A 115343-nucleotide genomic window follows, 5' to 3' on the forward strand; every position below is an offset into this window, starting at 1 on the left:
CGAGATCCTCGGCGATGCCGCGGCGTTCGAAGGAGTGGCCCGCTACGCCGCCCGCGTGAAGTGCGCCATGATTTCCTGGGTAGCTGCCGAGGACGCGCTGAACCAAGCCACGGCCTGACGCCTAACTGCGGGCGAAGACGTCAGGTACGCCGTCGCCGTCGTCGTCCCGTTGTTCCTCTGCCGCGACCTGCCGGTAGCGCCGGTTGCGGGCCTTAAGCACGACGGCGGCAAGCACCGCCGAGACCAGGGAACCTGCCAGGATGGCCACCTTGGCGTGGTCGTTGTGGGCGGAGCCGGCGCCGAAGCTCAATTCGCCGATGAGCAGCGAGACAGTGAAGCCGATGCCCGCCAGGAGCGCCAGGCCGAAGAGGTCGATCCAAGCGATGCTGGAATCCAGGCTGGCGCGGGTGGTCTTGGTGACCAGGAACGTGGTGCCGAAAACACCCACGGCCTTGCCCACCACCAGCGCAGCCACGACGCCCAACGCGACAGGATCCTTGAGGGCTGCCGCCATCCCGTCAATGCCGCCCAAGGCTACGCCCGCCGAGAAGAACGCGAACACGGGGACCGCGAATCCGGCAGAGAAAGGCCGGAGCCGGTGCTCGAAATGCTCGGCGAGGCCCTCTGCCGGTTCGTTCTTCTGCCCGCTGGCAAACACCGGCACGGCGAAGCCCAGCAGGACCCCGGCCACTGTGGCGTGGATCCCCGAGGCGTGGACGAAGCCCCACGTGGCCAGGGCCAGGGGGACGAGCAGGTACCAGGCCTTGACCCGTCGTTGAACGAGAACTGTGAAGAGCGCCAGCGGGGCCAATGCGGCGAGGAGCATGAGGGGCTGGAGTCCGGTGGAGTAGAAAAAGGCGATGATCCCGATCGCGATGAGGTCGTCCACCACGGCGAGCGTCAGGAGGAACGTCCTCAGCGCGGCGGGGAGATGCGTGTTGATGACTGCGAGTACAGCCAACGCGAAGGCAATGTCGGTGGCCGTGGGAATGGCCCAGCCCTTGAGCGTCTCCGCTCCTGATCCGAGGTTGAACAGCACGTAGATCAGGGCCGGGACAATGACTCCGCCAACGGCGGCCGCTACCGGGACAACCGCCTTGGCAGGTTTGCGGAGTTCCCCGGCGACGAACTCGCGCTTGAGTTCCAGCCCGGCGAGGAAGAAGAAGACAGCGAGCAAGCCGTCTGATGCCCAATGGCCCAGGCTGAGCTCCAAGTGCCAGGACTCGAAGCCGATCGTGAAGTCCCTGAGCGCGAAGTATCCGGCTGCGGCGGGGGAGTTGGCCCAGACCAAGGCGATGACGGTGGCCGCGAGGAGGAGGGCTCCACCGACTGTCTCCGTGCGGAGGATCGCAAGGATGCGCCGGTACTCGGGGTAGCTGGAGCGGGTGAAGATCTTGGTGGCGGTGTTCCGCGGGAGGGGCACGTTGGCTCCTTATCGGGTGCTGTGTCTCAGTCGGTTTGCGGGGAGCACAATGACTCCGCCGACCAGACTTCCCGGCACACCAATCTTCATTCTACCCAAGTAAGTAGCAGTAGAGCGCGTTATGACCGCTCATAACGCGCTCTACTGCGACACAGTTGGGTGAGGGTCAGGCGAGGAGACCTGCGACGCCGATGATCGCCGTCGCGAGGCCCAGCACCATGGAGATGGTCACCAGGACCACGTGCACCGTGAGGAACTTCGTGGCCTTGCCCGCGGCGTCGCGGGCCCGGGGGTCCTTCATGACGCGCTTCAGGAACTGGGGCCAAACAACCAATGACCATACGCCCGCCACGATCAGGATGATCGCGAGGATGGCAGGAAGCTGCACCCTAGTGGCTTTCGAGCCAGGCCTGGGCCTGCTGCGACTGGATGTTCAGGGCCTTGCCGACCATCGGTTCCGCGGCGTCGGCGATCTTGCCGCCGAGGAACGGAACGGAAGAGGTGACGTTGCCTTCGAGTTCGATGCGGGTGCTGCCGCCCTCGGCAATCAAGCGCTGGACAGCGGAGACGTCCAGGGGAGCGCCGGAGACCTTCAGCGCGATGGTGCTGGCACGCGAACCATCGGCGGCAGGAGCATCCCACTTCTCGGTCTGGGTCACGGTGAGGCTCTCACCGACGAACTTGCGGGCGATGTCCGGCAGGCGCGTCGTGGGAAGCGTGCGGACAGTGGTGGTGGTGAACGCGCCGGCGGTGTCACCGTCGATCGTGAACGATTCCAGGGAGCCGCCCACCAGTTCGCTCGTGTGGCGCAGGAAGTCTTCGTCGACGAAAACGGCAGCTACGCGGTCAACGCTGTGCGGCAGGGTGGTGGATGCACTCAGGGCCATGGGTCCTCCGTGGATTGGTGGTGTTAAAAGCTCTTTTGCTCCCACCCATCCTATGGGGTGTCGCTGGACACTCCCGAACCGGGCGTCTCCGAAGCCTCCTCCTGAAGCGCGGTGGCGGCTGCCGAAATGTTCCTCGCCATGGACGGAAAGATGAAGCCGTGGAAGGGATAAACCCCCAGCCAATACAGCCTTCCGGCCAGGCCCCGCGGGAAGAAAATGGCGCGTTGCTTGTACAGACTCCCGCCGCCGTCGGGCTCTACCGCCAACTCAAGCCACGCGCGGCCCGGAGCGCGCATCTCCGCCCGCAAGCGGAGCAGGTGGCCGCGGTCAATGGCTTCCACCCGCCACCAGTCCACCACTTCGCCGCTGCCCAGGGTCTTGGGGTGGCGGCGGCCGCGGAGCAGGCCCGCACCGCCCTGGAGCTTGTCCAGCCAGCCGCGGATCCTCCAGGCCAACGGGAGCGAATACCAGCCGTTCTTCCCGCCGATCCCTTCGATGATGGTCCACACATGGTCTGGTTTTGCGCCGCTGTGGAACGTCCGTTCGTCAAGGTACACCTTGTAGCCGGCCCAGTCGGGGTCGCTGGGCAGCGGATCGGCGTCGATGCCGGCGTTGGCCCACGTGGTCTCCACCTGGCCGTCGCGTTCCTTCCCCAGAGCCAAGGCGACGGCACGGCGATACGGCGTCAGGCCGCCGTCGGGCTGGGGAATGTAACGGTCGACGTCGTGCTCCCGCGAGACGGCGTCGTGCTGCAGCGACTGAACCAGCGGAAAGGACATGGACAACGGAATCGGAGTCACCAAGGCAACCCACAGGCCGGCCAGTTTAGGAGCCGGGACGGGCAGGGCGATCACCAGGCGCCGGGGGAGCCCGCGCTCCACGGCGTACTGGTTCATCATGTCCTTGTACTTCAGGACGTCCCGGGAGCCAATGTCGAACGAACGGTTGAGCTTGTCCGGAAGTGTGGCAGCGGCCACCAAATAGTGCAGTACGTCCCGGACAGCGATCGCCTCAATGCGGTTGTTGACCCAGCTCGGCGCGGGCATCACGGGCAAGGTGTCGGCCAAGTGACGGATCATCTCGAACGACGCCGACCCGGAACCGATCACCACGCCCGCTTGGAACACGATCGAGTCCACGGCCGAGTCGAGGAACACACGGCCCACTTTTTCCCTGGAGCGCATATGCGTGGAAAGCAGGGCATTGTCCGGGTGCAGCCCGCCGAGGTACACGATCCGGTCAACTCCCGCCTGCGTGGCCGCGCCGGCCACGAGCCTGGCCATGGACTCTTCCTTCGCTTCGAAGCCGCTGCCGGACGCCATGGAATGAACCAGGTAATAAAGCACGTCGACGCCGTTCAACGCGGTAGCCAGGCTGTGCTGGTGGTCGAGTGAGTCCTGGATAACCTCGACGTCCTGGATCCACGGAACGTCGGCGATCTTCTGCGGCGAACGGACCAGTACTTTGACGCGATGGCCCGCTTCAAGGAGCCGGGGGACGAGCCGGCCGCCAATATAGCCAGTGGCGCCCGTGACCAGCACGGTCTTGGACTGTTGCGGTTCGGAAGACTGCAAAGGGAACTCCTGGGGCTGGAGGGAGGGGTAGGCTGGAATAACCCGGCATTCATTCGAATTTCCGGGCATTTGTGTTGCCTGCCCTTGGATCCACCCTAGGAGTTTCAGCCATGAGCCTCAACGGTCTGCGCCGCGCACTGGCGGAGGACAAGACGTTTGCGCGCGTTCGTACAGAGGCCCAGCGGCCCTTCAGCGACCGCAACACCGACTACCAGATCAGCGCCCCGACCGGCATGCGGGCCGTCCTGATCGCCGAAATGGCAGATGCCCTGGCCGATGCCGCCGCCGATGGTGGCGGCGCGCCGGTGGTCCTCGCTGTCACTGCCACGGGCAGGGAAGCCGAGGACCTCACAGCCGCCCTGTGCTCCTATCTCCCCGCGGACTCCGTTGATACTTTCCCGAGCTGGGAAACCCTCCCGCACGAACGGCTTTCGCCGCGCTCCGACACCGTGGGTCGGCGGCTTTCCGTGCTGCGCCGCCTGACCCACCCGGAAACCTCGACGGCGGCCCCGTTGCGCGTTGTGGTGGCTCCCGTTCGCGCTGTTGTTCAGCCGATCGTGGCAGGCCTGGGCGACCTCGTTCCGGTGACGCTGCAGGTGGGCCAGGAACGCTCCTTCACCGAAGTTGTCCGCGCCCTGTCCGACGCCGCCTATGCCCGGGTGGACATGGTGACCCATCGGGGTGAATTCGCCGTCCGCGGTGGCATCCTCGATGTCTTCCCGCCCACCGAGGACCACCCCATCCGTGTGGAGTTCTTTGGCGACGAGGTGGACCAGATGCGCTGGTTCGCCGTCGCCGACCAGCGCTCACTGTCCGCGCCCGGCATCCACCACCCCACGGAACTGCACGCCCCGCCCTGCCGCGAAATCCTCATCACGCCGTCCGTAATGTCCCGCGCAGCCAAGCTGAAGGCAGACATGCCTGCCGCGGCGGACATGCTGGAAAAGATCGCCGGTGGCATTGCCGTGGAAGGCATGGAGTCCCTGGCCCCCGTGCTGGTGGACGCCATGGTCCCGTTCGTCGACCAGCTTCCGGCAGGGTCACTGGCAGTGGTGATCGAACCGGAAAAGGTGCGCACGCGTGCGCACGATCTCGCCGCGACCAACGAAGAATTCCTTGAGGCAGCCTGGTCAACAGCGTCCGACGGCGGTGCGGCGCCCCTTGATCTGTTGTCCCGCGCCTCTACCGACCTGCATGCGGCCAGTTTCCGTTCCCTCACCGATACCCGCTCCTCTGCCTTGGCACACGATGTGTCCTGGTGGTCCATCACCTCGCTCGCCTCGGACGAGGACCTGGTGCTGGACATCGACGTCCTCAACCTGCACGCCCGGGAACCCCGTGGCTACCAAGGCGAAGTGGCCGAGATGCTGGACTTCATTGGATCCCGTGTCCGGGACCAATGGCGCGTGGTGGTGGTGACCGATGGCCCCGGTCCGGCCCAGCGCCTGGTGGAGCTGTTCCATGATGCCGATATTCCCTGTGCCCGGGTTGACTCCTTGGATGACGAGCCGCAGCCCGGCATCATCGAGGTGACCTGCGCCGCCGTCGGACGTGGTTTTGTACTGGACGGCCTCAAGATGGGCCTCCTGACCGAAGCCGACTTGCTGGGGCGCGCGTCCGCGAGCTCCACCAAGGACATGCGGCGCATGCCGTCCAAGCGGCGGAACGCTGTGGACCCGCTGCAGCTGCATGCCGGGGACTTCGTGGTCCATGAGCAGCACGGCATCGGCAAGTTCGTGGAACTGATTCAGCGCAAGGTGGCGGGAACGTCGGCCTCGGATTCCGGTCTGCGCGAGTATCTGGTCCTGGAGTACGCAGCGTCCAAGCGCGGCGCACCGGGTGACCGGCTGTTCGTACCCACGGACCAGCTGGACCAGGTGACCCGCTATGTTGGCGGCGACACTCCTGCACTGAGCAAGATGGGCGGCGCCGACTGGGCGAGCACCAAGTCCAAGGCCCGCAAGGCCGTCAAGGAGATTGCCGGCGAACTGATCCGCCTGTACTCGGCCCGCATGGCATCCCGCGGACACGCCTTCGCCGCGGACACTCCGTGGCAGCGCGAGCTCGAGGAGGCCTTCCCCTATGTGGAAACCCCGGACCAGCTGACCACCATCAACGAGGTCAAAGCGGACATGGAGCGGGAGATCCCCATGGACCGGCTGGTGTCCGGCGACGTGGGCTATGGAAAGACCGAAATTGCCGTCCGTGCCGCGTTCAAGGCTGTGCAGGATGGCAAGCAGGTAGCGGTCCTGGTTCCCACAACGCTTCTTGCCCAGCAGCACTACGAGACGTTCACTGAGCGTTTCTCCGGCTTCCCCTTGCGGGTGAAGCCCCTGTCCCGTTTCCAGTCCAGCAAGGAAGCCAAGGAAACGGCGGAGGGCGTCAAGAACGGCTCCGTGGACGTGGTGATCGGTACGCACCGTCTGCTTTCCAAGGACTTCGAGTTCAAGGACCTCGGCCTGGTGATCGTGGATGAGGAACAACGGTTCGGCGTGGAGCACAAGGAAGCGCTCAAGAAAATGCGCACCAACGTGGACGTCCTGGCGATGAGTGCCACGCCGATTCCGCGAACCTTGGAAATGTCGCTGACCGGAATCCGGGAAACGTCCACCCTGGCCACGCCGCCGGAAGAACGCCACCCCGTGCTGACCTATGTGGGGCCATTCACCAACAAGCAGACCTCGGCCGCGATCCGTCGTGAACTCATGCGCGAAGGCCAAGTGTTCTTCGTGCACAACCGGGTGTCCTCTATTGAGCGCATTGCGGCGCAGATCCGTGAGCTGGTTCCCGAAGCCCGGGTGGAAGTGGCCCACGGGCAGATGTCCGAGAGCCGCCTGGAAAAGATCATCGTGGACTTCTGGGAGAAGCGTTTCGACGTCCTGGTGTGCACCACCATCATTGAGACCGGCCTGGACATCTCCAACGCCAACACGCTGATCGTGGATGGCGCGGACAAGTATGGCCTGTCGCAGCTCCACCAGCTCCGCGGCCGCGTGGGCCGCGGCCGCGAGCGGGCCTACGCGTACTTCCTGTACCCCTCGGAAAAGCCACTCGGCGAGGTGGCCCTGGAGCGCCTCAAAGCGGTGGCTGCACACAACGAGCTCGGTGCCGGCATGCAGCTGGCCATGAAGGACCTCGAGATCCGTGGCGCCGGCAACCTGCTGGGTGGCGAGCAGTCCGGCCACATCCAGGGCGTGGGCTTCGACCTCTACATCCGCTTGGTGGGCGAAGCCGTGGCCGAGTACCGTGGCGAGGCCGAGGAAAAGGCCGCCGAGATGAAGATCGAGTTGCCGGTCAACGCCCACCTGCCCCATGACTACGTGCCCGGCGAACGGCTGCGCCTGGAGGCGTACCGCAAGCTGGCGGCCGCCATCACCAACGAGGCGATCGACGAGGTCCTGGCCGAGCTCGTGGACCGGTACGGTGAGCCGCCGCTGCCTGCGCAGAACCTCATTGCCGTGGCCCGCTTCCGGGTGGGTGCCCGCGAAGCCGGGCTGTCCGACGTCGCACTCCAGGGGAACTTCATCCGCTTCTCGCCGGCGCAACTGCCCGAATCGAAAACCATGCGCCTCAATCGCATGTACCCCGGCTCGCAGGTGAAGCCTGCCTTGGACGCCGTGCTCATCCCCAAGCCCAAGACCGCCCGGATCGGTGGCCGCGACCTGCAGGACGCCGAGATCCTCCAGTGGGCCAACAGCGTCATCGAGGCCATCTTCACCGACGTACCCGTAAAGGCTGGCTGACTTCAATGATGGGAGGACACCACGCCGCGTCGGGAGCCGCGGCGTGGATCGCTATTGCCTCGACCGGCCCGTACGCGCTGGGCTGGTACCCGCTGGATTCCACCGGCATCCTGATTGGTGCCATGGCGACGGCGGGAACCGCACTGGTGTGCGACTGGGACCACCGGCACAGCACGATTGCCAATTCCTTGCCCCCGCTGTCCAATGCGATCGCCGTCGGGATCGAGAAGGCCAGCGGCGGGCACCGTCAGGGAACACACTCCTTGCTGGGAGCCTCGGCGTTCGTGGTGCTGGCCGCCATGGCCGCCCAGTTCCAGATGGTTACCCCGGTGGGGAAGTTGTCCGTAGGGGCAGGCCTGCTGTGCATGTTCATGATCAACCTGGCAGCCAAAGCCCTGAACCTGTTTCCGAAATCCGGCTGGATCACCAACTGGCTCTTCGCGCTGGTGATGGCGGGGCTGGTTACCTGGTTCGCGCCCGCCCAATGGGGTTGGTTGCCGTTGTCCATGCTGACCGGAGTGGTGGTGCACATCGTGGGGGACATGATCACGGTGGGCGGCGTGCCGTTGCTGTGGCCGATTGTGATCAAGCCACCCAAGTTCCTGCGCAAATCGGCAATCAGCGGGGTCTGGCGTCCCAACGGGGCATTTTCTTTGCCCCTGCTGGGCCGGGCGGGTTCCCGGCGGGAATGGCTGGTCCTGATTCCCGTCAGCGGCTACGCCATGGTGGGCATGGGTGCCGCGGCCTGGGGCCTTGCCCAGCAGCACTGGCCTGCCGTGCTGGCAGCGCTGGCGCTTTAACGAGGAAGGGCACCGACAGACGGACTGTCGGTGCCCTTCCTGCGTAAGGCTTTAGTTCTCGCCGGCCGAGTCGGAGCGGCCGAGGACGGTCTGCGGAATCCAGAAGGCCAGTGCGAAGAGGCCCAGGCAGACGGCCATCGGCCACGGGTTGTCCAGCGTCAGGAAGGAGAGTGAGTAGATGGCGCCAAGGAAGAGGACGATCATCACCACGAACAGCACGATGCTCGTGCCCAGGTTGTTCTCGTTTTCAATCGGGGCAGTGTTCTTGGACAATTCATTCCTCCTCGGCCCCGCAGGGCTCAAATTCCGTGGCGGCGCGGAAGCCTCAGTAGTCGGATGAACCCTGTTCACCCTTGACGATGGCAATTCCGGAGCTCGCTCCGATACGTGTTGCACCAGCAGCAATCATAGCCTGTGCATCGGCGAGGGACCGCACTCCGCCCGACGCTTTGACGCCCAGTTCGGGGCCGACCGTCTTGCGCATGAGGGCAACGTCTTCGGCAGTTGCGCCACCGCCGTTGAAACCGGTGGACGTCTTGACGAAGTCGGCGCCCGCTTCCACGGCTGCTTCACAAGCGATCACCTTTTGCTCGTCAGTGAGGAGCGCGGTTTCGATGATGACCTTCAGGATGGCCTCGCCGGTGTGTACAGCCTCGGCAACGGCGGTGATGTCCTCCACCAGCGCGCCCTTGTCGTTGGCCCGGGCAGAGGCGATGTTGATCACCATGTCGATTTCGTCAGCACCATCCAGCACGGCTCCCCGGGCTTCGAATGCTTTGACGTCGCTCGGTGTGGCACCAAGCGGGAATCCCACCACTGCACAGGTCAGCACGCCGGAACCCTTCAGGGCGTTCTTGACGGTTTTGACCCAGATGGGGTTGACGCACACGGACTTGAATTTGTACTCGGCCGCCTCGGCGCACACCTTGAGGACGTCGGCCTCGCTGGCCTCGGGCTTCAACAGGGTGTGGTCGATGTACGAGGCGATGCCGGCTTGGTTGCTCATGGAATCCTTCCGTGCCGGGCGTGGCCGGCCCGGTGGCCGCAGGGTTGTCACTGCCCGTCAAAGGACCATCTTGCCACACACGCCACAGGCACGAGCGGAGGTACTCAAGCCGCAGCGGGCGCCTGCTCCGCCGGGTTGAAAACGCCGGCGCGGGAAGCGGAGAGCAGCCCCGAGGCGCAGAGCATGGCCGAGGATTCCGCCGAGAGGAGCAGTCCCAACCGCAGCCCGTCGCAGGACGCGGCGTCGCCGATTGCCCAGATGCCCGGCACCGAGGTGGCCAGGTCCCGCCCGACGGCGATGCCGCCGTCGTGCGCTATGGCCAGGCCCGCACTTTCGGCGAGTTCGGTCCGCGCGGTGCGCTCCTCGGCCAGGACCACCAGGTCGCCGTTCATGCTGCTGCCGTCTTCGAACAGGATGCCGGTGGCCGGCAGCGCGGAACCGGCAAGGGAAGGTACGACGGCGGTTGGCCGCAGCGTGGTGCGCACGGGACGGACACCCCGGGCCCGGAGGACGGCCTCGGCCTGTCCAGCGGCAGGTCCGGTCCCGACGAGGATGCCGAGCGGACGCCGGCCAACAACCCGGGTGACGTCCTTGACGGCTTCGCCAATGGGGCCGGCGTCGTCGATGGTGGAGTAGTTCAGGCCGCAGTACGCCCCGGTGACGGGCGGGAGCGCGGGCGCGGAGCCGGTGGCGATGACCAGCTGGTGGTAGGCGAAGTCCATGCCGTCCACGGTGGTGACAACCTTGGCTGCGGCGTCGATGTAGCTGGCGGCCTGGCCGAAGCGAATGGAAACCTTCGGCAGTTCGGCCAGTTCAAGAAGTTCGTCGGAGCATTCATCGCGGTTGCTCAGCACGGTGATGGTGCCGTCGAAGGTGCGGTGACCCTGGGGGCGTGGGCCACCCTTGCCTGCGAGCCTCCGCACCAAAGCCTGGGCGGCCGGGCCTGCGCCTGCGATGACGATGTGGAGGGAAGTTGAGGACATGGTGGGCCCTTTCGCTGATGACCTGTTTGGTGCTTGTGATCATCAGCCTAGGCCTCCGGTTTTTCGCGGGTGTTTCCCCGCTGTTGCCATCTTTGGACGTTCCGTAGCGTGGTGTTTACCGGCCGGTAATAACGTAGGTCACATTGGTGTCCAGAGCCGACGAAGCAGTTCAGTACCGCCGCAGCAGCTCGCGCAGGCCGTTGGCCGCGAACCCCGCTACGGCGGCCGCACGGTCCACGACCCCGTGGGCACCTACGGGTTCCACCGACGACAGCAGCCCCGCCGCGTCGGCAAGGGACATGGTCACTTCCGCGGTGGCATCGCCGAGGGTGAGCTGTGCGCGGCGCGAGTCCAACCAGGCGTCCGGACCGGGGTCGTCATGCAGGGTGCGCGTGACCGCGAGTTCCTGCCACCCGCCGTCGAGCCTCACGCGGCCACGGTAGGTGACATCTGAACCGGATGTTTCCACGCGCCCGTCAGCGATGAAGGCCCGGCCACCGAACCGGACGTGGTCCACGTAGCCGGTGAAGTCCGGTGGTTCACCTGGGGCCACGGTGGGCAGCACTACTGTGGCCCGGAACGCCAGGGGGTCGCCCCCGATTTCCCCGCGCAAGGTGTCGTTGAAGCGCACTCCCGGGGCGGGGTCGGTCATGGCCGTGCAGCTGGAATCCTTGGCGAGGCCCTGCGGTGTCTTCGAATCGAGGTATGCCCGTGCGTCGCGGTACCCCATGCCGATCAGGGTGTCTGCGTCCACCCTGCCCAGGTAGAACTCGGGATCCAGCGGCAAGGGATGGGAAGGGCGGACAACGTGCAACACAAACTCGCGTCCAACAGCGGCTGCGGCCTCGAAATCCGCAAGCAGCGCACCCATGGCGCTCATTTCGATCATGTGGACGTATTGCTCCAATGGCCCGTTACCCCAGTAGGGCGAGTTGCCGATGCACCAAATGAGCCAGACCTCCGTGGCACCCCGGCGCAGTGCCTCTGCCACGTTGGCGTCACGCATCCACACGGCATCGGTCCAGATCTTGCCGTCGCGCCGCAGGGGAGTGAGGAAGATCGGCAGCGACATGCCCGCTGCCATCAGCTCCGCGTCGATCTCCTTCGCGTCGAGTGCATGGCACCGTTTCTCGGTGAACTCCACCACGTTGAAGGAACCCTCGACGGCGCCCGGTTCCGCCGCGCGCCCACGGATCGCAGCGTCGTTGATCCCCAAGGCCGGGAAGACTTTGTCCAGGATGCCGTCAGCATCGCCGATGGCAGGAAGGGACCAAGGGCCCTTGAGGTAATCGCCGAACGGGAGCGCCGATCCGAAATCCTTCACGTCCACGCCGGACCAGCGCCGGCACATCTCCTTCGCGGACACCCCGGAAAGCAGCATCCCTGCCGTCATGATTCCCCCGGAAGCGGCGTCAACGTGCTGGAACTCCAGGCCTTCTTCCTCCAGGGCGCACATCACCCCTGCCTGCCATGCCACCCGCATGCCGCCGCCGGCCAGGACCAGGGACCGTTTCATCGCGGCAGGGCGGGCGCGGCTCCCAGCCGTCGCCAGTACACGAAGAGGAGTACCGCCGTCGCGAGGTCGAAGAACGCGACCAACAGCGCGATCGGGGAGAAGACTCCGTTGAGGACCCCAATGCCCACAGCGCCGAAGGCGCCGGCTTTCTGCACGCCGGACCAGAGGACCACCTCGGGGGAGGGCGCGGCGTTGAGCAGCGTGTGGAGGAGCAGTCCGCCAACCACCACCATGAACATGCCCACTGTGCCGAACAGTTGGCGGGCTTCGGGCGTTGGGTCGGCACCGAGCAACTGGAGCAGGGGGCCTCCAAAGGGGACTTCAACCACGCCTGTGATCACGGTGATGACGGCGATCGCAGCGAGGACGGCGCGCAGCGGGTCCGCGACGGCCCACGCCACGGTTCCGGGAGGGTGTGGCTTCCGGGATTCCGCGTGGGCGCTCACGAGAAGGACTCCACGAGCCGTCCCCGGTCCACCAGCAGCCAGACCATCGCCGCCCACGTGAGGGTGGAAACGTAGAAGCGGATGTCGTTGAGGAGCATCCAACGGAGGAGCAGGGCTCGCAGTTCGGCGTCGTCCTTGAAATCTCCGCCGCGGATGCGGACATTGATCGGGATGATGATGCCTTGCCCCACCACGGTCAGCGTAATGATTCCCACCAGGCAGATGACCGCCGGAATGACGCGGATGGTGCCCCATTCGGACCAGACCAGGATGCCGCCGGAAATGAACATGATGGGCACCACCACCGTGAAGAACTTGGTGGCCGCCCGGGTGGGGATGCCGAAGTGCATGTCCACGTTGTCCCGGGCCAGTGAACGCCAGGTGGGGTAGAGGAAGAATTTGAGGACCCACATGGTGCCCACGTACATGGTTGCGCCGAAGAGGAAGTAGAGCGCGTTGATGAGCAGGAGCCAGTTCACTGCCCACCACCGCTGGCCCGTTCCGCAGCACCGGGGATCCTGCTGCGGTCAGGCGGAGCCAGCCATTCCTGCCCCTGGCCAAGGTCCGTGACGCTGTCCAGCATGTCCCCGCCGCGGATGCCCGCCGCACCTGCTTCGGTGGGAGCCGTAAGGAACCAGGCTTCGTAGTGGTCGTCCAAGACTCCGTGGGCCTGTGGCAGCCAGGCGGTGAAGATCGGTTTGCTCTCCACCTGCAGCGTTTTCAAAACTTCGACGCCGGGTGCGTCACCGAGGATGAGGCGCGCCTTTGCTTGGGCTCCAAGGGCGATGTCGCCTGTGGCTTCGAAGTAGATGTCCGATTTCCAGAGCATGTTCCGGAAGGCACAGTAATTGGATGCTGCCAGTTTGAGGGGCAATCCCAAGGGGTCGGGCCGTTCGATCTCGATGTAGCAGCCCAGTTTGCCGTCCTTGTCGTATTGCGCCGACACCGTGGCATCAGTGACCACGAAGTCCAGGTTTGCCTGGTGTTTGGGCATGCCCCAGATGCCTTTCCCGCCTTTGACGGAGATCTCCGTGCTGACGGGGAGGTCCACCACGAACTGGCCCAACTTGAACGTCTTTTGGAAAAGCAGGGGAAGCAGCGGCGGTGCTGGACGGCTGCCGTGCGTGATGGCGATGGCCAGGGAGTACTCGATGTACTTTCCGATGTCCGTGGACTTGTAGTTGACCACTGTGACCACCAGCAGCCCTTTGCCGCCCAGGCTGAAGGGCCGCAACTCGGTCCCGGGCAGGATCGCCGCGGCGGCGCGCTTGTTGATGGGGAATGCGGCCATCAACACGGGGGAATCGTCGGAGTTTACGGGCATGACGTACTTGATGCCGTCTGCCTGCGCATACTGGCCCCGCAGCCGCTCCTGGCGCCGCGGGACGGGCGAGGGCATGAGTTTGAGCACGGGAGTGACCAGTTCGGTGAGGGATTTCATGAGTTCAACTCCTGCATGATGACCGGAAAAGTGTCCTGCCAGGCGTGTTCCCCGAAGAACACGTCCAAGTGCCCGTAGCCCGGGATGAGATGGAGGGAGTCCTTCCCCGGGCGGTGTTTTTGGAAGAATTCGTAGCTGCGTTGTTGGCTCTCGGGCAGGAAGCACAGGTTGTCCATTCCTGCGATGAAAGCGAACCGGGCATCGGTCCGTGGGGCCTCCGCCACGTAATTGTCCGGCAGTTCCGGATGGTCTCCAGCGGCCACCATGTGCCCGGCCTTGATACTGCGGCCCATCTCTTCGAAGAAGGTCACCGGGACTTCGGCGAACTCGCCGCTGAGCCACTCATGCGTTGCCTCGTCCAGGTTCTCGTGGGCCCACAGCGCCGGGCGGCCGCTGCCGTACGTGAAGCTGACCATCTTGCAGACAGTGTTGTCGCACTCGTGATGCGTCGCCTTGACCAGCCCGCGAATGGCCCGGGTGAAATAGCCTTGCGACTTGTAGCCCCAAGCCGGGGAGAGGTACGGCGTGAAGAGTTTCACCACGGGCGTGAGGTAGTCGATCTTGAGCCGGGAAAACGCGGGGACCACCGGATGCAAAGAGACAGCGTTGGAGACGATCGTATCCACCTGCGGCAGGAGCCCGGCCGCAGCGGACATCGTGAACGAGGTGGAACCCTGGCAGTGGATGACGGCCTTCATGGTTTCGGCGCCCGTGGCCTTGAGGACGTAGTCGACGGCGGCAGGATGGTCGTACACGGCGGCGTCGGCGAGCGTCCAGGACAGGGGATCGAGGTCGATCGATGCCCGCCAGTTCAGCATCCACACGTCCCAGCCGTCTTCCAGGAGGACATCGACCATGGTGGTCCGGATCGGTGGCCTGAACAGTTCGGCGCGGACTCCCGATCCGTGGACCAGCAGCACAGGCCCCTTGGTGGCCTCCACAGGCGAAGTGACATGGACCAGGCTCAAAGGGGTATTGTCCCGGGCACGGAACGGGATGACCTCGGTCCGGTGCTCGGCACGGGTGATGATCATGGCGTGGTTCCCTTCCGTGAGATGGTGATGGGTTCTTCAAGCAGCCGCACGGCAGGCAGGCCGGCCTCCGGAACCAGCCGCGCGCCGTCGTCGTTGTCTGCAAGCCGCCAGTCGCGGCAGATGGCGTCCACCACCAACGGGTAGACGGTCAAGGCGCCGTCCGGGGCGAGGTGGAGGCGGAGGAAGCCCTTGTGGTCCTCGATGGACTGCCCGGACATCTTCCAGGTGGACACTTCGCCGCTGGGAGTGGCCAGGATGTACAGTGCGAACGCCTCGCTGCCCAGCGCCCAGCCGCCCGCATGGACCAGCGCCAGGGCCAGCAGCACCACCACGACGTCCGGCCAGCCGCTTGGCCAAGGAACCAGGATCACGACGGCGGCACTCACCGCGAGCGCCGACAGTTGGTGCAGCGCGCCGCGGATGAAGACGACGATTCCGGCCCTGGCGATCCGCAGTGCACGGGCTGACAGCACGGTGATTCCGAGGAGGACTGGCATGGCCAGGACCAGGGCGACGATGAGCAGCAGCGTGTTCCCGTGGAGCAGTCCGCGGAGGCTGTCCACGAACGATTCGCCGCGGAAGGCGCTGAAGACAGTCCAGACGGTGAGGGCTGCAACGACGTGGACGAATCCCATGGACAGCCCAAAGCCCGGGTTGCGCACCGGAAGCCAGGAGGGAGAGAACGGGTTGGCCAATCGCGGGCCGAGGAGGTGCGAGTCGGATTGGTCCGGGTAGATGGTGGGGGTGCGGGTGAAGCGTCGGCCGGTTGGCGGGTTGTTGTTTACGCTGGCCGATGCGCCGGGTCCGGCGGGCGCAGGCAGGAGGAGTTCCTCCGGGAGCCAGTGGGCGTCGGAGAGATAGGCGCCGCCGAGGCCGCACGTGATCATTTGCGTTTTGGCAGCACCTGGCGTGTCGTCTTCGTACCGGGAGTAGTGGTGCAGGTCGCCCGTGAGCCAGAGCCGGACGTTGGCCCCCGTGGACTCGAAGTGGCCGGTGGCAGGGTTGAAGCGGCGGCGAAGGTAGTCCTGTTCGAAGAAGTTGGCTTGGCGGAATTCGTTGGGCCGTTCCGCGGCGTGGGCGGCGTCGGCGTCTACCCAGAACGGGGAGGCGACGCAGAGGATGATGGCGTCCCCGGGCTGAAGCTGGAGTGTTACGTTGCGGTAGAAGTAGTCCAGCTGCGGCTCGTCGATGTATTGGCCCAGTTGGCTGTCGAGCCCCAACAGCCACCAACCCGGCGTGCCACTGCGCTCCGGGGCCGGGCTTTCGCCGGTGAGCCGGAGGGCAAAGTAGCTGCGCGATTGGATGGTCCGCCACGCCCCGATGTTGCGTTGGCGGGTGAAGGTGCGGATGAAGCAGGTGAGGCCGTCGTACCAGTCGTGGTTGCCGGGGAGCGCCAGCATGATGGGAACCTCGTTGTGTGGCCCACTCTGCGTGGAATTCGCAGGGTTTGGGGCGTTCTGCGGGCCACGCAATGCGGGCGTCCGGTCCGGGAACGCGGTCCGATAGGGTCCCGCCATCCTGTTTTCGTAGGCGGCGGGGGAGGCAACGGGGTAGACCTCGTCACCGCCCAGCACCAACACCCTTCCCCGGGGGAGGTCCTTCCCTGCGACGGGCAGTGTGTCCTGCGCCAGCAGCGATGCCACGGTGTACGTAGCGTCGAAGCCGTCCCCGAGGTCGGCGGTGAAGTCCAGCCAGAGTTCCTTGGGGTTGGCCTCCCGGTCATCGGCGGCCGCGCCAAGCTCGCCCGGGAGCAGGGCGCCCGGCCGGGGAAGCCCGCCCGGGGGCAGTTCGCCGGGACGGGGAAGCCCGCGGCTGGTGACCGGTGGCTGGGCTGGCTGGCCGGGAACCGGAAGTTTGTCCAGGCGCAGGGGATCGCCCGGGAAACTCCCCTCCAGCTCGCGCTTGTCGCCGAAGTCCGCAAAAACCGTGGCCGCCATGACCTTCAACGCCGTCCGGGCCAAGGACATGGGAGCGAGCCACCGGACCGCGGGCTGAGGAATGAAGCCCAAAATGCCCCTGTGCTTTGCGAGCTCCCAGCTTTTCATCGCGTATCAGCGGCCTGGGCGGTTCGACGAACGGGTCGATCTGAGGGGGAACGGAACACGCCGGATGCCGCGCCCGTACACCCTCCACAGTTCGCCCGCGAACAGCTTCATGAACGCAGCCAAACCTGCTGCGGGCGCCGGACCTTCTGCCCTGAACGTGGTCAGTTGCTTGGCGAAATCCAGTGGGCGGATGTACAGGATGCCGGCCCCGACCACGCCTTCGTCTGGTCCCTCTGTATCCAGGTTTGGTGGCACGTGCCCACGAAGGATCGTCGCGTACAGGATGGTGGTGTCGGGCCAAAGGTCGAAGCCCGCTTCGTTGTGGATCTGCTTGTACCCGGTGAACGTGAAGGGTGTTCCACCGGGATCGCGCAGCCACAGCCGGTACAGCATCCGTCGCGCCGGGCGTCCGTCGTGCGATTCGTCCTCGACGAACAGGTTGAACCAGCCCTTCTCCACTGGCATCCGCCCACCGAAGTAGTCGGCGAGGACATAGCCTTCGGCTTTGGCAGGATGGCTCGGATCCTTGACGAACGCATCGATGTCCTCGGCGGTGATCGTCAGCTCGAACATGATCTTCCGGCTTCGGTCCCGGCCAAGCATGCGGCCCTTCTCGGGGTCGGTCATGCCGGGGCTGAACCAGCCATGCATCTGCTCGGTGAACCGGACGGACGTGGGGGGCATGGTGCTCCCGCCGGGCGGCGTCAGCCCACGGTTGCGTGTGGTGGGGGCATCGGCGGCGCTCGCGGGCTGCTCTTCCCGCGCGCCCTTGCCTTTGGTAGCGTCCGGCGCCAGCGCGCGGGGTGCGGTTGCTCCGACGTCGACGACGGCGGCCGCGTCGGACGGCACGATCCCGCGGTGGGCGGACGCTGACCCACCGGCCGAACCCGGGCCGCCGTCGAGGATCCGCGCGCAGGCCCGCTCAGCGAACGCCGCGATGGTCAGGGAAGGGTTCGCGCCGACGGGTCCGGGCATCGCCGCACCATCCACCACGAACAAGCCGGGGTAGCCGAACACTTCACCGTAGGAATCGCAGACAGCTTCCCCGGGATGCCTTCCGGCAGGTGCCCCGCCGATCGGGTGGACGGTGATGACGCGCTTGGCCCACCACAGTGGATTGTCCACGAAATTCCCGTCGAGGTCCTTGGCGATCGACTCCATGGTGGCCCGGACCCGCCCGAAGTACTCCTTGGACGTTGCCATGGTCCAGGCAACGGCGAGCCTGCCATCGCGCAGGGTCATGACGCCGTCGGGAATGTCCCGGCCCATGCCCAACAAGGGCACCGAACTCGCGGACAGGCGACCGTCGCCCAAGGCGGCAGCCAGGTCTGCGGAGACGTTGGAACGGCCGGCCTCGAAAAGCCTGTCCTTCAGCAACTGGCCTGCAACCCGGGCGGTGCGCAAGGCTGCGGTTCGGAGCTGCGCAGTTTCCATGAGCCAGTTGATGAACGCCGGATACCCCGCGTCCTCCACGTAGTAGCCGCGACCGTCGCCGTCGTCGTCATTCGCATCCGGGACCCTGATAGCGGTGGTGATCACCGGCCCGCGGCTGCCCGTGAGCGTCCGCACGCCGGGCCGCGAGCCGTTGGTGGCGGGTGTCTTGGCGTCCATGATGAAGGTCAGGAGATCGCCGTTGCCGCTGAAGCGCGTCCCCAAAGCGTCGCTCAGGGCAGGAAGCGAGCCCCGGTTCCGCAGCAGCAGGAAGTTGGTCCCGAAGGTGCCGGCACCGAGGATGAGGCGACGGCAATGGATGATCTGCTCTGTCAGGAGTCCGCCCTGGTTTTCGGGGTGGTGCACCACATACCGGACCTCGTACCCACCGCCGTCCAGGGGCCGGATGCCGCGGACGTCGTGGAAGGTACGGACGTCGGCGCCCTTTGCCGCCGCCGCGGAAATGTAGTTGTGGTCCAGGGTGTTCTTTGCGCCCGCGTTGCAGCCAATGTCGCATTCACCGCTGAGCGTGCACGTGGTCCTCACGGTGTTGGGGCCGTGGATGCTCCCATACTCCGGTAAAGGGAGGGGATGGTTGGTCCGGGGTTCCCCGTCTGGGGTTGGAGCGAACGTGACGGCAATGGGCGGCCGGCTGATGGACAGGCCCAGTGTGGCCGCGGTGTTTTCCATGGCCAGGGTCTTGGCCGTGTCCTTCCACGGGTAGGGGACCGGCTGCAGCATGGCCTCGGCGGCATCGTAGAACGGGTCAAGGTCTTTTCGGGTGAAGGGCCAGTTTTCGTATCCGCCGCCCGGGATAGGGGACTCGTTGACGAACCACTTCTCGTCCTTGCGCAGGAGGACGTTGGCGTAGATCAGGGAACCACCGCCCAAACCACTGGACACCAGCCCTTCCGTGCCGCGGAAGGTCCAGGCATCAAACAGCCCGTACAGACCACGGTCCGGGTCCCAGAAGTTCCGGCCCATTTCCGACGGCGACCGGGCGAAACTGCCCGGTGGGTAGGGTTTGCCGCGTTCCATGAGCACCACGGATTGTCCGGCCTCGGCCAGGCGGAAGGCTGCCACGGATCCTCCGAAGCCCGAGCCGACCACCACGGCGTCGACTTTCTCCGGAGTATTGCTGTGGCGTGCCCGATCGACGGCGGGCTCTGGGCCCTGATTCCCGGTGTTCGTGTTCCCCAGCCGAACCATGGCCGTTCCCCTCAAACGAGAGCTGACCTGGAGTTACCCGAGCCTGGCCGGGCGATGCCTCCGCGGATTATGGCCCTTATGTTCCCACCGGTCCGGGAATCTGTCCATGAGGTGGAGTAATCCGCGTGTAGTGGGCTTGGAACTCTTGATTCCTCAGTTCATTTCGATCAGGCTCTGCATATGCCGCTGAGAGTCTGATCGACGGTTTCGTGTTCGCAGCCCAAGGGGTAAGCATGGCCAGGAATCCATCCAGCAGGGCGACAATGGACGCTGCCTTTGCATCGAACATTTTCTCGCTAAGCGGGACAGTGCTCACAGCTGTGACCTACATCCTTTTCCTTGTATTTGCACCCAGCGCTTATGATCCGGCTACATACTGGGCCATCGGCTTGCTGGGTGCCATGTTCACGCTGGCCTTCGCCCTAATAATCACGGGCGGGGTGATTAGGTTGCGCAGGCTCAGGTCCTCCGCCAAGGAGGACCGCCGACGAATAGCGGCCGGACTTCCGTCGGAACGTGACAACCTAGACCGACCCTGACGGCCCTTTAGCCTCGGACGCGGCAGCCAATCACAAAATCCGCGTGTACACCATGTCGAAGTCGTGCTCCAGTGGGCCGCCCGGGTAGGTGCCGCGTTCCAGCCGGGCCGTGATGGTGTTGCCGTCTTCGCTGAAGCGGCCGACGAAGCGCTGCGGCCAGTCCGGGCCGTCCCTGAAAAGCGTCCAGAGGCCGTCCCGGAGGGTCATGTCGTAGATCCGGGCCACCCCGCGGGAATCGAAGTAGTGCTGCTGGAACGCCCCGTCCGAGCCCGTGGCACCGATGATGCTGACGGCGTTGGGGTACTCCGGCCGTTGCACCGTGGAACGCTGGATGAGGAAGCCGCCGCCTTCAAGCCACTCAAAGGATGTTCGTCCCTGCGTCTCCGCACTGGGAATCGCGGTCTCCCACGTGCCCACCAGGATGTCCAGTTGCTCCAAAGCGGGTTCTTGTTCTCGTACCATGGCCGCCCTTCCTTCCCGTGCGTGGACACGTTCAGCGTAGGACGCAGCAACGGCGGGTTCAACGGAGCCTAGTCGCCCGCGCATGCATGCTGGCAGGATGGGCGCATGAGCCAAGTTACCTGCGATCTCACTGTGTCCCTTGACGGCTTCGTGGCCGGACCTAACCAGTCCATGGAACAGCCCCTCGGCGCCGGCGCTGAGAGGCTGCACCGATGGCAGTTCGAAGAACGCGATGCCAACGCGACAGAAGTGGCCGGGATCCTCGAAGCCGGGGCGTACATCATGGGCCGCAACATGTTCGCTGGACCGGGTGATGGGCCGTGGCCGGAGGATTGGCGCGGCTGGTGGGGCGAAGAACCGCCGTACCGTGCGCCCGTGTTCGTGCTGACCACCCATGCGCACGAGCCGATGGAGATGGAGGGCGGTACCACCTTCCATTTCGTCAATGATCCCATCGAGTCGGTGCTGGCCCGCGCGCGGGAGGCGGCCGGCGACAAGAATGTTGCCATCGCTGGTGGTGCTTCCACGGCCCGTCAATTCCTGACTGCGGGACTCATTGATGAGCTGCGGCTGCACGTGGCTCCGATTGTCCTGGGGGCGGGGGAGCGGCTGCTGGACGGAGTGGGCGAGCTGAAGCTGGAGCCGCTGGAGGTCCGCGGGACACCCCTCGTCTCGCACCTTCGATACAAGGTGGGCTAGGTCGTTTCCAGGTTGGCCGTTTCCTCGATCCAGTCGACGGCGTCGTCGGGGAAGTAACGTCCGTCCGTTTCGCCGGCGGCCCACCAGGGATCGGCCGCGTCAGGACCACCCGCGGCGGCGATTTCGTCAACGATGTCCGGCCGCACGGCGTCGCCGTTGTTGTCGATCAGCCATTCCCGGGAGGCAGCCGACAGCTTGGGCCACCATTGTTGGATTGTCATAGTCGGAGTCTTCCACGCCGGGGCTGCGCGGTCGATCCTTAGGGACTGGGTTTGAATATCAGCCTCGAATCAGGCCGGTGATGATGGTCGCTACGGCGACGAGACCTGCCACTATGGCCCAGTACCGCATGGGGAGGAAGAAAAGGCTGTGCCGGTTGAAGTAGCCACGTCGGGCGGTTTCGGCCTCATGCTTCCATTGCTGTTCGGCCTGGGCATGGGCCTCCTCGACGGACTGCGGGGCGGGCAAGCCGGGGAACTGGTAGGCCCCCACTTCCACCATTCGCTGGAGCTCCTGCGCCCGAAGGTTAACGGCGGTCTCATAGGCCTCCTTGGGTCCGGTCTGGTTGAACCGTTTCCCGAGAAACCAGATTCCGACCGCCCCGGCAGCGAAGCCAATTCCCATTGCTATGGGGTTTCCGTGCGTCACTCCGCTGGCCACGCCGCCGCTTAGTACAAATATGAGAACCACCAGGATTCCCCAACCACGCCAAATAATCATTTCATGAGAGTAATTCAACGCCGCGGCGCTTCTTGACCGCTTCTGGACCGGAGCCGGTTGCCTCCGCCGTATCTAGGTGGGCCGCGCCGTCGAACGTCGCAGGACCAGTTCGGGAGTGAACTTACGGTCGGCCGGCGGCCCGTCCGGATTGGCGAGCCGCTGCAGCGCAACTTCCCCGGCAGCCACGCCGAGCTGCACCGCGTGCAGGTCCACGGAACTGAGGTCGATGCCGTGCAGACCCGCGGTCCGGGAGTTGTCATAGCCGATGAGGGACAGGTCTTCGGGGATCGAGAGGCCCTTGGTGTAGGCCGCTTCCCGGGTGCCGAGGGCCAATTGGTCGTTGTGGCAGAAGATTGCCGTTGGCCGGTCGTTTTGTTCCAGGATCATGGCGGCGGCGCGCTCTCCCGATTGCTGGGTGAAGTCGTCTGCGCACACCGTTTGGGGAACCAGCCCGGCTTCCCGCATGGTTTGTTCGTAAGCGCGGCGCCGGACCACGTGGCCGTCATGGACGGGGCCCGCCAGGTGCGCGATCCGCGTGTGTCCCAGGCCCAGCAGGTGCTCGGTCGCCGCCCGGGCGCCAAAGGCATCGTCGGAATAGACGCTGTCCACGCCTTCCACGGGGCGGGTGACACTAACGAGCGAAACCGTGCGGGCCATATCGTGCACTTCTTCGTCCGTATCCAAGAGCGTGGCGGCGATGATGATCCCCACCCTCGCTTCGATCAGGGACTCCAGCGCGCCGCGGTCCTCGCCGTCGACGGACCGCGAAACGCTCAGGATCAGCCGGTTATGTTCCTGGGCCAAGGCTGTCCGGACGCCGCTGAGGATGTCGGCGTAGATTTCGTTGCGGATGTCCAGCATGTAAAGCCCGACGGCGGACCGGTGCTTGCGTGCCAAGTCGGCGGCTACGGCGTTGGGCCGGTATCCAAGACGCCTGGCCGCCTCGAAGATCGCTTGCTTGGTTTCTCCGCTGACTCCTGGCGCTCCCCGGAAAGCGAAGGAGACCAGGGTGCGCGACACGCCGACTTCGCGGGCAACGTCACTTTGCGTTGCAGCGCGGCGCGGCTGGTTCTCGGGTGCCATGGGATCATCCTGCCATGAAGACAAAACCGAACAATTAAAGTCATTTGTTAGTTTGACCTTACATTTAAGTCTTTCGCGCGTTAGTCTTGTGTCAGAGCGGGTGGGTATGACCCGCAACACACTGACAAAGGAGTCCTGATGTCTGCTACGCAAACGCAGCCGGAGAGTGCCCATAATGCGGCCCTGCCTCCGCTGACCAACGGGCCGCACCGTAAACGCTTGGGCCTGGTAGCTTTGGTCGCCACGTTCGGCGGCCTCCTCTTTGGTTACGACACGGGCGTGATCAACGGGGCACTCCGGCCAATGACGGTCGACCTCTCCCTGACACCGCTGACGGAAGGAATTGTCACCAGTTCACTCCTCTTCGGTGCCGCTGCAGGCGCAGTCGCCGGTGGCAGGCTCTCCGACGGCTGGGGCCGCCGGAAGACCATCATCCTGCTGGCCACCCTGTTCTTCGTCGGAACCCTTGCCTGTGTTTTTGCTCCCAGCTTCGAGGTCATGGTGCTGGGCCGGATCATCCTGGGCCTCGCCGTCGGTGGCGCGTCAACGGTTGTTCCAGTCTTCCTCGCCGAACTGGCGCCGTATGAAATCCGTGGTTCCCTCGCAGGCCGCAACGAACTGATGATCGTTATCGGCCAGCTTGCAGCCTTCGTGGTCAACGCCATCATTGGAAACATCTGGGGTGAATTCGGGGGAGTATGGCGCATCATGCTTGCCGCAGCCGCCGTGCCTGCCATTGCCTTGTTCTTCGGCATGCTGCGGATGCCGGAATCGCCGCGCTGGCTGATCTCCAAAGGCCGCACCCGCGAGGCACTCGCCGTCCTCAAGACCATCCGTTCCGAAGACCGCGCCGAAGCGGAGATGGCTGATGTGAAGCACCTGGCCGACGAAGAAAAGGCCTCCAAGGCAACCTCCTGGGCAGCACTGAAGGACAAGTGGATCCTGCGCATCATCCTGGTGGGAATCGGCCTGGGCGTGGCCCAGCAGCTGACCGGCATCAACTCGATCATGTACTACGGACAGTCCGTCCTGGTCGAGGCCGGTTTCGACTCCAGCGCCGCCCTGATCGCCAACATCGCGCCCGGTGTGATCGCCGTCGTCGGTGGTGTCATCGCGCTAACGTTGATGCAGCGCGTCAACCGCCGCACCACGCTGCTCCTTGGCTTTACGCTGACCACCGTCTGCCACTTCCTGATTGGCATCGCCTCGATCGTCCTGCCTGTGGGCAACGCAGCCCGCCCGTTCGTGATCCTCTTTCTGGTGGTGGCCTTCGTCGGCTCCATGCAGACCTTCCTCAACATCGCCGTCTGGGTGATGCTGTCCGAGATCTTCCCGCTCCACGTCCGTGGCTTCGCCATTGGCCTCTCGGTGTTCTGCCTCTGGATCGCGAACGCACTCCTGGGCCTGTTCTTCCCGACCCTCGTTGCCGGGGTGGGCATCACAGGGACGTTCTTCCTGTTCGGCGTGGTCGGCATCCTGGCCTTGGTGTTCATTTACACGCAGGTTCCGGAAACCCGCGGCCGCACCCTTGAAGCACTCGAAGAAGACGTGACCACCGGCGCCATCTACCTGGTGCACAAGAAGTAGCCGGTGCTTGGCGTTAACTAGGGTAGATCGTGATCGCCGTGGCCTTGATGACGAAGTAAGCCTCGCTCCCGGGCGCCAGTCCCAGGTCCGCCGAGGCGGCCGGGGTCACGTCTGCCGAAAGGTGGCCGGCCCGAACCCGAATGAGGTCACCGTGGGGTTCGAGGTCCGTGACGGTGACTTTGAAGGTGTTCCTGGGGCTGCCGTGTTCGGCTGAGGCATAGATGGAGACGGCCGACGGCGGGAAGGCCGCGGCGCCGGGGTTGCCGGGGAGGGCGGCGTCGTCGCGGTGCCCGGCGATCTTGAGCCCCTCGTTCGAGGTGAGCCCTTGGTCCGTGATGGTGCCTGTGAGCAGGTTCAAGCCTGACAATCCCGCGGCGAAGCGGCTGCGCGGCCGCTCGAGGATGTCACGTGTGGGTCCCTGTTCGGTGATGCGGCCGTTTTCAAGGACCACCACCCGGTCCGCGAGCATGAGTGCGTCCAGGACATCGTGGGTGATGATGATCGCCTTGCGCCCGGCAAGGACCCGCTTGAGCAGACGCCTCAGCAGGGGAGCGCCATGGATATCCAGGGCAGCCATGGGCTCGTCGAGGAGGAGCAGTTCCGGATCGGTGGCCAGTGCACGGGCTACTGCGACGCGCTGTGCCTGCCCACCGGAGAGCTGGCCTGGCCGGCGGTTGGTGAACTCCGCGGCCTCCACTTCACCCAGCCAGCGCCGGGCGATCCGGTGTGCCTCCTTGCGGGATGCCCCTGCCGCGCGTGGTCCGAAGGCGACGTTCTCCAACACGCTCAGGTGCGGGAACAGCAGCGGCTCCTGGGCCAGGAGGGCAGTCCCGCGGAGGTGCGGCGGCGTCCACAGGTGAGTGCCGCCGTCGAGCGTGAACAGGGACTTTCCGCTGAGCATCGCGTGCCCTGCATCGGGCCGGAGCAGCCCGGCCGTGATGCCCAACAAAGTGGACTTTCCGGCGCCATTCGGTCCCAGGACAGCGACGGTTTCGGCGGGGCCGAGGTCCAGGGAGACTTCGAAGTTTCGGGCACGCAAGGAAGCATTCAAGGTGAAGCTCATGCCGTTGCCTCTTGGACGGCTTGGGTGCTGTAGCGGCGGTAGGAAAGCCCGACGACGGCGACAGCCACCGCTACGAGAACGAGGGAGAGGGCAACGGCGGCATCGGCGTCGGTTTCGCGTTGCAAGTAGATCTCCAAAGGCAAGGTGCGCGTAACTCCTTGGAGGCTGCCGGCAAACGTCAGGGTGGCGCCGAATTCGCCGAGGCAGCGGGCGAAGGACAAGACGGCGCCCGAGGCAAGTCCAGGCAGGACCAGCGGGATACTCACCCGTCGCAGCACAGTGGTGGGCCGCGCGCCCAGGGTGGCTGCGACGGCCTCGTATTTGGTTCCCGCAGTCCGCAGGGCACCTTCGAGGCTGACCACCAGGAACGGCAAGGCGACAAACGTCTGGGCCAGTACTACCGCCGTCGTGGAAAACGCTATCTGGATCCCTGCCACTTCAAGGGTCTTTCCGAGCAAACCCTGGCGGCCGAAGGTGTAGAGCAGGGCGATGCCGCCAACCACAGGTGGCAGCACCAAGGGCAGGAGCACGAAAGCACGCAGCAGGCGTTGGCCTGGAAAGTCCCCTCGGGCCAGGACCAGCGCAAGCGGCACTCCCAGCACGATGCAGAGGGCCGTGCTGGCCGCGGACGTGCGCAGGCTCAATCCCAGTGCCGTCAGTGAGGACTCGGAGGTGATGAGGGGGAAGAACTGCGTCCAGTTAACCTTGGCCACCATGGCAGCCAGCGGCAGCAGGACGAACAGTCCCCCTGCTGCCGCGATGGCGTAGACCCACGGTGGGATGCCGGTGTAGCCGGTTCCGCGTCGTGATGGCATCCGTGCAGCCTACGGGGTGCCGAAGCCCGCGTCGGTGAGGACCTTCTTTCCCTCGGCGCTGGTCACGGCCGCGATGAATGCCTTGGCGAGGTCCTTGTTCTTGCTGGCGCCTACGGTTGCGATCGGGTAGGTGTTGACGGCCTTGTCCGATTCGGTGAACGGGATGCCCCTGACCTTGTCTCCGGCGGTCTTAACGTCGGTGACGTAGACGAGGCCGGCGTCGGCCTCCTGCGACGTGACCTTGCCGAGGACGTCGGTCACGGAGGATTCTTCGCTGACCGGAGTCAGCGTGGTTCCCGTGGCCTTCTCGATGGTTTCCGTTGCCGAGCCGCAGGGGACCTGCGGGGCGCACACAACAACCTTCACGCCGGACTTGGCCAAGTCAGAGAAGCCGGTGATGTTGGCCGGGTTGGAAGGCGGCACCGCGATTTCCAGGACGTTCGTGGCGAAGTTGCTCGTCGTTCCGTCGATGAGCTTCGCATCGGAGAGCTTGGTCATGTTCTTGGTGTCCGCGGAAGCGAAGACGTCTGCCGGTGCGCCCTGGGTGATCTGGGTGACCAGGTCCGAGGAACCGGCGAAGTTCAGTGCAACCTTGGTGCCGGGGTTGGCGGCCTCGAAGTCCGAGGCGATCTTGGTGAACGTGGACTTCAGCGATGCTGCGGCGAAGACGGTCACCGTGCCGGAGAGCTTGGCGCTTTCAGTGGCTGTGCTGGACGGTGCCGGTGTTGCGCTGCTTCCGCTGCAGCCTGCCAAGCTCGCGGCGAGTACGCCGGCAGCCAGCAACGCTGCGATGGTCTGGGCGGCGATCCTCATATGATGCTCTTTCCTTGGGGCGTTTCGATGATGACGGTGGTGGCTTTGACCACGGCGGTGGCCACTGAGCCAAGTTCCAGCCCGAGCTCCCGGACGGCTTCGCTGCTCATGAGGGAGACGACCCTGAAAGGGCCGCACTGGAGCTCCACCTGCGCCATGACCTTGTCGGCGGTGATCCCGGTAACCAGCCCCACGAAGCGGTTACGGGCGGAGCGGCCGATGTTGGTGGGGTCGTCAGGGAGTTGCGCTTGTTCCCGAGCCAGACGGGCAAGTTCGAGTCCGTCCACTGTCAGGCGGCCGGAATCGTCCTTGAGGGGCGTCAGGGTGCCATTTTCGGTCCAACGCCGCACGGTGTCGTCACTGACACCGAGGAACCGCGCTGCTTCAGAGACTCGTATTTTGGCCATGGATCAACAATAGATCCTTGAATGCGGAACAAATGAGTCGACAACTCCGCAAATTCGAATGTGACCGAGAAGATTTTGGACTAGGCCGGGAAGTCCAGCGGGGAACGGCGTTCCATCAGGATGGTGTCGCGCCAGAGTCCGGCCATGGGTCCGTAGCTCATGCGGGCGATGCGCTCACGGCGTCCGACGGCGGTAAAGCCCGCCGTCTCGTGCAGGCGAAGGCTGGCCGTGTTTTCGGGGAAGATGCTGGATTGGATAGTCCAGATGCCCGCGGCCTCGGTAGAGGTGATGAGTTCCGCCAGGAGTGCTTTGCCGACACCCAGGCCCCGGGCCGCAGCGGCAACGTACACGGAGTGCTCGACGACCCCGGCATAGGCAGGCCGGGGGGAAACCGGCGAAACCGCCGCCCAGCCCAGAACCTCGCCGCCCTCGGCGACGGCCACGGTCCGGTGGGTCGGCAACTTGGCTGCATTGAACGCGTTCCAGTCCGGGGCAGTGGACTCAAACGTGGCGTGACCGGCGTCGATGCCTTCCTGGTAGATCGCAGCGACGGCGGACCAATCCGCGGCCTGCATGTCCCGTAGGAGGAGGGTGCCGGTCACAGGCCGGCCAGGATCCCGGCGACGTCATCCAACGCGCCGGGAACGAGGGAGAAGTAGGCCCACGTGCCGCGTTTTTCGCGGTGCAGGAGCCCGGCATCGACCAGGATCTTCAGGTGGTGGGACACGGTGGGCTGGCCAAGGTCCAGTGGTTCGGTGAGGTCGCAGACGCAGGTCTCACCGGAGGGGGAGTTTTTGATGATGGAAAGCAGACGGAGCCGGTTCGGGTCGGCGAGAGCCTTGAAAACCAGGGCCTTCTGCTTTGCCGCTTCGTCGCCCAGCACGTTCTCTGCTGCCGGCGCGCAGCAGGCGTCAGTGGTGGCTGGTTGGAGGACAGGCAGTACGGTCATCAACCCATTATGCCCGAACATTGACCACTATCAATATAGTGGCCGTCACCCCTGTCGCCCGGGCCTGGCGCCCGGTTAGGAACCGGCTTTCTCCAGCGGGTGCGGGACGAGGACGTCGTCGGCGGTCCGCGACGCCGCCGGGAACAAGACGGCGAGGAGTCCGACGCCGATGGCCGCGCCGACCAGCTGCGCGATGACAAAGCCTGGAACGGAGGCCGGTGCGATACCGGCGAAGGTGTCACTGAAGATCCGTCCGACGGTTACGGCGGGATTGGCGAACGACGTCGATGACGTGAACCAGTACGCGGCGCCGATATAGGCGCCCACCGCAGGAGCCGCGAGATGGCCCCGCTTGGTCGCGGCCAGGGCGAAGATCAGCAAAAGTAGCCCGGCCGTGGCTACGACTTCACCGAGGAGGTGCCCGCCATTGACCCGGTCCTTCGTGGAGATGGTTGTGCCGACGTCGAACATCGCGTTCGCGAGCACGCTGCCACCGATTGCCCCGGCGGTCTGCGCCACCACATAAACACCGAGATCCGGCAGGGGCAGTCCGGCGCCGGCCTTGCGGCCGAGCAACCAGTCGGCCAGGGACACGACGGGGTTGAAGTGCGCGCCGCTGACCGGCCCGAACACCAGGATCAGGACCGTCAGGCCCAGCACGGTCGCGGTGCTGTTCTGCAGCAATTGCAGGCCCACGTCGTTCGGGGACAGCTGCGCGGCGGCGATCCCGGAACCGACGACGACGGAAACAAGCAGGGCCGTGCCGAGAAACTCGGCGACGGCACGGCGCCACAACGGCGGCTGGGGGGAGGTCATGGCATCCAGCTTGACCCAGAATTTTATCTCAGTCAAAATTGAATCAATGAATACTGAGCGAATGAACCAGTTTGAAGTGCGGGTCGCCAAGCATGCCGCCCTCGCCGACCCGGCTCGGTTGCGGATCGTGGACCTTTTGAGCCTGGGCGATTACTCACCCACGGAACTGCAGGCCGAACTCGGCATTCCCTCCAACCTGCTCTCTCACCACCTGCGCACCCTCGAGGGTGCCGGGCTGGTTGCCCGGCACCGCTCTGAAGCGGACAGGCGGCGGAGCTACATCCGTTTGGCTGCGGGCGGCCTGGACGGACTCGCGCCAACACTCGCCCAAACGGCGCAGCGGGTCCTGTTCGTCTGCACGCACAACAGTGCCAGGTCGCAGCTGGCCACTGCGCTATGGCAGCAAGCCAGTGACATCCCGGCCGCATCGGCGGGCACCCATCCCGCCGAGCGCATCGCCGCCGGCGCCATCACTGTTGCCCGTCAGCACGGACTCAACCTGGATCACCTCGAACCACGCCACCTCGATAGCGTCGCCGCAGCGGGAGACTTCATTGTCACGGTCTGCGACAACGCCCACGAAGAACTGCCCGCCCTGAGCGGAATCCATTGGTCCGTCCCGGACCCAATCCGCAGCAACACTCCCGAGGCGTTCCAGTACGCCTTCGATGACATCAACCGCCGCGTCACCGACCTCGCGCCCCACCTCCACGCCGCCTGAACACCGCGCCGCACCAGCCCTGCAAACCCTTCCTGGATAAATATTGACAACCATCAATACATCGACCGATACTCGTTACATCGACGAACATCAATATATATCCGGTGCCATTCCCGCCCCTTGCCCTGTTACCCACCGAATCCCAGGAGAAACACCGTGAGCACCGAAACCACGAAGAAGCCTTCCGTTTTGTTCGTCTGCGTCCACAACGCCGGGCGGTCCCAAATGGCCGCGGCGTTCCTTACCACCCTCGGCAAAGGAGAGATCGAGGTCCGCTCCGCCGGTTCCCAGCCCGCTGACAAAGTCAACCCTGCCGCAGTGGAGGCCATGGCCGAGCTCGGCATCGACATGTCCGCCGAGATCCCGAAGGTGCTCACCACCGAGGCTGTCCAGGACTCCGACGTCGTCATCACCATGGGCTGCGGCGACGAATGCCCGTACTTCCCCGGAAAGCGTTACGAGGACTGGGTCCTGGAAGACCCCGCCGGGCAGGGCGTCGAAGCCGTCCGCCCGATTCGCGATGAAATCAAGACTCGCATCGAGGCCCTGATCGCCTCCCTGGTCCCGGCCGCTAAGTAAACCCACTCAGCGGAACAGAACAGAGGACAGCATGGATTCAGTGAAGAACCGTCGCGTCGCGGTGATCGGCGCAGGACCCATCGGTCTCGCAGCCGCCGCACACCTGCTGGAACGCGGACTTGAGCCGGTGATCCTCGAAGCCGGCATAACCGCAGGGGCAGCCATTGAACAGTGGCGCCACATCCGGCTGTTCTCCCCGTGGCGGTTCAACCTCGACGGCGCCGCTGTCCGCCTGCTCGCACCGGCGGGCTGGGAATCACCTCGCCCCACGGCTCTGCCCTACGGCGGCGAACTCATCGACAATTACCTCACCCCGCTGGCCGCCACCCCGGAGATCGCCTCACGGCTCCAGACCAGCGCGAAGGTCATCGCCGTGACCCGGCAAGGCCTGGACAAAACCCACGTCCGGGACCGGGGCACCACCCCGTTCGTCGTCCGGGTAGAGCACGACGGCGGCGAAGTCCGCGACCACGTCGTCGCCGCCGTCGTCGACGCCTCAGGCACCTGGTCCACCCGCAACCCGCTCGGCACCTCCGGCCTGCCCGCAATCGGCGAGAACACCGCGGCGAACCGGATCTCCTCGCCCCTGCCCGATGTCGCCGGACGGGACCGTGCCGCTTTCGCCGGCCGACGCGTCCTCGTCGTCGGCTCCGGTCACTCGGCAGCGAACACCCTGATCAACCTCGCAGACCTGGCCAAGGACGAACCCACCACTACGATCCTCTGGGCTGTGCGTGGCGGGTCTGCGGAGAAGGTCTACGGCGGCGGGGACGCCGACGGTCTGCCCGCCCGCGGCCAACTCGGATCCCGGCTCCGCCGCCTCGTCGAAGCCGGAACCATCGAACTCCACACCGGCTTCGGCATCGCCGCCCTGAAGACCCTCGACTCCGGCGTGACCGTCGAAGCGGTGGACGGGCGCACCATCGACGCCGATGTCATCGTCCCCTGCACCGGTTTCCGGCCCGACCTGGACATCCTGCGCGAACTTCGCTTGAACCTCGACCCGGCCGTGGAAGCACCCACGGAACTCGGCCCGCTGATCGATCCCGAGTTCCACTCCTGCGGGACAGTCCCGCCGCACGGTGCCAAGCTGCTCGCCCACCCCGAGAAGGACTTCTACATTGTCGGGATGAAGTCCTACGGACGGGCACCGACCTTCCTGCTGGCCACCGGCTACGAACAGGTCCGCTCCGTGGCCGCCGCCCTCGCCGGTGACCAGGCAGCAGCTGACACCGTGCACCTCGAACTGCCCGAAACCGGGGTCTGCTCTACCGACTCAGGCACCAGCTGCGACGTCCCCGCCGCAGCAACCACTCAGGAACACGAGGCCCAGGGCGGTTGCTGCACGGCCCCGGAACCAGCGTTCGTCGGCTTCCCGACCGGGCTGGCCCACGGCCGCTCCCTTCAAAACCAGGAGGCATGAAAGCGCCCAGCCGAGCCAGGAGACTACGCCCGCAAACGGTACCCCCGCTTCACCACGGTCTCCACGAGCTTGCCGTCCGGAAGGGAAGACCGCAGCCGGCTGACCGTCATATCCAACGCATGCACGGAGCCCCGCAGGTCCAGCAGGTCGGACAACGCCTCGCGTGAGAGCACCGCACCACCGGCACCCAGGAGGGCCCGCAGCAAGAGGAGGGGCGCCGGTGCCAGTTCCACCAACTCGCCGTTGATGCGCAGGCAGCGCCCGCGCAGCTCGATCGTCGCGCTCTTGGTCTCCAGGCGCCGCACATGGTTGAGGGACAAGTGCTCCGTGACCAGCCGGATCAGCGCACCCATGCGGTAGCGGTCCGGTATCAGGGGCGTCAGTCCGGCGTCGACCAATGGCTGTGCGGTGACCGGGCCGACGGCGGCAACCGTCACCGGACCCTTGAGCGCCTCGATGAGTTGCCGGTACAGGCCCATTTCGTGCGCGGTGCTCCACATCGCGTCCACGGCGGGAGCGCTGGTGAATGTCAGGACATCGAGGTTTCCACTGACCACGGCCTCGATCAGGCGCGGCAGCTTGTCCTCGCCGTCGGGCTTAACCCAACGGTACGGCGTCACGGTCAGCACCGTGGCTCCGGACATCCGCAGCCGCTCAAGTTGCCGGTAGTCCGTATACCCATGGAGCTGCACGGCCACGGTCTTGCCGCGCACGCCTTCGGTCAGCAACATGTCCACCAGTGTGGCGGTGGTTTCGTCACTGCTGATTCCGACGTCGGCAAGCCCGGCCGCGCGCACGGCACCGCGGGCTTTGGGTCCCCGGACGAACATGCGGCAGGCGGACAGGGTGTCCAAGAGTTGCTCGCCGATGCCGAAGGAGTCGGCGGCCTCGCACCAGCGGCGCATGCCGTAGGCCGTGGTGGCGATGCAGATGTCCGGTTTGGCCTCGATGATGGCCCGGGTGTCCTCGATGAGGCTCAGGTCCTCTTGGACGGGCGCGATCTTCAAGGCGGGCGCGTGGAGCACGCTCGCACCGCGGCGTTCCAAGGCCTCTATAAGGTCCCGGGAGCGGCGGTGCGAGGTGACACCGATGCGGAACCCGTCCAACGGCGCCTCGGTGGCCTCGGAAACATCGGGCGAAGCCGTGGCTTCGAGCTCGTGTGCAACAGTCATGGGTTTACCTTCAGGCTTCAAGGAGCGAAGCCGCGAGGCGGCTCAGTTCAGCGGATGCTTCGGCATGATTACGGTTGGCTTCAGCCACCCGGACCACCTCGCCGATGACCAGCACGGCCGGGTTGCTGCAACCCGTGGCTGCCGTTTCGATCGTACCCAGGTCAGCAATGGTGGTGCGTTGGCCGGGACGGTAGCCGCGTTCCACAACGGCCATGGGCATGTCGGACTCCATTCCGGCCCGTCGCAGTCCGGCCGCGAGTTGCGGGAGCGTACCAATCCCCATCAGGACAACGATCGTCCCGCCGAGGCCTGCCAAGTGCGTGTGTTCCTTCTCCGTGAGCGGCGCGTGGCCGGACACCACGGTGAACATGTGGCTCACTTCCCGGTGCGTCACTGGAATGCCGGCGGCCGCCGGAACGGAGATGGCACTGGTAACACCCGAGATCACGCGGACCGGAACGCCGGCAGCGACGCAGGCTGCCACTTCCTCGCCACCGCGCCCAAAGACGTAGGGGTCACCGCCCTTGAGCCGGACCACGTTCTTGCCGCGAAGTGCCGCTTCCACCATGAGCTTTTCGATGTCACGTTGGGTCACTTTGTGGTGTCCCGGCTGCTTGCCCACATCCACCAGTTCGGCGGAGGTCAACGCCGCCAGCTCCTGGTACGGGGCCAGCCGGTCGTAGAAAACGACGTCGGCATCCCGCAGGGCGTCGACGGCACCAACAGTCAAGAGGTCCAGGGCGCCCGGGCCGCCGCCCACCAACGTCACGTGCCCTTCAAGGCCCGGTGCCGGTTCGTGCGCTACCGGAATCCCGGCTTCGCGGCAGCGTTCCACCAGCGGCAGCCAGCCGGCACCGCCGTCGTCCACAACTGCCACCAGGAACGGGCGGACGGTCAGCGGGCCGTCGAAAGCAATGTCAGACGGAGTGCTGAGCCGGTGCACCACGGCACCTGCTGCCTGGTAGCGGCGGACCGCCTGGCGGGCCATCCGATCGGAACCGGTGACCAGGACATCCCGGCCGGTGAGGTCGATGGTGAGCTGCATGGTTCCCCCTAGTTATCTGCGGTGACAGCGCTGCGGACCGGAATGGTGGACGCGATGAGCACGCCGCCCTTCTCCTCGTTCGTGGCGGGGCGGATCTGGCCGCGTTCCGGTACGAAGGAGATGGAGTCGTCCTTCTGGTCGGGAGCGTTGACGAAGGAGCGGAAACGGCGCAGGCGCTCCGGGTCCTTCAAGGTCTCTGCCCACTCGTCCTCGTAGGTGTCGATGTGCTTGGACATGGCGGCCTCAAGCTCCTCGGCGATGCCCAGGGAGTCGTTGACCACCACTTCCTCAACGTGCTTCAGCCCGCCGTCGAGCTCTTCCTGCCACCGTGCGGTGCGCTGCAGGCGGTCCGCAGTGCGGATGTAGTACATGAGGTAACGGTCGATGTACTTGATGAGGGTCTCGTCGTCCAAGTCCTTGGCCAACAGCTGGGCGTGGGCCGGAGTGGCACCACCGTTTCCACCGACGTACAAGTTCCAACCGTCGGCGGTGGCGATCACGCCCACGTCCTTGCCGCGCGCTTCGGCGCATTCACGGGCGCAACCCGAAACACCCATCTTCAGCTTGTGCGGGCTGCGGAGGCCGCGGTAGCGCAACTCCAGGGCGATGGCCATCTGCACGGAATCCTGCACGCCGAAGCGGCACCAGGTGGAACCAACGCAGGACTTCACCGTGCGCAGGCTCTTGCCGTAGGCCTGGCCGGATTCGAAGCCGGCATCCACCAGTTCTTTCCAGATATCCGGCAGCTGCTCCAGTCGGGCACCGAACATGTCGATGCGCTGGCCGCCGGTGATCTTGGTGTAGAGGCCGTACTTTTCGGCCACGGCTGCGATGACACCGAGCCCCTTGGGCGTGATCTCGCCGCCGGCGATGCGCGGGACCACCGAGTAGGTGCCGTCTTTCTGCATGTTGGCCAAGGCGCGGTCGTTGGTGTCCTGCAGGGTGCCGCGTCCGGCGTCGAGGACGTAGGCGGAGTGCTGGCTGGCAAGAATGGAGGCGATGGTCGGCTTGCAGATATCGCAGCCCGCGCCGGTGCCGTACTTTGCCATGATGTCTTCGAAGGAGGTGAGCTCCAGGACACAGATGGCGTCGAAGAGTTCCTGGCGGGAGAGGCTGATGTGCTCGCACAGGGCCTTGGAGACCTCGATGCCGGACTTGGTGAGTTCGCCTTCCAGGAGCTTCTTCAGCATGGGGACACAGGAACCGCACTGGGTACCGGCACGGGTGCAACCCTTGAGCTCGCCGAGTTCCTGCACAGGGGCGTTGCCTTCGCAGGCGCCGCAAGCGTTGATGGTGTCGCGGATGGTTCCGGCAGACACGTTGTTGCAGGAGCACAGGATGGCGTCGTCCGGAAGTTCGGTTTCGGGTGCCTCGCCACCACCGGCAGCGCTCAGGTAGGCGCCCGGCTCGGCGGGAAGTTCACGACCCAGGAGCGGGCGGAGGCTCATGTAGGGGGAAGCATCGCCCACGAAGATGCCGCCCAGCAGGGTCTTGGCATCGTCGGTGGTCACGATCTTCTGGTAAACCCCACGGGCGGGGTCCGCGTACACGATTTCCAGGGAGTGCTCGGTCCTGGCGAAGGCGTCACCGAAGCTGGCAACGTCAACTCCTGAGAGCTTGAGCTTGGTGGCGGTATCGAAACCGGGGAACGTGGCCCCGCCGCCGTGCAGCCGGTCCGCGACGATCTCGGCCATGGTGTTCGCAGGGGCCACGAGGCCCAGGCACATGCCCTCGAAGTTGGCCACTTCACCGATCGCCCAGATGCCCTCAACCTCTGTGGCACAGAAATCGTTGATGACCACGCCGCCGCGCTGGCCCAGGCCGAAGAGCTGCTCTTCGCCTTCCGGGGCGCGGAAAAGCTCGTCGCGGGGCTTCACACCGATCGCCACGATCACCAGGTCCGCCGGGATGGTGCGGCCATCCGCCATCAAGACTCCGGTGACCTGGCCGGCGTCGTCCGTCACGACCTCCGACGGGAACACACCGCCGTGGACTTCGAAGCCTTTTGCCTCGATCAGGCGACCCAGCGCCTGGCCTGCGCCTTCGTCCAACTGGGTGTTCATGAGCCACGGCGAGCCGTTGATCACTACAGGGTTGGCACCGAGCTGTTCCGTGCCGGCAGCGGACTCGAGGCCCAGGAGGCCACCACCGATGGTGACGGCGTTGACTTTGCGGCCCAGCTTTTCTGTAAGCTCTGCGATGGCCTTGTTAATGGCCCAGACATCCTCCAGCGTGCGGTACACGTGGGTGTGCTCGGCGCCGGGAATAGGGAGGCGGGCTGCATCCGAGCCCGAAGCGACCACCAGTTCGTCGTACTCGTACTTGTTGCCCGCGGCGGTGAGGACACTCTTCGCGACGGCGTCGATCTTCACGGCGCGCTCGCCGGTTACCAGGGTCAGTGCCTCGTGGTCCCACATGGACGCTTCACCGAGGGTGAGGTCCACATCGGTCTGGGTGAGGGCCTTGCTCAACGCGACGCGGTCGTAGGGGAGGTGCGCTTCCTCGGTCAACACCGTAACCTGCCAACCTTCAAGACCGCGGTTGAACATGGCGTCGGCAAATCGGTGGGCAGCAGGGCCGCCTCCGACAACAACAATGCGGCGCGGGTTCTCTGTACTTGAAGTGTGTCCGGTCACTGGTGGGCCTTTCGCAGATGTTGCAGACGGATCTCCGCAACTTGTGGATCCAGCCTAGGGACGGGCAGTTTCACTTCAGTTTCCCGTTTGTTTCGTGGTCTTAACTTCTGCATCACGAACGCATTTCGCGGTGTGTGAGGTCTCTTTTACCGGCCGGACACAATCCCGGACCTCTGATGAAACACCCGCGTCCTAGCTTGGAGTAGTGGCCGCAAGCGTGGCCCGGTCCGGGGGAGTGACGGTGGAAAATGCCAGCACCCGGACACAGCGAGAGGGGCTGACATGACCGTAATTCTTGACCGCGCAGAGGACCTGGCCACCACCGGCACCTGGCACCGCGTGTGCCCGGTCGACGAGCTCGAACTTGCATGGGGCGAGGCAGCATTGATCGAAGGCCGGCAGGTGGCGTTGTTCCGCACCGCGCCTGGTGAGGTTTTCGCCGTCGCACAACAGGACCCAGCAACGTTCGCCAACGTCATGGCGCGCGGCATCATAGGTTCCCGCGGCAGCCGACCCACCATCGCTTCGCCGCTGCACAAGGAGGTCTACGACCTCGAAACCGGCGAATGCTTCACGCATCCTGAACTGGCCTTGGCCACGTACGCAACCCGTCTGGTGGACGGCTACATCGAAGTTGAGCTCTAAAGTCCCAGGGCTTCGCGGACATCCCCCAGGACATCGTCCAGGGATGTCCGCGCTGTTTGGCGTGCTGCCGGAAGTTCGGCCGCTGATTCGACGGGCTGGATGACTTCCAGGTAACACTTCAGCTTGGGTTCAGTACCGCTCGGGCGGATGATCACACGGCTCTGGTCCTTCGTCAGGTAGAGCAGGCCGTCCGTGGGCGGCAAAGTTTCGCTCCCTTCCGCAAGGTCCGTGAAAACCTCGACGGCGGAGCCTCCGAACGCTTCCGGCGGGTTGACCCGCAAGCGGTTCATCATCGCATCGAGCAGGCCCAGGTCCGCCACACGGATGCTGAGCTGGTCACTGGCGTGCAGTCCGTGGACCAGGTAGAGCTCGTCCAAGGTATCGAAGATATTCTTGCCGTCCGCCTTGGCAGCTGCGGCAAGTTCGGCGATGAGGACAGCGGCGGAGATGCCGTCCTTGTCCTTCACCAAATCCGGCGCCACGCAGTAGCCCAGGGCCTCCTCATAGCCGTACAGCAGTCCGGGAACCCGGGAAATCCACTTGAACCCCGTGAGCGTTTCCTCATGCGCGTACCCGGCGGCCGAGGCAATACGGGACAGCAGCCTGGACGACACGATCGAGTTGGCAAAGACGCCCTCGCGCGGTTCGTCCCCTGCCTTCGCTGCCAGTCGGGCCACTACATGTGCGCCCAGCAGCGCCCCCACTTCGTCACCCCGGAGCATGCGCCACGCACCCGTTGCGGGGTCCACCGCTGCCACCGCCGCCCGGTCGGCATCGGGGTCGTTGGCCAGCACGATGTCCGCGGCCAACTCCTCCGCCTTGGCGAGTGCCAGGTCCAACGCGCCGGGTTCTTCGGGGTTGGGGAACGCGACGGTGGGGAAATCCGGGTCCGGGTGGGCCTGTTCGGCCACGAGGGTCACATCCGTGAAGCCTGCGGAGGCCAATACGGATACGGCTGTCTCGCCGCCTACGCCGTGCATGGGTGTGAGGACGATCTTCAGGTCCCGGGCGGGGAAGTTTTCCCGGTCCACCAGCCCGGCCATCGCGGCTTCGTAGTCCTGGGCGATGGAGGCAGGAAGAACGGTCCAGCCATCGTCCGCCAAAGTGATCGAGTCCACGGCCGCGATCTTCGCGGCAATCCCCGCATCATAGGGAGCCACGATCTGTGCGCCGCGTCCACTTTCAGCCACCGCGTGCCTGCCCAGGTACACCTTGTAACCGTTGTCCTGCGGCGGGTTGTGGCTGGCTGTGACCATGACGCCGCCGTCGCAATCCAGCGCCCGGACCGCGTAGGCGAGGACCGGCGTCGGAAGCGCGCTTGGCAGGAGGAAGGCTTCGATGCCGGCGGCAGCGAAAATGGCCGCCGTTTCTTCGGCGAAGATGTCCGAGTTGTAGCGCGCATCAAAGCCGACGACGGCGCGGGGCCGGCTTCCCGGCGACGCCGCGCCCACCGCTTCGCTCAGGAAAGCTGCCAAGCCTGCCGCGGCCCGGCGTACCACCACCCGGTTCATCCTGTTGGGTCCGGGGCCAAGGGCGGCGCGAAGACCGGCCGTGCCAAACTGCAGCGTGCCGTTGAAGCTGTCCGCGAGTTCCTGGGCTGCTCCGGCGTCGCCGTCTTCGGCGAGTTGGGTGAGCTCCAGGAGGGCGGCCGACGTTGCAGGGTCGGGGTCCTGGGAAGCCCACTGGCGGGCATCGTTGATCAGCTGTCCAAATGCGGCATCGCTCGATGTCATAAGCACCAAACTATCCTCAAAGGGGCCCGGACAGGCAACGAGGGGTGAGATCCCGGCCCTTTGAGGGGTCGTAAATGGCGGGATCTCACTCCTCGGCGGACGCTAGAGGGTGCGGGTGTGGACGGCGAAATGCGCGGAGCCGTCCGTGCTGAACACGGAGGCACCGGTGTGATCCCAGTCCGGGAAGAACGTGTCCGTGATGACCGCCGATCCGTCCTGGGCGAAGACCTCCACGGAAGAAGAATCGAGCAGGATGCGTAGCCGCAGCTTTCCGTCGGGGGCTGGAACGGCAACCTGATGGTACGGGCTGAACTTCTCGGAGAAATTGGTGGTTCCGGCCGATGACCGGTCCACCTTCAGCGTCTTCGTCTCCTTGTCATAGGAGATCCGCAGGCCGTTCTTGCCGTCGGCGGAATGACGGAGCAGAATGCCGGCTTCGCGGGCCGAGTCAAGCTCCATGTCGAGATCGATCAGTTGGCTCCGGCCCTCGAAATCGGGCCCAAGCGACTCCATGCGGGAGCCGACGGTGAGGTTTTTGCTCTTCACCTCACCACCGGAGCCCAGGGCGTCGCGCGCCGCGGCCGCGATTCCCGAGCGCAGCTCATACCGTTTTTCTCCCCGCACCAGCGTCAGCTCACGCGGGATGGCCATGGATCCACGCCACGGCGTGGTGGGAACGTGCTGGGCGTAATCCCAGTTGCCCATCCAGCCCAGCAGCACCGGCTTGCCGCCGGGAGCGCCGGAGATACTGTTGGCGGCGTAGTAATCGGCGCCGTGGTCAAGCCACTGCGACTCAGAGAGCGGGGCGTCCGGTGCGGCCGCGTTCTCCGCGACAAACCGGGTGCCGTCGAATTCGCCCACAAAGTACTGCATGCCCGATCCTCCGGCGATGCCACCCGGATTGATGCTCAGGAGCATCACCCACTTCTTGGCCGTGGAGCCTTCGACGCTCATTTGCAGCAGCTCCGGCACCTCCCACAGCCCGCCCTGCGCGCCAACGCCGGAAAAATCGCTAAGGAAGTCCCAGTGCAGCAGGTCCGTGGACTTGAAGAGCTTGACCACCTGGGCGTCTGCAACCACCGTGGTCATCACCCAGTAGTTGCCGGGCTCGTACCACGTGACTTTGGGGTCGCGGAAGTTGTTGTTGTGCGGAGCCAGGTTCAGCACGGGGTTGCCGCGGTGCTTCTGCCAGGTGGTGCCGCCGTCCAGGCTGAACGCCACGGACTGCGCCTGGACACCCTTCGGGAGCGCGCCGTTCTTGCCGTAGGCGCTCGTGTAGAGGGCCACCATGGGCGGGTTGGTTGCTGAACCAAGGCCGGAGGCATTCTTGGTGTCCAGCACGATGCATCCCGAGAAGATCTCTTCGTCCTCGTTGGCCTCCAAGGCCACCGGCTGCTGCTCCCAGTGCACCAGGTCCGTGCTGGTGGAGTGCCCCCAGGACATGTTGCCCCACGAATTTCCGCGCGGGTTGTACTGGTAGAACGCGTGGTACGTGCCGTTGGCGTACACCAGTCCGTTGGGGTCGTTGAGCCAGTTCTTCTCCGCGGTCAGGTGGACTGCAGGGCGCCACGGCTCCGAAGCGGAAGGCTGGGGCCCTCGCCCGGCGGGGACCGGCGTCGGGCTTTCTGTTGATCGTGGCGCGGTGCAGGAGGCGGCCGTGAAAACCACGACGGCGGCACTTGCCGCGATCAGTTGGCGGCGGGAAAGGCTGGAGTTGGGGAAAGTCATAGGGGTAGTTCCTGGGGTTGGGGGTGGCGGGAGTGCGCCGGCTTGTGACCGGCGCACTCCCGCCGGGGCCTTATGGGCCGGAGGTATTACTTGTAGAGGCCCTCGCCGCCAACGCGGACGTTGGTGGGAAGGTAGCCGAACGGGCCGAGGCCGTTCTTGCCGAAGCTGCGGTCAACCTGCGTTACGCCGCCCTGGAAGTTCATCTTCACGGTGGGGGACAGGGAGCCGCCCCGGACGCCTTCAACGTTGTCGATGAACGACTGGACCAGGCCGCCGGGCTGCACGTAGTGCGAGTAGGCCTGGAACTGGCGGCCGTTCTGGCGCGGATCCGGACCTTCCGGTGCGTTGGCCGGCATGTTCAGGTCCGTGGGGGAACCGAGGGCCAGGCCGCTGTTGTTGACCGGCTGGTAGTCGGAGCGGACGCCGTCGCCAACGAAGCCGTAGACGCCGTCCGGGCCGCGCATGCCATCTGCGTACGTGAACTGGTGGCTGATGGTGAACAGGTAGTACTTGTTCTTGCCGTTCTCGTTCTGGATGAAGATCTGCGGACGCTCAGTCTGGTCGTTGACGCAGTTGGCGGACAGGAGCGGCGGGAGGAAGCTCCACTTGGTCAGGTCCTTGTTGTCCGCCACGGCCAGGCCGACGTTCGCCGTCTGGTACCAGGCGCCGGTGGTGCTGTTCACCTGGTCCACGCTCTCGGCATGGGGATCGCCCGGGCGGTAGCCAAGGTCTTCCTGCTTGCACTTGTAGGAACCGCGGGTTCCGCCAGTATTGCCTTCGAACACCATGTAGGTCTTGCCGGGGTGGGCGGGATCCTCGAACGTGTACGGGTCACGGAAGGCGAAGCCCGGGTTCTGGGCCTTGTTCTGGTAGAGCTTTCCGTCAGGTTCCAGGAGCTTGGTGTGCTGGAAGCCGTCGAAGGTCACGCCGTTCTTGTCGGCGTGGATGTTGCCCAGTGCCTTCGCAATGACGGCGTCGGGTGCGATTCCGCCGCCGCCTGCATTGCGCTCGGCCACGTCGTAGAACGTGGTGGCGGTGTAGAAGACGTTGATCTTGTTGCCCTGCATGAGGCGGGTGGAGCCGGACCATTCGGTGTTACCGATGGACGTGTTGTCCAGGAACAGGTGTCCGCCGTAGTTCCACTTGTCCTTGGCCGGATCGGCGTTGGTCTTGCGGAAGAAGTACCCGATCCGGGCGTTCCAGTGGCGCTGGTCGAAGCCGTAGCCTGCATGCCGGTCAGCGACCAGGGAGAAGATGACGTCCCAGCCCTTGTAGCTGATCTGGTTGGCCTTCTCGTCCGTCAAGGACCAGGTGTCCCAGACCCACACGTCGTCGTTCATGGCGGGGAAGTCCTTGGGGATTTCCGGCATGGTGACGTTGGGACTCATGGAGTTCTGGCCGGGGGCCACGTTGGTGTTGCTCTGCGCCATGATCTGCTTGGCATCGGCCCGGGTCCACTTGGAGGTGAAGTTTGCGGCCGGATCGAAGGCCTGCTGCGTGTGCAGGCTCGGCAGCGGAAAGCCGGGCGTGGGAGCCGGCATGGTGCTCGACGGCGGGTCGGCCGGCAGGTTTGCCTGGGCGGCCGGCGTCACCAGCAGGACGCCGCCGGCGACGCTGACCGCCGCTGCAATGGCGGCCGCCTTTCGCAAACGGCGGCGCGGCCGCGTTGGGGTTGGGTGCGTGTTCATGCTTGCTCTTCTCGCGGAGTGTTGGACTTCGTGGAGGCAGGATTCCCCTGGATTGGGGGAGTCCACTGATCGAGGCGTCCGCCCGAGCCGCTGGAGGCGTCTCCGAGGGACGCCATCGTTTCGAGATGCGGCGGCCCTCGTGAGGCGCTCGCCGCGGTTGCTCCGGCACGTCGACTTGCCGGAACACTTCCCACGCTAAACACGTGTCAGGTGCCAAAGCAAAGCCTGTTTCGCGACCCAAAAGAGGTTGTCTGACATTTATGTGCAAGCGTTTACATTCCCAACGTGCGCGCGTGGCACGAATGCGGCGGCAGGGTCAAATATTTCGCTTTAAAACAGACTTATTCTGAGAATTTACTGTGCGTTTACATGGGCTCCATGTGACTTGACGGAGCTCCCCCAAAGTGCTTCAAACGTCCGATCGTTGGACGTAAAATGTGCTTGCGATTCCCTGGGCGTTGCCCGGACGTCCAGGGCGCATTCTGGGTTGGTGCACCATGTGTGAGTTACCAAAGCGGCGTTGGCGCTCGTCCGTCACTCCTCTGCGGTTTCTGGTCGGAGTCCTTGCCCTCGGAACCATAGCCTTTGGCTGGTTGGCTCCCGCCTTTCCGTGGGGCTTCCCGGTGATCGTCCAGGCCGCGGTCCTCATGGGAGCTGGCTTCCTTGCCTTGGCCGTAGCCGTGTTCATGCCGATTGTGCGCGAAGTGGAACTCGGTCTGACCCCGAGCGTCAAACTGGGCCCGGCCATCCGGGATCGGCAGGCCGAACTGCGCAGCGTGTTCGAGCAGCAGAAGGGCGACCTGGAGTACTGCGCGCACCTCCTGTGCGGTGACCCGGAACAAGCGCGCCGCATGCTTGAGGCAGCCTGGTCCCAGGCATCAAGTGCATGGAAGGGCCCGGTTACTCCGCAGCTGCGCGTCTATACTCTGTGCCTTTACGTTGAACTGCTGCGCAAGTACGACATCTGGCTCCGCACCACCGAAGGCAGGAAGAACTCCAAAAGGGACCGCAGTATCTTGGCGGGCCTCACGCACCACCAGAGGGTCGCCGTCGTCCTTCATGAATTCGCCAAGCTGACCGTCGCCGAAATCGCAGGCATCACCGAACGCCCGGTGGCCGAGGTGGCGAAGACCTTGGCAGCGGCCGAAGCCAAGACGCAGCATCTTGCCCTGGAAAGAGGCAAGACGTGAAAACCGAGCTGCGTGAACTCCTCCTTTCCGAGGCCGCTTCCCATATCCGCACCCATCCTGCGGATATGGAGCGCGCCCTGGACGCCGGCATGGACCGGGTCCGCGGTCGCGCGCTCCGTTGGTGGGCGATCGCGATCGCCGCCGCCCTGGTGCTGACCGCAGTGTTCGTGACGGCGCGCGTTTTCCTGGCGCAGGCAACCAACAGCTTGGAATCGGTCGCCGTTGCCGCTCCCGCAGCTTCGCTCCGCCCGGCGACGACGGTCCAGCTGTCCGCGGAAGGTACGTACAGCGACGGATCCAGGCGTCCGTTGGTGGCGGGAGTCGTGTGGGCTTCTGAGAACCCGGCCGTTGCGGTGGTCGCGGTGTCGGGTGAGGTGACAGCGCTGAGTCCCGGCAGCGCCGGGCTAACGGCAACGTACGACGGCGTCCTCGGACGCATTGGCCTGACCGTCACCGCAGCGGGGGATGCCCAGGTGACCGCCGTGCGCATCGTCCCCGAATCGGTGTCCTTGGACGTAGGCGGCAAGGTCCAGTTCACCGCCCTGGGCAGCTTCAGCGACGGCTCGATCGGCACGCTCGGCCCCTCGGCCATCTGGATCTCAGACCATCCAGCCATTGCCCAAGTGGACGGTAACGGACTTCTCACGGCAATTGCCCAAGGCGTGGTCACCGTGACCGCCTCCGACGCCGGGTTCCAAGGCACGGCGAACATCACCGTCAAGCCGAAGCCTCCGGCCACGCTTACAGGGCTCGTCATCGACCCCTCCGAAGCTACGCTCAAGCAGAAGGAATCCCGGCAATTCACGGCCCTTGCCAGCTACTCGGACGGCTCCACCGAGGCATTGGCCGATGTCACGTGGTCCACGGGCGATCCGAAGGTGGCCACGGTTACCGCAGCCGGCCTCGTGACCGGCCAGAGCGTCCGGCAGGTTGTCATTGCCGCGACCCACGTGGACGGCTCGGGCAAGCAGTGGAGGGCGGAATCGAAGGTGACGGTTGAACACGCGGTGACTGCCGTCGTCGTGGGTCCAACGGGGCCGCACCTCCTGGAACCTGGCGCTACGGTCCAACTGAAGGCCACGGTGAGCTACAGCGATGGCCTGCCCGGAAACGCGACGGTCACGTGGGCATCGAGCAGACCGATCTTCGTGACCGTGAACCAGTCGGGATTGGCACGTGGGGCAGTTCAGGGAGAAGCGAGCATCACGGCAACAGTGGACGGTGTCTCCAGTGTGCCGGTGCTCATCCGTGTGGGCATCCCTGCGCCCACTCCCGGCCCTGCCAAATAGCTACAGCTTCGCAATGATCCCGGCCAGCAGCGCAGAGATGCGCTTGCCCGCAGCCTCGCCGGCCTCCAGGACTTCGGCGTGGCTCAACGGAACCGGGCTGATGCCCGCGGCGAGGTTCGTCACCAGGGAGATGCCGAAAACCTCCATGCCTGCGTGGCGTCCGGCAATGGCCTCCAACGCCGTGGACATGCCCACCAGGTCGGCGCCGATGCGCTTGGCGTACTGGACCTCCGCCGGCGTCTCGTAGTGCGGGCCGGTGAACTGTGCGTAGACACCTTCCTGCAGCGAGGGGTCCACTTCGCGGGCCACGGCACGGAGGCGGGACGAGTAGAGGTCCGTGAGGTCCACGAAGGTGGCGCCTTCCAGCGGAGAGGTGGCCGTGAGGTTGATGTGGTCGCTGATGAGAACAGGTGTGCCGGGGGTCCAGTCTTCGTTGAGGCCGCCGCAACCGTTGGTCAGCACCAGTGTCTTGCAGCCTGCAGCGGCGGCCGTCCGGACACCGTGGACCACTGAACGGACACCGCGGCCCTCGTAGTAGTGGGTCCTGGCTCCGAGGACCAGGGCCCGCTTGCCCTCTTTCGTAAGGACGGAGCGGATGGTGCCCACATGGCCCACAACGGCAGGCTTGTGGAAGCCGGGAACTTCCGAGGCACTGAGTGTCGCGGTGGTCTCGCCAATCAAATCTGCGGCTTCGGCCCAGCCGGAACCGAGCACCAAGGCGACGTCGTGCGTCTCCACTCCGGTCTCTGCCGCAATGTAGTCGGCGGCGTCTTTGGCGGCTTCGAAGGGGTCAGTGTTCAACAGCTCAGAGTTACTCACTGGTACAAGCTACCGTGCGTGCACGGATGCGCGGTAGGGACGCGCCTGCGGGTGAGGCTTGGCTGACTGGCAGCGGCAGCCCGGATGCGGGAGAATTGAGGATTGTGACCACCCAAGTTGACTTCAGTTCCCCACGAATCGCGATCCTGGGAGGTGGTCCTGGAGGATACGAAGCCGCCATGGTTGCCGCCTCGCTCGGTGCAAAAGTCACCATCATCGAACGGGCTGGCCTCGGCGGCTCAGCTGTTCTGACCGACGTCGTGCCCTCCAAGACCCTCATCGCCACCGCCGACCTCATGACCCGCGTCAGCGAGGCGGACGAGCTGGGCGTCAAGTTCGACGACACCGCTTCCAAGCCCCACGCAGACCTCAAGCACATCAACGACCGCGTGCTCAACCTCGCCCGCGGCCAATCCAACGACATCCGCGCCGGACTTGAACGCCTTGGCGTGGAGATCGTTATCGGCTCCGGAAAGCTGCTGGACAACAACACCATCGAGGTCCTCACGCTTGAGGGCACCCGGACCATCGAGGCCGACGCCATCCTCCTGGCCGTTGGCGCCCACCCCCGCGAGCTGCCGACGGCCAAGCCCGATGGTGAACGCATCCTCAACTGGGCCCAGATCTACAACCTCGACGAGCTGCCCGAGGAACTCATCGTGGTGGGTTCCGGTGTCACGGGCGCTGAGTTCGCTTCCGCCTACAACGGCCTGGGCTCCAAGGTCACGCTGATCTCCAGCCGCGACCAGGTCCTCCCCGGAGAGGACACCGACGCCGCCAAGCTCCTGGAGGGCGTTTTTGAACGTCGCGGCGTTCGCGTCCTGTCCCGCTCGCGTGCCAACGCCGTTGAGCGGACGGACGACGGCGTGAAGGTCACCTTGGGTGACGGATCGGAAGTGACAGGTTCACATTGCCTGGTGTGTGTCGGCTCCATCCCGAACACCGCCGGGCTTGGCCTTGAGGAAGCCGGCGTGACGCTGACGGAGTCCGGCCACATCAAGGTGGACGGTGTCTCCCGCACCACGGCGCCCAACATCTACGCTGCCGGTGACTGCACGGGCGTGTTCGCCCTGGCCTCCGTTGCTGCAATGCAGGGCCGGATCGCCATTGCCCACTTCATGGGCGACGGCGTGAAGCCCCTCAAGCTCAACCAGGTGGCGTCCAACATTTTCACGTCTCCGGAGATCGCTTCCGTAGGTGTTTCCGAGGCTGACCTCGCTTCCGGCAAGTACCAGGGCGACGTGGTGATGTTGTCCCTGCTCAGCAATGCCCGGGCCAAGATGCGCAACACCAAGGACGGCTTCGTCAAGATCATTGCCCGCAAGGGTTCCGGCACCGTGATCGGTGGTGTGGTCGTAGGCCCGAACGCCTCCGAGCTCATCTTCCCGATCTCCGTGGCCGTGACGCAGAAGCTCCACGTGGACGACGTCGCAAGCGCCTTCACGGTGTACCCGTCGCTGACAGGCTCGATCTCCGAGGCCGCACGGCGCTTGCACGTGCACATGTAGCAGGCGGGCTCTTCGCGTACCTAGCGAAGGTTGCCCACTGCCTCGGCCAACGGCATGTGCAACGCCGGACCATGGCCAGGCAGGATGACGGGGGCCGGGATGTCGTGGAGCCGCTGCGTCACTTCCAAGGCAGCCTTGGCGTCGTGGTGGAACATCCGGTGAAGCATTTGTGGCCCGCGTTTGCTGCTGATCGGGTGCCCGCTGACGAACGTATCGCCCACGGCAATCGCTCCCGCATCACGGAGCAGGATTGCCACGTTGCCCGGAGTGTGCCCGGGGACGGGGATTGCCTTGGGTCGTCCGGGTAGGCCCCGCAGGCGTTCTTCCGTCCACGCCTCTGCCCTCGCTGCCGGTTCGGCCTCCAGGGCTTTGGCCTTGATGACGTGGACCATCCATCGGAACACCTTGGGCCGCCAGACCCGGAGCAGGACCTGTCCAATGGTGACTTGGTGCTTCTCCTTGCCCTGCACGTGGGCGAGTTCTTCGGCGGAGCAGAGGATAGGCGTGCCGAAGGTCCGTGAAAAGTATGCCGCCGAACCGGTGTGGTCCACGTGGCCGTGGGTGAGGAGCATGGCTTTGGCGTCGGCGGGCTCCAGCCCAAGTTGCCTGATCGAGTCCAGTACCAGGGCGCAGTCTGCCGGGTACCCGCCGTCGATCAGCAGGAAGCCGGAGTCGTCACGGACGATGATCCAGTTGGACGCGGGCCCTTCGACGAAATGCACGCCGGGAGCCGGTTCGGTGATCTTCACTCAGGAATTCTAGGCTGCAGCGGCCTGGAAGTGCTTCTCGATCAGCCCCTTGATGTCCTCGTGGCAGCCGCCGCAGCCTGTTCCGGCGCGGGTGGCCTTGGAGACCTCGGCGACAGACGAGCAGCCCTCCACCACGGATTCCTCAATGCTGGCCGCACTTACTCCGGCGCACCTGCACACAGTGCGCTGGGGATCGTTGCTGTTGGCACTCCCGCCGTCCAGTTGGTCGGGCCCGTCCAAACGCAGGAGCAGCGAACGGTCGGCAGGAAGCTCCGAGGACCTTTCGAACAGCACCACTAACTCCGCGGCAGTGCGCGGCATGCCAACGGACACCAAGCCTTCCAACACTCCGCCGCGCGTGGTCATTTTCACGTAGCGGCCGTGCTCTGGATCGGCCCACTGGGAGATCTGGCGGCGGGCGCGTCCAGCCGCGGCGCCTGCTTCCAGGAGTTCCTCGTCCCACGGATCGGCCTGGTTGTCGCCGGCCACCGCGAGGTTGATGCCTCGGGCCTTCAGGACGATCACGCCAGGTTTCTCGGCGCGCAGAGCTTCCAGCGAGTCAGCCGCCGATTGCCCGTCGCGTGCCAGCACCACAAGGTATTCCGCGAGCCATTCGGCCTGGCGCCATCCCGGTCCCACCAAACCGGAGGGACCGCCGGCCGTCCGGCAATCGGTGCAGGAAGCATCGGCGCAGCGGACCTCGGCACAGTCACCGATCGCGAACATGTGGGGTTCGTGGTGGGTACGGAGGTGGTGGTCCACCAGCACTCCGGTGCCAACGGGCAACCCGCAGCCCTCAGCCAGCTCAATCCGTGGCCGGACGCCACACGACAAAACCAGCAGGTCGCCGTCGATGGCTGAACCGTCGTCCAAGAGCAGGGCCGAGAAGGAACCGTCCGGACCAGCGGTCTCGACGCCGGTGGAACGGGCGTTTCCTGCCATGCGGACACCGCTGGAGCGAAGGCTCGCCGTCAGGACAGATCCACTGCCGCGGTCGATGCTGCGGCCCAGCGGGAAGGGTCCGTTGTGGACCACGGTCGCCTGGGCGCCTTCCTCCGACGCCGCCAACGCGGTTTCCAGGCCAAGCACACCGCCGCCCAGGACCACGACGCGTTTGCGATCGGCCACTGCGGAACGCAGCACGGCCGCGTCCTGCAGATCCCGGAGCGTGATCACCCCGGCGGGCAGCACGGGGCCGGACGGATCGGGGTTCAGGCCCGTGAGGTTCGGGATGACAGGCCGTGATCCTGTGGCAAACACCAGCCGGTCATAGTGCTCGGCGGAACCATCGGAGAGGACAACATTCTGGCGGGCACGGTCGATGCGCCGCACCTTGGTTCCCAGCCGAACGTCCACGCCGTCGGCTTCCAAGGCGGAGGCGTCAGCCATGGCCAAGGCCTCGGGATTGGTCCGGCCGACCCCGAGTTCGGCCACCATAACGCGGTTGTACGCAGCGTCGGCTTCCTGGCCTATCACCAGCAGCTGCACCAGCCCTGTGCGGACGGAAGGAAGGAGTTCGTCCACCAAACGGGCGGCAACGGGACCGAATCCAACAACAACAATGCGCTCGCTCATGAGGCCTCCTTGGAGTGCAGTGACAGTCCGGCATCGGCAATACCAACGGGGACCGGGGTGGATGCTGCCCGCTGGACCCACACCCGGCTGGTCTTGAATTCCGGCATGCCTGAAATGGGATCGGTGGCCGCCTCCGTGAGCCGGTTGGCGTTTTCCTGACCGGGAAAATGGAACGGCAGGAAGACCGTGTCAGGCCGGACGGCGTTGCTCAGCTCGGCACGGCACAGGACCTCGCCGCGCTCGTTGGTTACCGTGGCGTAGTCGCCGTCGGCAATACCGCGGGAAGCGGCGGTCGCGGGGTGGATCAACAGACGTACCTGGGGTTGCGCCGCCAACAGTTCAGCTACCCGGCGGGTTTGGGCGCCGGACTGGTAGTGCTCCAGCAGGCGGCCAGTGGCAAGCGCCAGAGAGTCGTTCGCGAACGAACGGACAGCCCGCTTGGACGGAGTCACGGGCACCATGACGGCGCGCCCGTCCGCGTGGGCAAAACCGTCAGCGAAGAGCCGCGGAGTGCCGTTGCTGCCCACCGGGTACGGCCAGTACGCTTCCTCGCCGCGGTCCAGCATGGCGTAGTCGATGCCCGAGTAGTCGGCCAAGCCGCCAGCAGAGGCCAGACGAAGTTCCTCGAAGACCGTCTCAGGGTCCTCGCTGAACATCGACGGTGCCTCCAGCAGTTCGGCAAGCCGCGTCATGAGCCACAGTTCGCTGCGGACGCCCGGGGGAGGGGTCAAAGCGCGGCGACGACGGATCACCCGGCCCTCGAGGTTGGTCAGGGTGCCCTCTTCCTCGGCCCACTGGGTCACGGGCAACACGAGGTCCGCTTCCACGGCAGTTTCCGACATGAAGAAGTCGCACACCACCAGGAAATCCAGTGCCCGGAGCCCGGCAGTCACTGCGTTTGTGTCCGGCGCCGAAACCACCACATTGGCGCCGTGTACGAAAAGGCACCGGACGCCGTCGGGCTTTCCGAGCGACTTGAGAAGTTCGACGGCGGGCAGGCCCGCTCCGGGGATCAGCGCCTCGTCGACGCCCCAAACGGAGGCGACGTGGGCGCGGGCGGCAGGGTCCGTGATCTTGCGGTAGCCGGGGAGCTGGTCGGCCTTCTGGCCGTGCTCGCGGCCGCCCTGGCCGTTCCCCTGGCCCGTGAGCGTTCCGTAGCCGCTGCGTGCCGAGCCGGGGAGGCCCAGCAGGAGGCTGAGGTTGATGGCGGCCGTGGCCGTGTCGGTGCCGTCCACGTGCTGTTCCACGCCGCGTCCGCTCAGGATGTAGCTGCCACCCGCACGGGCACCCTGGGCAAGGCGGCGCGCGGTTTCGCGGATGAGGGTGGCCGGCACGCCCGTGATCGACTGGACGCGTTCGGGCCAGAAGGAGTTCAGGCTGCGGACAAGTGCAGGGTAGCCGGAGGTCCGCTCCGCGACGAACGCCGAGTCCACGAGTCCTTCGTGAACCACTACGTGGCTGATGCCCAAAAGGAGCGCCAAATCGGTACCGGGCGTCGGCTGCAAATGGAGGCCGCCGCCGTCGGACGTAAATGCGGCAGTAGCCGAGCGGCGGGGGTCCACCACGATCAGGCCGCCCGCGTCGCGTGCGCCCTGCAGGTGCTGGACGAACGGCGGCATGGTTTCGGCGACGTTGGAACCGAGCATGAGGATGACGGCGGCGGAGTCGAGGTCCGTGACCGGGAAGGGGAGTCCGCGGTCCACTCCGAAAGCGCGGTTTCCGGCGGCTGCGGCCGAGGACATGCAGAACCGGCCGTTGTAATCGATGCGGGAGGTGCGGAGCGCCAGGCGGGCGAACTTGCCCAGCATGTAGGCCTTCTCGTTGGTGAGGCCGCCACCACCGAAAACCCCAACGGCGTCGTTCCCGTACTGCTTCTGCGTGTCCTTGACGGCCGCCGTGATCAGCATGAGGGCCTGGTCCCAGGAGATCGGCTGGTGGACCCCGTCGGAGCCTTTCAGCATCGGCTCGGTGACCCGGCCGTTATGGCGCAACAACGACGCCGATGTCCAGCCTTTGCGGCACAGCCCGCCCCGGTTGGTGGGGAAGTCGCGCCCGGATACTTCCAGGGGCACGGTGGGCTTGGCCTGTTCTGCGGTCGGTGCGGGCACTGCCCCGGCCGCGGGGGCGGCCGGGGTCAGCGTCATGGCGCACTGGAGCGCGCAGTAGGGGCAGTGGGTATCGGCGCCGTTGGGCATCTAGATGTGTCCGATCGTGTTGCGCTTCTGGGCCGGGCGGATGTAGAAGGCCCAGCAGACGGTGAGCATCAGGACGTACGCTCCGACGAATCCGTAGAAGGCCGGGGTGTACGAGCCTGCAGCCGTGTTGGAGGCGTTGAGCACCTGGGGGATCACGAAGCCGCCGTAGGCGCCGATCGCGGAGATCAGGCCCAGCGACGAGGCTGCGAGGCGGGCAGTTGCGGCGCTGCTCGCTCCGGATCGGGCTGCGCGGCTGGAGGTCGCGAAGATCACCGGAATCATTCGGTAGGTTGCGCCATTGCCGAATCCGCTGGCGACGAAGAGGAAGAGGAACAGTGCCAGGAAGAGCCAGAAGTTCTTCAGCGGGAGGGTCCAGATCATGGTCAGCGTGATCACTGCCATCGAAGCGAACGCTGTGATGGTCATGCGGGCGCCGCCCATCCGGTCAGCCATGCGGCCACCGTAGGGCCGGGCCAGGGAACCGACCAGCGGACCCAGGAAGGCAAGGGAGAGTGCGACGGCGCCGAGGTGGAAGGACGAGAACTCGGGGAAGTAGTCCTTGATCAGCTTGGGGAACACGCCGGCGAAGCCGATGAACGAGCCGAACGTACCAATGTAGAGGAAGGCCATGACCCACAGGTGCGGTTCCTTGAGGGCGGCCACGGAGCCGGCCACATCGCCCTTGGCGCTGGTGAGGTTGTTCATGTACTTCCAGGCGCCGAAGGCCGCGATGAGGATAAGCGGGATCCAGATGAGGCCGGCCATGGGAAGGTTGACGGTTCCGGCCGCCATCAGCGTCACGGCGATGGGGACCACCAACTGCGCGACGGCGGCACCCAGGTTTCCGCCGGCGGCGTTCAGGCCAAGCGCCCAGCCCTTTTCGCGGGCGGGGTAGAAGAAGGTGATGTTGGCCATGGAGCTGGCGAAGTTGCCGCCGCCGAAGCCAGCGAGGGCTGCAACCAGGAGCATGACGCCAAAGGGTGTTTCCGGGTTGGAGACGCAGATGGCCAGGCCCGAGGAGGGGATGAGGAGGAGCAGGGCCGAGACGATGGTCCAGTTACGGCCGCCGAACTTCGGGACCATGAAGGTGTAGGGGATACGGAACGTGGCGCCTACCAGGCTGGGGATCGAAATGAGCCAGAAGATCTGGTTGGTGTCGAACTTGAATCCTGCAGCCGGGAGCTGGACCACCACGATCGACCAGAGCTGCCAGACGACGAAGCCGAGGAACTCGGCGAAGATGGACCAGTACAAATTGCGCTTGGCGATGGACCGGCCTTCGGCTTCCCACTGGCCCTTGTTCTCGGCATCCCAGTTGGCAATCCAGCGGCCTGGGCGGTGTTCAAGGGTGGGGGCGGCAGTGGCAGTGGACTGGATGGGAGCCAGTTCTTCTGCGGTGCGGTCAACAGTCACGGGAGTGCCTCCTTGGTGGGGGACGTTGTCCTTCAAAATTAGGTTTCGTGCATTTCGCGGACCGTCGCGGTTTGTAAACGTGCTGTGACATTTCCCTATCTGCGGGATCACTGGCGCGTGAGACGATGGTGAGGTTGTGGCGCAGACCACAATGTGGGATTTTCCTGTCAGTCCACATAATGGACCTGGTTGTCCAGTCAATGGACTGCGGGAACTATTATTGAACTCTCGAATAATCCATCGCCGGCAGTGCGCTCAGGCACCGTCCGGCGTGAACGAAAGCTGCTACTACATGTCTTCCACTGCACCCTCCAAGGAAGGTGAGTCAACGAAGCCAGTGAACTCGCGGGGCCGGGTGATCTTCGCCAGCCTGATCGGTACGACGATCGAGTTCTACGACTTCTACGCTTACGCGACCGCGTCGGTCCTCGTCTTCCCGAAGCTCTTCTTCCCCGATGCCACTGACATCAACGCACTGCTTAGTGCCTTCGCGATCTTCGGCGTTGCCTTCTTCGCACGCCCCATCGGCGCCGTGGTCTTCGGACACTTCGGTGACAAGATCGGCCGCAAGGGAACCCTGGTCGCTTCTCTGCTGACCATGGGTATCGCCACCTTCCTCATTGGCCTTCTCCCCGAGGCTTCGTTGCCGGGCTGGGCAATCATGGCGCCGGTCCTGCTGGTGGTCCTGCGCTTCTTCCAGGGCCTGGCCCTGGGCGGCGAATGGTCCGGCGCGGCCTTGCTCGCCACCGAGAATGCGCCTGAAGGCAAGCGCGCCATCTACGGCACCTTCCCGCAGTTGGGCGCTCCCATCGGCTTCATCATTGCCAACGTGATTTTCATCTGGATGAACGTTGCCCTGACCCCGGAACAGTTCCTGGCCTGGGGCTGGCGCGTGCCGTTCCTCCTGAGTGCCGTCCTGGTGATCGTGGGCCTGTACGTCCGCCTCAAGCTCGTGGAGAGCGCATCCTTCACCAAGGTGATCCAGCAGGACAAGATCCAGAAGCTTCCCCTGGGTGCCACGTTCAAGAACCACTGGCGCCCCGTTGTTGCCGGTACCTTCATCATGTTCGCTACTTACGTGCTCTTCTACATCATGACCACGTTCACCCTGTCCTACGGCACCAAGCCCACGCTGGCCGGTGCGCAGGCAGCAGCCGAGAAGGCCGGCAAGCCCATGACGGCAGACCAGATCTCTGCATTTGTTCCGGGCCTCGGCATCTCCCGCTCGGACTTCCTGTGGATGCTCATCATCGGCGTTGTCTTCTTCGGTATCTTTACCGTGGTTTCCGGTCCGCTGGCCGAAAAGTGGGGCCGCCGGAAGTTCCTGCTCGGCGTCACGGCAGGAATCTTCGTCTTCGGTGCGCTCTGGTTCACCATGTTCGGCCCGGGCCAGGCAGCTGCGATGGTCGGCCTGATCGTCGGCTTCACGCTCATGGGCCTCACGTTCGGACCCATGGCGGCCATCCTGCCGGAGCTGTTCCCGGCCAACGTCCGCTACACGGGTTCGGCGGTTGCCTACAACCTCTCGTCCATGATTGGTGCGGCTCCGGCTTCCTTTGTTGCGATTGCCCTGTGGTCTGCAGCCAACGGAAGCACTTGGCTGGTGGGCGTCTACATGGCGGTCGCCGCCGTGATCACCTTCGTCGCGCTTTGGCTGACGCGCGAAACCAAGGACACGGACTACGAGAACAACGTAGCCTGAGTACCTCTTAACGACGTCGGCCCCGCACCAAACGGTGCGGGGCCGGCGTCGTTATGGCGTATGTGCTGCTAGTCCTCGATGGTGGCGATGACAGCGCCTGCTGCCACGGTCTCACCCGCCGAGGCGGTCAGGCCGCGGACCGTGCCGGCCTTGTGTGCCGTGAGGGGCTGCTCCATCTTCATGGCTTCGAGCACCACAATCAGGTCGCCTTCGGCCACCACGTCGCCGTCGGCCGCCGCGATCTTGACGATGGTGCCCTGCATCGGGGACGTCAGGGCGTTGCCACCTGCAGCAGCTGCCGTGGCCCCTGCCGAGCGGGAGCGCTTCTTCGACTTGCCCGCCTTGGCGCCGGCTCCGCTGGAGACGGCCGAGACGCCGGCACCCAGGCCGGACGGCAGGACAACCTCAAGGCGCTTGCCGCCTACCTCGACGACGACGCGCTGGCGCTCACCGGCGTCGGATGCGTCTGCTCCGGTGCCGGTGGGCGCCCAAGCGGGGATGTTGTTGACGAACTCGGTTTCGATCCAGCGGGTGTGGACCTTGAAGGGGCCTTCAGCCGGGGCGAAATCGGGGTCGGTGACCACGGCGAGGTCGAAGGGGATGACGGTGGGGATGCCGTCCACTACCATCTCTTCGAGGGCCCGGCGGGAACGCTGGAGGGCCTGCTCGCGGCTGGAACCGGTGACGATGAGCTTGGAGAGCATCGAGTCGAAGTTGCCGCTGATGACGTCACCCTGTTCCACGCCGGAGTCCACGCGGATGCCGGGGCCGGTGGGGTTCTTCAACGTGCTGATGGTGCCGGGTGCGGGCATGAAGTTGCGGCCCGGGTCTTCGCCGGTGATACGGAATTCGAAGGAGTGGCCGCGGACCTCGGGGTCGTCATAGCCAAGGGCTTCTCCGCGGGCGATGCGGAACTGCTCGCGGACCAGGTCGATGCCCGTGACTTCCTCGGAAACACAGTGCTCCACCTGGAGGCGGGTGTTGACCTCGAGGAAGGAGATGGTGCCGTCCTGGCCCACCAGGAACTCGCAGGTTCCGGCGCCGAGGTAGTTGGCTTCCTTCAGGATGGCCTTGGACGACTCGTAGAGGCGCTTGTTCTGCTCTTCGCTCAGGTACGGCGCCGGGGCCTCTTCCACGAGCTTCTGGTTGCGGCGCTGGAGCGAGCAGTCGCGGGTGGAGACCACAACCACGTTGCCGTAGGCGTCGGCGAGGCATTGGGTTTCGACGTGGCGCGGGGAGTCCAGGAAGCGCTCAATGAAGCACTCGCCACGGCCGAAGGCTGCAACGGCTTCGCGGACTGCGGATTCGTAGAGCTCCGGGATCTCTTCCATGGTCCGGGCCACCTTGATGCCGCGCCCACCGCCGCCGAACGCAGCCTTGATGGCAACGGGAAGTCCGAATTCCTCGGCGAACTTGAGGATCTCGTCGGCGTCCTGGACGGGGTCGGCGGTGCCTGGAACCAGGGGAGCGCCCACCTTTTCGGCGATGTGGCGGGCCTGGACCTTGTCGCCCAGTGCCGAGATGGCTGCCGGGGAAGGGCCGATCCAGTTGATGCCGGCTTCGATCACCTTGGCGGCGAACTCGGCGTTTTCGGCCAGGAAGCCGTAGCCGGGGTGGATACCGTCGGCACCGGACTGCTTGGCGACGTCGATGATCTTGTCCATCACCAGGTACGACTCCGCTGCCGTGTTGCCACCGAGGGCGTAGGCCTCGTCAGCGAGGCGAACGTGCAGGGCGTCACGGTCCGGGTCGGCGTAGACGGCTACGGAGGCAATGCCTTCGTCCCGGGCGGCTCGGATGATGCGGACCGCGATCTCGCCGCGGTTGGCAATCAAGACCTTGGTGAGAGGGCTGGAAATGGGCTGCGCCGGGTTAGCTGACAAGTTGTTGACTCCTTCTGTCCTTCAGGGAGCCTAGCGCGATTGTGAGGGTTCCGCCCATATTGATGGGGGATTCCGTGTGTGAAGCGCCGTTCCTTTGTAGGGTTGCTACAAACTGCCTACTGTGCCTGCGTTGCCCACAGTTCCGTGACGCTGACGTTGGCGTGGACCAGCAGATCGCGGAGGGTTGAGATGGAAAGCCCGACGACGGCGTGCGGGTCGCCGTCCACCTTGCGGATGAAGGCCCCGCCCAGGCCGTCAATGGTGAAAGATCCCGCGCAGTGCAGGGGTTCGCCAGTGGCAATGTAGGCGTCGATCTCGTCCTCGGACATCTCGGCGAAGTGCACTTCCGCACTGGAGACGGCACCCAAGGTGGCGCCCGTGCCCTCGGCGGTCTCGTCGTCGTCGACGTCAACTGCGGTGTCCCGGCAGTCAACCAGCCAGTGGCCCGTGTGGAGCACGCCCTTGGAGCCGCTCATGCGCAGCATCCGCTGCTTTGCGACTTCGGCCGTGTACGGCTTGCCATGCGATTCACCGTCGAATTCGAACACCGAGTCGCAGCCGATCACCAGGGCGCCTTCCGTCTCGGGCAGCGACGCGACTGCCTCGGCTTTGGCGCGGGCCAACAACAGTGCGGTGTCGTGGGCATCCGTCACGCCGTAGCGTGCCTGGACCGCGTCCTCGTCGACGTCCGACACCAGGACGTCATGCTCAATGCCCGCTTCGGTGAGGAGCTTGGTGCGGGCAGGGGACTGGGAAGCGAGGATCAATCGGGTCACACCCCCAAGCCTATACGGACCCTCTCTCACCAAACTGCCCCTTCCCGCCGACGCTCTCTCACCTTTTGGCCCCTTAACGCCCGATGCTCTCTCGCTTGCCTGAAGCAAGTGAGAGAGCATCGGGTTGAAGGTGCGGTTTCGTGAGAGAGCGTCGGGTTGAAGGTGCGGTTTCGTGAGAGAGCGTCGGGCTAGTGGACGAGTTCGCTTGAGCTCGCCGAAGTGCGGTCGCTGCGGGTCAGCTTGGCACCCTCGACGTCCACGTCCGGGAGGATCCGCTGGAGCCACTTCGGCAGCCACCAGGCCTTCTCACCGAGGAGGTACATGATGGCCGGGACGATCGTCATGCGGACAACGAACGCGTCGATCAGCACACCGAACGCCATGGCGAAGCCGAGCGGCCGGACCATGGTCAGGTGGCTGAAGATGAAGCCGGAGAACACACTCACCATGATGATCGCAGCGGCCGTGACCACCGCGGCAGCGTGGCTGAAGCCCGTGCGGACGGCGTGCTTCGCGGACTCGCCATGCATGAACGATTCCCGCATGCCCGAGGTGATGAACACTTGGTAATCCATGGCCAGGCCGAACAGCACGCCGATCAGGATGATCGGCAGGAAGCTCAGGACGGCGCCAGGGTTGGCGACGTCGAACACGCTTCCCAGCCAACCCCACTGGTACACGGCCACGACGGCGCCGAACGCGGCGGCGAGCGAGAGCAGGAACCCGCCGGTTGCCAGCAGCGGAACCACGATGGAGCGGAACACCAGGAGCAGCAGGATCAGGGACAGTCCGACGACGATCGCCAGGTAGGGCGGCAAGGCCGCGCCAAGCTTGGCCGAGACATCGATGTTGCCCGCGGTCTGACCTGTCAGGCCGATGGTGACACCTGTTTGATCGCGGATTTCCATGCCCTTGTCGCGGAGTTCGGAGACCACCTTGACGGTGCTCGCGCTGGCCGGGCCCTCCTTCGGGATGACCTGGAAGACGGCTGTCCGGTAGTCGTCGCTGATGGCCACGGGCACCGCGGCGGTGACGTTTTCAACACTTCGCAGCTTGTCGGCGACGTCGTACTGCTTGTTTTTGGCGTCGTTCTCGTTGAGCCCTTCGGGGAACTCTCCGACCACGATGATCGGTCCGGTCATGCCTTCGCCGAAGCTGCTCCGGGTGAGGTCATACGCCTTGAACGCCTGCGAGTCCACCGGTTCCGATCCGCCGTCGGGCAGTGCCAGCCGCAGTTGGGATGCCGGCAGCGCAAGCGCGCCGAGCAGCACGATGCTGGCTACCAGAGATACCCACGGGTGGCGCGTCACGAGCCCGCCCCAGCCGCGCGTGCTGCGCTTCTCCTCGAGGGCGCGGTCGACGGCCTCGTGGCCCGGTTCGGCATTGTGCTTTGCGGCCTTGGCCCAAGCGCGCTTGGAGATGAGTCGCCGCCCGATCAGCGAAAGGATGGCGGGCGTCAGGGTCAAAGCGACGACGACGGCGACGGCCACTGTCGCTGCGGCAGCAACACCCATGACGGCCAGGAACGGCAGTCCCGGCACGACCAAGGCGGCCAGGGCGATGATGACCGTGAGGCCTGCGAACAGCACGGCGTTGCCTGACGTACCGGTGGCGAGGGCTGCGGATTCCTCGCCGTCCATGCCTGCGAGGAGCTGGTTGCGGTGGCGGTTCACGATGAACAGCGAGTAGTCGATGCCGACGGCCAGGCCCAGCATCAGGGCGAGCATCGGGGAGATGGAGCTCATGTCGATTACGCCGGTCAGCGCAAACGTTCCGCCAACGCCCACAGCCACACCGATCAACGCCATGATCAGCGGGAGGCCTGCCGCGATGAGGGTGCCGAGCATGAGGATCAGGACGAGCGCTGCGACTGCGACGCCCACGATTTCCGCGATGCCGAAGATCTGCGACACATCTTCGGTGATTTCCTTGCTCGCGTAGGCCGTGACGCCTGCCGACGAGACCTCATGGACGATGTCCTGCACCTGCTGGCGCACGGCGGGCGAGACCGCGTTAATGGAGGTCTTGAACTGGACCTGCGCGATGGCCGCCTTGTTGTCACTGGAAACGAACCTGAGGCCATCGGACGCTTCAGCCTGCCGCTTCGCGAGGGCCAGCGTAGTGGCGCCATCGGCAGCTTCCTTGGTTCCGGCGTCGAGCTTTTCCTTGCCGGCAGCGAGTTCCGCGCGTCGCGGTGCCAGCTGCGCCTCAATCTGCGCGGGCGAGAGGCCGGAAGTGGCCAGTTGCTGTTCCGCGCCAGCAAGCTGGGCTTCCCCGGCTTCGAGCTGGGCGCGGGAAGCATCCAACTGGGCTTGTCCCGCAGCTGCCTTGGCTTCGCCGTCGGCGATCTGGGTGGCTGCGGAATCCAACTGTTCCTGCGTGGTGAAGGGGTTCACCGTTCCCTGCACGTCGGGCAGGGTCTTGAGCTTGTCAAGGGCCGCGGCGACGGCGTCTTTGCCAGCCTGCGTGAAGCCGGAATCGCCGGCGTCGAAAACCACGCTGGCGGAACCGCCCGAGGCGGCGGGTAGGGCAGCCTTCAGCTTGTCCGCCATCTTCTGGGTCTCGGTGCCGGGGATGGTGAAGTTGTTGGACATGGTGCCGTGGAACGCAGCGGCGGAACCGCCCACGGCCACCAGGACGGCCAGCCACAGGGAAATGACCAACCAGCGGCGGCGATACGAAAACTTGCCAAGACGGTAGAGAAGGGAAGCCATGTCAGGACCGATCTGTGGTGGAAGGAACGGAGGGTTTGGTGTCTGGGCTCAGGGACGCCAACGACGACGGCGCGAAGCCGGCTCCCAGCAGCCCCATCGCATCGATGAGGTGCTGGCGAAGGACTGCGAGCGATTCGGGGGAGAGGTCCGGTCCGCGTTCGGCGAACCAGACGGTCATGGCCGCTTTGCCGCAGGAAATGACGGAGCCGGCCAGGGCGTGAAGGTAGAGCTCACTGACGTCTTCACCGAGCCTGCAGCGGGCAGCATCGATGATTTGTCCGGTGCAGTGCTCCCAGGCTTCGAGCTCCGAACGTGCCAGGGAACGGTTGTCCTGGGTCAGGCTGAACAGTTCCGCCATCGGTGCGACGGACATCGGGTCGGCGAGGGCCATGAGGGCTGCCTGGGCTGATTCGAGGATGGTTTCGTCGCTGGGCCGCAGTTTGAACTGCTCCAAGGCACGGTCCATGAAGCCGTCGGCAACCGATGACAGGGCTGCCTCAAGGCTTGGGAAGTAGTTGAAAAAGGTCCGGCGGGACACTCCGGCGCTGGCCGCAATGTCCTCGACGGTGAAGTTGCCAGGGCCATTGGTGCGCAGCAGATCAAGGGCCGCTGCGGCGATGGAACTGCGGGTAGCTGCCTTGTTGAGTTCGCGGCGTGAGGGGGCGGTCGCCGCCGGGTTGGTTGGGGTCACGTACTTACACTAAGTGCAACTTTGCACTCTGCGCAATTTGATTCGGGATTTGCGCGTTTTGGATCTGATCCGGCCCTCTCAAGCGGGCGGCGGGAGTTGGGGACCTAAAATGTCAGACCCCTCTGGAAGGGTGGATGTATGGACGGGATTCGGGCTCAGGGTGACGGTGCGGCGCTGGTGCGCATGGCGGCTGTCCCGGCCGCGGACGTGGCCCGCGATCTCATTGAGCAGTTGCGCGTACTGGAAGATATGAAGTCCGCCATCTCCGGACTGCAGGCCAAGATCGCAGTGGCATTCGACCAAGCACAGCGGCAGGTACAGGCCGACATGGGCGTCCCCGCTTCGGAGCGCGGCAGGGGAGTCGCCGCGCAGATTGCGTTGGCGCGGCGCGAGTCGCCCAACCGAGGTTCACGATTGTTGGGGCTGGCCAAGGCGCTGGTGACCGAGATGCCACGAACCATGGCCGCCCTGGACTCAGGGCAGCTCAACGAATGGCGTGCCACGCTGCTGGTCAAGGAGACTGCATGCCTCTCCGCTGAAGACAGGTGCGCTGTGGACGAAGAGCTCGCTGCAGACAAGGGGACCTTTGAAGGGGTTGGGGACCGTTCGATCGTCGCCGTAGCCAAGGCCGCCGCCTACCGCCGCGATCCTCGTTCGGTGACGCAGCGGGCAGCGCGGGCGGCCTCGGAACGTCATGTGGGCCTGCGGCCAGCTCCCGACACGATGGCCATCCTCACTGCACTCCTCCCTGTGGCCCAAGGTGTAGCCGCTTACAAGGCATTGAGGGAATCGGCGGATTCGGCTCGTTCGGCAGGTGATGAACGCTCGCGGGGACAGGTCATGGCGGACACCCTTGTTGAACGGCTCACTGGCACGCCGGGTGGCGTGGGCAAGATCGAGCTCCAGCTCGTCATGACAGACCGCACCCTCTTCCAGGGTGATTCCGAACCCGCACGATTGTCCGGGTACGGGATCGTCCCAGGCGGTTGGGCAAGGGAGTTGGTCAGTCTGGCCGATCAAGCGCGCCTTGAACCCTGCAGACCACCACATGCTTCGGCGCCTGCCGATCCGGCCTTTGACGTATATCTCCGTCGCCTCTTCACCGCCCCAGCCACCGCGGAACTCGTAGCCATGGATTCCAAAGCCAGGCTGTTCCCGGGTGGGATGCGGCGATTCATCGAGGCCAGGGACGCCATGTGCCGCACGCCCTACTGCGACGCCCCCATCCGGCATATCGACCACATCGTTTCATGGAGCTCGGGCGGTCCCACCAGTCTTCACAACGGCGCCGGGCTGTGCGAGCAGTGCAACCACACGAAGGAAAGCCCCGGCTGGACGTCGAAGACCCTGCCTAGTGGCTCAAACGTGCACCAAATTGACGTGCAGACCCCAACGGGCCACACGTACCGCTCCAAAGCACCGCCCTTGCCGGGGCACCGCTCCGGCTGCGCCTGCTAGTACTGCGGCTGTCCGGGGAACTGCTGACCCGGCTGGGATGGGCCCGGCTGTGGGGGCATGGGCTGCTGCGGCGAGCTCTGCTGGCCGGACGCCTGCTGCCCCGCTCCCTGCTGCGGCTGCTTGGTCAGGTAAACCGACTGCCCCGTAGCGCCAGGCTCGCCCTCGCCCAAAGGCAGCACGTAGACGGCCGTTCCGTATGCACACACTTCGGTCCAGTTGGTGCCCATCTCGGAGGTGTCGAAACGCATGGCGACGATCGCGTTCGCGCCGCGCTGTTGTGCCTCGTTGACCATGCGGGCCATGACTTCCTGGCGGCTTTCGTACAGGGCCCGGGTCATCTCGGGCAATTCGCCGCCGCCCAAGGAACGGAAGCCGGCGAGCATTTGCGATCCGATGTCACGCGAGCGGACGGTGAGGCCCATGACTTCGCCGAAAACGGCGTCGATCCGATGGCCGGGAATCTCATTGGAAGTAACGATCAGCATGAACCAGAGCCTACTCAGTAATCAGCCTTAAATGGCGCAATCCCCCGGGGAGATCTCCCCAGGGGATTGCGATGCGAAGCGGCTTGTTAGCTCTTGGCGTCGGCCAATTCGCGCTCTTCGTCCTTGGCTGCAGCCGCGTCGGCTGCGTATTCATCGGCGAAGGCTGCACCGTTGCGTGGTGCGTTGTAGAGGGATTCGTCCAGGATGCCCTGGCGCTTGGCCACGATCGCGGGGACCAGGGCCTGGCCAGCCACGTTGACGGCGGTGCGGCCCATGTCCAGGATGGGGTCGATTGCCAGCAGGAGCCCGACGCCGGCCAGCGGCAGTCCCAGCGTGGACAGGGTCAGCGTCAGCATGACGACGGCGCCCGTGGTGCCTGCAGTTGCTGCGGAACCGAGGACCGAGACCAGGACAATGAGCAGGTACTGGCTGAAGTCCAGGTTGATGCCGAAGAACTGTGCCACGAAGATCGCTGCAACAGCCGGGTAGATCGCGGCGCAACCGTCCATCTTGGTGGTGGCGCCGAGCGGCACGGCGAAGGAGGCGTAGCCGGACGGAACGCCGAGGTTGCGCTCGGTAACGCGCTGCGTGAGCGGCAGCGTGCCAATGGAGGAGCGGGAAACGAAGGCGAGCTGAACGGCCGGCCACACACCGGAGAAGTATTGCTTGATGGAGAGCCCGTGGGAGCGGACCAGGATCGGGTAGAGCACGAACAGCACCAGTGCCAGGCCGATGTAGATGGCCACTGTGAACTTGCCGAGGGAGCCGATGGTGTCCCATCCGTAGATGGCAACGGCGTTGCCGATCAGGCCGATGGTGCCGAGGGGGGCTACCCGGATGATCCACCAGAGGACCTTCTGGATGACGGCCAGGGCGGAGGCGTTGAACGTCAGGAAGGCTTCGGCCTGCTTGCCCACCTTCAAGGCGGCAACACCGACGGCGATGGCAACTACGAGGATCTGGAGCACGTTGAAGCTCACTGATGTGCTGACGGTCGTGGCGGTGTTGGCGGCTTCAGTGACGGTGGAGTTCGCACCCAGTCCGAGGAAGTTCTTGGGGAACAGTCCAATCAGGAAGGCCCACCAGTCGCCCGTCTTGCCGGCGTATTCAGCCTTCTGCGTGATGCCGGTGGCCGCGCCGGGCTGCAGCAGGACGCCCAGGCCGATGCCGATAAGCACAGACACGAGGGACGTGATGGCGAACCAGAGCAACGTGTTCCAGGCGAGGCGCGCGGCGTTGGAGACCTGGCGCAGGTTCGCGATGGAGCTCACCACGGCGGTGAAGATCAAAGGAACGACGGCGGTCTGAAGCAGCGAGACGTAGCTGGAACCGATCGTCGACAGGGTAGCGCCCAGACCGTTGGGGGCGGTTTTGGTGCTTCCTGTGTACTTGGCGATGAGGCCAAGGACCAGTCCGATGATGAGGGCGGCGATGATCTGGACGCCAAAGGAGCCGGCCCACTTGGGGAGCCGGAAACCGGACTTGCCGGATGCGGGAGTGATGGTATTTGAGGTGCTCACCGGAACACGGTAGGTGCTTCGCAAATAACATAGCGAACGGACGTTTAGAAATGTTACGTGCGCAAAAGTTATTCCGTGTGCGTTTGTGACGTTGCTCTCCGATGAGCACCTCAACTCAGCCCAGCAACGCCTTTCGCAGCACGTCCAGGCCCACCGAGCCTATGTTGAGGGCTTTGCTGTGGAAGGACTTGAGGTCGAAGTCGTCGCGGGCTTCAAGTTCGGTGCGGATTTGTTCCCACAGGCGCTGGCCCACTTTGTACGAGGGGGCCTGCCCAGGCCAGCCGAGGTAACGGGTGAACTCGAACTGCAGTTGGCCTTCGCTGATGTCGAGGTTGGCTTTGAGGAAGTCAAAGCCCTTCTCTGGCGTCCAGGTTCCGGTGCCCCAACGCTCGGGGACGGGGAGTTCCAAATGGACGCCGATATCGAACACCACGCGGGCCGCACGCATTCGCTGCCCGTCGAGCATGCCCATGTGGTCGCCCGGGTCCTTCAGGTACCCCAGCTCCAGCATCAGTTGCTCGGCGTAGAGTGCCCAGCCTTCGCCATGACCGGATACCCAGCAGACGTTGCGGCGCCAGTTGTTCAGCAACTCGCGGCGGTAAGTTGCCGTCGCCACCTGCAAGTGGTGCCCCGGGACGCCTTCATGGAAAACGGTGGTGGTTTCGGACCAAGTAGTGAAGGTGTCTTCACCGGCAGGGACGGACCACCACATGCGGCCGGGCCGGGAGAAGTCGTCCGACGGCCCCGTGTAGTAAATCCCGCCCTCGTCAGTGGGCGCGATCATGCACTCGAGGGTCTTCATGACGTCGGGGATGTCGAAGTGGACGTCGGCAAGCTCGGACACCGCCCGGTCGGAGAGTTCCTGCATCCATGCCCGCAATGCATCCGTGCCTTTGATCTGCCGGGCGGGATCGTTGTTGAGGATGCTCTTGGCCTCTTCGATGGAAGCGCCGGGCTTGATCTGGTTGGCCACCTTTTCCTGCTCGGCGATGAGCCGCTCGAGCTCCTGGACGCCCCAGGCGTAGGTTTCCTCCAGGTCCACACTGGCGCCGAGGAAGGACCGGGAGGCCAGTGCGTAGCGTTCCCGGCCCACGGCGTCCTTTTCGGGGGCGGCCGGGAGGAGCTCGTCCCGGAGGAAACTGCCCAACACACGGTACGCTTCCCGGGCGGCGGAGGCGCCGGCGTCGAGCTTTGCCTGGACCTCCGATGGCAGCGGTGAGCCGTTCACTGTCGCTTCGGCGGCGAGCTTCGCGAAGAAGCCATCCGCGGCCGCGTACCGCCCGGTCTGCTCGATGACGATCCGGACCTGGCGTGCAGCGGCTACCTTGCCGTCGGCGGCACCGGCGCGCAATGACGAGATGTAGCCGTCGATGGCCCCCGGCACGTTGGCTGCACGTCCTGCGATGTGTCCCCACTGCTCCACGGTGTCGGTGGGCATGAGGTCGAAAATGGCGCGGATGTCCTGGGCCGGCGAGGCGATGTTGTTGAGGTCTGCCGCGTCCCACCCCGACTCGTGGATCTCAAGCTCCAGGCCGAGCCGCTCGCGCATGGCGTCGAGGGTGACGGCGTCCACGTCATCGGAAGGCTCGAGGCCTGCCAGGGCATCCAAGGCCAACCTTGTGGCCTCCGCGTGGGCCTCGGCCCCGGCAGGCGAGTAGTCCTGATACTCGGTCTCGTGTCCCGGCAAACCCAGCGTGGTGGCGAAGCTGGGATTGAGTTCGATCAGCTTTTCTGTGTACGCGTCAGCTACGGCGTCGATTGCGGACTTGGCTCGTACAGGCGTGTTTGCAGTAGTCACCCGAAGAGCCTAACCGTGACGAACGCCACGTGAAAGGGTTGTTGAACTTATTCGCAGCGTGCCGCGGCGAATCAGCCGCGGCTGCGCCGCCAGGCGCCGGGACCCGGAGTGGGATCCAGGCGCAACTGCTGGCGGCGCACCCAGTGGCGCACGTTCGGCTTGGCGGCCGGTTCGGGCGTCTGGGGTACACCAACGGAAGCAACGACGGCGGCAAGCGCCGCGAGCTCTTCGGGCGTGGGATCTCCCTTGACCACGGAGAACATGGGCAGCGCCGGCTCGCTGGCCGGTACCGGGTTCTGTGCCGCGCTCACAGCGGGATGTTCCCGTGCTTCTTGGTGGGCAGGCTGGCGCGCTTGTCCCGGAGGGCGCGCAGGCCGCGGATGATCTGGACGCGGGTATCGGACGGGGCGATCACGGCGTCAACGTAGCCAAGCTCTGCTGCCTGATAGGGGTTGAGTAGTTCTTCCTCGTAGCCCTTGATGATTTCCGCGCGCCGGGCTTCGACGTCGCCGCCCGCCTCGGAAACCGCTGCGAGGTCCCGGCGGTAGAGGATGTTCACGGCGCCCTGGGCTCCCATAACGCCGATCTGTGCCGTCGGCCAGGCGAGATTGAGGTCGGCGCCGAGCTTCTTGGAGCCCATCACGATGTACGCGCCACCGTAGGCCTTGCGGGTGATGACCGTGAGCTTGGGGACAGTAGCCTCGGCGTAGGCGTAAAGGAGCTTCGCGCCGCGGCGGATGATGCCCTGGAATTCCTGGTCCTTGCCCGGCAGGAAGCCGGGAACGTCCACCAGGGTGATGATGGGGATGTTGAAGGCATCGCAGTGGCGGACGAAACGTGCAGCCTTCTCGGAAGCGGAGATGTCCAGCGTTCCCGCGAACTGCATGGGCTGGTTGGCCACGATCCCGACGGTGTGGCCTTCGACGCGGCCGTAGCCGATGATCACGTTGGGGGCGTAGAGGGACTGCATTTCCAGGAAGTGTGCGTCGTCGACGATCTGCTCGATCACCTTGCGCATGTCATAAGGCTGGTTGGCCGAGTCAGGGATCAGGCCGTCGAGTGCGAGGTCGTCCTCGTCGATCTCCAGTTCCTGGTCGTGTTCCACTACCGGGGCCTCGGAGAGGTTGTTCGAGGGCAGGAAGTCCAGGAGTTCGCGGACGAACTCGATCGCGTCTGCTTCGTCGGAGGCCAGGTAGGTGGACGTACCCGTGGTGGCGTTGTGCTGGCGCGCGCCGCCAAGGGTTTCCATGTCCACGTCTTCGCCGGTGACGGTCTTGATGACGTCCGGGCCGGTGATGAACATGTGGGAGGTCTTGTCCACCATCACCACGTAATCGGTCAGGGCCGGGGAGTAGGCGGCGCCACCGGCGCACGGACCCATGATGAGGGAGATCTGCGGGACCACGCCCGAAGCGTGGACGTTGTTGCGGAAGATGTCCGCGAACATGGCCAGCGAGGCCACGCCTTCCTGGATGCGGGCGCCGCCGCCGTCGTTGATGCCCACAACCGGGCAGCCGTTGCGGAGGGCGAATTCCTGGACCTTGACGATCTTTTCGCCGTTGACCTGGCTCAGCGAGCCGCCGTAGACACTGAAGTCCTGGCTGTAGATGGCGATGAGGCGGCCGTCGACGGTGCCGTAACCGGAAACCACGCCATCACCGAGCGGCTTCTTCTTCTCCATGCCAAAGGCGGTGGAACGGTGGACGGCGAGGGCGTCGAACTCCACAAACGAGCCGGGATCCACCAGGAGGTCGATGCGTTCGCGGGCAGTGTTCTTGCCGCGCGCGTGCTGCTTCTCGATCGCTTCCGGGCCGGAAGGCTGCTCGGCACGTGCCTGGCGGTCGCGGAAGTCGGCGATCTTTCCCGCTGTCGTTGTCAGATCGTGGCTCATCAAGTGTCTCCGGCTCTGTAGCTGATATTCCTTGGCGCAGTCCGTTTCCGGGAAAGCACTTGGTTAAGTAGCTTCCGTACAAAGAACAGGCCCTGTTGGCCAGTCTAGTGACGCCTTTGCCGCGAACCGCTGTAGAAACCCTACAATTTTCGGCGCCCATGCCCGATGGGGCTCGCCGTGGTGCAGCGGAAAGCCGCCGGGGCTGGGGTGGTCCAGGCTCCGCTATGTTACCCGTCAGTAACATATTTCCGTTAGAGTGTCCCCATGACTCCAAGCAACGACGCTTCGTCCCCTTACGCCGCCACTGGATCCCTCGCAGGCCGCACCATCATCATGTCCGGCGGGAGCCGTGGCATCGGGCTGGCCATTGCCACGCGTGCCGCGAAGGATGGCGCCAACATCGTGCTCCTGGCCAAGACCGGGGAGCCGCACCCCAAGCTCGAGGGCACGGTCCACACCGCAGCGGAGCAACTGGTCGCGGCGGGCGGCCAAGCGTTGCCGCTGGTTGGCGATGTCCGCAATGACGACGACGTCGCAGCGGCGGTGAGTGCCGCCGTCGAGCGTTTTGGCGGGATCGACGTCGTCATCAACAACGCCTCCGCCATCGATCTGTCCCGGACCGATGCAGTGGACATGAAGCGTTACGACCTCATGCAGGACATCAATGTCCGGGGGACCTTCCTCCTGTCCAAGCTGGCGTTGCCCGCCCTGCGCCAATCGGGCCATGGACACATCCTCACGCTTTCCCCGCCCCTGAACCTGGACCCGAAGTGGGCAGGCATGCACCTTGCCTACACCATGGCCAAGTACGGGATGAGCCTCACCACCCTGGGCCTCGCGGAAGAGCTGAAGGACGACGGCGTGCAGGTGAACTCCCTCTGGCCGTGCACGCTGATCGACACAGCCGCGATCCGGAACATGCCCGGCGGCCGGCAGATGGTGCAGGCCGCCCGGGGTCCGGAAATCATGGCGGACGCCGCCCACGCGGTCCTCTCCGGCGGGGGCGGCTACGGGAGCGGCAACTTCTACACGGACGAGGAAGTCCTCCGTGCCGCGGGAGTCCGCGACTTCTCGCCCTACAGCCTCGGGGCGCCGGAGGGGAACCTGGTTCCGGACATCTTCCTCTAAGCGGATTCACACGTCCCGGGAGCGGTTTGCGGCCGGGTAACTGGATAGGATTCAGCTATGGATGCCGAACAGCCCGAAAGCCGCGAACCGAACGAGTCCCAGCTTCCTCCCGCCTTGGACCACTCGGCATTGTTGGCGCCCGATTTCCTGGCGGCAACCGGCATTTCGCAGCTGAATATCGTCGAGTCCACCGGATCCACCAACGCCGACCTCGTGCGTGCCGTGACCGTTGAGCCAAAGAAATGGGCGGACCTGGCCGTGTTGACGGCGGAGCACCAAACGGCGGCCCGAGGACGGTTGGACCGGCACTGGGAATCGCCCGAACGCTCTGCAGTTTCGGTGTCCATGGTGCTGCGCCCCGTGACGGCCGAGGGCATGCCGGTTCCCACGCAGAGCTACTCGTGGCTGTCCTTGCTGGCCGCCGTCGCGTTGCGGGAAGCGTTGCAGCAAACCGCGGGAGTGACCGCCGAGATCAAGTGGCCCAACGACGTCCTGGTTAATGGACGCAAGATTGCGGGAATCCTCGCCCAAATGACGCCCCTCGGCGACGGCTCGGTTCCCGCCGTCATCCTCGGCGTGGGGCTCAACGTCACGTTGTCGGAGGACGAACTGCCCGTGCCCACGGCCACGTCGCTCGCGTTGGAAGGAACCACGACGACGGACCGCACCGCGCTGCTCAAGAGTTACCTTTCGAGCTTCACCCGCTTGTACCGCAGCTTCTGCAACGCCGAAGGCGACCCCGCAGCCGGACTCGCCGGCGGGCCGTCGCTCCACAAGCAGGTTGAATCGGCCATGGTCACCCTGGGCCGCGAAGTCCGGGCCCATCTGCCCGGCGACCATGAACTGGTGGGCCATGCGTCCCGCCTCGATGAGCACGGATCCCTCCTGGTGGTGGACCACGGAGGCCGCGAGCATGTGGTGACAGCCGGTGATGTGGTGCATCTGCGTGCCACAGAAAGCGGTTATGCGTAAGGAACTGCTTCCGGGGGAGCAGGTCCTGACCGTAACGCGACAGCAACCCCGTTCCCTGTTCTTTCCGGTGCTGGTGCTCATCCTGATTCCCGCGGTGGCCGGGTACGCCAGCGCCTGGATCGCCAAAGGAAATCCGCAACGGCTGATGCCGTTCATCACCAGTGCCTGGACGCCGTGGCTCATGGGTGCCTGCGTGGGACTTGCCGCGCTGGTGATCCTGGCTTACAGCGTCAAACGTTTCCTGCGCTGGCGGTCCCTGCGGTACATCCTGACAAGCCGCCGCATCATTGCCAAGCACGGAATGCTGCGGCGGGGCGACTGGCAGGTTCCTTTGATGTCCGTCCGCAATGTGGGCATCCAGCAGAGTTTGCTCCAGCGGACCTTGCATTCGGGGAATATATCCTTGGATACCGGGCACTCAGGAATGACGATCCTCGCGGACGTTCCCGAAGTGGGGAAATTCCGTGGCTTCATCATCGATGCTTTGGAGGATCTCCCGAGGGATGGTGTCCTCGAAGGGGAAGTGCTGCCGGATTTTGACGATGTGCCGTGGGAAGTGAGAGAAGGTGGAAGAGATGAGCGTTGAGGATCAGCAGTCCGGCGAGGACCTGGACCAGGAGTTCGACGCCGTACCCGAACCTTCAGTGGATGAGGACACAGATCCAGTACCCAGCCAGCCGGTAACCGCCGGTCCGCCCACGGGTGTGATGTCCGCGGAGCGTCTCGCCATCAAGGCGCTGGAAACGCGGTTGCTGGGCGGCGAACGCAAGCTCCGCCGTCGTGAAGTTGCTGCCGGTGCCGGTGTTTCTGTCCTGTCAGCCCGGAAATTGTGGCGTGCCCTCGGTTTCCCCAACTGGGGTGACGAGGATGTGGCGTTCACCGAACGCGACCAGGCTGCGCTGAGCACCATCCTGGACCTGGTCCGCGCCGGTCTCTTGACGGAGGAAGCGGCCATTTCCGTGACCAGGTCAATCGGCCAGATGACGGACCGTATGGTGGTGTGGCAAGTCGAAGCCCTGGTGGAGGACATGGTCCAGGAGCAGGGAATCCCGGACGCCGTGGCCCGCAAGCAGTTGGTGAACCAGTTGCCGGCCCTGGTGGATTCGCTCGAGGAGATCCTGGTCTACTCCTATCGCCGTCAACTCAACGCAGGCGTCCAGCGGCTCGCTGTCCGTGCCGAAGCCGGCCTCCAGGCCAGCGAAGAAGGCCGGGAAGGCGACGAGGACGACGCTCCACTGCCCTTGGCCCGCGCCGTAGGCTTTGCCGACCTCGTCTCGTACACCAGTTTGTCCCGCCGCATGAACGAGAAGACGTTGGCACAAATGGTGCAACGCTTCGAGAACAAGTGTGCCGAAATCATCTCGATCGGTGGCGGCCGCCTGGTCAAGACGGTGGGCGACGAAGTCCTCTACATTGCCGAAACTCCTGCCGCCGGTGCCGAGATTTCCCTCGCGCTGGCCCACGCATTCACGGAGGACGAGATCCTTCCGCAGGCCAGGGTTTCCATGGTCTGGGGCCGCATCCTCTCCCGCCTCGGTGACATTTATGGCCCCACGGTCAACCTGGCGGCCCGCTTGACCAGCCTGGCGCAACCAGGAACGGTGCTGGTGGATGCGATGACCGCGGCCGCCTTGGGCCAGGACGAACGCTTTGTGCTGGTCCCGCAGGCCTCGGAGAATGTGCGTGGTTTTGGGGAAATCCATCCGGTGATGCTGGCCCGTGGCCGGGGCAAGGGTCTGGTCCTGGACTAAGTCCCACAGCGGGCGGCCGCCTCCGGGCCCCGAGGGCAGTTCTACCCATCCCACCTTCGCTAATCGATGGATTAAACCGGTAGGCTGGGTGACTGTTCGCGTCAAGCCAGCCGCGCGAAGGGTGACGGCTGCCAATTTCACGGGGGATTGTTGATGGCACCGTCCAGGAGGCCCGGCCAACGAGCGCCCAAAAAGAGCGCAGCCGCGTTGCGCCGCAAGAGGGTCATCGGGGCGACATTCGTGGTCGCGGCCGTTGGCGTTGTTGTCACGGGCGCCATTCTCTACCCCGGATTCAAAAGCACCGAAGTGGACTTGAACGACGGCGGCGTGTGGGTAGTCAGCAAGGCCAACAACGCTGCCGGCCGCCTGAACTACCCCTCCAAGTCTTTGGACGGCGCCGTGGTTCCGGCGAGCGACGACTTCGACATACTGCAGCAAGCAAGCGACATTTTCATTGACGACACACGTGGCGCCACAATCAATCCGGTCAGCGCGGCGAATATGCGGCTCGGCGGCGACCAGAAGCTTCCCGGCTCCGCGAAGGTGAGTTTCGGCAGCAAGATGCTGGCCGTCACCGATCCGTCCAAGGGCAAGGTGTGGGCGGTTTCACCGACGTCCATCAGCGGGTTCAGTGACGAATCCAAGCCGCTGATCGAACAATCCGTGGGGATCACGTCCATTGTCGGTGCCGATGACACCATCCACACTCTGGATCCCAAAACCGGCAAGCTGACGGCCACCCGCGTGGACGCGGACGGCAACGCCGTTGACTCCCAAGTGCGCACAGACGACGGACTGAAGGCCGACGGCGAGGTCCAGCTGACGGTGGTGGGGGACAAAGCCGTCGTGCTGAACCAGGCCACCGGAAACATCGTCCTTCCGGGTGGCTCCACTGTTCACCTGGACGACGCCAAGGACGCCAAGCTCCAGCAGCCCGGGCCCGAAGCCGGTGCCGTGGCCATCGCAACCAAGAGTGCGCTGCTCCTGCAACCCCTGGACGGAGGCACGGCCAAGACCGTGAAAACGGACGGCCAAGGCATTCCGGCAGCGCCCGTCCACGTGGGCACCTGCACCTACGCAGCGTGGGGCGGGGCCAACAAGTACGTGCGCGAATGTGCCAATGAAGCGGACAGCCGCCGCGCCGACGTCCCCAAAGCGAGTGCGTCGCCGTCATACGTCTTCCGGGTGAACCGGGACCTGGTGGTCCTCAACGACGTCAACTCCGGGAACGTCTGGATGGTCAACCAGAACATGCAGCTGGTGAACAACTGGCTGGATGTCATCCCACCGCAGCAGACCTCCGACGACGCGGACAAGGATTCCGCCGACGAAGTCCAGCAGACGGTCCTTCCGGACCGCAGCAAGCCCAACACTCCTCCGGTGGCCAAGCCGGACGCGTTTGGCGTGCGGGCGGGAAAGACCACCTTGCTTCCGGTCCTGGACAACGATGCCGATTCCGACGGCGACATCCTGACGGTCAGTGCCGGCGAGCCGCTCAAGTCCGGAGCATTGTCCGCCGTCTACGGTGGCACCGGCTTCCAGATCGCGGTCCCCGCGGGAACCACTGGTTCGGAATCGTTCAAGTACACAGTGGATGACGGACGCGGCGGGACGGCGTCCGCGGACGTGGACCTGCGGATTGTGCCACCGGAAGAGAACAGGGCCCCGCAGCCCAAACCGAACCGCAACAACTCCTTGGTGGTCCAGTCGGGCAAAATCGCCAACCAGTACATCCTCACCGACTGGATGGACCCCGACGGTGACGACCTCTTTGCTGTCTCGGCCTCCAGCAGCGATCCCGCGGACCAGGTCCGGATCAGGCCCGACGGCTTGCTCACGTTCCAAGACTCGGGAGCTGGTGCTGGCCGGAAGACCCTCAACGTCACCGTCTCGGACGGCTCGCTGACAACCGAAGGCCAGATCAGCGTGGACGTCCGTGCAGCGGGTGCCTTGCCGCCCATTGCCAACGCCGATCACGTGGTGGCAGTCGCCGGGCAGGACACGGTGGTGGCACCGTTGAAGAACGACACCGATCCCCAAGGCGGCACCCTGCGCCTGGCCCAGGCCCAGCCGGACGGCCAGTCGACTGCCGTGGTAGGGCCGGACCAGCAGACTTTTACCTTCAATTCGACGGCGGTCGGCGCCCACTATGTCACGTATATGGTGACCAACGGCCCGGCGAGTGCGCAGCAATTGGTTCGCGTCGACGTCGTTTCCGGGAACAGCGACGGCGCCCCGGTTGCCGTCCGTGACATCGCCCTCCTGCCCAGCGGAGGGAGCACGGTGGTGGATGTGCTGGGCAACGATTCGGATCCCGCCGGCGGCGTGCTGGTGGTCCAGTCGGTGACGGCGCCGGACGGCCTGCCTGTCAGCGTGGCAGTCCTGGACCACTCAGTGGTGAAAATAACGGACATCCGCGCCGAAGGGCAGTTGTCCTTGAAGTACACCATTTCCAACGGCAAGGCCTCGGCTTCCGGGGACATCTCCGTCCAGGTGCTCCCGGCGCCCACCAAGCTCCAGGCGCCGCAGGCCAAGCCCGACGAAGTCACGGTCCGTGCCGGAGACGTCGTCACCATCCCGGTACTGGAAAACGACTCGGATCCCAACGGAGGTGAGCTGACGCTCGACCCCGTCCTCGCACAGCAGCCCGATGAAGCCGACGGGCGCATGTTCGTTGCCGGTAACACGCTGCGGTTCATAGCGGGCGAAGAGGCGAAGACCGTCTACGCGATCTATAAGGTCACCAATGCTTCCGGGCAATCGGATTCCCAGCAAGTCACCATCCGCATCCGGGCGCGTGACGACGCAACGAACACCCGGCCGGAACCGAAGAACCTGACCGCCAGGGTGGTTGCCGGGATGAGCGTGAAGGTTCCTGTCCCGCTGGACGGCATCGACGCCGACGGCGACTCGGTGCAGCTCATTGGCATCGACAAGGCACCGTCGCTGGGCACCGCGATCCTCCGTGACGGTTACCTCGAGTACACGGCAGGTGGAAAGTCGACCGGGACGGACACGTTCAGTTACCGCGTCCGGGACAGGATCGGGGCCGAGAACACCGGCACAGTGATCGTCGGCATCGCCCCCGCCGAAGCGGACAACCAAAAGCCGATCGCCGTGGACGACGTCATAGACGTCCGTCCGGGGCGGCGCATCGCCGTCGATGTGCTCAAGAACGACTCAGACCCCGACGGCGACCCCATCGCCTTGGTGCCAACGTTTGAGGCCAAGCCTGGGCTCCAGGTAGAAGCTTCGGCGGGCAAAGCCTTGCTGACGGCGCCCGGCGTGGCCGGAGTGGAAAGTGTCAGCTACCGGATCCAGGACGACAAGAAGGCCGAAGCCAGTGCAGTGATCCGTGTGCAGACCAGTGCCTCGGCGCCCTTGCACGCTCCCATTGCGGTGGACGACCACGTGACGCTTGCCGAGACGCTTGGCAAGACAGCCGTGGACGTACCGGTGCTGAAGAACGATTCCGACCCCGACGGCGTTGCCGAGGACTTGAAGATCTCGCTGCCCGACGGGAATCCGAATGCACGTGTGGGAACCTCGGGCAACGTGGTGGTCACCTTGGCTCCACAGGACCAGTTGATTCCGTACACCGTCACCGACATCGACGGACAGACGGCCACCGCCGTGATGTGGATTCCGGGCCAAGGTCTCCAGTATCCGACGCTCGCGAAGACTGACGTGGTTGAAGTGACGGCCGGCAAGGAAGTCACCTTGTCCTTGGCGGACTACGTGAAAGTCCGGGACGGGCGCACCCCACAGCTCACCCTGGTGGACAAGATCAAGGTCCAGGGCGGAGACCCGGTCAACGTCGCCGCAAGCAACGGCACGGCCCTGCGCTACGCCGCCCAGGCCGATTACGTGGGTCCGGGCTCGGTGACCTTTGAAGTCACTGACGGATCAGGACCGGACGATCCCGAGGGGCTCAAGTCCACGCTCACCATCCCGACCAAGGTCCTTCCCGATCCGAATGCCAACCACCCACCCACCTTCAGCGGGGCCTACCTCGACGCGCCGCAGGGGGACACCACCGAACTGGACCTGGGCAACCTGGCCAAGGACGTGGATGAGCAGGACCAAGGGAAACTGAAGTTCGAGTTCGATGGCCAGCAACCGGGCGGTTTCAACGCAAGGATTGATGGCACTCTCCTGAAGGTCACCCCCGGTGGCTCCCTGAACCCGGGCGCCCGTGGCATCCTGCCCCTGAAAGTGACCGATGGCCGCTCCGAGCCGGTCAGGGCAGCCGTGACCGTCACCGTTGTTTCCTCCAACCGGCCCAAGCCAGTGGCCAACGATGACACCGTGGACAATGCCGATGCCGGCAAGCCCCAGACCGTCAACGTCCTGGGGAACGACTTCAACCCGTTCAGCGAGCCGCTGACGATCGTCTCCGCTGTGACCGAGACAGGTTCAACAGCGGGACAGCCGTCCATATCCGGGGACTCGATTTCCGTAACGCCGGCTGAGGGTTCCAAAGGCGTCCTGGTGGTCAGGTACACCATCAAGGACAAGACCGACGATCCCGGACGACAGGCCGTAGGCCGGGTGCGGATCACCGTGCGCGACAAACCCGACGCGCCCTCCGCCCCGACGGCAACCGACGTCCGGAGCCGCACGGCCGTGCTTAAGTGGGCGCCGCCGTCGGACAACGGTGCCCCGATCAGCAAGTACACAGTGAAGGCGGCAGGGTTCCAGCAAGAGTGCCCCACCACCACGTGTACGCTCACGGGCCTGACCAACAACGTCAAGTACGTCTTCACCGTGACGGCCACCAACGACGTGGGCGAGTCGGCTGCGTCGGTGGCCTCGAACGAGATCAAGCCTGACGAAAAGCCCTCGCCGCCCGCCCCGCCAACGGTAAAGGCCGGTGACAAGGACCTCGTCATCACGTGGACCCCCGCTAAAACCGAGGGCTCGCCGGTGAAGCACTACAACCTGGAGATCTCGCCGCCGCCAGCCAACGGCATCGCGGTGAAGAACGATGTCGCCGGGCTCAGCTACACCTGGGCGGGCTTGACCAATGGCGTGAAGTACAAAGTGCGGGCGCAGGCTGTCAACGACCTCGGGCCGTCGGACTGGAGCCTGTACTCGGCCGAAGACCACCCGGCTGGCCTGCCCGGTGCCCGGCGGCGCCGTTGACGGCCGTTGTTCAGTCCGGCAATGGCAAGAACACTCTGCAGGTCAACTGGAGCGAGCCGGACATCAACGGCGACCCCATCAAGAACTACTACGTCACCATGAACGGTGGTGGGGCTGCGGCGCAAACCAAGACCATTCCCGGCAACACCCGGACCACCACCTTTGAAGCAACCAACTCCGAAACCGGCTACACCTTCACCGTCCAGGCTGAAAACAAGGCCGGCAAGGGTGGGGTCAGTGCGGCCTCGGCTCCACGCAGGGCCACGGGCAAGCTGGGAACCGTGGGCAACGTCAGTGCCACGCCGGCGAACACCGGGGGCGCGGGCGGACAAGTGACCATCAACTTCGCGGTGCTCAACAAGGACCAGCGCAATGGCTCGAGCGCCAACGAGGTCAGCTACACGTACCGGGCAAGCACCGGCCAGTCCGGACCCATCCAGCCGGGCCAGACCGTGGGAGGCTTCGGGAACGGGCAGGCCAGCAGCATCACCGTGACGGCACAGTCTTCCGTGGCGCCGAGTTCGGACGCGAGTGCGGCGGCCACGGCAACGCCTTACGGGGCACCGGGGACGCCGTCGGCGTCGGGCCAGGACGGTGGCGTCAATACGAAGTCCGTCACCTTCTCTTGGTCCTCACCCTCGCCCGCAAGCAATGATGTGAGGGCGACGAAGATCAGCGTTGACGGCGGTGGCTGGGAGACGGTGGGAGCGTCCGGCAGCCGGACGGTCAATACCGCGGGTTGGGAAGAGACGCACAGCATCCGGGTCCAGACCTTCAACTCGCTCGGCACAGGCGGCTCCATTGCCAGTGCGAGCGCGAAGTCAGGCAAGGAAGGCGTATGGCAAGGGGTTCTCAACACCGGCGTCGTTCAGCGTTCCTGTACCTACACGCTCGGCGGCATGAACTACCAACCGAGTCCCGACTTCACCTGTGATGGAAAGGGTGGCAACCAGCCGCCGTGGGAGTACCCAGGCCAGAACATGATTGTGAAGTGTTACATCGTCCAGAAGGACGTCAATAACATCACATTTGCGTGGTGGCGGATCGAGGCCGGTTCGGCGCGCAACGCCGGCCGCTACATCATCGCAGGTCACACCACGGTGGGTGAGCCGGGATCGGTTGGAGCACCGCCATGCTGACCCCGCACCAGCCTGAGGACCGGGGACTTGTACCCATCGCGCCCCGCACGACCAAGACAGTATGCTGTCAAAGCCAATGGAGAGCCCGGTATCGGGTTCGCGTGGTTGGCCGTGTGGCGCGTGGGATAGTCTTAGGCACTGAAAATTCCGCCGCTGTATGGGGGTACTGCGGAATGTCTGGCTGCCGGCACTTGCCGGTGGGCCTGGAAGCTGCTTCGTGCGGCTGGAACAACAAGGGAATTTTGGGGCTGTGACTTCTTTCTTCGGCAAGGACTGGCTGAAAAAGCGTCGAAACAAGAAACTCGTCTCTGCGACGGCCGTGACAGCGGCTGGGGCAGTGCTTGTGGCGTTCGCCGTGCTGTACCCGGGTTTCAAGACCACCGAGGTGGACCTGAACGACGGCGGCGTGTGGGTGGTGAGCAAGACCAAGAACGCCGTGGGGCGCCTCAACTACCCCAGCCGCGTCCTGGACGGCGCGGTGACACCGGCGAGCACCACGTTCGACGTCCTGCAGCATGACGGCAACGTTTTCGTGGACGACGAGTCCGGTTCCACCATCAACCAGGTGTCCGCAGCGAACCTGAAACTGAGCGGCGACAAGCAGCTCCCGTCGTCGTCCCAAGTCAGCTATGGCTCCACCGTCCTGTCGGTGACCGACCCCGCCAAGGGCAAGGTGTGGGCCTTGTCCCCCTCCACGGTTAACGCCTTCGACGAGGAGGGCTCCGAGCCCGTCCTCACCGGCTCGCAGGGAATTGTCTCCGCGGTGGGTCGGGACAACCGCATCTACACCGCGGATCCGGGCAAGGGCGAAATCACGGTGACTACGGTGGACGCCAACGGGGAACGGTCAAACTCCGACGTCACCAAGGTGGACGAGCTGAAAGGCGCCGGCGACCTTCAGCTCGCCGTCGTCGGCGACAAGCCAGTGGTCCTCGATGCCGCCTCCGGGAACCTCTTCCTGCCCGGCGGACGGAAGCTCCAGTTGCAGGACGCCCGTGAGGCCAAGCTGCAGCAAAGCGGCGAAGACAGTGGCTTCGTAGCCATCTCCACCCGTAAGGCCCTCCTGAAGCAACCACTGGACGGCTCGACGGCGGATACGGTCACCGCCGGGGGAGAAGGCGTGCCCGCGGCTCCCGTGCAGGTGAACAAGTGCGTCCACGCGGCGTGGGCAGGCGCCAACAAGTACGTCCGGGACTGCGAAAACGATGCTGACGACAAGAAGAACGATGTCCCCAAGGCGAGTGCCTCGCCGAGCTACGTGTTCCGGGTCAACCGCGACCTCGTGGTGCTGAACGATGTGAATTCCGGCAGCGTGTGGCTGGTCAACCAGAACATGCAGCTGGTCAACAACTGGGACGATGTTGTCCCGCCGAAGAACCAGTCCAATGACCAGGACGAGGAGTCCGCGGACAACAACACCATCAACGTGCTGCCGGACCGGACCAAGCCGAACCGGCCGCCGGAAACCAAGCCCGACGAATTCGGTGTGCGGCCCGGCCGGACCTCCATCCTGAGCGTCCTGGACAACGATTCCGACCCCGACGGCGACGTGCTCACCGCAGCGGTCGGCGCCAACGGTCCCAAGTCCGGCGCGCTGGAAAGCATCTACGGAGGCTCTGCCTTCCAGATCAAGGTTCCCGCCGAAGCGAAGACGGGCACGGAGACCTTCGACTACAACGCCTCCGATGGCCGGGGACTCTCGGCCGGTGGCAAGGTCACCTTGCACGTGGTGGGTACCGACGAAAACAAGCCTCCGTTCTTCAAGCGTGCAGAGCCCACCACCATGCTGGTGGAACAGGGCAAATCCGTCAGCCAGAACATCCTGACCGATTGGATGGACCCCGACGGCGACGACCTCGTGCTCCTCGATGCCAAGGCTGACAATGAGCAGGACCAGGTCAAGGTGCGCCGCGACGGCCTGCTCACCTACCAGGACTCAGGTGCCGCCCCCGGCAAGAAGAACGTGACCATTACCGTCTGGGACGGCCGGGCAACCACCACCGGTCGCGTCGTGGTCAACGTCCAGCCACCAGGGGCACTCGCTCCCGTGGTCAATGCCGACCACGTCACTGCCGTCGTGGGGCAGGATCTGGTGATCTCACCGCTCAAGAACGACGTGGACCCCAACGGAGGTGCCTTGCGCGTGGCGCACGTCGAGGCTGCGGGCCAGGCGGAGCTGGGTGCCATTACCGACGGCGGCACGTTCACCTTCCGCAGCAATACCCCGGGTCCGGTCTACCTGACGTACATCGCCAGCAACGGCCCGCAAAGCAGCCAGGGCCTCATCCGCGTGGATGTGGAATCCGGCAAGGATCCCGGCGCACCTGTCGCCGTGCATGACGTTGCCCTGCTCCCCGTAGGCGGAAGCGTGCTGGTGGACCCGCTGGCCAACGACTCCGATCCTTCCGGAGGAGTGTTGGTGTTGCAGTCCGTCACCGTGCCGGATGGTTCAGCGGCGTCGGTCAGCGTGATTGACCATAGCGTCTTGCGCGTGACCGATGTCCTCGGCTCCAAGGACCCCTTCGTCTTCAGTTACACCATGTCCAATGGCCGCTCCTCGGCCACCGGAACAGTGGGGGTGGTCCCGGTGCCGGCCCCCGCCGTCGTCGAAGCTCCACAGCCGAAACCCGACGAAGTCAACGTGCGCGTCAACGACGTCGTCACCATTCCGGTTCTGGACAACGACACCCATCCGCAGGGCGAAGAACTCACGGTGGATCCGGTGCTGGCCCAGAACATCGCCGAAGAAGACGGCAAGGCGTTCGTTTCAGAGAACACGCTGCGCTTCGTCGCCGGACCAACGCCAAAGACGGTGCGTGCCATCTACAACGCCGTGGACCCGCAAGGCCAGAAGAGCGCGGCAGCCGTGACCATCCACATCCTTCCGCTGGAAGGCGCCCAGAACTCGCGCCCGCAACCCCAGAACCTGACTGCCCGCGTGGTGGCTGGCGGAACGGTCCGGATTCCCGTGCCGTTGGACGGCATAGATCCCGACGGCGATTCGGTGCAGCTCACGGGAATCGACAGCACGCCCACCATGGGAACTGCGACGGCGGGCAGCAACTTCATCGATTTCGTCGCCGCCGGTGACGGTGCGGGCACCGACTCGTTCCGCTACAAGGTGGTTGACCGCCAGGGTGCGGTGAACACCGGAACGGTGACAGTCGGCGTCGCGCCCCGGGGCGAAAACAACCAGAAACCCGCGCCCGTGGACGACGAAGTGAAGGTCCGTCCGGGACGCCAGATCGCGGTGGACGCGACGGCCAACGACACCGATCCCGACGGCGATCCCATCCGGATCCTGACTGACAGCATCGAAGCCGACAAGTCCCTGGATGCCCACGTCAGCAAGACCAGCGGGCGCATCCTCATCACGGCACCGGCGGTTGAAGGCACGGTCAACGTGCGTTATTCCGTCGCTGACGACCGAGACGCCGTGGGCCAGGCCAGCATCCGGGTGATCGTGAAGAACGACATACCGCTGCAGGCTCCGATTGCCCGGGACGACCGCGTGACCTCGGCCCAGACTCTGGGCAAGACGGCCGTGGATGTTCCTGTGCTCAAGAATGACGAAGATCCGGACGGCGTGGGGGAGAACCTCAAGGTCAGCACCGAGGTGCCCACCGCGAGGCCCGGCTCCGAGGGCAACGTGATTGTTGAACTCACCGAGCAGCCGCAACTGGTGCCGTACACCGTGGAGGATGTTGACGGCCAGAAGTCCACGGCCATCATCTGGGTCCCCGGTGTGGGCCAACAGGTTCCCACGCTCGCCAAGGACGAGGTCATTGAATTGGTCTCCGGCCAGTCCGTCACCGTGGACCTGGCCGAGTGGGTAAAGGTCCGCGACGGGAAGTCGCCCCGGCTCACCCAGGCCGACCGGATCAAACTGATCGGCGGAGACGGAAGCGATCCCATCGCCAACAACGGAACGGCCATCAAGTACACGGCCGGTGCCGAGTACGTTGGCCCCGGCTCCATCAGTTTCGAAGTGACCGACGGCAGCGGCCCGGACGATCCCAACGGCTTGAAGTCCACGCTGAGCATCCGCACCAAGGTGCTGCCCGATCCGAACAAGAACAACCCGCCGGAACTCCTTGGCAGCGAGGTTGAGGTGCCCAAGGGAGATTCAGCGAGCCTGGACCTGGGGAAGCTGACGTCCGATCCGGACACCGACGATGTCCAGAACATGAATTATGAACTGGTCGGTTCCGCCCCGGGCGGTTTCCGGGTCAACGTTGACGGCAAAACCCTCAGGGTCTCCGCCGATGACTCTGTCCAGATCGGCCAAAGCGGCACGGTCCAGGTCAAGGCCAAGGACCGTCGGGGACTCGAAGCCCTGGCCAGCTACAAGCTCACGCTGACGGCCTCCAACAGGCCCAAGCCCGTAGCCAACGACGACGTGGAACCGGACGCCCAGTCCGGGAAGCCGGTCACCGTCAACGTGCTCGCGAACGACTCAAACCCGTTCCCGGATACGGCGCTTAAGATAGTTGCGGCTCAAACGGAGACCGGTAGCGGAAACACCGATGTGGCGGGGGATTCTGTCACGGTCACGCCCGCTCCCGGATTCACGGGAACTCTGGTGGTCGCCTACACCATCGCTGACAAGACTGGAGAACAGTCGCGCTATGCCACGGCCCGCATTCGCTTGACGGTCAAGGACAAGCCGGAAGCTCCCACCACCCCGCAGGCCCAGAGCGTCGGCGACCAGACTGCACTGTTGACCTGGAGTGCCCCGGCTGACAGGGGCTCGCCCATCACCAAGTACACCGTGTACGGCGAGGGTGGCTTCAAACAGGACTGCCCCGCGAACACGTGCACCCTGACAGGCCTGACCAACAACGTGAAGTACCACTTCGCGGTCACGGCCACCAACGCCATCAACGAGTCCGAGAGGTCACCGGTCTCGGCCGAGGTCCGTCCCGACGTCAAGCCCGACACCCCGGTTGCTCCGACGCTGAAGTTCGGCGACAGGCAGCTCTCCGTTGCCTGGGTGCCGCCGGCAAGCAAGGGGTCACCGGTCAAGTCCTATGATCTGGAGATCTCGCCCGCACCTGCCGGCCAGAACCCGCAGATCCAGAACCTCACCGGATCCAGCTATGTCTGGAAGGGACTGACCAACGGCGTGGCGTACAAGGTCCGAGTCCTGGCCAGGAACGACGCCAAGGAACCGTCCGAGTGGAGCCCGTACTCAGCCGCCGAAACCCCGGCAGGTGTACCGGCAACGCCGGCAGCGCCCACGGTGTCCGGCGCAGGGTCGGTAGGTGCCCAAAGCCAGTTGCGCGTCAGCTGGGCGGCGCCCAACAACAACGGTGACCCGGTGTCTGCCTACACGCTGACCACCTACCGGGGTGGCGCCGTCGTGGGTTCGCAGTCGGTGGCTGCCACCTCGCAGAACGTGACTGTCGCCAACTCCGAGGCGGACTACACCTTCACGGTTTCGGCAACCAACAAGGCCGGGGTGAGCGGTGTCAGCCAGCAGTCGGCCGCCATCCGTGCTGCGGGCAAACCTGGAACCGTCGGCAGCGGCTCCGTCACTGCCACCGGAACCAGCGGACAGTTGCGCGTTACCTTCACGCCGCTGACGGCCGCCGAGCGCAACGGCTCGCAGGACAACGAGATCACCTACCGCTGGCAGACGGCGTCGGGGTCCGGACCCATTGGCCGAGGTGGCGGAGACATTGGCGGGCAGCCCAACGGCAGCAACGTGGTGGTCAACATCATCGCGACGTCGGTCAAAAACAACCAGTCCGGCGACGCCAAGGCGATCGGCACGGGCAACCCGTACGGGCCGCCGAACGCGCCCAACGTCAACGGCGGCAAGTCGGGCAAGGGAGATGACAAGGTTCACTTCACTTGGAACAATCCGGCAACGAACGGGCGCCCGCTGGATCACTACGAAGTCAGCCTCGACGGTGGCGGATGGACGAACGTCGGAAATGCAAACCAATACAACCCTGATGGTGGTCGCTGGGACAAAACGCACACGCTCCGGGTCAGAGCCGTCACCGTCGTGGCCGGTCCGGCCGGCAGTGCCAACGCCACCAGCGGAGATGATCCAACACCACCGCCACCCACGTCATGGACAATTACTGCGACTCCAGTTCGCAGTTGCACCGAGCCAAGCAGGGGCACGGACAGCTTCCGGGACGGCAATCCCTCCGACTGTGTCGGGGGCGGCAAGTGGTTGAACGCCGGGGCATCGGGACAGTCCGACTACTACGTAGTTTGGTACAAGAGCTCCGACAACCCCAGCGGAATTTGGTATCACCTCACCAGCGGTATGGCCGCGGGAAACTTCGTAAGACATGACACGACTAACCGTGATGGTCAGGGCCCACCGCCAGGCATGCCCCAGCGATGAGGCAAGTTCGCTGACTATTGAGACAACAGCCAACAGAGCAGTTTGCTTGCTCCGAACCAGATAAGGACTTCAACCGATGACCATGACAAACGAGCAGGCCGCGTGGTTTGCAGAAACGTTCGACAAGCTCGTTGCCAACGTGGGCCAGGCCGTCCTGGGCAAGGAACACGTCATCCGGCTGACCTTCACTGCGATGCTGGCAGAGGGCCACGTGCTCTTCGAGGACGCACCCGGCACCGGCAAGACCTCGTTGGCTCGTGCCCTCGCGGCCACCGTGCAGAGTTCCCACAACCGCATCCAGTTCACCCCTGACCTTCTGCCCTCGGATGTCACGGGTGTGACCATCTACGACCAGAAGACGCAGAAGTTCGAGTTCCACAAGGGCCCGGTCTTCAGCAACATCGTGCTGGCCGACGAAATCAACCGTGCCTCGCCGAAGACGCAGTCGGCGCTGCTTGAGGTCATGGAAGAATCGCGCGTCACCGTGGACGGCACAACCTACGACGCCGGACGGCCGTTCATGGTGCTGGCCACCCAGAACCCGATCGAGCAGGCCGGTACCTACCGTTTGCCCGAAGCACAGCTGGACCGCTTCCTCATCAAGACGTCCATCGGGTACCCGGACCACGCTTCCACGGTGCGGCTCTTGGGCGGCAGCAACCTCAAGGACCGCTCCCGCGACCTGTCCGCCATCATCACCACGCAGGCCGTGGCTGACATGGCGGACCTTGCGGCCACCACCCACGTGGACACGGCCGTACTCGAATACATCTCCCGGCTGTGCGAGGAAACCCGCAATGCCTCCGAGACTCGCCTCGGTGTCTCTGTCCGTGGCGCCCTGGCCATGGTCCGTGCCGCCAAGGTGTGGGCTGCGGGGCAGGGCCGGAACTTCGTCCTGCCGGACGACGTCAAGGAACTGGCTCCCGTGGTGTGGACGCACCGACTGGTGATGGATCCCGAAGCGGAATTCTCGGGCGCCACCCCCGAGGTGGTCCTGACGCGCGTCCTCGCCGACGTCGCCGCACCGCAGCAACGCGCCAGCGCATAGGCCCAGCGCCAGCGCGCGTAGCTTCCGCGTCGTCCGTCTGGCTTTCCGCAGCACCGTCCCCGCACCCCGGCACGAACAAAGGTCCGCACATGTCCTCCAGCACACCCCTGAACAGGGCTGCTGATTCGCTCAAGCGCGCAACATCCGCGCTTGGCACCAAGATCCGCTCACTGGGCGGCTCCGGCAATGATCCCGGCAAACTCCACCCTGCCGCAGTGTGGGCCGAAGCCGCTGGAACGGTGGGGGAGTTGTTGGCCCCGGCATGGTCCAGGCTTCGCGCGATGTGGCTGCGGTTCGTGTGGCCTGTCCTTTCCGTGGTGAGCGTGCTGGGTTGGGTGGTGCTGGCAACGGCCATCGGACTCTGGATCGCGGGGCAGGCCTGGGGCTGGCAGGAAGCCAAGTCAGCGGCGATGGTCGCGTTCCTGCTGTTCGTGCTGGCCGTGGCATTCATCGTTGGCCGTTCGGCGTACGGAGTGGTGCTTGACCTTGCCCGCACCCGGGTGGCCGTGGGCGATGACGCGGTGGGCAGCATCGCGGTGTCCAATGCTTCAACCCGCCCGCTCCTGCCGGCGACGCTGGAACTCCCCGTGGGCTCCAATACGGCCATCTTCCACTTGCCGCGCATGAAGCCTGCGCAGGTTCATGAGGACCTGTTCACCATCCCCACAGCCCGTCGCGCGGTGATCGTGGTTGGGCCGGTACGTTCCGTGCGCGCTGATCCGCTCAACCTGCTGCGCCGACGCGTGTTGTGGACGGAGCCCGTGGACTTGTTCGTGCACCCCCGGACTGTTCCCTTGGGCGGCTCGGCCGCGGGTTTCATCCGTGACCTCGAAGGCATGCCCACTACCGAGCTGTCCAGTGCGGACGTCTCCTTCCACGCCCTGCGCGACTACGTTCCCGGTGACGACCGCCGGCACATCCACTGGAAGACCACGGCACGGACCAACAAGCTCATGGTGCGGCAGTTCGAAGAGACCCGCCGTGCACACCTGGCTATTTCCTTGTCCATCAATCTGGACGAGTACGATTCCGAAGCGGAGTTCGAGATGGCCATTTCCGTGGCCGGTTCCATTGGCCGGCAGGCCATCCGCGAACAGCGTGAGCTGGACGTCATGACCCAAAAAGGTCCCTTGCGCTGCGAAACCGGCCGAAACCTGCTGGACGACATGACCAGGATTGTCGGGGCACCCCTCCGCAAGACCGCCGTCGACCTCGCCCGGACCCTGGCCGATACCGTTCCGAACGCGTCGGTGGTGTTCTTCGTGGTGGGCAGCCACGTGACGGCGACGCAACTGCGTTCGGCGGCCGCGTCCGTTCCGCCCGGTGTCCGCAGCCTGGCCGTCCGCGTCCAGCCCGGCGCTGCGCCGTCGCGGGCCAACATCGCGGACCTGACGGTCCTCACCGTTGGCGACCTCGACGATCTCGCCATTGTTCTTCGAAAGGCGGCAGCATGAGTACCGCGCCGGAAGCACGGACCCGCAGGCGGGCGGCCAACAGCAGCGCGTCCATTTTTGCGGACGGGCGGCCCCTCTGGCATTTCGCCATTGACTGCATTGCGCTCGGTGCGTTGTTGTTCCTGGGCGTGCTCGGCTTCAGCCTGAGCTTTGGCGGGGACGCGCGCTACCTTGTGGCTGGACTCGGCGGCATCCTGCTGGGCTTGGGCATTGCCGTGCTGAACGCGCATCTCCGTCTGGGGCTGCTGATCACCACCGCCGTGGCTTTTGGTGCGTACATGCTCTTTGGCTCGGCCTTGGCGGTTCCGGATTCGGCCGTGATTGGTTTCCTGCCGAGCCTGGACTCGCTGCGCACGCTGTTGCTGGGCATCGTGTTCTCGTGGAAGGACATGCTGACTGTTGGCGTGCCCGTGGGTACCGCGAATGGCATGCTCATTGTTCCGTTCCTGAGCTCGCTGGTGACCGCGCTGGCCGCAGGCCTTTTGGCCTGGCGCCTCAAGAGCCCTTACTGGCCGCTCCTGCCCGTGCTGGCATTGTTTGTGACCGGCATTGCCTTCAGCACCAGTGCAAGCTTCCTCAACGTCGAGCGTGGTGTTTCCCTGACGATCATCTCGATTGTGTGGGCCACGTTCCGCCGCGACGCTTTGCGCCAGAGCAGCACCAAGATGGTCTCGGCCAACAGGCCGGATTACGACGCCGGTGCGGCCCGCCGCGGCAAGCTCCGCCGCCTGGGGACTGCTGCAGCCGTGATCGCCGCCGCCGTCGGCATCACTGCCGTCGCTTCGCCGCTGGTCACCGCCAGCGATGACCGGAAGGTGCTGCGCAACACGATCGTTCCGCCCTTCGACCCACGCGACTACATCACTCCACTGGCAAGCTTCCGGAACTTCGTGAAGGACCAGAAGGATGACACGCTCTTTACCGTCAAAGGCCTGCCGAAGGATGGCCGGGTGCGCCTGGCGGCGCTGGATTCGTTCAATGGCCTGAACTACACCATGGACCCGAACAGCTCGGGCAACTTCAGCAAGGTGGGCGATGCCCGTTCGCTGAACACCCTTGCGGACACGGGCAGCCCGGTAGCCAGCACCAACTACTCCCTGGACATCACCATCGAGGACTACCAAGGCTACTTCGTCCCCGGTGGACGGCACACGACGGGCTTGGGTTTCCTGCAGAGCTCCGAGGCGGCTTCGGGGCTGTACTTCAACGCCGGCACCGACACCGCGGTAACCACCAAGGGCCTGGCGAAGGGCGACGAGTACACCGTGCAGGTCTCGGATCCCGGCACGCTGGAGCATGGCCAGCTCACCCAGTACGACTTTGCCAAGATCACGCTGCCGGAGGCCCAGGAAGTCCCGCCGATCGTGGGTTCCCAGGCCAACGAACTCTCCGCCGACGCTCCAACGGCGATTGATCGCGTCCGCCAGATCGAGGCCCATTTCCAGAAGAGTGGCGCGTTCAGCAACGGCCTCGTTTCCGAGGGCCAGCTGCCCAGCCTGCCTGGACACAGCGCCGCGCGTGTGCGCAACCTGCTGTCTGCCAAGCAGATGCTGGGCGATGACGAGCAGTACGCCGTGGCCATGTCCCTGATGCTTCGGCACCTGGGTATCCCCTCCCGGGTGGTCATGGGGTTCTACCCGGATCCCAAGAGCCCCGAGAACGGCGCCGGTGACATCAAGATCACCGGCAAGGACGTTCACGCCTGGGTGGAAGTGGCCTTCGACCGGGTTGGTTGGGTGGCTTTCGATCCCACTCCGCCCAAGGACAACGTGCCCATCCCGCCGGACCCGGAGACCAAGTCCAAACCGAAGCCGCAGGTGCTCCAACCGCCGCCCCCGCCGCAGGAGCCTGCTGACTTGCCGCCGGACTCCACCCCGGACGCGCTCGACGCAGACGAGAAGAAGAACAACCCCTGGCTCTTCTGGGGTCCCCTCCTGTCCGCGATAGGTGTTGCGTTGATTCCGATTGGGATCCTCGCCTTGCCGCTGCTGCTGATCCTCCTGTTGAAGGCACGACGCCGGAAGGCCAGGTTCCGTGACGGCCACGCCGCCCAGCGGGTAGGCGGAGGCTGGAATGAAGTATTGAGCCTGGCCACGGACATGGGCGCCTCGATCGATGGCAAATCCACGCGGCGCGAGTCGGCGTCGGTGATCGCGGAGGCATTCCCGGTCACGGGAACCACCACCACGTTGCTGGCGCACCGGGCTGACGCCGCTGTCTTCGGCGCAGGACAACCCAGCGAAGCGGAGGTCAAGGAGTACTGGGAGATCGTGGATTCGTCCCTCGACGGCATCACGGGAAGCGTGGGTTTCTGGAAGAGGCAACAGGCCCGCTTCTCGCCGCGTTCCCTGCTCTCCGACGGCCGGGCCGCACTCCGGCGCAGGGAACTGCAGGGGCGGGCCCCGAAGGACCCCGAGGCCAAGTCCGTCCTCGCCAGGCTTGGCTCCTGGTTCAAGAAGGGCCGTGACGGTGAGCAGTGATACGGAAGTTTGCCCGGCCTGCCGCCATGCGGTGCGTCCGGGGGCAACGTTTTGTACCTTCTGTGGCTCCCCGCTGAACAACCGGGGTGCCCGCCGGGACAGGCATGCCCCACCGGGTGCCGGTAGTATCGCGGTAGTGTCCGCGCCAGCCGGATCCGGTCAGCCGTCCCCGGCACAGCCCGGAGGCGGTGCGGGCGCAGCGTCGAATCCAGGGGGAGGGACCACTTTGACGACGAAGCTTGAACTCGCGCCGGCATCGGCTGGAAAACGGCTAGGTGCTGCCGTGCTGGACTGGTTGGCTCCCGTCGCTGTCCTGGCCACCACCTTTGCCATCGGCGTTGCCGGCATTACCCAAACGCGGCGCAACGGATTCATTGTCTATGACACGGGGTTGCTGGTCCTCCTGGGCAGCATCGGCCTGGCTTTCACGGTGGTCTACATGATTGTGCTGCTGGCCTTGGAGGCCAAGTCCGGAAACACGATCGGCAACCAAGCGATGGGCATCCGCAGCTCCGACGCCGATGGTTATGCGCCCGGCGCCGGGGTGGTTTTCGTCCGCGGCATCGTCACCGGGGGAGTGCTGGTGCTCGGAACTATAGCGGCCGCCGTGTTGTCGGGACTGGGTCTCATCGGGCTGGTGTTGTTCGTTGCCTTCCCCTTGATGGGCCTTGGCGTGGTGTGGGCCATCCTGGTGGTGGTCTCCAACGCCTGGGACAGCAACGGCAAGCTCAGGGGCTGGCACGACAAGGCAGCCAAGTCCTTGGTGTTCGATGTCCAGGCCGGCCGCAACCCCGTGGCGACGGGCGGGATCCAGGGACCCTACAGCTTCGCCCCCGTGGACCTGCCTCCCGTTCAACCGGTGGCTTCGCCTGTGCCTGGCCAGGCTGCTGCTGTGCAGGCACGCGCTGCTGCGGTGCAGGCTCCTTCCGGCCAGCCTGCAGCGCCGGTTGCGCCAGTGCAGCCTTCCCACGACCCCAACCAGTGGCGTCCCCCGGTGGCGCCGCGGCCCGCCAACGCAAGCGCCGCCGTCGTTGTTCCACCGGCAGGCAACCCGGGACCACAAGCAGGCAATCCGCCGGTACCTGCCCACCCCGACGACGATCTGGACCGCACGCAGATGCGGCCCGGCGCCGCGCGGGCGCAAGCGGTTCTCAGGATCCGCGTGGACGACGGCCAGGATGTCCAGTTGGGCGGAACCGTGCTCCTTGGCCGGAACCCCGCACCCCAACCCGGCGAGACCACCCAGCACCTGCTGCCGGTTTCGGACCCGGGCCGGTCGATCTCCAAGACCCACCTGCACTTGCGGGTAGACGGCGACGGCGTCTGGGTGACCGACCGCAACTCCACCAACGGCAGCGCCGTCACCACACCCGACGGCATCCAGACCCGGTTGCATCCGGGCGAGGCAGTTTTCGTCCGACCCGGTTCCACCGTGCATTTCGGTGACCGTTCCTTCCACCTAGGACAAGCATGAACTCACAGCCGGCAACCCCCGATGCCGACGCCCCTGCTTCCCCCAGCGGCTCCAGTTTCCAACTGAGCTACGGCTACGGGACGGACCGCGGCCTGCGGCGCGAACTGAACGAAGATTCGTTCATCGCCTCCGATCCCGTCTTCGCCGTCGCTGACGGCATGGGTGGCCACGAGGCCGGGGAGATTGCCAGCGGCATGTGCGTCCGGACCCTGGGCAGCGCTCCGGAGCTGGCCACCGGCACCCGTTCGGCGACGGCCGGGCAATTGCAGGCGTGCCTGCTCAAAGCCGACGCAGCCATTCGCAACGCGACCGGTGGCCGCGCCGGGACCACGTTGTCCGGCGTCGTGGTGGTGGAGCAGATGGGCGTGCCCTATTGGCTCGTGATGAACATCGGGGACTCCAGGACCTACCTCCTCAGCCAGGGCGGGTTCTCCCAGGTCAGCGTGGACCACTCCGAGGTCCAGGAACTGGTGGACTCCGGAGACATCACCCCCGAGCAGGCATCGATCCACCCTCGCCGGCACGTTGTTACGCGGGCCCTGGGCACAGGCGATGAGACGGAAGCAGACTTCTGGTTGCTGCCCATCCAGGAGGGCGACCGCGTCATGGTCTGCTCGGACGGGCTCAATGGCGAGCTCGGCGCTGACCACATGTTCCGGGTCCTCAGCACCGTGGCCCACCCGCAGGACGCCGTGGATGCCTTGATCCAGGCTGCGCTCCGCAGCGGCGGACGGGACAACGTCACCGTGATTGTGGTTGACGCCAAGAACGTGTTGAACGATGCCGGCATCGCCACCACCGCGCCGCGCCCCGAGGTCGAATCCGAAGTGGAGGAGGACACCCTGCCGCGCGCCTGGGTGAACGGCACGGACACGCCGGTGGACAATGGGCCGTCCGGCGCAACGGGCCCACAGACCGAGGCCGGTGCCGATGGCAAGCAGTAAGCCAATGGGCGGCCGGTATGGCCAGGGCGATTGGTTTGGCGTCGTTCGCCAGGGGACCGTGGTCCTTCTGGGGCCGGAAGCTCCTGCGACGCTCATTGATGCAGTGTGGAACCTCCTGGCGTCCGCGCCCGAAGCCCACGAAGTCCTCCATGAAGTCACCGATGCTTTTGGTGTCTCCCTGAGCCGGATTCCGCCGTTCGGGATCATCGACGCCAAGGACGGGCTGCGGGTGTTCCTGCGCGGAGACCTCGAACTCACGGTGCAGTCGAGTGGAGTGCAGTCGAATGGAGTGCAGTCGAGTGGGGTGCAGTCGAATGGCATCCAGTCCGGCCCGGGTCAGGAAAGGGTCACTGGCCGGGACGTCACCACCTGGACCGAGCGGCGACTCACCGCCGCTGACGCGTACAGCCTGCGGATCGGTTCACGCACGACGGCGGCCGGCAGCCTGCCGCTATTGGAGGGCCTGCCGTTGCTTGAGGGCGTGGTGCGCCTGTCCGCGCTGGACGTTGTGCTCGCGGCGGAGGGGACCGCCAGTGCGGGAGCCGCGGGTGCGGGTGAGGCTGCCATTTCGGTCCCCGAGGACACCCCCGTCGCGGAGAGCGGCACGGGGCTTCCGGATCACGTTGACGCGGAGCCATCCGTTTCCTCAAGCCGTGTGTCCGATGAAACGGTGCTCGGCTTTCCGGATGCCGATCTTGGCTTGACCATTGCTCCGCACTCGCTGGCTTTCGGGCCCGTCGTGGACGCGCTGCCGGAGGAAGGATCGCCCGAGCCCGAACCTGCGCCGGAGCCTGAACCGGAGGCCGAAGTCTCCGAAGATTTCTCGGACGTGCCGGTCCATACCAGCACCACGGATCCGCTGCTGCCCACGTTGGAAACCACCACCAACTATGACCATCTGTGGGACAAGACGGTGATGCGCAACATCGAGGACGCGGCCGTGCGGATCGTGGCCGATGCGGACGAACACGATGTTCCCGCGGCTCCGGCTCCCAAGCCTGTTGATGAGGCTGAGCCGGCCCCGGCGGAAGGTGAGGGCGCTCCGGACGGTGATTCCGGCGTCGTGCCTGAAGCAGTGGTGACAGCACCGGAAGCCGCGCCCGCGCCGCTTGGTGTGCCGGCCCTGATTGACTCCGTCCCCTGGCTGCGCGGCGGCGCGGGAGCGCCAGCTCCGCAGGGCGGGCCGGAAGCGGCTGGCATCGCGGGTCCGCCAGCGGCGGTCCCGCTGGCGCAGTCCTTTCCGAACCACGATCCTGACCACGACGGCCAGACGGTCATGAAGAGCAGCGTCGCAGGCGACCTCCCCACGGCTGCCTCCACTTCGGCGCAGTCAAGTGCGCCAGCCGGCAACGGTCCCAGTGTTTTGGCACGGGTGTGCTCCCAAGGCCACGCCAACCCTCCCACCTATTCACAGTGTGCGGCGTGCGGTGTGGCGCTGACCGGGGACGCCGAGCAGGTTCCCCGGCCGCGGCTCGGTCGGATGCGGCTGTCCACGGGCGAACTGATCGACCTGGACCAGTCGCTCATCATTGGTCGGCAGCCCTCCGTGTCGAGGGTGCAGGGCGGCACCATGCCACGGCTTGTCCAAGTGGAGAGCCCGGGGGGAGACATCTCCCGCTCCCACGTCGAGGTGCGGCTGGAAGGGTGGCACGTCATGTTGTGCGACTTGAAAGCGACCAACGGCACCGTATTGATCAGGGAAGGCCAGGCCCCGCGCCGGCTTGCCCAAAACGAGATGGCCATCCTGCTGGACGGCGACATCGCCGAACTGGGTGACAACATTTCATTGCGTTTCGAGGAGATTCTTTGAGTTCCAAGAGGCCCCCCGCGCCGCCTCCACCCATCCCGGGTTTCAAGTACGTCAGCCTGCTCGGTTCCGGTGGTTTCTCCGACGTCTTCCTGTATGAGCAGGACAGGCCGCGCCGAAAAGTGGCCGTCAAAGTGCTGCTCTCCGACCTGAAGACCGAGGGGGCGCGCCGCCGCTTCGAGTCCGAGGCGAACCTGATGGCGCAGCTGTCCTCCCACCCGTACATCGTGACCATCTTCGAAGCGGAGATCACCGAAAACGGGCATTCGTACCTTGCCATGGAGTACTGCTCCCGGCCGAGCCTCGACGTCCGCTACCGCCGCCAGCGGTTCAGTGTGGACGAGGTCCTCGCCGTCGGCATCCAGGTGGCGTCCGCCGTCGAAACCGCCCACCGGGCCGGGATCGTGCACCGGGACATCAAGCCCGCCAACATCCTGGTCACCGACTACAACCGGCCCGCCCTGACGGACTTCGGTATTTCCGGAACCATCGGTGCAGACACTGATGACGACGCCGGGATGTCCATCCCGTGGTCGCCGCCGGAGCAGTTCCGCGGCGGGGCCGTGGACGGTGTTCCCGTAGACATCTGGGCCTTGGGAGCCACGCTCTACACCCTGCTGGCCGGCCGTTCACCATTCGTTCTTCCCGGCCAGGACAACTCGCAACGGGAATTGATCTCCCGGATCACCAATTCGCCCGTGCCGCGGCTTGGACGTGCCGATGTGCCGGAATCGCTGGAACTGGTCCTGGCGACGGCCATGGCCAAGTCTCCCGACTCGCGCTATTCCTCGGCGCATGCGTTTGCTTTGGCCCTGCAGCGGATCCAGGCAGAACTGAACCTCTCGGTCACGCCGTTCGAGGTCCTCGCCGAGCCAGGCCACGGCGAAGAGCACCCGGACGATAACGTGGAGGAGACCCGCGTCCGGAGCATCGCATCGATCGATCCCGACGCCTCGGGAACGGCCACCACCGGTTCGGCACCCACGTTCCCCGCCCGGACGTTCCCGTCCACGGTGCCTGGAACAGGGCCGCAGCCCACGCAGTCGCATGCTCCCCAAGTTCCAGCCCCGCCGCAATTCCACCCCCAGCAGTTCCACGCGCCGCAGCCGGCACCGGCTGAGCCCGACACAGCCGAGTCCACGGTCCTTCGCGGCTGGCAACCATCCGGCCGCGCGCACGAGTACCTCGCGGAAACGGTGAACCGCTCCGCCCCTACGTCCGAGGAAGCGGCGGAAGCTGCGCCGGCTGACCACGGCAAACGCAATCTGTGGCTTGCCGTGACGGGTGCCGCCGTACTGGTTGTCGCGATCGTCGTTGGGGTTGTCCTCGGCGCCAACACACAGCCGAAGGCCGCACCCACTGACACAGCGAGCAAGCCGCCGGCAGATGCGCTGGGAGATGGCAGCGTGCCCGACGTCACCGGGCTGCGCGCCAAACTCGACGAGGATGTCCTGGGACACCCGTCTGTCCTTTTCAGCTGGGACTATACCGATACCGGGCCCGGCGGCACCTTTAAGTGGCGCATCAAATCGGCAAAGAGCGACGGCCCCTACCAGTCGACGGGAGCCAGCCCGGTGCTCGTGTCCGGTACGCTGCCCCCGCCCATCTGCGTCCAGGTCATCATCGTCCGGGCGGACGGCTCTGCCTCGCCCGGCGGTCCTGAATCCATCGCTTGCCTGGAGAAATAGCAGGCCATGAAACAAACACACCGCCCAGCGAGGAGGCACAGATCATGGGGGATCTAGCAATAGATTTCTGTGGGGAATGGTACGAACCATCCGACGAGGACGTCTTCGACATTGGCCGCGAGGGCGATCTTGAGGTCGACGACAATCCGTACCTGCACCGGCGGTTCCTGCAGATCGCCCGTTACGACGGTATCTGGTGGCTCAGCAACGTCGGAAGCATGCTTTCGGCCACCATCGCCGATGGTTCCGGCGGCATGCAGGCCTGGCTTGCACCCGGGGCCCGCATTCCGCTGGTTTTCAGCCACACCAACGTCATTTTCACGGCGGGACCCACCACGTACGAATTTGCCGTGCACTTGAAGACACCTTCCTTCCGGCACGAAGCCAGGGACGAGGACCAGGCCGGTGACACCACCATCGGTCCGGTGGTGTTCACGGACTCGCAGAAAGCGTTGATCGTGGCGTTGGCCGAGCCGATGCTTCGCCGCGAAGGCACGGGGTTCAGCGCCATCCCGTCCTCGGCGGAGGCTGCCAAGCGCCTTGGCTGGGCCCTGACCCGGTTCAACCGGAAGCTGGACAATGTGTGCGACAAGCTGGACCGGGTGGGCGTTGTGGGCCTGCGAGGTGGCGCTGGCAAGCTCGCCACCAACCGCCGGGCGCGCCTGGTGGAGCATGCCGTGACGTCCCACTTGGTGACGCCGGCAGACCTGTACCTCCTTGATACCGAGAGTGGAGTCGACGAAGGATGAAGTTCCGCCTGACCTTGCGGCGAGACCCCGCGGAAGCCAAAGACCTCGCCGTGACGGTGGACGGCCGTGCCACGGTGGCCGATATCGCCACTGAACTCTGGGCCGCCGATCCCGCCCGCAAGGGGACCGAACCGCCGTCGAACCTGTCCATCAGCGTGGACGAAGCGTTCGTGGGCGGCGGACTCTCCGGCCAGATTCTCAGGCCAGCCGACAACCTGCTGGAGTCCGGGCTGCGACCCGGCTCACGCGTGTCGCTCGCCCAGGTGAGCGAGCAGTTCGCGTCGGACGGGCACGGCCCCGACCGCGGCCCCGCAGCGGCGACGTTGCGGGTCATGTCAGGGCCCGACGTCGGACGCGAATTTTCGCTGCCGTTCGGCACCAGCTACATCGGCCGGGACCGGGACGCCGATATCCGGCTGACCGACCCCTTGACGTCCAAGCGGCACGCTCGCATCACGGTTGGCGAAACCGTGGAGATCGTGGATACCAACTCGGCCAACGGACTCCTCATGGATGGCTTGCCCGTCAGCCGGGCCACGCTGGAGTCCTCAGACACTGTGACCCTCGGCGATACGACAGTGGGCGTTGTTTCGCTCTCGCGCAACCATTCCGGCGGGCCAACGTCCCCCTTGGTGGACTTCAACCGTTCGCCGCGCGTGGTGCCGAGGTTCGAGTCGCCCAAACGGGTTCCGCCGGCAGGACCCAAACGGCCCGAACACCAGCCGTTCCCGTACATCATGCTGATCACGCCGCTCCTGATGGGTGGCGTGCTCTTTGCGCTGACGCAGAACGTGCTCTCCGTGATCTTCATGGCCATGATGCCCCTGTTTGTTGTGGGCCATTACGTGGACCACAAGATGCAGAGCAAGAAGCAGGTCAAGGAAGGGCACAAGCAGTTCAAGGCTTCCATGCTGGCCTTCCGCGAGGACATCGACCGGCAGCAGAACATCGAGCGTGCGGTCCGCCTGCAGGAGACCCCCTCGGTGAGCGACACCGTGGACGCCATCTACAAGCTGGGCCCGTTGCTCTGGACCAACCGTCCTGAGCACCAGCATTTCCTCGGCGTGCGCTTCGGCCTCGGATCCGCCCCTTCCCGGATCCAGTTCGACGAGCCGGGCGCCAACGAAACCGAGCCCAAGTACATGCGGGAAATCCAGGAGTGCTTGCAGCAGGTCCGCGTTATTGAGGGCGTGCCGATCGTGTCCCAGCTGCGGACCTCGGGGTCCTTCGGTGTGGCCGGGGACCGGAGCGTCGTGGACGATGTTGCCCGCGGCATGGTCCTCCAGTTGGTGGGCCTCCACTCGCCGGCCGAACTGGTGATTGCCTCGCTGACGTCCCCGCGGTCCCGTGAACGCTGGGATTGGTTGCAGTGGCTTCCCCACGTCGGATCGGGCCACAGCCCGCTTTCCGGAGACCATCTCGCTGCAGGGCCCGGGGCAGGATCCTCGCTCCTGTCCCGTTTGGAAGACCTCGTGGAGCAGCGCGAGGCGCAGGCCAAGGAACCCGGGCAGCAGCCCCGGCCCGGCCTCAAGGACGAGCACGAAGACACGCCCGGCCCGGTGGTTCCCGCGGTGCTGGTCGTGGTGGAAGACGACGCTCCCGTTGACCGCGGGCGGCTCACCCGCCTTGTTGAACGCGGACCCGACTACGGCGTCCACGTCATGTGGGTGGCAGCGAACGTGCAGTCCCTGCCCGCCGCTTGCCGCGACTTCTTATCGGTCGACGGCGACCATGGCACCACCACGGGACAGGTCCGGCTCGGCCGTCACACTTACCCGGTGAGCTGTGAGAGCCTCGATGCCGGACTCGCCACCCAGCTGGCACGCATGATGTCGCCTTTGGTGGACGTCGGCAACCCGCTGGAGGACGATTCCGACCTGCCCCGTGCCGTCTCCTACGCCACGTTGATCGGCAAGGAGTTCATGGACAATGCCCAAGCAGTGGCCGAGCGTTGGCAGGAGAACAACTCCGTCCACGCCACGGCGGTGCCCAACCGCAAGGACAACGGCAGCCTCCGTGCCTTGGTTGGGTCGAAGGGCGTTGAACCGTTCTACCTGGACCTCAAGAACGAGGGTCCGCACGCCCTGGTGGGTGGGACCACGGGCGCGGGAAAGTCCGAATTCCTGCAGTCCTGGGTCATGGGCATGGCGGCCGCCTACAGCCCGGACCGGGTGAGTTTCCTGTTCGTCGACTACAAGGGCGGCGCTGCGTTCGCGGACTGCCTGCACTTGCCGCACACGGTGGGCCTGGTGACGGACCTGTCGCCCCACCTGGTGCGCCGCGCGCTGACCTCGCTCCGAGCCGAACTGCACTACCGCGAACGCCTGCTGAACCGGAAGAAAGCCAAGGACCTGCTGGCGCTCCAGCGCGAAGCGGACCCCGAGGCGCCGCCGTACCTGATCATCATCGTGGACGAATTCGCGGCCTTGGCCACCGAAGTTCCGGAATTCGTGGACGGCGTGGTTGACGTTGCCGCCCGTGGCCGTTCACTGGGCCTCCACTTGATTCTTGCCACCCAGCGTCCGGCCGGCGTGATCAAGGACAGCCTCCGGGCCAACACCAACCTCCGCGTGGCATTGCGAATGGCCGACGAGGTCGACGCCGTGGACATTCTCGGCGTGCCCACTGCGGCGTATTTTGATCCGTCGATCCCCGGCCGTGGCGCAGCGAAGACCGGTCCCGGCCGGATCCAAGGCTTCCAGACCGGGTACGCCGGTGGCTGGACCACGGACAAACCGCAGCGGCCCCGCATCGACATCGTCGAGATGGCGTTCGGTTCCGGCCCCTCCTGGGAGCCGCCGCCTGCCACGGACGTCGTGGAGGATCCTGCCGGGCCCAACGACATTGCCCGGATGACGGCCAATATCGTCAGGGCCGCCGACGTGCTGCAGATCGAGCCGCCCCGCAAGCCGTGGCTCAACGAACTCGCCACCACGTACGACTTTTCCAAGCTGCCCAACCCGCGCACGGACGAGCGGCTGCTGCTGGGCGTTGCCGATGATCCTGCCCACCAGGACCAGCCCACGGTCTTCTACGAACCGGACCGTGACGGCAACATGGCCGTCTACGGAACCGGCGGCGCCGGCAAGTCGGCGGCGCTGCGGGGCATTGCCATCGCCGCAGCCGTGACACCCAGAGGTGGTCCCGTCCACGTCTACGGCATCGACTGCGGCTCCTCCGGCTTGAAGATGCTCGATGGCCTGCCGCACGTGGGCGAAATCATCAATGGAGACGACGTGGAACGGGTTGGCCGGCTCCTGCGCTGGCTCAAGGACATCGCCGATGACCGGGCCACCCGTTTCGCGGAGGTCCGGGCCTCGACCATCGTTGAGTACCGGAATCTCGCCAACCGCCCCGATGAGAAGCGCATTTTCATCCTCGTCGACGGCATGTCTTCCTTCCGGGAAGGCTACGAGTACAGCAACCTGTCCGCACTTTGGGACATCTTCCTGCAACTCGCCACGGACGGCCGTCCCCTCGGCATCCACCTCGTTGTTGCCGGCGACCGCCCCAACTCCGTGCCGGCGTCGCTCCTTGCCTCGATCCAGAAGCGCTTGGTGCTGCGCCTCAGCTCCGAGGACGACTACATGACCCTGGACGTCCCCAAAGACGTCCTCAACGCTGCTTCGCCTCCCGGGCGTGGCTTGTTGGACGGGTTGGAAGTACAGCTCGCCGTGCTGGGGGGAAACTCCAACCTGGCCCTCCAAGCCCGCGAAGTGTCCAAGCTCAGCCAGGCCATGGTCCGCCAGGGCCTCGACCAGGCGCCGCAGATCCAGCGACTCCCGGAACTGGTGGACCTGGACATCCTCCCGGTGGGCGGACCGGACAACCCGGTTATCGGCGTCGATGACGAAACTCTCGGATCTGCTGCGATCGCTGCGAAAGGTCCGCTGCTGCTGGCGGGGCCTCCAGGCTCGGGACGAACCGTTGCACTGGTTACCCTGGCCTACGCCTTGCGCCGGTCCAATCCCCGGACGGACCTGATCTACATCGGTTCGCGTCGCTCCGCCGTGGCGTCCCTGAACATTTGGAGCCGTTCGCTGGTTGGTCCCGACGAAGTCTCGGACGTGGTGGATGACCTCGTGGATAAGGCCTCGGACAACCCGGGCACCATGGCGATCTTCATCGAGGGCCTTACCGAGTTCACCGACACCTTGGCCGAGTCCGGCGTGGGACGCCTTGTCACGGCAGCCATCAAGGCGGACCAGTGGGTTGTGGGCGAGTCCGAAACGTCAACGTGGTCGCAAGCCTGGTCGCTGGCCCAGCCCTTCAAATCCGGGCGCCGCGGCTTGCTCCTCAACCCTGGCGACGTGGAGGGCGACAGCCTGCTCAACACCTCGTTGGGACGCCTCAGCAAGGACTTCATTCCGGGGCGCGGATACATCGTGGGACGGGGCAAGGTGCGGAAGCTGCAAGTAGCCATGCCGCCGGAGAACCGCAGCTAGGATTTGCATCTGCATGGCCTCATGTAGGAGGATGCCGGAAACATTCGGACTTCCGCCACTGCCTAAAGCGCCCCAACGCCCCAGCGAGGTCATGCTCCATGCAACCCACCGTTCTTCATACCGTTATGCCCTCCAGGCTGCGTCGCCGGGTGCCCGCCGTCCTGGCGGGCGTACTGCTGGCCGCGGGCGCCTGGTTGGCGCCGCAGGGGGTCGCCCAGGCGGCACCCTGCGTTCCGTCGACGGCCGGGACGTGCCCGCCCGTGGCTGCTCCTACCGAGCCCACTCCGACGGAACCGGGGCTGGCGCCTGAGGCCGGCAAGACGACGCCGAAGCCGGTACCCACCAGGGTCCGCGAGACCCAGCAACCGCCTGCTCCCGCGGCGCCAGCTCCCGTCGTCCAGGCCCCGCAACCAGCCGTGGTGCAGGCGCCAGTGACGGTTGCGCCCGAGGTGACGCAACCGCCGTCGTCCGCTCCCGAACCAACGACGACGGCGACAGCAACCGCTGCTGCTTCGGCGACGCCGTCCTCGACGCCTAGCCCCACGAAGTCGTCCAACTGGGACACGCCGGTGGAGAAGGGCAAGGAAACCCAGGCCGCGGTCATGGCCAACACCAGCTTCTCCGGGCCCAATCTGCTGGGCCTGTTCGGGATCCTCGGTGGCGTGTTGCTGGTGGGGCTTGGTGGCTTGGCCTTCGCGCTGTGGAGCAAGAACCGACTGTCGTCGCACTGACCCTGGGTGGTTATCCACAACTTGTCTAGGCCTACTCGACTTGAATTGTCAAGACTACCTAGACTAGTCTGATGGTGAAGCGGCGAGATCTACTCAAGACACTTGAACGGATGGCGAGGATACGTGGCCTTCCGGTCGAGTATCGAGAGGGCGGCAGTCACACGGTCATCAAAATCGGTGACAAGCAGACGGTCGTTCCGCGGCACAGTGAAATTAACGAGATCACTGCCAGGAAAATCATCAAGCAAATCGGAGAATGACATGCAGCTCAACGCACGAGCCGAGCGCTCAGGTGCTTGGTGGGCGGTGGAGGTTCCGGAGATTGAGGGACTCTTCACACAGGTCAGGAGACTCGACCAAGTCGAGGGAATGGTGCGGGATGCCGCTGCTGCCCTTACTGGACAGCCCGCGGCCTCGTTTGCAGTAAACGTTCTGCCGATCGTGGATGCCGCTACGCAGGAGGCGTTGAGGCAGGCAAAGGAAATGGCTGACGCTGCCGCAGATGCACAGCGCACGGCGACGGCCCTGAACCGCGAGGCAGCACATGCCATGCAGGCTTCCGGAATGACTGTCCGTGACATCGGCGCTGTCATGCATATCTCATTCCAGCGGGCGAGCCAGATCTTAAAGGGTGCCTAGCGGCTTCTTGCCAACGCCACCCCCGCGGACGTGAGCGCACATTGTCTGAGCCATTTGGCAAGATAGACCTGTGAGCACACCAGAGAATCCAGATCGGGTCGAAACCACCTCCAGGGCCGCCGCGGCCATCGCCGCAGAGGAGGTGGCGCCGCCGTCGGAAAATCTCCGGGACGAATACCAGGAGCTGGCGGACTTGGTCCGGAAGTACCGGTACGCCTACTACCAAGAGGATGCACCGACGGTTTCGGATGCCGAGTACGACGTCCTTTACCGGCGCCTGGAGGAAATGGAAGCACTCCATCCGGAGCTGGTTTCCAACGATTCACCCACCCAGGAAGTCGGCGGCGAAGTGTCGGCGGCGTTTGCCGCCGTCGAGCATCTGCAACGGATGTACAGCCTCGACGACGTGTTCTCGCTCGATGAGCTGGAGGCCTGGGTGCGGAAGGCCGAGGCTTCCGTGGCGAAGCTCGGCGACAGGGTTCCGCCCATTGCGTGGCTGACCGAGCTCAAGATCGACGGCCTCGCCGTTAACCTCCTGTACAGGGACGGCAAACTGGTTCGCGCTGCCACGCGCGGCGACGGAACCACGGGCGAAGACATCACCCACAACGTCCTCACCATCAAGGAGATCCCGCGCCAGCTGAGCGGTTCCGGCTATCCGGCGGAGGTGGAGATCCGTGGAGAGGTGTTCATCCCTTCCAAAGCGTTCATCGAGTTCAACGAGGCACTGGTGGCCGCAGGCAAGGCGCCCCTGGCCAACCCGCGCAATGCCGCCGCTGGTTCCCTGCGGCAAAAGGATCCGGCCGAAACGGCCAAGCGTCCCCTGAGCATGTTCGTCCACGGCATTGGAGCCCGGGAAGGGCTGGAAGCAGCCAGCCAGTCCGAGACGTACCAGCTGCTGGGCGAATGGGGCCTTCCCGTGAGCCCCTACTCCAAGGTCCTCGATACCTACGAAGGCGTCCTGGAATTCATTGCGCACTACGGCGAGCACCGCCACGACCTCCTGCACGAGATCGATGGCATCGTGGTCAAGATCGACGATTTCGCGACGCAGCGTGCGCTCGGCTTCACGTCCCGCGTGCCACGGTGGGCAGCGGCGTATAAGTACCCGCCGGAAGAGGTCCACACCAAGCTGCTGGACATCATGGTCAACGTCGGCCGGACGGGACGCGTCACGCCGTTCGGGCTCATGGAACCGGTCAAGGTCGCGGGCTCCACTGTTGGCATGGCCACCCTGCACAACCAGGACGTGGTCAAGACCAAGGGCGTCATGATCGGCGACATTGTGATCCTCCGGAAGGCCGGCGACGTCATCCCGGAGATCGTTGGCCCGGTGCTGGCACTGCGGGACAAACAGGATCCACCCGTCCGGGAGTTCGTCATGCCCACGGAGTGCCCTTCCTGTGGCACGCCGCTGGCACCGTCCAAGGAGGGCGACGTGGATATCCGTTGCCCCAACGGAAAGTCCTGCCCGTCGCAGTTGCGGGAGCGGGTGTTCCACGTAGCAAGCCGTGGGGCCTTCGATATTGAAGCGCTTGGTTGGGAAGCGGCGATTGCGCTGACCCAGCCCGCCGAACCGGAAACTCCGCCGCTCACCAGCGAGGCCGCGCTGTTCAGCCTGACCCGGGAGGACCTGGCCAACGTGCTGATCCGCCGGGAGAAGAAGTCCAAAGGCGTCGGTACCGGCCAGTATGAACTGGTCCCGTACTTCTACACCAAGGCCACGGCCAAGACCCCGTCCAAGCCGACAGCCACCACGGAAAAGCTGTTCGCGGAACTCGAAAAAGCGAAGAAGCAGCCGCTCTGGCGCGTCCTGGTTGCCCTGTCCATCCGCCACGTCGGTCCCACGGCGTCCCGCGCCTTGGCCACGAATTTTGGCAGCATGGACGCCATCCGCAACGCCACCGAGGAACAGTTGGCCCACGTCGACGGTGTGGGGCCCACCATCGCGGCCGCGCTCAAAGAGTGGTTCGCCGTGGACTGGCACAACGAGATCGTGGAGAGCTGGGCAGCCGCCGGCGTCCGGATGGAGGACGAACGCGATACTGCCACCCCGCGCACGCTGGAAGGACTCACCATCGTGGTCACCGGCACACTGCCCAACTTCAGCCGCGATGAAGCCAAGGAAGCCATCATCATCCGTGGTGGCAAGGCCTCGGGGTCCGTCTCCAAGAACACCAGCTACCTGGTGGCTGGCGAAAGCGCGGGCACCAAGCTGGACAAGGCCGAGCAACTCGGAGTTCCCGTGCTGGACGAGGACGGCTTCCGCGAGCTGCTGGCCAACGGACCCGCCGTGGAGGCCGAGGGAGCGGCAGAAGAAGCGTCGGTGCCGGTGGAAGGGGACGCCGAATGACCGGGCAGCAGGTTGACGTGTTGGAACTCCTGGCGGCAGCCAAGACGGCTGCCGCCGCCGGCGCGGCTGTACTCGCCCGGCGGTCCGTCACCGGTAGCGGCGGCGACGGTCTGGGCATGTCCAACAAAGGCGAGGCCGGGGACTGGGTTACTGAGTTCGATGTCGCCGCGGAGAACGCCGTCCGCCGGGCCATCAACGACGCCCGTCCCAACGACACCGTCACGGGAGAAGAGCACGGCACCACCCGGCCGGAGGATGCGTCCGGATTCCGCTGGTCCATCGATCCACTGGACGGCACCACCAACTTCATCCGAAACATCGCCTATTACGCGACGTCCGTGGCCGTGGCAGATTCCGACGGCGTGTGGCTGGCCGGCGTCGTGCACGCGCCTGCGCTGGGCCGCGTCTACTCGGCTGCCCGCGGCCACGGCGCCTGGCTCGAGGTGGCAGGGGAATACACCAGGCTTTCAGGTCCTGTTCCCGGCCGCAAGGGCCTGATCCTGGCTACGGGTTTCAGTTATGATCCCGCCACCCGAGCCAGCCAGGCCGAAGTCCTGGCAGGCCTGATGGACAGCTTCGCCGACATCCGGAGGCTGGGTTCTGCGGCGTTGGATCTCTGTTTCGTGGCGGACGGCACCGTGGACGCCTTCGGTGAGCGAGGCCTGAATGAGCACGATTTCGCTGCTGGAGCCCTGATTGCGGAGGAAGCAGGCTGCTGGGTGCGCAGGCCAAAGCTGGCCAGCCCGCTCGACGGTGGCCCCAGCGCTGAGGATCGACTGGCGGCGTGGATGTGCGCCGGGACGTTGGAGCTGTCCGGCACTTTCCCCTTGTGATGTACGCCGATGATCCGCACGCTCGCCATCGCCAATTACCGCTCCATCCGCGACCTGACCATGGAACTCCATGGATTGGATGTGGTGACGGGGGCCAACGGCAGCGGGAAGTCCTCCCTCTACAGGGCGCTGCGGCTGCTGGCAGAGTGCGCCGGCGGGGACTCCGGCAACGTGGTGGGTTCCTTGGCCCGCGATGGTGGCCTGCCCTCCACACTGTGGGCTGGACCGGAAACCATCAGCGAAGCCATGCGGCGTGGAGAGGTCCCGGTCCAGGGCACCGTCCGCAAGGACGTCATCAACCTGAAGCTTGGCTATTCGGGGGACGACTTCGGGTACTTGGTTGACCTCGGGATTCCGGTGCCGGGCGGTGCGGGCTTCGACGAGGAGACCGGACAGGTCCGGCCTTCCGCCTTCAGCCGTGATCCGGAAATCAAGCGTGAGCAAATCTTCTCGGGGCCGATTGCGAGGCCGGGTTCGCTGCTGGTGGACCGCAAGGGAGGACTGGCCCGGTTACGTGGCCAGGACGGCGGATGGACCGAGTTGTCCCGTCGCCTGGATACGTTCCAGAGCATGTTGACGGAGGTCTCGGACCTGGACAGGGCTCCGGAGGTGCTGCGGGTGCGGGACTCGGTCCGGTCCTGGCGGTTCTACGATCATTTCCGGACGGATGCGGAGGCACCGGCCAGGCAGGCGCAGCTGGGAACCCGGACTCCCGTGCTGCACCACAGCGGAAAGGACCTTGCCGCTGCTCTCCAGACCCTCCGGGAGGTGGGTTTCGAACGTCAGCTCGATGCCGCCGTCGATCACGCCTTTCCGGGAAGTCGGCTCAACGTCGCGGTCAGCGAGGACGGCAGGTTCAGTGTTGAGCTGAAACAACCCGGCATGCTGCGGCCCATGAAGGCAGCCGAGCTCTCGGACGGTACCCTGCGGTTCCTGCTCCTGACAGCCGCCCTGCTCACTCCACGGCCACCGGAGCTCATGGTGCTCAACGAACCCGAGACCAGCCTCCATGTGGACCTGATGCCGGCACTGGCTGGACTGATCGTCCAGGCCAGTGCCAGCAGCCAGGTGATTGTGGTGACCCACTCGGAGGCGTTGCTCCAGGCTCTCCGGGAAAGCGGTGCCGCCCATGAACACGAGCTCTATAAGGACCTGGGCGAGACCAGGATTAAGGGACTCGGTTCCCTCGAAGGTCCGCTGTGGAGCTGGCCCAAGAGGTGAAGGGCTAGAACGCGGACCCGATCGAGGTCAGCTCGCGTGCCTCACTGTCCGCGAAGCGGTTGTCCGGCCGGGCAAGACCATAGTGGCCCCGTAGCGTGGAAGCCGTGTACTCGGTCCGGAAGAGTCCGCGCTGCTGGAGGATCGGCACCACTTGGTCAACGAAGACCTCCAAGCCGGACGGCAGCACCGGCGGCATGATGTTGAAACCGTCGGCGGCACCGGCGTCGAACCACTCCTGGATCGCGTCCGCCACCTGTTCCGGCGTGCCGGAGAAGGTCCGGTGTCCACGGCCTCCACCGAGGCGGCCAATGAGTTGGCGCACGGTCAACTGCTCGCGGCGGGCAAGTTCGACGATCAGTGTGTAGCGGCTCTTCGCGCCTTCGATCTCGTCCTCCGACGGGAGATCTGCGGGAAGCTGGCGGTCCAAGGGCAGGTCCTCGGGTGAGAGGCGCAGGGTCTTGGCGAGCTGTTCGCGGGCGTATTCCGGCTTGATGAGCTCGTCGAGTTCACGCTCAAGGCGCAAGGCCTCGGCTTCCGTGGAGCCAATCACGGGAACGATGCCGGGCAGGATCTTGATGCCTTCCGGGTCACGTCCCACCGCGGCGGTCCGGGCTTTGAGGTCGGCATAGAAAGCCTGCGCGTCACCCAGGGTCTGGTGGGCGGTGAACACTGCCTCGGCGTACTGTGCAGCCAGCTTCTTGCCGTTCTCCGAGGAGCCGGCCTGCACGATCAGCGGGTGGCCCTGCGGGGAGCGCGGAACGTTGAGTGGACCGCGGACGCGGAAGTGCTTGCCCACGTGCTCAATCGCGCGGATCTTGGTGGAGTCGCCCCAGACGCCTTCGGCTTTGTCGGCCAGCACGGCGTCGTCCTCCCAGCTGTCCCACAGCTTTTGGGCCACCTCGAGGAATTCGGCGGCACGCTCGTACCGGACGGCGTGGGCCGGCTGGTCGTCCACGCCGAAGTTCCGCGCGGCGTCCGGACCCGCCGTGGTGACGACGTTCCATCCGGCGCGGCCACCGCTGACCCAGTCCACCGACGCGAAGCGGCGGGCAAGGTTGAACGGTTCGTTGTAGGTGGTGGAGGCGGTGGCGATCAGGCCAATCTTCTGTGTGGCGGCCGCGATCGCGGTGAGCAGGACGGTGGGTTCAAGCTTTCCGACCGGACGCCGTCCCACCTCGCCGAACAGCACAGGGGAGTCGGCGAAGAAGATCGAATCCAGCTTTCCCCGTTCAGCGGTCCGGGCCAGGTGCTGGTAATGCTCAATTCTGGTGGAGGAGAACGGATCGCTTTCCGGGAGCCGCCACGAGGCTTCGTGGTGGCCGGTGCTCATGAGGAAGGCGTTGAGGTGGAGTTTGCGGGGCGGGGTTGTCATGGGTTCTTCCTTTGCGGTTGGGATTTCAGGCGGCGGCTGTGACGCCGAGGGCGCCGAGCAGTTCGGTACGGAGGGCGGAATGCTCGACGGCGGCACCCGCTTGGCGCTCCAAGGCGACCCGGCCGCCTTGGAGCACGATGACTCGGTCGGCGAGCGTGATGGCCTCGTCGACGTCGTGGGTGACGAGCAGGACGGCAGGGCGATGCGCTGCTACGAGTTCCTTCAGCAGCGCGTGCATCTTCAAACGGGTGAGTGCATCCAAGGCTCCGAAGGGTTCGTCGGCCAGGAGCAGCCGCGGTTCCCGGACCAGCGAACGTGCCAGGGCGACGCGCTGCTGCTCGCCTCCGGACAACTCGTGTGGCCAGGCTTTCTCCCGGCCGGCGAGTCCCACCTCGGCGAGTGCGCGGCGGCCGCGAACATCGGCGTCGTGGTCCTTCAGGCCCAGGGTGACGTTGCCCAGCACGGTGTCCCACGGCAGCAGCCGTGAATCCTGGAACACCACGGATACCTGTTCCGGCACCTGGACCACGCCGCTCCCGCGGACATCGCGGTCCAGCCCGGCGAGGGCGCGCAGCAGGGTGCTCTTGCCGCAGCCGCTGGGTCCAAGGAGGGCGACGAATTCGCCCGGTGCGATGTCTAGGTTGACGCCGTTGAGGACGCCTTTCGGTCCGAAGCTGCGGATCAGGTTCCGGACGGACACCTCATTCCGGGCTGCAGCCGGTGCCGCCTCCACGACGTTCAGCCCGCCAGTGTGCGCTGCCATGACAATGCCTTTCGTTCCAGGAGCCGGACGGCTGCGTCGGAGAGGAGGCCCAGGATGCCGTAGACGGCCAGTCCCAGGACGATGATGTTGGTTTGGCCGTAGGTGCGGGCGAGCTCCATCATGTAGCCGATGCCGCTGGTGGAGTTGATCTGCTCAACCACCACCAGAGACACCCAGGCACCGGTGACGGCGAACCGCAGCCCCAGGAAGAATCCGGGAAGCGCTCCCGGCAGGACCACCCGCCGGATGAAGCCGGCCCGGCTCAGCCCCACCGTTTGGGCAAGCTCGACGTAGCGGAGGTCGATCCCGCGGAGTCCCGCATGGGTCTGGAGGTAGATCGGCACGAACACGCCCAGGGTGATGGTGAGGACCTTCATGGTCTCGTCAATGCCGAACCACAGGATCAGGAGCGGGATGAGTGCCAGCCCCGGAATAGCGCGCTTGATCTGCACAGGGCCGTCGATCAACGATTCGCCTACGCGGCTCAAGCCGGCGAGCAAGGCCAGCGCGGCGCCTACGACGATGCCGAAGAACAACCCCAGCCCGGCCCGTTGCGCGGAAATCGCGAGGTGCTCCTGCAAGCGGCCGTCGGCGATCAGTTCGCCGGCTGTGCCCACCACCGTCCACGGTTCGGAGAGGATGCGCGGATCCAGCAGGCCGGTAGCCGAGGCCACCACCCATAGAAGGACCAGCGCTGCCGGCCCCACGAGCCCCGCGAAACGGCGGCGCGGACCGGGTCCCAGCCGTCGGCTGCCCGGCCTGACGTCAGGGCGGCCGGCCAGCGCCGGGTCCAGGTGGGGTTCGACGGCGGCGCCTGGCTGAGTGCCGGCGTCGGACTTTGCTGCGGTGCGGACTGAGGTCCGCCCGGCTGCGGCTGCAGTGGTCATGCCGTAGCCCCCTTGGCAGCTGCGTAGGCCTTGCCACCGATGGCCTCGAAGCGGAGGTCGTAGAGCTTCGCGGCATCGAGCTTAGGCTTCTTCTGCTCACGGGCCAGCAGATCGATGGTTTGCTGATGCCGGGCGATCGCTTCAGTCCAGGACACAGGAAGGTCCCGCTCGCCGGCGGCGTCGATCAGGTATTGGCCGTCTTCGGCGGAGAGCCCCTGGTTCTTGATGTAGTAGCCCTCCAGCCATTCCTTGGGGTGGTCCTGGATCCAGCGCTGCGCCTGGCCCCAGATATCGACGTATTCAGCGAGGGCGGCGGCCTTTGCCGGATCGTCGAGGACCTTGGCGGGGGAGTACAAGTGGCCGGGGTCGTCGCGGAGCCCGTGCCGCAGCGTTGTTCCGCCGTCCGCGCCGTACTTGGCCAGGTAGCGCTTGATCTGCACGCCGCCCAGCGGTGCGGCATCAACCTGCTTGCTGGACAGGGCCGTGGAGTAGGCATCGCCGGTACTGGGGAGTTCAACGAGTTTCACGTCGCTTTGCTGCAAACCGGCCTTTTCAAGGATCCGGAGCACCAGGGCACCTTGTGCTTGCCCCGGGCTGTAGGCAATCTTCTTCCCACGCAGGCCCGGGAGGTCCGTGACTCCCGCGCCGGGGGCGATGCCGAGCTCGTACAGAGGATGGTTGACGGCATCTTGCCGGAACACGCTGGCGATGATGCGTACGTCCAATCCGGTCCAGGTCGCGTGGATGGGCGGAATGTCGGCCACGGAACCAACGTCCAAGGCGTTGGCGCGGAAGGCTTCCGTGGTGGCTGGTCCGCCGGAGATATTGGCGAACTTGACTGGGAAGCTGAGCTTCTTGTCCAGTCCGGACAGTTCGAGGGCAACCTGGACAGTGGGATCACCCACCACCAGGGTTGTACCGACCGGAATGGTGGTGGACAGGGGCGTGGTCACCTGGGCTGCCTGGGTGGCTTGGCCAGTGGCCGCGCTCGTGGCATTGCAGGCAGTGACGAAGGCCAGGGCAGGAAGGGCGAGGAATCCACCCAGGATTTGCCTGCGGCTGGGGGTGGTGGACTGGTTTTGGGCGCGGGGGAACGCGGATGACATAAAGAGCCTTTCACGTGCGTGTGGTCTGCCGGGCATGGTTGATCCATGTGCAGCAGCAGTGCAGATCGCTTAGTGCTGAAGGCAGGGCGGACAGCAGGAGTGCGCCGGCGTCATGCTGAAGTGGGCCTGGAGCATCGTTCCTCCTGTTCCGGGTGTTGGGTGATCGGAAAGCTGCGTGTCACACGCGCTTGTCACGAATTCGTCGGCAGCTGTCATGCGCCGTGTGGCAACTCAAACATGGGCGCAACTCCCGGCGCCAGCCTTTCGACATAAGCCCGCAACGGCGGGAAACGGGGCTTAACGCCACGCAACGCGGCTCAATTCGACGCCATGCGGGGCAACACAAAACCCCGGAAAAGACTGATAGTTCGGTCACGAAAACCGCCGTTTCGCCCAATGCAACTCCCGGTTACCACTACCATTGACAGGTGCTTTCGCCGATTACCGTCCGCCCCGCCCTGCCCGAAGACTACGACGCCGTTGCCCGCATCACGCTGGACTCCTACGTCACTGCCGGTTACTACGGCAGCGCTGACCACCCGTACCTTCTGGAACTGCAGAACGTTGCTGGCCGGGCGAAGCACGCGGACATCCTGGTGGCAGAACGCGATGGCCACATCATCGGTTCCGTCACAGCAGCTCCGGCCGGTGGCGGATTCTCCGACATTGGCTTGGAAGGCGAACTGGAACTGCGGACCCTCGTGGTCGATCCCGCAGTACAACGTTCAGGCGCCGGCCGCGCCCTGGTGCAGGCCGTCGTCGAGCAGGCCCAGGCGACCGACGGCATCGAAGCCGTGTGCCTCACCACCGGCGCCACGTGGGAGAGCGCAAATGCCCTCTACGTCCGGACGGGCTTTGACAGGGCGCCCGAACGCGATTGGTTCGTGCCGGGCACCGACATAAAGCTGTTCGTTTACAGGCTTGAGCTGCCGCAAGCCTAAAGTTTTCCTCGGATATCCCGGCAGCAGGCCGGGAAGCGACAGGAAAGGCGCGGCATGCGCAAGACATTCGGCTCGGGTTCGGTCTGGGAACAGACCCTTGGCTACTCCCGTGCAGTCCAGGTGGACAACACCCTCTTCATTTCGGCCACCGCGGCTTCCGGTCCCGAAGGCATCGTCGGCGACGACTTCTACTCGCAGACCAAGTACATCCTGGAAAAGCTCGGCGCTGTCCTGGAAGAAGCCGGCTTCTCTTACGAGGACGTTGTCCAGTCCAAGCTGTACCTCACGGACATCAGCAAGTGGGAAGACGCGGGCCGCGCACACGGCGAGGTGTTCGGCGAAATCCGCCCCACCCTCTCCCTCGTGCACGTGCTGCCGTTCCTCGATCCGCAGATGCTGGTGGAGATCGAACTCGTGGCCCAGAAGTCCGCGTAGCTCCTTGGCTTAGCCCGGGATGCCGTAGCGGTGTTCCGGGCGGCCTGTGGTTCCGTACCGCAGTTGGATTTCGACGGCGCCATCGTCCGCGAGCGAGGACAGGTACCTTTGCGCGGTGGCCCGGGAAACGCCCACCCGGTCCGCCACCTCGGCTGCGGAATATTGCTCGCCCGCCACCAGCGACTCCAGCACCGCGGCTTCGGTTGCTGAGCGCGGCTTGGCCGACGGCGTGACGTCGCCGGGGATGAGGGCCCGCTTGGCCCGTTCGATGCTGCTCTGGTCGACGCTGGGCTGTTGTCCCAGGATGCGGCGGTACCGGGCATAGGAGCGGAGCTGCTGGGACAAAGACTCGGCCGTGAACGGCTTCAGCAGGTACCCCAGGGCCCCTCGGCGCATCGCGACCCTGATGGACTGTGCATCCGAGGCCGCCGTCAGCATCACGGCGTCGACGTCCAGCTGGCCCAGGAGATCCAGGCCGGAGCCGTCGGGCAAGTAGACGTCCAACAGCACCAGGTCCGGGCGCAGGCTGTGGATCGCCTGGAGCGCCTGGGACACCGATCCGGCAGGCGCCAAGGCCATGAATCCCGCCACGGAATCAACGTAGGCCGCGTGCAGCCTTGCCACGTGGAAATCGTCATCCACGATCAGCACCCTCAAGTCCTCAGCCATTGCTGTCCTTCCACTCGGTTGTGCCGGATTCATCATGGCCCAAGGCGTCCGTCTGGCCCATGACACCCGGAATGGACGCCATGAACACTGCTCCGGGACCACCGCGGCTCCCGGTTTCCAGCACCCGGACGTCCCCGCCCCGGCGCCGGGCAAGCTGCCGCACCAGGGCCAGCCCCAGCCCGTGGCCGGCCCCCGGACGTACCGGCTGCTCCGACGTCGTAAATCCTTCGGTGAAGACCTCTTCGGCTTCCACCCCGCCCAGGCCATCGCCCGAGTCTCCCACCACAACGTGCAGGGTGCCGCCGTCGTCCAACAGTTCCAGCTCCACCCAGCGTTCCGTCGCGGACCCGGCGACGGCGGCGTTCACGGCGTTGTCGATCAGGTTGCCCAGGACCGTGGTGACGTCCTGGGGGTCCTCAACGTGGCCGCGGACCAATGTCTCGGGGCCGATGCGCAATGAGACTCCACGCTCGGACGCTTCGACGCTTTTGGCCCCCACGAAGGCCTGCAGATAGGTGTCCTGGAGCAGTTGGCCCTGTTCCAGCGGGAACTTCAGCGGACCGGTGGCTGAAATCCGTGCGAGGTATTCCTTGGCGGCATCGTGCTGGCCGATGCTCATGAACCCGGCAATGGTGTGGAGCTGGTTGGCAAACTCGTGGCGTTGGGCGCGGAGGGCGGTTGACATGGTTCCCACGGCATCGAGTTGGCGTGTCAATTGCTGCAGCTCGGTGCGGTCCCGCAACATCACCACCCATCCAAGGTCCTCCTTGCGGTGCCAGGCTTTACGGGCACTGGCCACGAGGACTCGTCCGCCAGCCACCACTTCCACGGCCTCGGCATCCTGGGCTGCGGGCTCCGTGAGGCGTTTGAGTTGCGGTGGCACATTCGCAGAGGCCCAATGCGTCCCCGTGGCGTCGGGAAGATCCAGGAGCCGGGACGCCGCTGCGTTGAAGACAGAAATCCGGCCGTCGGCAGCAACGCCGATCACGCCGTCGTCCACGCCTTGCAGGACGGCCACCTGATCGTGGACCAGCGTGCTGATTTCCTCGGGTTCAAGTCCCAGCGTCAGCCGCTGCAGGCGGCGGCGGAGCAGGAAGGATGCGAGGACTCCGGCCAGCAATGCCCCGCCCGCGGTTAAAGCGATCGGCACGATGTCCCGGGCGAGACTCTTGCTGAGGGATTCCATGGAATAGCCCACGCTGACCTCACCGACGATCGCCCCGTTGGGGGTGCCGGGCGCGTAGATCGGAACCTTTGCTCCCGCGGACGGACCCAGGGTGCCCGTGTTGCGCGTCGTGATTTCCTGGCCGCCCAAAGCAACTGACGGGTCGGTGCTGACCCGTTCGCCCAGCCGGGCAGTTTCGGGGTGTGCCAGGCGCATGCCCGTCTCATCGGTGATGACGACGAACAGCGCGCCGGTGCGTACGCGCGCTGCCTCGGCTGCCGCTTGCAGGGGCCCTTCAGCCAAGACCGATGCGGGAGGAGTTCCTTCTTCCTTGCTGATCGCCTGGACGTCCGCCCGGACATCGGGATCCGCCGCGACTGTCCGCGCGAGCGTGAGGGCCTGGTTTTCAGCTTCGGTGCCGATGCGGTCATAGACCAGCCACGCGTGGACGGCCCCGCTGAGCATGACCACCAGGAGCACTACGCCCAGCTGGAGGAGGAGTGTTTGGGTGGAGAAACGCAGGCTGACCCGGCTTGTGCGCGGCATTGTCACTCCTTTCCTCCTGCTCCATTGAAGCATTGAGCACAATGCGCAAAACGTTCGCAACGAGCAGTAGTGCGATCAAATCCCACAAACCCCGTCGCGTGACGGAGGCCACCCTACGGTTTGTAGTGCGCATCACACCGAAGTGTTGCCACTAAGTAGTAAGGAGCCGGCCGTGCTGGTTTTGCTTGGATTCGCAATGATTGCGGTATTCATGGTCCTGATCATGACCAAAAAGTTGACGCCCGTCTTGGCGCTGATCATCGTCCCCACGATCTTTGGCCTCTTCGCAGGTGCCGGCCTCGGCATCGGACCCATGGTCATGGATTCCATGAAGTCCATGACGTCCACGGCCGCGCTCCTCATGTTCGCGATCATCTACTTCGGTCTCATGATCGACGTGGGACTCTTCGATCCGCTGGTGAAGTTCATCCTGCGAAAGCTCGGCAACGATCCCGCCAAGGTGGTCCTCGGTACGGCGATCCTCGCCGCCGCAGTTTCCCTCGACGGTGACGGGTCCACCACCTTCATCCTCACCACCGCCGCGATGCTTCCGGTGTACCTCCGCCTCAAGATGAGC

At 65.3% G+C, this 115343-nt stretch carries 91 protein-coding genes (2 of these 91 running past the window's edge); 39 read left to right on the top strand and 52 right to left on the bottom strand.

Annotated features, from left to right (window positions below; translation table 11 throughout):
- Positions 1-118, top strand: the end of a protein-coding gene (gene sufU / locus ACFVSJ_RS01345; protein WP_387433459.1) for a Fe-S cluster assembly sulfur transfer protein SufU. Its footprint begins 335 nt before the window's first position; the window shows 118 of its 453 coding nt (coding positions 336-453); the start codon falls outside the window, past its left edge; its stop codon occupies positions 116-118.
- A 3-nt stretch (positions 119-121) separates the two neighbouring features.
- Here the strand turns inward: sufU and nhaA are convergent, their stop codons facing one another.
- The 4 genes from nhaA to ACFVSJ_RS01365 all read right to left on the bottom strand — a co-directional run bounded on the left by nhaA (position 122) and on the right by ACFVSJ_RS01365 (position 3953).
- On the bottom strand, positions 122-1423 hold the full coding sequence (gene nhaA / locus ACFVSJ_RS01350; RefSeq protein ID WP_387433461.1) for a Na+/H+ antiporter NhaA: 1302 nt from the start codon (positions 1421-1423) through the stop codon (positions 122-124).
- A gap of 166 nt (positions 1424-1589) precedes the next feature.
- On the bottom strand, positions 1590-1811 hold the full coding sequence (locus ACFVSJ_RS01355; protein WP_387433463.1) for an SCO4848 family membrane protein: 222 nt from the start codon (positions 1809-1811) through the stop codon (positions 1590-1592).
- Between the two features lies 1 nt (position 1812).
- The gene (locus ACFVSJ_RS01360) at positions 1813-2310 is read right to left on the bottom strand and encodes a DUF2505 domain-containing protein (protein ID WP_387433465.1); all 498 of its coding nucleotides are present in this window, start codon (positions 2308-2310) and stop codon (positions 1813-1815) included.
- A gap of 50 nt (positions 2311-2360) precedes the next feature.
- On the bottom strand, positions 2361-3953 hold the full coding sequence (locus ACFVSJ_RS01365) for an SDR family oxidoreductase (protein WP_387433468.1): 1593 nt from the start codon (positions 3951-3953) through the stop codon (positions 2361-2363).
- Positions 3954-3994: 41 nt separating this feature from the next.
- On the opposite strand from ACFVSJ_RS01365, the gene mfd reads away from it, so the two are divergent.
- Positions 3995-7627 (top strand): transcription-repair coupling factor, encoded by a 3633-nt coding sequence (gene mfd / locus ACFVSJ_RS01370; RefSeq protein ID WP_387433470.1) that lies wholly within the window; start codon positions 3995-3997, stop codon positions 7625-7627.
- A 5-nt stretch (positions 7628-7632) separates the two neighbouring features.
- Positions 7633-8427, top strand: a complete 795-nt coding sequence (locus ACFVSJ_RS01375) for a metal-dependent hydrolase (protein WP_387433473.1) — start codon at positions 7633-7635, stop codon at positions 8425-8427.
- 51 nt (positions 8428-8478) lie between these two features.
- On the opposite strand, the gene ACFVSJ_RS01380 is transcribed toward ACFVSJ_RS01375, so the two are convergent.
- The 11 genes from ACFVSJ_RS01380 to ACFVSJ_RS01430 all read right to left on the bottom strand — a co-directional run bounded on the left by ACFVSJ_RS01380 (position 8479) and on the right by ACFVSJ_RS01430 (position 20539).
- Positions 8479-8700 (bottom strand): hypothetical protein, encoded by a 222-nt coding sequence (locus ACFVSJ_RS01380; RefSeq protein ID WP_387433475.1) that lies wholly within the window; start codon positions 8698-8700, stop codon positions 8479-8481.
- A gap of 52 nt (positions 8701-8752) precedes the next feature.
- The gene (gene deoC, locus ACFVSJ_RS01385; protein WP_387433477.1) at positions 8753-9433 is read right to left on the bottom strand and encodes a deoxyribose-phosphate aldolase; all 681 of its coding nucleotides are present in this window, start codon (positions 9431-9433) and stop codon (positions 8753-8755) included.
- 104 nt (positions 9434-9537) lie between these two features.
- Positions 9538-10416, bottom strand: a complete 879-nt coding sequence (locus ACFVSJ_RS01390; protein WP_387433480.1) for an FAD-dependent oxidoreductase — start codon at positions 10414-10416, stop codon at positions 9538-9540.
- Between the two features lie 169 nt (positions 10417-10585).
- On the bottom strand, positions 10586-11932 hold the full coding sequence (locus tag ACFVSJ_RS01395) for a patatin-like phospholipase family protein (protein WP_387433483.1): 1347 nt from the start codon (positions 11930-11932) through the stop codon (positions 10586-10588).
- Entirely contained in the window at positions 11929-12378 is a 450-nt protein-coding gene (locus ACFVSJ_RS01400; protein WP_387433485.1) for a hypothetical protein, read from the bottom strand. Before ACFVSJ_RS01400 ends, ACFVSJ_RS01395 begins: the two co-directional genes overlap by 4 nt.
- Positions 12375-12857 (bottom strand): hypothetical protein, encoded by a 483-nt coding sequence (locus tag ACFVSJ_RS01405; RefSeq protein ID WP_387433487.1) that lies wholly within the window; start codon positions 12855-12857, stop codon positions 12375-12377. The genes ACFVSJ_RS01400 and ACFVSJ_RS01405 overlap by 4 nt, the downstream gene beginning before the upstream one ends.
- On the bottom strand, positions 12854-13819 hold the full coding sequence (locus tag ACFVSJ_RS01410) for an acetoacetate decarboxylase family protein (protein WP_387433490.1): 966 nt from the start codon (positions 13817-13819) through the stop codon (positions 12854-12856). The genes ACFVSJ_RS01405 and ACFVSJ_RS01410 overlap by 4 nt, the downstream gene beginning before the upstream one ends.
- The gene (locus tag ACFVSJ_RS01415; RefSeq protein WP_387433493.1) at positions 13816-14853 is read right to left on the bottom strand and encodes an alpha/beta fold hydrolase; all 1038 of its coding nucleotides are present in this window, start codon (positions 14851-14853) and stop codon (positions 13816-13818) included. Before ACFVSJ_RS01415 ends, ACFVSJ_RS01410 begins: the two co-directional genes overlap by 4 nt.
- Positions 14850-16862, bottom strand: a complete 2013-nt coding sequence (locus ACFVSJ_RS01420; RefSeq protein ID WP_387433495.1) for a hypothetical protein — start codon at positions 16860-16862, stop codon at positions 14850-14852. The genes ACFVSJ_RS01415 and ACFVSJ_RS01420 overlap by 4 nt, the downstream gene beginning before the upstream one ends.
- 42 nt (positions 16863-16904) lie before the next feature.
- The gene (locus tag ACFVSJ_RS01425) at positions 16905-19538 is read right to left on the bottom strand and encodes a GMC oxidoreductase (protein WP_387433497.1); all 2634 of its coding nucleotides are present in this window, start codon (positions 19536-19538) and stop codon (positions 16905-16907) included.
- Positions 19539-20107: 569 nt separating this feature from the next.
- A complete protein-coding gene (locus tag ACFVSJ_RS01430; RefSeq protein WP_387433499.1) occupies positions 20108-20539 on the bottom strand; it encodes a hypothetical protein in 432 nt (143 codons plus the stop codon).
- Between the two features lie 105 nt (positions 20540-20644).
- Here ACFVSJ_RS01430 and ACFVSJ_RS01435 point away from each other — a divergent pair, with 105 nt between their 5' ends.
- Positions 20645-21238, top strand: coding sequence for a dihydrofolate reductase family protein (locus ACFVSJ_RS01435; RefSeq protein WP_387433502.1), 594 nt, complete (start codon positions 20645-20647; stop codon positions 21236-21238).
- On the opposite strand, the gene ACFVSJ_RS01440 is transcribed toward ACFVSJ_RS01435, so the two are convergent.
- From ACFVSJ_RS01440 to ACFVSJ_RS01450, 3 genes are all read right to left on the bottom strand, one after another.
- Positions 21235-21459: a hypothetical protein gene (locus ACFVSJ_RS01440; protein ID WP_387433504.1), complete on the bottom strand. Its 225-nt coding sequence runs from the start codon at positions 21457-21459 to the stop codon at positions 21235-21237. The genes ACFVSJ_RS01435 and ACFVSJ_RS01440 overlap by 4 nt on opposite strands.
- A gap of 58 nt (positions 21460-21517) precedes the next feature.
- Positions 21518-21958 carry a hypothetical protein gene (locus ACFVSJ_RS01445; RefSeq protein ID WP_387433505.1) on the bottom strand — a complete coding sequence of 147 codons (441 nt, stop codon included), beginning with the start codon at positions 21956-21958 and terminating at the stop codon, positions 21518-21520.
- A 72-nt stretch (positions 21959-22030) separates the two neighbouring features.
- Complete coding sequence (locus tag ACFVSJ_RS01450; RefSeq protein WP_387433507.1) at positions 22031-23041, bottom strand: LacI family DNA-binding transcriptional regulator; 1011 nt, start codon at positions 23039-23041, stop codon at positions 22031-22033.
- A 138-nt stretch (positions 23042-23179) separates the two neighbouring features.
- Here ACFVSJ_RS01450 and ACFVSJ_RS01455 point away from each other — a divergent pair, with 138 nt between their 5' ends.
- Positions 23180-24628 (top strand): sugar porter family MFS transporter, encoded by a 1449-nt coding sequence (locus ACFVSJ_RS01455; RefSeq protein WP_387433509.1) that lies wholly within the window; start codon positions 23180-23182, stop codon positions 24626-24628.
- A gap of 13 nt (positions 24629-24641) precedes the next feature.
- Here ACFVSJ_RS01455 and ACFVSJ_RS01460 read toward each other — a convergent pair whose 3' ends face one another.
- From ACFVSJ_RS01460 to ACFVSJ_RS01490, 7 genes are all read right to left on the bottom strand, one after another.
- Positions 24642-25691, bottom strand: a complete 1050-nt coding sequence (locus ACFVSJ_RS01460; protein WP_387433511.1) for a sulfate/molybdate ABC transporter ATP-binding protein — start codon at positions 25689-25691, stop codon at positions 24642-24644.
- Positions 25688-26506: an ABC transporter permease gene (locus ACFVSJ_RS01465; RefSeq protein WP_387433513.1), complete on the bottom strand. Its 819-nt coding sequence runs from the start codon at positions 26504-26506 to the stop codon at positions 25688-25690. Before ACFVSJ_RS01465 ends, ACFVSJ_RS01460 begins: the two co-directional genes overlap by 4 nt.
- Positions 26507-26515: 9 nt before the next feature.
- A complete protein-coding gene (modA, locus tag ACFVSJ_RS01470) occupies positions 26516-27319 on the bottom strand; it encodes a molybdate ABC transporter substrate-binding protein (RefSeq protein ID WP_387433516.1) in 804 nt (267 codons plus the stop codon).
- Positions 27316-27726: a molybdopterin-binding protein gene (locus ACFVSJ_RS01475; protein WP_387433519.1), complete on the bottom strand. Its 411-nt coding sequence runs from the start codon at positions 27724-27726 to the stop codon at positions 27316-27318. Before ACFVSJ_RS01475 ends, modA begins: the two co-directional genes overlap by 4 nt.
- Positions 27727-27806: 80 nt before the next feature.
- A complete protein-coding gene (locus tag ACFVSJ_RS01480) occupies positions 27807-28328 on the bottom strand; it encodes a GNAT family N-acetyltransferase (protein ID WP_387433521.1) in 522 nt (173 codons plus the stop codon).
- Entirely contained in the window at positions 28325-28675 is a 351-nt protein-coding gene (locus ACFVSJ_RS01485) for an ArsR/SmtB family transcription factor (RefSeq protein ID WP_387433523.1), read from the bottom strand. The genes ACFVSJ_RS01480 and ACFVSJ_RS01485 overlap by 4 nt, the downstream gene beginning before the upstream one ends.
- 75 nt (positions 28676-28750) lie before the next feature.
- A complete protein-coding gene (locus tag ACFVSJ_RS01490) occupies positions 28751-29491 on the bottom strand; it encodes an aquaporin (RefSeq protein ID WP_387433526.1) in 741 nt (246 codons plus the stop codon).
- 46 nt (positions 29492-29537) lie between these two features.
- Between ACFVSJ_RS01490 and ACFVSJ_RS01495 the strand changes: the two genes are divergently transcribed.
- The 3 genes from ACFVSJ_RS01495 (at position 29538) to ACFVSJ_RS01505 (ending at position 32214) form a co-directional block, all read left to right on the top strand.
- Positions 29538-30212, top strand: a complete 675-nt coding sequence (locus ACFVSJ_RS01495; protein ID WP_387433529.1) for an ArsR family transcriptional regulator — start codon at positions 29538-29540, stop codon at positions 30210-30212.
- A gap of 156 nt (positions 30213-30368) precedes the next feature.
- On the top strand, positions 30369-30791 hold the full coding sequence (locus tag ACFVSJ_RS01500) for an arsenate reductase ArsC (RefSeq protein ID WP_387433531.1): 423 nt from the start codon (positions 30369-30371) through the stop codon (positions 30789-30791).
- Between the two features lie 31 nt (positions 30792-30822).
- Positions 30823-32214 carry an FAD-dependent oxidoreductase gene (locus tag ACFVSJ_RS01505; RefSeq protein WP_387433533.1) on the top strand — a complete coding sequence of 464 codons (1392 nt, stop codon included), beginning with the start codon at positions 30823-30825 and terminating at the stop codon, positions 32212-32214.
- 23 nt (positions 32215-32237) lie between these two features.
- On the opposite strand, the gene ACFVSJ_RS01510 is transcribed toward ACFVSJ_RS01505, so the two are convergent.
- The 3 genes from ACFVSJ_RS01510 to nirB are packed head-to-tail and all read right to left on the bottom strand — an operon-like array spanning position 32238 to position 37067.
- Positions 32238-33386, bottom strand: coding sequence for a uroporphyrinogen-III synthase (locus ACFVSJ_RS01510; protein ID WP_387433536.1), 1149 nt, complete (start codon positions 33384-33386; stop codon positions 32238-32240).
- 10 nt (positions 33387-33396) lie between these two features.
- On the bottom strand, positions 33397-34431 hold the full coding sequence (gene cobA / locus ACFVSJ_RS01515) for a uroporphyrinogen-III C-methyltransferase (protein WP_387433539.1): 1035 nt from the start codon (positions 34429-34431) through the stop codon (positions 33397-33399).
- A gap of 8 nt (positions 34432-34439) precedes the next feature.
- Complete coding sequence (nirB, locus tag ACFVSJ_RS01520; protein ID WP_387433542.1) at positions 34440-37067, bottom strand: nitrite reductase large subunit NirB; 2628 nt, start codon at positions 37065-37067, stop codon at positions 34440-34442.
- Positions 37068-37349: 282 nt separating this feature from the next.
- Between nirB and nirD the strand changes: the two genes are divergently transcribed.
- Positions 37350-37712, top strand: coding sequence for a nitrite reductase small subunit NirD (gene nirD, locus ACFVSJ_RS01525; protein WP_387433544.1), 363 nt, complete (start codon positions 37350-37352; stop codon positions 37710-37712).
- On the opposite strand, the gene ACFVSJ_RS01530 is transcribed toward nirD, so the two are convergent.
- The 3 genes from ACFVSJ_RS01530 to ACFVSJ_RS01540 all read right to left on the bottom strand — a co-directional run bounded on the left by ACFVSJ_RS01530 (position 37709) and on the right by ACFVSJ_RS01540 (position 42861).
- The gene (locus ACFVSJ_RS01530) at positions 37709-39445 is read right to left on the bottom strand and encodes a phospho-sugar mutase (RefSeq protein WP_387433546.1); all 1737 of its coding nucleotides are present in this window, start codon (positions 39443-39445) and stop codon (positions 37709-37711) included. The two genes, nirD and ACFVSJ_RS01530, sit on opposite strands and share 4 nt — an antisense overlap.
- Before the next feature lie 102 nt (positions 39446-39547).
- Complete coding sequence (locus tag ACFVSJ_RS01535) at positions 39548-41173, bottom strand: glycoside hydrolase family 32 protein (protein WP_387433548.1); 1626 nt, start codon at positions 41171-41173, stop codon at positions 39548-39550.
- Between the two features lie 86 nt (positions 41174-41259).
- Positions 41260-42861, bottom strand: a complete 1602-nt coding sequence (locus ACFVSJ_RS01540) for a glycoside hydrolase family 68 protein (protein ID WP_387433550.1) — start codon at positions 42859-42861, stop codon at positions 41260-41262.
- Between the two features lie 497 nt (positions 42862-43358).
- Between ACFVSJ_RS01540 and ACFVSJ_RS01545 the strand changes: the two genes are divergently transcribed.
- Together ACFVSJ_RS01545 and ACFVSJ_RS01550 are read left to right on the top strand one after the other, a co-directional pair.
- Positions 43359-44051 carry a hypothetical protein gene (locus ACFVSJ_RS01545; RefSeq protein ID WP_387433552.1) on the top strand — a complete coding sequence of 231 codons (693 nt, stop codon included), beginning with the start codon at positions 43359-43361 and terminating at the stop codon, positions 44049-44051.
- Positions 44048-45340, top strand: coding sequence for an Ig-like domain-containing protein (locus ACFVSJ_RS01550; protein ID WP_387433555.1), 1293 nt, complete (start codon positions 44048-44050; stop codon positions 45338-45340). The genes ACFVSJ_RS01545 and ACFVSJ_RS01550 overlap by 4 nt, the downstream gene beginning before the upstream one ends.
- Here the strand turns inward: ACFVSJ_RS01550 and ACFVSJ_RS01555 are convergent, their stop codons facing one another.
- On the bottom strand, positions 45341-46159 hold the full coding sequence (locus ACFVSJ_RS01555; protein ID WP_387433557.1) for a purine-nucleoside phosphorylase: 819 nt from the start codon (positions 46157-46159) through the stop codon (positions 45341-45343).
- Positions 46160-46263: 104 nt separating this feature from the next.
- On the opposite strand from ACFVSJ_RS01555, the gene ACFVSJ_RS01560 reads away from it, so the two are divergent.
- Positions 46264-47667: an NAD(P)H-quinone dehydrogenase gene (locus ACFVSJ_RS01560; protein WP_387433559.1), complete on the top strand. Its 1404-nt coding sequence runs from the start codon at positions 46264-46266 to the stop codon at positions 47665-47667.
- Positions 47668-47687: 20 nt separating this feature from the next.
- On the opposite strand, the gene ACFVSJ_RS01565 is transcribed toward ACFVSJ_RS01560, so the two are convergent.
- Genes ACFVSJ_RS01565 through ACFVSJ_RS01580 form a run of 4 tightly spaced genes read right to left on the bottom strand, consistent with a single transcriptional unit; the run spans position 47688 to position 53599 of the window.
- Positions 47688-48416 carry an MBL fold metallo-hydrolase gene (locus tag ACFVSJ_RS01565; protein WP_387433561.1) on the bottom strand — a complete coding sequence of 243 codons (729 nt, stop codon included), beginning with the start codon at positions 48414-48416 and terminating at the stop codon, positions 47688-47690.
- Positions 48417-48425: 9 nt separating this feature from the next.
- Positions 48426-49991, bottom strand: a complete 1566-nt coding sequence (locus ACFVSJ_RS01570; protein WP_387433563.1) for an FAD-dependent oxidoreductase — start codon at positions 49989-49991, stop codon at positions 48426-48428.
- Entirely contained in the window at positions 49988-52186 is a 2199-nt protein-coding gene (locus tag ACFVSJ_RS01575; protein WP_387433566.1) for a molybdopterin oxidoreductase family protein, read from the bottom strand. Before ACFVSJ_RS01575 ends, ACFVSJ_RS01570 begins: the two co-directional genes overlap by 4 nt.
- On the bottom strand, positions 52187-53599 hold the full coding sequence (locus ACFVSJ_RS01580) for an MFS transporter (protein WP_387433568.1): 1413 nt from the start codon (positions 53597-53599) through the stop codon (positions 52187-52189).
- Between the two features lie 292 nt (positions 53600-53891).
- Here ACFVSJ_RS01580 and ACFVSJ_RS01585 point away from each other — a divergent pair, with 292 nt between their 5' ends.
- Positions 53892-55301, top strand: coding sequence for an MFS transporter (locus ACFVSJ_RS01585; RefSeq protein WP_387433571.1), 1410 nt, complete (start codon positions 53892-53894; stop codon positions 55299-55301).
- A gap of 68 nt (positions 55302-55369) precedes the next feature.
- Here ACFVSJ_RS01585 and ACFVSJ_RS01590 read toward each other — a convergent pair whose 3' ends face one another.
- The 4 genes from ACFVSJ_RS01590 to ACFVSJ_RS01605 form a co-directional block, all read right to left on the bottom strand.
- Positions 55370-57184: an acetyl/propionyl/methylcrotonyl-CoA carboxylase subunit alpha gene (locus ACFVSJ_RS01590; RefSeq protein ID WP_387433574.1), complete on the bottom strand. Its 1815-nt coding sequence runs from the start codon at positions 57182-57184 to the stop codon at positions 55370-55372.
- A gap of 116 nt (positions 57185-57300) precedes the next feature.
- The gene (locus tag ACFVSJ_RS01595; protein WP_387433576.1) at positions 57301-57960 is read right to left on the bottom strand and encodes a Maf family protein; all 660 of its coding nucleotides are present in this window, start codon (positions 57958-57960) and stop codon (positions 57301-57303) included.
- Between the two features lie 188 nt (positions 57961-58148).
- A complete protein-coding gene (locus ACFVSJ_RS01600; RefSeq protein ID WP_387433577.1) occupies positions 58149-60674 on the bottom strand; it encodes an MMPL family transporter in 2526 nt (841 codons plus the stop codon).
- 1 nt (position 60675) lies between these two features.
- Complete coding sequence (locus tag ACFVSJ_RS01605; protein WP_387433579.1) at positions 60676-61365, bottom strand: TetR family transcriptional regulator; 690 nt, start codon at positions 61363-61365, stop codon at positions 60676-60678.
- A gap of 183 nt (positions 61366-61548) precedes the next feature.
- On the opposite strand from ACFVSJ_RS01605, the gene ACFVSJ_RS01610 reads away from it, so the two are divergent.
- On the top strand, positions 61549-62823 hold the full coding sequence (locus tag ACFVSJ_RS01610; protein ID WP_387434157.1) for a DUF222 domain-containing protein: 1275 nt from the start codon (positions 61549-61551) through the stop codon (positions 62821-62823).
- Here ACFVSJ_RS01610 and ACFVSJ_RS01615 read toward each other — a convergent pair.
- The 5 genes from ACFVSJ_RS01615 to ACFVSJ_RS01635 all read right to left on the bottom strand — a co-directional run bounded on the left by ACFVSJ_RS01615 (position 62820) and on the right by ACFVSJ_RS01635 (position 68517).
- Complete coding sequence (locus ACFVSJ_RS01615; protein ID WP_387433582.1) at positions 62820-63308, bottom strand: YbjQ family protein; 489 nt, start codon at positions 63306-63308, stop codon at positions 62820-62822. The two genes, ACFVSJ_RS01610 and ACFVSJ_RS01615, sit on opposite strands and share 4 nt — an antisense overlap.
- Positions 63309-63394: 86 nt before the next feature.
- A complete protein-coding gene (locus ACFVSJ_RS01620; RefSeq protein ID WP_387433583.1) occupies positions 63395-64828 on the bottom strand; it encodes a dicarboxylate/amino acid:cation symporter in 1434 nt (477 codons plus the stop codon).
- A gap of 115 nt (positions 64829-64943) precedes the next feature.
- A complete protein-coding gene (locus ACFVSJ_RS01625) occupies positions 64944-66626 on the bottom strand; it encodes a DUF885 domain-containing protein (protein ID WP_387433586.1) in 1683 nt (560 codons plus the stop codon).
- A gap of 71 nt (positions 66627-66697) precedes the next feature.
- Entirely contained in the window at positions 66698-66889 is a 192-nt protein-coding gene (locus ACFVSJ_RS01630; protein ID WP_387434159.1) for an acyl-CoA carboxylase epsilon subunit, read from the bottom strand.
- Between the two features lie 44 nt (positions 66890-66933).
- Complete coding sequence (locus ACFVSJ_RS01635) at positions 66934-68517, bottom strand: acyl-CoA carboxylase subunit beta (protein WP_387433588.1); 1584 nt, start codon at positions 68515-68517, stop codon at positions 66934-66936.
- A 264-nt stretch (positions 68518-68781) separates the two neighbouring features.
- Here ACFVSJ_RS01635 and ACFVSJ_RS01640 point away from each other — a divergent pair, with 264 nt between their 5' ends.
- The 16 genes from ACFVSJ_RS01640 (at position 68782) to ACFVSJ_RS01715 (ending at position 101105) form a co-directional block, all read left to right on the top strand.
- Complete coding sequence (locus ACFVSJ_RS01640) at positions 68782-69645, top strand: SDR family oxidoreductase (RefSeq protein WP_387433590.1); 864 nt, start codon at positions 68782-68784, stop codon at positions 69643-69645.
- 57 nt (positions 69646-69702) lie between these two features.
- A complete protein-coding gene (locus tag ACFVSJ_RS01645; protein ID WP_387433592.1) occupies positions 69703-70617 on the top strand; it encodes a biotin--[acetyl-CoA-carboxylase] ligase in 915 nt (304 codons plus the stop codon).
- Positions 70610-71203, top strand: coding sequence for a PH domain-containing protein (locus ACFVSJ_RS01650; protein WP_387433595.1), 594 nt, complete (start codon positions 70610-70612; stop codon positions 71201-71203). The genes ACFVSJ_RS01645 and ACFVSJ_RS01650 overlap by 8 nt, the downstream gene beginning before the upstream one ends.
- On the top strand, positions 71193-72368 hold the full coding sequence (locus ACFVSJ_RS01655; protein WP_387433598.1) for an adenylate/guanylate cyclase domain-containing protein: 1176 nt from the start codon (positions 71193-71195) through the stop codon (positions 72366-72368). The genes ACFVSJ_RS01650 and ACFVSJ_RS01655 overlap by 11 nt, the downstream gene beginning before the upstream one ends.
- 153 nt (positions 72369-72521) lie before the next feature.
- Positions 72522-77513 (top strand): Ig-like domain-containing protein, encoded by a 4992-nt coding sequence (locus tag ACFVSJ_RS01660; RefSeq protein ID WP_387433600.1) that lies wholly within the window; start codon positions 72522-72524, stop codon positions 77511-77513.
- Positions 77510-78652, top strand: coding sequence for a fibronectin type III domain-containing protein (locus ACFVSJ_RS01665; protein WP_387433603.1), 1143 nt, complete (start codon positions 77510-77512; stop codon positions 78650-78652). Before ACFVSJ_RS01660 ends, ACFVSJ_RS01665 begins: the two co-directional genes overlap by 4 nt.
- 157 nt (positions 78653-78809) lie before the next feature.
- On the top strand, positions 78810-85016 hold the full coding sequence (locus ACFVSJ_RS01670) for an Ig-like domain-containing protein (RefSeq protein ID WP_387433606.1): 6207 nt from the start codon (positions 78810-78812) through the stop codon (positions 85014-85016).
- Positions 85017-85092: 76 nt separating this feature from the next.
- Positions 85093-86064 (top strand): AAA family ATPase, encoded by a 972-nt coding sequence (locus tag ACFVSJ_RS01675; protein ID WP_387433608.1) that lies wholly within the window; start codon positions 85093-85095, stop codon positions 86062-86064.
- An 89-nt stretch (positions 86065-86153) separates the two neighbouring features.
- Positions 86154-87518, top strand: coding sequence for a DUF58 domain-containing protein (locus ACFVSJ_RS01680; RefSeq protein ID WP_387433610.1), 1365 nt, complete (start codon positions 86154-86156; stop codon positions 87516-87518).
- Complete coding sequence (locus tag ACFVSJ_RS01685; RefSeq protein ID WP_387433612.1) at positions 87515-89998, top strand: transglutaminaseTgpA domain-containing protein; 2484 nt, start codon at positions 87515-87517, stop codon at positions 89996-89998. The genes ACFVSJ_RS01680 and ACFVSJ_RS01685 overlap by 4 nt, the downstream gene beginning before the upstream one ends.
- Positions 89988-91472, top strand: coding sequence for an RDD family protein (locus tag ACFVSJ_RS01690; RefSeq protein WP_387433613.1), 1485 nt, complete (start codon positions 89988-89990; stop codon positions 91470-91472). The genes ACFVSJ_RS01685 and ACFVSJ_RS01690 overlap by 11 nt, the downstream gene beginning before the upstream one ends.
- Positions 91469-92416 carry a PP2C family protein-serine/threonine phosphatase gene (locus ACFVSJ_RS01695; RefSeq protein ID WP_387433616.1) on the top strand — a complete coding sequence of 316 codons (948 nt, stop codon included), beginning with the start codon at positions 91469-91471 and terminating at the stop codon, positions 92414-92416. The genes ACFVSJ_RS01690 and ACFVSJ_RS01695 overlap by 4 nt, the downstream gene beginning before the upstream one ends.
- Positions 92403-94226 carry a hypothetical protein gene (locus ACFVSJ_RS01700; protein WP_387433618.1) on the top strand — a complete coding sequence of 608 codons (1824 nt, stop codon included), beginning with the start codon at positions 92403-92405 and terminating at the stop codon, positions 94224-94226. The genes ACFVSJ_RS01695 and ACFVSJ_RS01700 overlap by 14 nt, the downstream gene beginning before the upstream one ends.
- Positions 94223-95911 (top strand): protein kinase, encoded by a 1689-nt coding sequence (locus ACFVSJ_RS01705; RefSeq protein WP_387433620.1) that lies wholly within the window; start codon positions 94223-94225, stop codon positions 95909-95911. Before ACFVSJ_RS01700 ends, ACFVSJ_RS01705 begins: the two co-directional genes overlap by 4 nt.
- Before the next feature lie 44 nt (positions 95912-95955).
- Complete coding sequence (locus tag ACFVSJ_RS01710; RefSeq protein ID WP_387433623.1) at positions 95956-96660, top strand: hypothetical protein; 705 nt, start codon at positions 95956-95958, stop codon at positions 96658-96660.
- A complete protein-coding gene (locus ACFVSJ_RS01715; protein ID WP_387433626.1) occupies positions 96657-101105 on the top strand; it encodes an FtsK/SpoIIIE domain-containing protein in 4449 nt (1482 codons plus the stop codon). The genes ACFVSJ_RS01710 and ACFVSJ_RS01715 overlap by 4 nt, the downstream gene beginning before the upstream one ends.
- A gap of 115 nt (positions 101106-101220) precedes the next feature.
- Here the strand turns inward: ACFVSJ_RS01715 and ACFVSJ_RS01720 are convergent, their stop codons facing one another.
- A complete protein-coding gene (locus ACFVSJ_RS01720; RefSeq protein ID WP_387433628.1) occupies positions 101221-101709 on the bottom strand; it encodes a hypothetical protein in 489 nt (162 codons plus the stop codon).
- Between ACFVSJ_RS01720 and ACFVSJ_RS01725 the strand changes: the two genes are divergently transcribed.
- The 6 genes from ACFVSJ_RS01725 (at position 101708) to ACFVSJ_RS01750 (ending at position 106882) form a co-directional block, all read left to right on the top strand.
- Complete coding sequence (locus ACFVSJ_RS01725; RefSeq protein WP_387433630.1) at positions 101708-101836, top strand: hypothetical protein; 129 nt, start codon at positions 101708-101710, stop codon at positions 101834-101836. The two genes, ACFVSJ_RS01720 and ACFVSJ_RS01725, sit on opposite strands and share 2 nt — an antisense overlap.
- Before the next feature lie 71 nt (positions 101837-101907).
- Positions 101908-102096, top strand: a complete 189-nt coding sequence (locus ACFVSJ_RS01730; protein ID WP_387433633.1) for a type II toxin-antitoxin system HicA family toxin — start codon at positions 101908-101910, stop codon at positions 102094-102096.
- A gap of 1 nt (position 102097) precedes the next feature.
- Entirely contained in the window at positions 102098-102475 is a 378-nt protein-coding gene (locus ACFVSJ_RS01735; protein ID WP_387433634.1) for a hypothetical protein, read from the top strand.
- A 70-nt stretch (positions 102476-102545) separates the two neighbouring features.
- Positions 102546-104828 carry an NAD-dependent DNA ligase LigA gene (gene ligA / locus ACFVSJ_RS01740; protein ID WP_387433636.1) on the top strand — a complete coding sequence of 761 codons (2283 nt, stop codon included), beginning with the start codon at positions 102546-102548 and terminating at the stop codon, positions 104826-104828.
- Entirely contained in the window at positions 104825-105661 is an 837-nt protein-coding gene (locus ACFVSJ_RS01745; protein ID WP_387433639.1) for an inositol monophosphatase family protein, read from the top strand. Before ligA ends, ACFVSJ_RS01745 begins: the two co-directional genes overlap by 4 nt.
- A gap of 9 nt (positions 105662-105670) precedes the next feature.
- Positions 105671-106882: an AAA family ATPase gene (locus ACFVSJ_RS01750; RefSeq protein WP_387433642.1), complete on the top strand. Its 1212-nt coding sequence runs from the start codon at positions 105671-105673 to the stop codon at positions 106880-106882.
- A gap of 4 nt (positions 106883-106886) precedes the next feature.
- Here the strand turns inward: ACFVSJ_RS01750 and ACFVSJ_RS01755 are convergent, their stop codons facing one another.
- From ACFVSJ_RS01755 to ACFVSJ_RS01770, 4 genes are read right to left on the bottom strand one after another with little or no spacing between them, the layout of a single operon-like run.
- Positions 106887-108254: an LLM class flavin-dependent oxidoreductase gene (locus ACFVSJ_RS01755; protein WP_387433645.1), complete on the bottom strand. Its 1368-nt coding sequence runs from the start codon at positions 108252-108254 to the stop codon at positions 106887-106889.
- A 25-nt stretch (positions 108255-108279) separates the two neighbouring features.
- Positions 108280-109017, bottom strand: coding sequence for an ABC transporter ATP-binding protein (locus ACFVSJ_RS01760; RefSeq protein ID WP_387433648.1), 738 nt, complete (start codon positions 109015-109017; stop codon positions 108280-108282).
- Positions 108993-109904, bottom strand: coding sequence for an ABC transporter permease (locus tag ACFVSJ_RS01765; protein WP_387433650.1), 912 nt, complete (start codon positions 109902-109904; stop codon positions 108993-108995). Before ACFVSJ_RS01765 ends, ACFVSJ_RS01760 begins: the two co-directional genes overlap by 25 nt.
- Positions 109901-111010: an ABC transporter substrate-binding protein gene (locus tag ACFVSJ_RS01770; protein WP_387433652.1), complete on the bottom strand. Its 1110-nt coding sequence runs from the start codon at positions 111008-111010 to the stop codon at positions 109901-109903. The genes ACFVSJ_RS01765 and ACFVSJ_RS01770 overlap by 4 nt, the downstream gene beginning before the upstream one ends.
- Positions 111011-111438: 428 nt before the next feature.
- Between ACFVSJ_RS01770 and ACFVSJ_RS01775 the strand changes: the two genes are divergently transcribed.
- Together ACFVSJ_RS01775 and ACFVSJ_RS01780 are read left to right on the top strand one after the other, a co-directional pair.
- A complete protein-coding gene (locus ACFVSJ_RS01775) occupies positions 111439-111951 on the top strand; it encodes a GNAT family N-acetyltransferase (protein WP_387433655.1) in 513 nt (170 codons plus the stop codon).
- A gap of 54 nt (positions 111952-112005) precedes the next feature.
- Complete coding sequence (locus ACFVSJ_RS01780) at positions 112006-112386, top strand: RidA family protein (protein ID WP_387433656.1); 381 nt, start codon at positions 112006-112008, stop codon at positions 112384-112386.
- 9 nt (positions 112387-112395) lie between these two features.
- On the opposite strand, the gene ACFVSJ_RS01785 is transcribed toward ACFVSJ_RS01780, so the two are convergent.
- Positions 112396-113055 carry a response regulator gene (locus tag ACFVSJ_RS01785; protein ID WP_387433659.1) on the bottom strand — a complete coding sequence of 220 codons (660 nt, stop codon included), beginning with the start codon at positions 113053-113055 and terminating at the stop codon, positions 112396-112398.
- Positions 113048-114766, bottom strand: coding sequence for an ATP-binding protein (locus ACFVSJ_RS01790; RefSeq protein WP_387433661.1), 1719 nt, complete (start codon positions 114764-114766; stop codon positions 113048-113050). The genes ACFVSJ_RS01785 and ACFVSJ_RS01790 overlap by 8 nt, the downstream gene beginning before the upstream one ends.
- 172 nt (positions 114767-114938) lie before the next feature.
- Here ACFVSJ_RS01790 and ACFVSJ_RS01795 point away from each other — a divergent pair, with 172 nt between their 5' ends.
- Positions 114939-115343: the start of a CitMHS family transporter gene (locus ACFVSJ_RS01795; protein ID WP_387433664.1), read on the top strand. Its footprint extends 1074 nt past the window's final position; the window shows 405 of its 1479 coding nt (coding positions 1-405); its start codon is at positions 114939-114941; the stop codon falls past the right edge of the window.

Origin of the sequence: Paenarthrobacter sp. NPDC058040 (assembly GCF_042885775.1) — a bacterium.
GTDB lineage: Bacteria > Actinomycetota > Actinomycetes > Actinomycetales > Micrococcaceae > Arthrobacter.

Coding starts and splice junctions, on each gene's coding strand:
- ACFVSJ_RS01360 (WP_387433465.1), bottom strand. CDS start 2,310: ATGGCCCTGAGTGCATCCACCACCCTGCCGCACAGCGTTGACCGCGTA.
- ACFVSJ_RS01365 (WP_387433468.1), bottom strand. CDS start 3,953: ATGCCCGGAAATTCGAATGAATGCCGGGTTATTCCAGCCTACCCCTCC.
- mfd (WP_387433470.1), top strand. CDS start 3,995: ATGAGCCTCAACGGTCTGCGCCGCGCACTGGCGGAGGACAAGACGTTT.
- ACFVSJ_RS01375 (WP_387433473.1), top strand. CDS start 7,633: ATGATGGGAGGACACCACGCCGCGTCGGGAGCCGCGGCGTGGATCGCT.
- deoC (WP_387433477.1), bottom strand. CDS start 9,433: ATGAGCAACCAAGCCGGCATCGCCTCGTACATCGACCACACCCTGTTG.
- ACFVSJ_RS01390 (WP_387433480.1), bottom strand. CDS start 10,416: ATGTCCTCAACTTCCCTCCACATCGTCATCGCAGGCGCAGGCCCGGCC.
- ACFVSJ_RS01395 (WP_387433483.1), bottom strand. CDS start 11,932: ATGAAACGGTCCCTGGTCCTGGCCGGCGGCGGCATGCGGGTGGCATGG.
- ACFVSJ_RS01410 (WP_387433490.1), bottom strand. CDS start 13,819: ATGAAATCCCTCACCGAACTGGTCACTCCCGTGCTCAAACTCATGCCC.
- ACFVSJ_RS01415 (WP_387433493.1), bottom strand. CDS start 14,853: ATGATCATCACCCGTGCCGAGCACCGGACCGAGGTCATCCCGTTCCGT.
- ACFVSJ_RS01425 (WP_387433497.1), bottom strand. CDS start 19,538: ATGGTTCGGCTGGGGAACACGAACACCGGGAATCAGGGCCCAGAGCCC.
- ACFVSJ_RS01430 (WP_387433499.1), bottom strand. CDS start 20,539: ATGGTACGAGAACAAGAACCCGCTTTGGAGCAACTGGACATCCTGGTG.
- ACFVSJ_RS01435 (WP_387433502.1), top strand. CDS start 20,645: ATGAGCCAAGTTACCTGCGATCTCACTGTGTCCCTTGACGGCTTCGTG.
- ACFVSJ_RS01440 (WP_387433504.1), bottom strand. CDS start 21,459: ATGACAATCCAACAATGGTGGCCCAAGCTGTCGGCTGCCTCCCGGGAA.
- ACFVSJ_RS01445 (WP_387433505.1), bottom strand. CDS start 21,958: ATGATTATTTGGCGTGGTTGGGGAATCCTGGTGGTTCTCATATTTGTA.
- ACFVSJ_RS01450 (WP_387433507.1), bottom strand. CDS start 23,041: ATGGCACCCGAGAACCAGCCGCGCCGCGCTGCAACGCAAAGTGACGTT.
- ACFVSJ_RS01455 (WP_387433509.1), top strand. CDS start 23,180: ATGTCTGCTACGCAAACGCAGCCGGAGAGTGCCCATAATGCGGCCCTG.
- ACFVSJ_RS01460 (WP_387433511.1), bottom strand. CDS start 25,691: ATGAGCTTCACCTTGAATGCTTCCTTGCGTGCCCGAAACTTCGAAGTC.
- ACFVSJ_RS01465 (WP_387433513.1), bottom strand. CDS start 26,506: ATGCCATCACGACGCGGAACCGGCTACACCGGCATCCCACCGTGGGTC.
- modA (WP_387433516.1), bottom strand. CDS start 27,319: ATGAGGATCGCCGCCCAGACCATCGCAGCGTTGCTGGCTGCCGGCGTA.
- ACFVSJ_RS01475 (WP_387433519.1), bottom strand. CDS start 27,726: ATGGCCAAAATACGAGTCTCTGAAGCAGCGCGGTTCCTCGGTGTCAGT.
- ACFVSJ_RS01485 (WP_387433523.1), bottom strand. CDS start 28,675: ATGACCGTACTGCCTGTCCTCCAACCAGCCACCACTGACGCCTGCTGC.
- ACFVSJ_RS01490 (WP_387433526.1), bottom strand. CDS start 29,491: ATGACCTCCCCCCAGCCGCCGTTGTGGCGCCGTGCCGTCGCCGAGTTT.
- ACFVSJ_RS01495 (WP_387433529.1), top strand. CDS start 29,538: ATGAATACTGAGCGAATGAACCAGTTTGAAGTGCGGGTCGCCAAGCAT.
- ACFVSJ_RS01505 (WP_387433533.1), top strand. CDS start 30,823: ATGGATTCAGTGAAGAACCGTCGCGTCGCGGTGATCGGCGCAGGACCC.
- ACFVSJ_RS01510 (WP_387433536.1), bottom strand. CDS start 33,386: ATGACTGTTGCACACGAGCTCGAAGCCACGGCTTCGCCCGATGTTTCC.
- cobA (WP_387433539.1), bottom strand. CDS start 34,431: ATGCAGCTCACCATCGACCTCACCGGCCGGGATGTCCTGGTCACCGGT.
- nirD (WP_387433544.1), top strand. CDS start 37,350: ATGACCGTAATTCTTGACCGCGCAGAGGACCTGGCCACCACCGGCACC.
- ACFVSJ_RS01530 (WP_387433546.1), bottom strand. CDS start 39,445: ATGACATCGAGCGATGCCGCATTTGGACAGCTGATCAACGATGCCCGC.
- ACFVSJ_RS01535 (WP_387433548.1), bottom strand. CDS start 41,173: ATGACTTTCCCCAACTCCAGCCTTTCCCGCCGCCAACTGATCGCGGCA.
- ACFVSJ_RS01540 (WP_387433550.1), bottom strand. CDS start 42,861: ATGAACACGCACCCAACCCCAACGCGGCCGCGCCGCCGTTTGCGAAAG.
- ACFVSJ_RS01545 (WP_387433552.1), top strand. CDS start 43,359: ATGTGTGAGTTACCAAAGCGGCGTTGGCGCTCGTCCGTCACTCCTCTG.
- ACFVSJ_RS01570 (WP_387433563.1), bottom strand. CDS start 49,991: ATGAGCGAGCGCATTGTTGTTGTTGGATTCGGTCCCGTTGCCGCCCGT.
- ACFVSJ_RS01575 (WP_387433566.1), bottom strand. CDS start 52,186: ATGCCCAACGGCGCCGATACCCACTGCCCCTACTGCGCGCTCCAGTGC.
- ACFVSJ_RS01585 (WP_387433571.1), top strand. CDS start 53,892: ATGTCTTCCACTGCACCCTCCAAGGAAGGTGAGTCAACGAAGCCAGTG.
- ACFVSJ_RS01600 (WP_387433577.1), bottom strand. CDS start 60,674: ATGGCTTCCCTTCTCTACCGTCTTGGCAAGTTTTCGTATCGCCGCCGC.
- ACFVSJ_RS01610 (WP_387434157.1), top strand. CDS start 61,549: ATGGCGGCTGTCCCGGCCGCGGACGTGGCCCGCGATCTCATTGAGCAG.
- ACFVSJ_RS01615 (WP_387433582.1), bottom strand. CDS start 63,308: ATGCTGATCGTTACTTCCAATGAGATTCCCGGCCATCGGATCGACGCC.
- ACFVSJ_RS01630 (WP_387434159.1), bottom strand. CDS start 66,889: ATGTTCTCCGTGGTCAAGGGAGATCCCACGCCCGAAGAGCTCGCGGCG.
- ACFVSJ_RS01635 (WP_387433588.1), bottom strand. CDS start 68,517: ATGAGCCACGATCTGACAACGACAGCGGGAAAGATCGCCGACTTCCGC.
- ACFVSJ_RS01640 (WP_387433590.1), top strand. CDS start 68,782: ATGACTCCAAGCAACGACGCTTCGTCCCCTTACGCCGCCACTGGATCC.
- ACFVSJ_RS01645 (WP_387433592.1), top strand. CDS start 69,703: ATGGATGCCGAACAGCCCGAAAGCCGCGAACCGAACGAGTCCCAGCTT.
- ACFVSJ_RS01650 (WP_387433595.1), top strand. CDS start 70,610: ATGCGTAAGGAACTGCTTCCGGGGGAGCAGGTCCTGACCGTAACGCGA.
- ACFVSJ_RS01655 (WP_387433598.1), top strand. CDS start 71,193: ATGAGCGTTGAGGATCAGCAGTCCGGCGAGGACCTGGACCAGGAGTTC.
- ACFVSJ_RS01660 (WP_387433600.1), top strand. CDS start 72,522: ATGGCACCGTCCAGGAGGCCCGGCCAACGAGCGCCCAAAAAGAGCGCA.
- ACFVSJ_RS01670 (WP_387433606.1), top strand. CDS start 78,810: ATGGGGGTACTGCGGAATGTCTGGCTGCCGGCACTTGCCGGTGGGCCT.
- ACFVSJ_RS01675 (WP_387433608.1), top strand. CDS start 85,093: ATGACCATGACAAACGAGCAGGCCGCGTGGTTTGCAGAAACGTTCGAC.
- ACFVSJ_RS01680 (WP_387433610.1), top strand. CDS start 86,154: ATGTCCTCCAGCACACCCCTGAACAGGGCTGCTGATTCGCTCAAGCGC.
- ACFVSJ_RS01685 (WP_387433612.1), top strand. CDS start 87,515: ATGAGTACCGCGCCGGAAGCACGGACCCGCAGGCGGGCGGCCAACAGC.
- ACFVSJ_RS01695 (WP_387433616.1), top strand. CDS start 91,469: ATGAACTCACAGCCGGCAACCCCCGATGCCGACGCCCCTGCTTCCCCC.
- ACFVSJ_RS01700 (WP_387433618.1), top strand. CDS start 92,403: ATGGCAAGCAGTAAGCCAATGGGCGGCCGGTATGGCCAGGGCGATTGG.
- ACFVSJ_RS01710 (WP_387433623.1), top strand. CDS start 95,956: ATGGGGGATCTAGCAATAGATTTCTGTGGGGAATGGTACGAACCATCC.
- ACFVSJ_RS01715 (WP_387433626.1), top strand. CDS start 96,657: ATGAAGTTCCGCCTGACCTTGCGGCGAGACCCCGCGGAAGCCAAAGAC.
- ACFVSJ_RS01725 (WP_387433630.1), top strand. CDS start 101,708: ATGGCCAACACCAGCTTCTCCGGGCCCAATCTGCTGGGCCTGTTCGGG.
- ACFVSJ_RS01720 (WP_387433628.1), bottom strand. CDS start 101,709: ATGACCGCGGCCTGGGTTTCCTTGCCCTTCTCCACCGGCGTGTCCCAG.
- ACFVSJ_RS01730 (WP_387433633.1), top strand. CDS start 101,908: ATGGTGAAGCGGCGAGATCTACTCAAGACACTTGAACGGATGGCGAGG.
- ACFVSJ_RS01735 (WP_387433634.1), top strand. CDS start 102,098: ATGCAGCTCAACGCACGAGCCGAGCGCTCAGGTGCTTGGTGGGCGGTG.
- ACFVSJ_RS01745 (WP_387433639.1), top strand. CDS start 104,825: ATGACCGGGCAGCAGGTTGACGTGTTGGAACTCCTGGCGGCAGCCAAG.
- ACFVSJ_RS01750 (WP_387433642.1), top strand. CDS start 105,671: ATGATCCGCACGCTCGCCATCGCCAATTACCGCTCCATCCGCGACCTG.
- ACFVSJ_RS01755 (WP_387433645.1), bottom strand. CDS start 108,254: ATGACAACCCCGCCCCGCAAACTCCACCTCAACGCCTTCCTCATGAGC.
- ACFVSJ_RS01760 (WP_387433648.1), bottom strand. CDS start 109,017: ATGGCAGCGCACACTGGCGGGCTGAACGTCGTGGAGGCGGCACCGGCT.
- ACFVSJ_RS01765 (WP_387433650.1), bottom strand. CDS start 109,904: ATGACCACTGCAGCCGCAGCCGGGCGGACCTCAGTCCGCACCGCAGCA.
- ACFVSJ_RS01770 (WP_387433652.1), bottom strand. CDS start 111,010: ATGTCATCCGCGTTCCCCCGCGCCCAAAACCAGTCCACCACCCCCAGC.
- ACFVSJ_RS01780 (WP_387433656.1), top strand. CDS start 112,006: ATGCGCAAGACATTCGGCTCGGGTTCGGTCTGGGAACAGACCCTTGGC.
- ACFVSJ_RS01785 (WP_387433659.1), bottom strand. CDS start 113,055: ATGGCTGAGGACTTGAGGGTGCTGATCGTGGATGACGATTTCCACGTG.
- ACFVSJ_RS01790 (WP_387433661.1), bottom strand. CDS start 114,766: ATGCCGCGCACAAGCCGGGTCAGCCTGCGTTTCTCCACCCAAACACTC.